Annotated in this window: 78 protein-coding genes and 1 pseudogene (1 of these 79 running past the window's edge); 37 read left to right on the top strand and 42 right to left on the bottom strand. The window is 65.5% G+C overall.

The genetic code is table 11. The annotated features are described in order from the left end of the window. Positions 1-120 precede the first annotated feature (120 nt). Positions 121-1,095 (bottom strand): NADPH:quinone oxidoreductase family protein, encoded by a 975-nt coding sequence (locus D6B98_RS33920; RefSeq protein ID WP_126261362.1) that lies wholly within the window; start codon positions 1,093-1,095, stop codon positions 121-123. Positions 1,096-1,241: 146 nt separating this feature from the next. Here D6B98_RS33920 and D6B98_RS33915 point away from each other — a divergent pair, with 146 nt between their 5' ends. From D6B98_RS33915 to D6B98_RS33885, 7 genes are all read left to right on the top strand, one after another. Further along, positions 1,242-2,081: an SDR family oxidoreductase gene (locus tag D6B98_RS33915; RefSeq protein ID WP_126261361.1), complete on the top strand. Its 840-nt coding sequence runs from the start codon at positions 1,242-1,244 to the stop codon at positions 2,079-2,081. Positions 2,082-2,188: 107 nt separating this feature from the next. Beyond that, positions 2,189-2,854, top strand: a complete 666-nt coding sequence (locus D6B98_RS33910; protein ID WP_126261360.1) for an invasion associated locus B family protein — start codon at positions 2,189-2,191, stop codon at positions 2,852-2,854. A gap of 195 nt (positions 2,855-3,049) precedes the next feature. Next, positions 3,050-4,252, top strand: a complete 1,203-nt coding sequence (gene rlmN / locus D6B98_RS33905; RefSeq protein ID WP_126261359.1) for a dual-specificity RNA methyltransferase RlmN — start codon at positions 3,050-3,052, stop codon at positions 4,250-4,252. A 134-nt stretch (positions 4,253-4,386) separates the two neighbouring features. Continuing rightward, positions 4,387-4,881 (top strand): hypothetical protein, encoded by a 495-nt coding sequence (locus D6B98_RS33900; RefSeq protein ID WP_126261358.1) that lies wholly within the window; start codon positions 4,387-4,389, stop codon positions 4,879-4,881. A 156-nt stretch (positions 4,882-5,037) separates the two neighbouring features. Further along, positions 5,038-5,814 carry a phosphatase PAP2 family protein gene (locus tag D6B98_RS33895; protein WP_126261357.1) on the top strand — a complete coding sequence of 259 codons (777 nt, stop codon included), beginning with the start codon at positions 5,038-5,040 and terminating at the stop codon, positions 5,812-5,814. Positions 5,815-5,908: 94 nt separating this feature from the next. After that, on the top strand, positions 5,909-7,246 hold the full coding sequence (gene argG, locus D6B98_RS33890; RefSeq protein ID WP_126261356.1) for an argininosuccinate synthase: 1,338 nt from the start codon (positions 5,909-5,911) through the stop codon (positions 7,244-7,246). Positions 7,247-7,461: 215 nt separating this feature from the next. Beyond that, complete coding sequence (locus D6B98_RS33885) at positions 7,462-9,219, top strand: alkaline phosphatase (RefSeq protein ID WP_126261355.1); 1,758 nt, start codon at positions 7,462-7,464, stop codon at positions 9,217-9,219. 9 nt (positions 9,220-9,228) lie between these two features. Here the strand turns inward: D6B98_RS33885 and D6B98_RS33880 are convergent, their stop codons facing one another. Then, complete coding sequence (locus D6B98_RS33880; RefSeq protein ID WP_126261354.1) at positions 9,229-9,849, bottom strand: TetR/AcrR family transcriptional regulator; 621 nt, start codon at positions 9,847-9,849, stop codon at positions 9,229-9,231. A gap of 231 nt (positions 9,850-10,080) precedes the next feature. On the opposite strand from D6B98_RS33880, the gene D6B98_RS33875 reads away from it, so the two are divergent. Further along, positions 10,081-11,037: a homocysteine S-methyltransferase family protein gene (locus D6B98_RS33875; RefSeq protein ID WP_126261353.1), complete on the top strand. Its 957-nt coding sequence runs from the start codon at positions 10,081-10,083 to the stop codon at positions 11,035-11,037. A 53-nt stretch (positions 11,038-11,090) separates the two neighbouring features. Here the strand turns inward: D6B98_RS33875 and D6B98_RS33870 are convergent, their stop codons facing one another. From D6B98_RS33870 to sdhC, 10 genes are all read right to left on the bottom strand, one after another. Continuing rightward, positions 11,091-13,343, bottom strand: coding sequence for an OmpA family protein (locus tag D6B98_RS33870; protein ID WP_126261352.1), 2,253 nt, complete (start codon positions 13,341-13,343; stop codon positions 11,091-11,093). A 184-nt stretch (positions 13,344-13,527) separates the two neighbouring features. Next, a complete protein-coding gene (locus tag D6B98_RS33865; protein ID WP_164719049.1) occupies positions 13,528-13,770 on the bottom strand; it encodes a hypothetical protein in 243 nt (80 codons plus the stop codon). 83 nt (positions 13,771-13,853) lie between these two features. Further along, positions 13,854-14,240 (bottom strand): VOC family protein, encoded by a 387-nt coding sequence (locus D6B98_RS33860; RefSeq protein ID WP_126261350.1) that lies wholly within the window; start codon positions 14,238-14,240, stop codon positions 13,854-13,856. 24 nt (positions 14,241-14,264) lie between these two features. Next, positions 14,265-15,089: an FkbM family methyltransferase gene (locus D6B98_RS33855; RefSeq protein WP_164719048.1), complete on the bottom strand. Its 825-nt coding sequence runs from the start codon at positions 15,087-15,089 to the stop codon at positions 14,265-14,267. A gap of 228 nt (positions 15,090-15,317) precedes the next feature. After that, positions 15,318-17,273 carry an ABC transporter ATP-binding protein/permease gene (locus D6B98_RS33850; RefSeq protein WP_126261348.1) on the bottom strand — a complete coding sequence of 652 codons (1,956 nt, stop codon included), beginning with the start codon at positions 17,271-17,273 and terminating at the stop codon, positions 15,318-15,320. Positions 17,274-17,325: 52 nt separating this feature from the next. Further along, on the bottom strand, positions 17,326-19,491 hold the full coding sequence (locus D6B98_RS33845) for a hybrid sensor histidine kinase/response regulator family protein (protein WP_126261347.1): 2,166 nt from the start codon (positions 19,489-19,491) through the stop codon (positions 17,326-17,328). Between the two features lie 189 nt (positions 19,492-19,680). Next, positions 19,681-20,463: a succinate dehydrogenase iron-sulfur subunit gene (locus D6B98_RS33840; protein WP_126261346.1), complete on the bottom strand. Its 783-nt coding sequence runs from the start codon at positions 20,461-20,463 to the stop codon at positions 19,681-19,683. Positions 20,464-20,570: 107 nt separating this feature from the next. After that, entirely contained in the window at positions 20,571-22,406 is a 1,836-nt protein-coding gene (sdhA, locus tag D6B98_RS33835; RefSeq protein ID WP_126261345.1) for a succinate dehydrogenase flavoprotein subunit, read from the bottom strand. A 3-nt stretch (positions 22,407-22,409) separates the two neighbouring features. Further along, positions 22,410-22,826, bottom strand: coding sequence for a succinate dehydrogenase, hydrophobic membrane anchor protein (sdhD, locus tag D6B98_RS33830; RefSeq protein WP_126261344.1), 417 nt, complete (start codon positions 22,824-22,826; stop codon positions 22,410-22,412). Next, complete coding sequence (gene sdhC / locus D6B98_RS33825) at positions 22,823-23,221, bottom strand: succinate dehydrogenase, cytochrome b556 subunit (RefSeq protein WP_028133330.1); 399 nt, start codon at positions 23,219-23,221, stop codon at positions 22,823-22,825. Before sdhC ends, sdhD begins: the two co-directional genes overlap by 4 nt. A 379-nt stretch (positions 23,222-23,600) precedes the next feature. Between sdhC and D6B98_RS33820 the strand changes: the two are divergent. Next, a pseudogene (locus D6B98_RS33820) lies at positions 23,601-23,729 on the top strand (sulfite exporter TauE/SafE family protein); the annotation flags it as partial. A 167-nt stretch (positions 23,730-23,896) separates the two neighbouring features. Here the strand turns inward: D6B98_RS33820 and D6B98_RS33815 are convergent. After that, positions 23,897-25,426 (bottom strand): malonate--CoA ligase, encoded by a 1,530-nt coding sequence (locus D6B98_RS33815; RefSeq protein WP_126261343.1) that lies wholly within the window; start codon positions 25,424-25,426, stop codon positions 23,897-23,899. A gap of 115 nt (positions 25,427-25,541) precedes the next feature. On the opposite strand from D6B98_RS33815, the gene D6B98_RS33810 reads away from it, so the two are divergent. The 4 genes from D6B98_RS33810 (at position 25,542) to D6B98_RS33795 (ending at position 28,931) form a co-directional block, all read left to right on the top strand. Beyond that, positions 25,542-26,303, top strand: a complete 762-nt coding sequence (locus D6B98_RS33810; RefSeq protein WP_126261342.1) for an SDR family oxidoreductase — start codon at positions 25,542-25,544, stop codon at positions 26,301-26,303. 455 nt (positions 26,304-26,758) lie between these two features. Further along, positions 26,759-27,313, top strand: a complete 555-nt coding sequence (locus D6B98_RS33805) for a fasciclin domain-containing protein (protein WP_126261341.1) — start codon at positions 26,759-26,761, stop codon at positions 27,311-27,313. A gap of 195 nt (positions 27,314-27,508) precedes the next feature. Further along, positions 27,509-28,138 carry a cytochrome b/b6 domain-containing protein gene (locus D6B98_RS33800; protein ID WP_126261340.1) on the top strand — a complete coding sequence of 210 codons (630 nt, stop codon included), beginning with the start codon at positions 27,509-27,511 and terminating at the stop codon, positions 28,136-28,138. A 10-nt stretch (positions 28,139-28,148) separates the two neighbouring features. Beyond that, entirely contained in the window at positions 28,149-28,931 is a 783-nt protein-coding gene (locus D6B98_RS33795; RefSeq protein WP_126261339.1) for a molybdopterin-binding protein, read from the top strand. Positions 28,932-29,043: 112 nt separating this feature from the next. On the opposite strand, the gene D6B98_RS33785 is transcribed toward D6B98_RS33795, so the two are convergent. Continuing rightward, positions 29,044-30,231, bottom strand: a complete 1,188-nt coding sequence (locus tag D6B98_RS33785; protein ID WP_126261337.1) for a YbfB/YjiJ family MFS transporter — start codon at positions 30,229-30,231, stop codon at positions 29,044-29,046. Between the two features lie 230 nt (positions 30,232-30,461). On the opposite strand from D6B98_RS33785, the gene leuB reads away from it, so the two are divergent. After that, on the top strand, positions 30,462-31,574 hold the full coding sequence (gene leuB / locus D6B98_RS33780) for a 3-isopropylmalate dehydrogenase (protein ID WP_126261336.1): 1,113 nt from the start codon (positions 30,462-30,464) through the stop codon (positions 31,572-31,574). A gap of 298 nt (positions 31,575-31,872) precedes the next feature. On the opposite strand, the gene D6B98_RS33775 is transcribed toward leuB, so the two are convergent. Then, a complete protein-coding gene (locus tag D6B98_RS33775) occupies positions 31,873-32,262 on the bottom strand; it encodes a hypothetical protein (RefSeq protein ID WP_126261335.1) in 390 nt (129 codons plus the stop codon). 156 nt (positions 32,263-32,418) lie between these two features. Next, positions 32,419-33,213, bottom strand: coding sequence for a hypothetical protein (locus D6B98_RS33770; protein WP_126261334.1), 795 nt, complete (start codon positions 33,211-33,213; stop codon positions 32,419-32,421). 116 nt (positions 33,214-33,329) lie between these two features. Between D6B98_RS33770 and D6B98_RS33765 the strand changes: the two genes are divergently transcribed. Further along, positions 33,330-34,364, top strand: a complete 1,035-nt coding sequence (locus D6B98_RS33765; RefSeq protein ID WP_126261333.1) for an aspartate-semialdehyde dehydrogenase — start codon at positions 33,330-33,332, stop codon at positions 34,362-34,364. A gap of 40 nt (positions 34,365-34,404) precedes the next feature. Here the strand turns inward: D6B98_RS33765 and D6B98_RS33760 are convergent, their stop codons facing one another. Next, a complete protein-coding gene (locus tag D6B98_RS33760; RefSeq protein ID WP_126261332.1) occupies positions 34,405-35,046 on the bottom strand; it encodes a carbonic anhydrase in 642 nt (213 codons plus the stop codon). A gap of 111 nt (positions 35,047-35,157) precedes the next feature. Here D6B98_RS33760 and D6B98_RS33755 point away from each other — a divergent pair, with 111 nt between their 5' ends. Together D6B98_RS33755 and D6B98_RS33750 are read left to right on the top strand one after the other, a co-directional pair. After that, positions 35,158-36,039, top strand: coding sequence for an HpcH/HpaI aldolase/citrate lyase family protein (locus D6B98_RS33755; protein WP_126261331.1), 882 nt, complete (start codon positions 35,158-35,160; stop codon positions 36,037-36,039). 209 nt (positions 36,040-36,248) lie between these two features. Further along, positions 36,249-37,730 (top strand): caspase family protein, encoded by a 1,482-nt coding sequence (locus D6B98_RS33750; protein ID WP_126261330.1) that lies wholly within the window; start codon positions 36,249-36,251, stop codon positions 37,728-37,730. A gap of 18 nt (positions 37,731-37,748) precedes the next feature. Here D6B98_RS33750 and D6B98_RS33745 read toward each other — a convergent pair whose 3' ends face one another. The 4 genes from D6B98_RS33745 to D6B98_RS33730 form a co-directional block, all read right to left on the bottom strand. Then, positions 37,749-38,168: a hypothetical protein gene (locus tag D6B98_RS33745; RefSeq protein ID WP_126261368.1), complete on the bottom strand. Its 420-nt coding sequence runs from the start codon at positions 38,166-38,168 to the stop codon at positions 37,749-37,751. A 270-nt stretch (positions 38,169-38,438) separates the two neighbouring features. Next, positions 38,439-39,224 carry a glycosyltransferase family 32 protein gene (locus D6B98_RS33740; protein WP_126261329.1) on the bottom strand — a complete coding sequence of 262 codons (786 nt, stop codon included), beginning with the start codon at positions 39,222-39,224 and terminating at the stop codon, positions 38,439-38,441. 81 nt (positions 39,225-39,305) lie between these two features. After that, the gene (leuD, locus tag D6B98_RS33735; RefSeq protein ID WP_027573022.1) at positions 39,306-39,911 is read right to left on the bottom strand and encodes a 3-isopropylmalate dehydratase small subunit; all 606 of its coding nucleotides are present in this window, start codon (positions 39,909-39,911) and stop codon (positions 39,306-39,308) included. 251 nt (positions 39,912-40,162) lie between these two features. Then, a complete protein-coding gene (locus tag D6B98_RS33730) occupies positions 40,163-40,561 on the bottom strand; it encodes a metallopeptidase family protein (protein WP_126261328.1) in 399 nt (132 codons plus the stop codon). A gap of 251 nt (positions 40,562-40,812) precedes the next feature. On the opposite strand from D6B98_RS33730, the gene D6B98_RS33725 reads away from it, so the two are divergent. Both D6B98_RS33725 and D6B98_RS33720 read left to right on the top strand, forming a co-directional pair. Continuing rightward, entirely contained in the window at positions 40,813-41,094 is a 282-nt protein-coding gene (locus D6B98_RS33725; RefSeq protein ID WP_164719047.1) for a hypothetical protein, read from the top strand. Positions 41,095-41,122: 28 nt separating this feature from the next. Further along, positions 41,123-41,380: a hypothetical protein gene (locus D6B98_RS33720; RefSeq protein ID WP_126261326.1), complete on the top strand. Its 258-nt coding sequence runs from the start codon at positions 41,123-41,125 to the stop codon at positions 41,378-41,380. A gap of 4 nt (positions 41,381-41,384) precedes the next feature. On the opposite strand, the gene D6B98_RS33715 is transcribed toward D6B98_RS33720, so the two are convergent. Continuing rightward, positions 41,385-41,678, bottom strand: a complete 294-nt coding sequence (locus D6B98_RS33715; protein ID WP_126261325.1) for a DUF1330 domain-containing protein — start codon at positions 41,676-41,678, stop codon at positions 41,385-41,387. Between the two features lie 178 nt (positions 41,679-41,856). On the opposite strand from D6B98_RS33715, the gene D6B98_RS33710 reads away from it, so the two are divergent. Further along, positions 41,857-42,405, top strand: a complete 549-nt coding sequence (locus D6B98_RS33710) for a hypothetical protein (RefSeq protein ID WP_126261324.1) — start codon at positions 41,857-41,859, stop codon at positions 42,403-42,405. Between the two features lie 122 nt (positions 42,406-42,527). On the opposite strand, the gene D6B98_RS33705 is transcribed toward D6B98_RS33710, so the two are convergent. The 7 genes from D6B98_RS33705 to ffh form a co-directional block, all read right to left on the bottom strand. Then, positions 42,528-42,737, bottom strand: a complete 210-nt coding sequence (locus D6B98_RS33705) for a hypothetical protein (protein WP_126261323.1) — start codon at positions 42,735-42,737, stop codon at positions 42,528-42,530. 94 nt (positions 42,738-42,831) lie between these two features. Next, complete coding sequence (gene leuC, locus D6B98_RS33700) at positions 42,832-44,238, bottom strand: 3-isopropylmalate dehydratase large subunit (protein WP_126261322.1); 1,407 nt, start codon at positions 44,236-44,238, stop codon at positions 42,832-42,834. A 456-nt stretch (positions 44,239-44,694) separates the two neighbouring features. Next, complete coding sequence (gene rplS / locus D6B98_RS33695; protein WP_011083318.1) at positions 44,695-45,075, bottom strand: 50S ribosomal protein L19; 381 nt, start codon at positions 45,073-45,075, stop codon at positions 44,695-44,697. Positions 45,076-45,185: 110 nt separating this feature from the next. Then, a complete protein-coding gene (gene trmD, locus D6B98_RS33690) occupies positions 45,186-45,941 on the bottom strand; it encodes a tRNA (guanosine(37)-N1)-methyltransferase TrmD (RefSeq protein ID WP_126261321.1) in 756 nt (251 codons plus the stop codon). A 126-nt stretch (positions 45,942-46,067) separates the two neighbouring features. Next, a complete protein-coding gene (gene rimM / locus D6B98_RS33685) occupies positions 46,068-46,625 on the bottom strand; it encodes a ribosome maturation factor RimM (RefSeq protein ID WP_126261320.1) in 558 nt (185 codons plus the stop codon). 9 nt (positions 46,626-46,634) lie between these two features. Next, entirely contained in the window at positions 46,635-46,967 is a 333-nt protein-coding gene (rpsP, locus tag D6B98_RS33680; RefSeq protein WP_126261319.1) for a 30S ribosomal protein S16, read from the bottom strand. Positions 46,968-47,052: 85 nt separating this feature from the next. After that, positions 47,053-48,600 carry a signal recognition particle protein gene (gene ffh, locus D6B98_RS33675; RefSeq protein ID WP_126261318.1) on the bottom strand — a complete coding sequence of 516 codons (1,548 nt, stop codon included), beginning with the start codon at positions 48,598-48,600 and terminating at the stop codon, positions 47,053-47,055. 446 nt (positions 48,601-49,046) lie between these two features. On the opposite strand from ffh, the gene D6B98_RS33670 reads away from it, so the two are divergent. After that, positions 49,047-50,111, top strand: coding sequence for an MBL fold metallo-hydrolase (locus tag D6B98_RS33670; RefSeq protein WP_164719046.1), 1,065 nt, complete (start codon positions 49,047-49,049; stop codon positions 50,109-50,111). Between the two features lie 150 nt (positions 50,112-50,261). Here D6B98_RS33670 and D6B98_RS33665 read toward each other — a convergent pair whose 3' ends face one another. Further along, positions 50,262-50,978 carry an SIMPL domain-containing protein gene (locus tag D6B98_RS33665; RefSeq protein WP_164719045.1) on the bottom strand — a complete coding sequence of 239 codons (717 nt, stop codon included), beginning with the start codon at positions 50,976-50,978 and terminating at the stop codon, positions 50,262-50,264. Positions 50,979-50,983: 5 nt separating this feature from the next. After that, entirely contained in the window at positions 50,984-51,751 is a 768-nt protein-coding gene (locus D6B98_RS33660; protein ID WP_126261316.1) for a GyrI-like domain-containing protein, read from the bottom strand. A 249-nt stretch (positions 51,752-52,000) separates the two neighbouring features. Here D6B98_RS33660 and dapF point away from each other — a divergent pair, with 249 nt between their 5' ends. Both dapF and mtaB read left to right on the top strand, forming a co-directional pair. Continuing rightward, positions 52,001-52,876: a diaminopimelate epimerase gene (gene dapF / locus D6B98_RS33655; protein WP_126261315.1), complete on the top strand. Its 876-nt coding sequence runs from the start codon at positions 52,001-52,003 to the stop codon at positions 52,874-52,876. Further along, positions 52,876-54,129 carry a tRNA (N(6)-L-threonylcarbamoyladenosine(37)-C(2))-methylthiotransferase MtaB gene (gene mtaB, locus D6B98_RS33650; protein WP_126261314.1) on the top strand — a complete coding sequence of 418 codons (1,254 nt, stop codon included), beginning with the start codon at positions 52,876-52,878 and terminating at the stop codon, positions 54,127-54,129. The genes dapF and mtaB overlap by 1 nt, the downstream gene beginning before the upstream one ends. 133 nt (positions 54,130-54,262) lie before the next feature. Here mtaB and D6B98_RS33640 read toward each other — a convergent pair whose 3' ends face one another. Both D6B98_RS33640 and D6B98_RS33635 read right to left on the bottom strand, forming a co-directional pair. Next, complete coding sequence (locus D6B98_RS33640; protein ID WP_126261312.1) at positions 54,263-55,372, bottom strand: DUF2336 domain-containing protein; 1,110 nt, start codon at positions 55,370-55,372, stop codon at positions 54,263-54,265. Between the two features lie 244 nt (positions 55,373-55,616). Further along, entirely contained in the window at positions 55,617-56,318 is a 702-nt protein-coding gene (locus D6B98_RS33635; RefSeq protein WP_164719044.1) for an RluA family pseudouridine synthase, read from the bottom strand. Positions 56,319-56,378: 60 nt separating this feature from the next. On the opposite strand from D6B98_RS33635, the gene ftsY reads away from it, so the two are divergent. Next, positions 56,379-57,326, top strand: coding sequence for a signal recognition particle-docking protein FtsY (gene ftsY, locus D6B98_RS33630; protein ID WP_126261311.1), 948 nt, complete (start codon positions 56,379-56,381; stop codon positions 57,324-57,326). Between the two features lie 127 nt (positions 57,327-57,453). Further along, the gene (locus tag D6B98_RS33625) at positions 57,454-58,056 is read left to right on the top strand and encodes a septation protein A (RefSeq protein ID WP_126261310.1); all 603 of its coding nucleotides are present in this window, start codon (positions 57,454-57,456) and stop codon (positions 58,054-58,056) included. A 155-nt stretch (positions 58,057-58,211) separates the two neighbouring features. Here the strand turns inward: D6B98_RS33625 and D6B98_RS33620 are convergent, their stop codons facing one another. From D6B98_RS33620 to ccmA, 5 genes are all read right to left on the bottom strand, one after another. Then, positions 58,212-58,805 carry a DsbE family thiol:disulfide interchange protein gene (locus tag D6B98_RS33620; RefSeq protein ID WP_126261309.1) on the bottom strand — a complete coding sequence of 198 codons (594 nt, stop codon included), beginning with the start codon at positions 58,803-58,805 and terminating at the stop codon, positions 58,212-58,214. Next, positions 58,802-58,987, bottom strand: coding sequence for a heme exporter protein CcmD (gene ccmD, locus D6B98_RS33615; protein WP_126261308.1), 186 nt, complete (start codon positions 58,985-58,987; stop codon positions 58,802-58,804). Before ccmD ends, D6B98_RS33620 begins: the two co-directional genes overlap by 4 nt. Next, on the bottom strand, positions 58,984-59,775 hold the full coding sequence (locus D6B98_RS33610) for a heme ABC transporter permease (protein ID WP_126261307.1): 792 nt from the start codon (positions 59,773-59,775) through the stop codon (positions 58,984-58,986). Before D6B98_RS33610 ends, ccmD begins: the two co-directional genes overlap by 4 nt. A 91-nt stretch (positions 59,776-59,866) precedes the next feature. Next, entirely contained in the window at positions 59,867-60,535 is a 669-nt protein-coding gene (ccmB, locus tag D6B98_RS33605; protein ID WP_028150494.1) for a heme exporter protein CcmB, read from the bottom strand. A gap of 259 nt (positions 60,536-60,794) precedes the next feature. Further along, positions 60,795-61,397, bottom strand: coding sequence for a heme ABC exporter ATP-binding protein CcmA (gene ccmA / locus D6B98_RS33600; protein WP_126261365.1), 603 nt, complete (start codon positions 61,395-61,397; stop codon positions 60,795-60,797). Between the two features lie 239 nt (positions 61,398-61,636). Here ccmA and acnA point away from each other — a divergent pair, with 239 nt between their 5' ends. The 3 genes from acnA to D6B98_RS33580 all read left to right on the top strand — a co-directional run bounded on the left by acnA (position 61,637) and on the right by D6B98_RS33580 (position 66,295). Next, on the top strand, positions 61,637-64,357 hold the full coding sequence (gene acnA, locus D6B98_RS33595; RefSeq protein WP_126261306.1) for an aconitate hydratase AcnA: 2,721 nt from the start codon (positions 61,637-61,639) through the stop codon (positions 64,355-64,357). 236 nt (positions 64,358-64,593) lie between these two features. Beyond that, positions 64,594-65,370 carry a DUF1223 domain-containing protein gene (locus D6B98_RS33590; RefSeq protein ID WP_126261305.1) on the top strand — a complete coding sequence of 259 codons (777 nt, stop codon included), beginning with the start codon at positions 64,594-64,596 and terminating at the stop codon, positions 65,368-65,370. Between the two features lie 556 nt (positions 65,371-65,926). Further along, positions 65,927-66,295 carry a DUF2794 domain-containing protein gene (locus tag D6B98_RS33580; RefSeq protein ID WP_126261303.1) on the top strand — a complete coding sequence of 123 codons (369 nt, stop codon included), beginning with the start codon at positions 65,927-65,929 and terminating at the stop codon, positions 66,293-66,295. Between the two features lie 148 nt (positions 66,296-66,443). On the opposite strand, the gene D6B98_RS33575 is transcribed toward D6B98_RS33580, so the two are convergent. The 4 genes from D6B98_RS33575 to D6B98_RS33560 form a co-directional block, all read right to left on the bottom strand. Beyond that, entirely contained in the window at positions 66,444-66,974 is a 531-nt protein-coding gene (locus tag D6B98_RS33575; protein ID WP_126261302.1) for a GNAT family N-acetyltransferase, read from the bottom strand. Positions 66,975-67,191: 217 nt separating this feature from the next. Next, complete coding sequence (locus D6B98_RS33570) at positions 67,192-67,983, bottom strand: Bax inhibitor-1/YccA family protein (RefSeq protein WP_126261301.1); 792 nt, start codon at positions 67,981-67,983, stop codon at positions 67,192-67,194. Positions 67,984-68,264: 281 nt separating this feature from the next. After that, positions 68,265-70,835 carry an ABC transporter permease gene (locus D6B98_RS33565; RefSeq protein WP_126261300.1) on the bottom strand — a complete coding sequence of 857 codons (2,571 nt, stop codon included), beginning with the start codon at positions 70,833-70,835 and terminating at the stop codon, positions 68,265-68,267. Continuing rightward, positions 70,832-71,554: an ABC transporter ATP-binding protein gene (locus D6B98_RS33560; protein WP_126261299.1), complete on the bottom strand. Its 723-nt coding sequence runs from the start codon at positions 71,552-71,554 to the stop codon at positions 70,832-70,834. The genes D6B98_RS33565 and D6B98_RS33560 overlap by 4 nt, the downstream gene beginning before the upstream one ends. A 55-nt stretch (positions 71,555-71,609) precedes the next feature. Between D6B98_RS33560 and D6B98_RS33555 the strand changes: the two genes are divergently transcribed. From D6B98_RS33555 to odhB, 9 genes are all read left to right on the top strand, one after another. After that, positions 71,610-72,245, top strand: a complete 636-nt coding sequence (locus tag D6B98_RS33555) for an arylesterase (RefSeq protein ID WP_164719043.1) — start codon at positions 71,610-71,612, stop codon at positions 72,243-72,245. Positions 72,246-72,416: 171 nt separating this feature from the next. Continuing rightward, a complete protein-coding gene (gene thpR, locus D6B98_RS33550; protein WP_126261297.1) occupies positions 72,417-72,953 on the top strand; it encodes an RNA 2',3'-cyclic phosphodiesterase in 537 nt (178 codons plus the stop codon). Between the two features lie 208 nt (positions 72,954-73,161). Next, positions 73,162-74,349, top strand: a complete 1,188-nt coding sequence (gene zapE, locus D6B98_RS33545) for a cell division protein ZapE (RefSeq protein ID WP_126261296.1) — start codon at positions 73,162-73,164, stop codon at positions 74,347-74,349. 251 nt (positions 74,350-74,600) lie between these two features. Beyond that, a complete protein-coding gene (gene mdh, locus D6B98_RS33540; RefSeq protein WP_028133274.1) occupies positions 74,601-75,569 on the top strand; it encodes a malate dehydrogenase in 969 nt (322 codons plus the stop codon). A gap of 204 nt (positions 75,570-75,773) precedes the next feature. After that, complete coding sequence (gene sucC, locus D6B98_RS33535) at positions 75,774-76,970, top strand: ADP-forming succinate--CoA ligase subunit beta (protein ID WP_126261295.1); 1,197 nt, start codon at positions 75,774-75,776, stop codon at positions 76,968-76,970. Positions 76,971-76,974: 4 nt separating this feature from the next. Next, positions 76,975-77,454: a DUF1579 family protein gene (locus D6B98_RS33530; protein WP_126261294.1), complete on the top strand. Its 480-nt coding sequence runs from the start codon at positions 76,975-76,977 to the stop codon at positions 77,452-77,454. A gap of 33 nt (positions 77,455-77,487) precedes the next feature. Next, positions 77,488-78,372: a succinate--CoA ligase subunit alpha gene (sucD, locus tag D6B98_RS33525; RefSeq protein ID WP_126261293.1), complete on the top strand. Its 885-nt coding sequence runs from the start codon at positions 77,488-77,490 to the stop codon at positions 78,370-78,372. A 137-nt stretch (positions 78,373-78,509) separates the two neighbouring features. After that, complete coding sequence (locus tag D6B98_RS33520) at positions 78,510-81,479, top strand: 2-oxoglutarate dehydrogenase E1 component (RefSeq protein ID WP_126261292.1); 2,970 nt, start codon at positions 78,510-78,512, stop codon at positions 81,477-81,479. Positions 81,480-81,639: 160 nt separating this feature from the next. Further along, positions 81,640-82,601: the 5' portion of a 2-oxoglutarate dehydrogenase complex dihydrolipoyllysine-residue succinyltransferase gene (odhB, locus tag D6B98_RS33515; RefSeq protein ID WP_126261291.1), read on the top strand. 274 nt of this gene lie beyond the right edge of the window; only the first 962 of its 1,236 coding nucleotides appear in the window; it begins with the start codon at positions 81,640-81,642; its stop codon lies off the right edge, out of view.

Raw genomic sequence — 82,601 nt, 5'->3', positions numbered from 1 at the left:
TTTGATGTGTCAGCTATGTCTCCGAACACCCGTCAGTGATCTGTCCGGGCTAAACACTTCGCGGGCGATGACAGTTGGGTTTGTGGCGATGGCGTCGCGACACCATTCGCCACGACATCCTCACGGATGCAGGATCACCTTGCCCATGGCCTGGCGTCCCGCCAGCACTTTCAACGCGTCCGCGGTCTGTGCCAGCGGGAAGGTGCGATCGACATGCGATGAAATCTTTCCTTCCGCCGTCCACTTCACGAGCTTCTCGAGGTTGGCGCGGTTCTTGGCCGGGTTGAGCCGGGTCCAGGCGCCCCAGAACACGCCGCGGATGTCGCAGCCCTTCAGCAGCGCGAGATTCAGCGGCATCTTCGGAATGTCGCCGGCGGCAAAGCCGATGACGAGGAAGCGGCCTTCCCACGCGATCGAGCGCAGCGCCTGCTCGGCGTAAGCACCGCCGACCGGATCGAAGATGATGTCGACGCCCTTGCCGCCCGTGAGCTTGCGCAGGCCTTCCTTCAGATCTTCCTTGGCGTAATTCAGCGTCAGCTCGGCGCCATGCGCCTTGGCGAATTCGAGCTTCTCGTCCGACGAGGCGCAGGCGATCACCTTCAATCCCATCAGCTTGCCGAGCTCGCAGGCGGCAAGGCCGGTGCCGCCGGCCGCACCCAGCACCGCGAGCGTCTCGCCCGGCTTCGGGCTGGCGCGATCCTCCAGCGCATGCAGCGCGGTGCCGTAGATGATGATGATGCCGGCCGCGCGGTCGTAATCGAGATTGTCGGGAATCTTCACGATGGATGCCGCCGGCAGCGCGATCTTCTCGCGTGCGCCGTTGTGGCCGCAGGAGGCGACGACGCGATCGCCGACTTTCAGATCGGTGACGCCAGCGCCGACGCTCTCGATCACGCCCGCGACTTCCGCGGCCGGCGAGAACGGGAACGGCGGCTTGATCTGGTATTTGCCCTGAATCATCAGGATGTCGAAGAAGTTCAGCGCCGCGGCCTTGATCGCGATCACCGCTTCGCCGGGGCCCGCCACCGGATCCGGCACCTCAGCGAGCACGAGATCGTCGGGCTGACAATATTGCGAGCAGAGGATGGCTTTCATGGCGGCACCTGAGGGCGTTTCGAGTGGAATTATAGTTGGCACGTTTCTGCCGGATTTAGCGCGGCCGGACAATCCGGATTCTTTGTCTCAGACAGCTCGAAGTCCTATCCTCGCAGGACTGCGTGAAAACAGCGAGGATTCAAACGATGTTTGAAACAGGCCTGCTCAGGGACAAGCGCGTCCTCGTCACCGGCGGCGGCTCGGGCCTTGGCGCCGCGATGGGACGACGTTTCCTCACGCTTGGCGCCGAGCTCGTCATTTGCGGCCGCAAGCTCGACCGGCTGGACGCAACAGCGCACCGGATGCGGGAAGACATTGGCGGCACGGTCACGACGATCGCCTGCGACATCCGCGACGGTGGCGCGGTCGATGACATGATGGATCGGATCTGGCGCGAGGCGCCGCTCGATATCCTCGTCAACAACGCTGCCGCGACGTTCATCGCGCAGAGCGAGCATCTGTCGTTCCGCGCGGCCGATGCGATCCTGGCGCCGACGCTGCATGGCGCGATGTATTGCACGCTCGCGGCCGGCAGGCGCTGGATCGAGGCCAGGCATCGCGGGGTCGTGCTCTCGATTCTCTCGACCTCGACCATCACCGGCCGGGCCTTCACCGTGCCGTCGGCGATGGCGAAGTCGGCGCTGCTGGCGATGACCAAAAGTCTTGCCGTGGAATGGGGGCCGAAAGGCATCCGCACCGTCGCCATCGCGCCGGGTCCGTTCCCGACCGCGGGCGCGTCGGGGCAGCTCCGCCCCGAAGGCCGAGACGAGGGCTGGACTGCACGCAATCCGCTGGGCCGCACCGGAGAGCACGGCGAGCTTGCCGATCTCGCCAGCTTCCTGGTCTCGGACCGTGCTGCCTACATCAACGGCGAGATGGTCGTCATCGACGGTGGCGCGCATTTGCGCAGTTCCGGCGCCGAGGATTTGCTCGGCTGGACCGAGGCGCAATGGGCCGCCCAGCGCGCCGCGCGATCCAAAGGCTGATACCGCTAACTGCCTTCCCAAATTGGACTTTCCCGGCTATCCCTGCCCCGGGGACAAAGCGCGGCCGGGCCATCTTCCAGTCACAATATTGAGGGAACCACTCCAGCATGTGGCGGGTGCTGATTTTAGCTTTGATGACTGGCGTGGCGGCCGGGGGAATCGCTGTTTCTGCGCGGGCGCAGACGGCGCAACCGGCGCCCAAGTCTGCGCCAAATCCAAAAGAGGCACCGAAATCGGCGGCGCCAACGGCCCCTACGAATGGGAAGTCGGCTGCAAAGCCCGAGAGCAAACCGGCGGCCCCGACCGCTGCAGTTGCAGGTGGCGCGGAGCCGACCCTGATCGGTCAGTTCGGCACCTGGGGAGCCTATTCGGCGACGCCCAACGGCAAGAAGGTCTGCTTCGCGCTGGCCAAGCCGTCGTCGTCGAGGACCAATCCGCCGAATCGGCCGCGCGATCCCGCCTATGCCTTCGTCTCGACCCGGCCGGCCGAGAAAGTGAACAACGAGGTCTCGGTGATGATCGGCTATGCACTGAAGCCGGGCTCGGAATCGACGGCGGAGGTTGGCGGCGCTGCTTACGCGATGTACACGCAGGGCGACGGCCTCTGGATCAAGAACGCGGCCGAGGAGGAGCGGATGGTCGAGGCCATGCGCAAATCCGCCGAGCTCGTGGTCAAGGGTGTCTCGGCCAAGGGCACCGAGACGACCGACACGTTCTCGCTGAAGGGCCTCGCCCAGGCACTCGATAAGATCGCGCAGGATTGCAAGCGGTAAGGGCGCAGGCGTTAAGGCTGCCGGCGATGAGGTCGCAATCGGCCGGTCCGGTTGCTATATAGGGACGGTTCCAGATTTTCGGTCGTCATGGCATGACCCGGCCATCCACGCGCAACCGCGATTGACGAAAGACGTGGATGCCCGGGTCAAGCCCGGGCATGACGAACTCAAACAGCAGTAATCCCAGGTCCATCAATGCAACCGACGACCGAGCCGCACAACGCAATCCTGGTGGAGAAGACGCCACTCGAAACCTATGTGCCGCCGGCAAAGCCGTCGCTGATCGGCCTGTCGCGCACCGAGCTTGCCGATCGCCTCGGCGAGATCGGCGTCGCGCCGGCGCAGCGCAAGATGCGGGTGCAGCAGCTGTGGCACTGGCTCTATTTTCGCGGCGCCCAAAGCTTCGATGACATGACCTCGATCTCGAAGGGCATCCGTGCCGAGCTCGCGCAGCATTTCACGGTCGACCGGCCCGAGGTCGTGGCCGAGCAGATCTCCAACGACGGCACCCGCAAATGGCTGCTCCGTCTGCCGAGCGGCGACAATGTCCAGAAGGCGCATGAAGTCGAGTGCGTCTACATCCCCGAGACCGATCGCGGCACGCTGTGCGTCTCCTCGCAGGTCGGCTGCACCTTGAATTGCTCGTTCTGCCACACCGGCACGCAGCGCCTGGTGCGCAATCTCACCGCCGGCGAGATCGTCGGGCAGGTGATGGTCGCGCGCGACCGCCTGAACGACTGGGCTGATCGCGAGGACGGCACGCGCCGCGTCACCAACATCGTGATGATGGGCATGGGCGAGCCGCTCTACAATTTCGACGCGGTACGCGACGCGCTTCTCATCGTCGGCGACAACGAAGGCATCGGCATATCCCGCCGCCGCATCACGCTGTCGACCTCTGGCGTTGTGCCGAACATCGTGCGCGCCGGCGAGGAGATCGGCGTCATGCTCGCGATCTCGCTGCATGCGGTACGCGACGAGCTGCGCAACGAGCTGGTGCCGCTCAACCGCAAATATCCGATCAAGGAGCTGCTGCAGGCCTGCCGCGACTATCCCGGCGCCTCCAACGCGCGCCGCATCACCTTCGAATATGTGATGCTCAAGGGAGTCAACGATTCGCTGGATGATGCGAAGCTGCTGGTGAAGATGCTCAAGGGCATTCACGCCAAGATCAATCTGATTCCGTTCAATCCCTGGCCCGGCACCGCCTATGAATGTTCGGACTGGGACCAGATCGAAAAATTCTCCGAATACATCTTCAACGCCGGCTATTCCTCGCCGGTGCGCACCCCGCGCGGCCGCGACATCCTTGCCGCCTGCGGCCAGCTCAAGTCGGAGACCGAGAAGCTCAGCGCCCGCGAGCGCCAGGCGCTGCGCGCCATGGCGATGACGGATTAGGTTGTTCATGCCGACGCTCTCGCATCCTCGTCATTGCGGGGAGCGTAGCGACGAAGCAATCCAGACTGTCTCCGCGGACGTATCTCTGATTGCTTCGCTTCGCTCGCAATGACGGCAACGATGGCTTTCTCCCCATGTCCCTGATCGGCCGCCTCGTCGTCATCTTCATCGGCTTTCTCGCCGCCTGCTTCGTCGGCGGCATGATCGTCGTCGTCGCGCTATTGTTTCCGGAATTCGCCGATCTCGGCGCCGGACCCGTCGATCAGGGCACGATCGACATCCTGCTTGGCTTCGGCTTCATCTTCGTCTCCGGCTTTGCGCTGGTGCCGGCGGCGGTGATCGTCGCGATTACCGAGGCGCTCTACATTCGCAGCGCGCTGGCCTACGCCGTCGGCGGCGGCCTCGTCGGGCTCGCCTGCTATCTCGGTCTCGTCCCGTTCCACTCCGACACGTTTCAGTTCGAGGGCATCGTGCGGCGTCACCTGGAGATCATGACCGGGGCGGGCATCGTCGCCGGAATCGTGTACTGGCTGATCGCCGGTCGCAATGCGGGCGCCTGGCGCATCCCGCCGCCTCCGCGCGAACCGCCACCGCCGTTGCCGTCGCATTCAAGGCCGGATGCGCGGTAGGTTGCTTCGTCATTCCGGGATGGTCCGAAGGGATCGCGAAGAGACCCTGAGGACCAGACCCGGAATCTCGAGATTCCGGGTTCGGTGCTGCGCACCGCCCCGGAATGACCACGGCAAGGGTTTTCATCGCCGTCCCACTCCGCTAAACCGCGCGCCATGAACCGGACCGGACTCTTCATCGCCCTGGCGCTGTGGCTCGTGATCGGCGTCGTTTTCGGTCTCTATCCAGAGCTCGATCTCAAGCTTGCGTCGCTGTTCTTCGATCCCCAGACGAAAACCTTTCCGCTCAAGCTGAACGGCTGGGCCAGCTTCGCGCGTGACGCTGCGATGTGGGTTGCCTGGGCCTTCGTGCTGCCGTCGCTGGTAGCGCTCGTGGTCAAGATGATCAGGCCGGACCGGCCGCTGATGGTGTCGGGGCGCGCGATCGTGTTCCTGCTGGCCACCATCATCCTGTCGGCCGGCATTCTCACCAACCTCACCTTCAAGACCTATTGGGGCCGGCCGCGCCCGGTGGTGGTGACCGAGTTCGCCGGCGACCAGCAATTCGTGCCGTGGTGGGATCCGCGCGGCGGCTGCGCCCGCAACTGCTCGTTCTTCTCGGGCGAAGGCGCGACCGCGTTCTGGACGCTGGCGCCGGCCGCGCTGGCGCCGCCGCCGTGGCGGCCGCTCGCCTATGCCGCCGCCGTGGTGTTCGGCGCCTTGACCAGCGCCCTGCGCATGGCCTTCGGCGGCCACTTCTTCACCGACGTCTCGATCGCCGGCCTCGTGACCTTCGTCGTGATCTGGTTCGCCTACGCGTTGATTTACCGCTGGCCGCGGACGCGGTTTTCCGACGAAGCGGTCGATGCCGCCCTGACCCGGTTGAACATGCCGGCCTACCGGCTCCGCCAGCGCCTGTTCGGCCGCAAGACCGGTCCCGAGCCGTCGGTTTGAGCCATTAAATGCGTGCCGATCCCTGCGAAATTTGTTATTCGCGCGGTCAAGTTCAAACCCTCCATCAGCCCCTTGAGACCCGATTGGAAGCCCCATGACCACGATCCTGAAAAGCCTGCCCAAGGGTGAGAAAGTCGGCATCGCTTTTTCGGGCGGCCTCGACACCTCTGCGGCGCTGCTCTGGATGAAGCAGAAGGGCGCGCGCTGCTACGCCTACACCGCCAATCTCGGGCAGCCCGACGAGGCCGATTACAACGAGATCCCGCGCAAGGCGATGGAGTTCGGCGCCGAGAAGGCGCGCCTGGTCGATTGCCGCACGCAGCTCGTCCACGAGGGCATCGCCGCGATCCAGTCCGGCGCCTTCCATATCTCGACCGGCGGCATCACCTATTTCAACACCACGCCTCTGGGGCGCGCCGTCACCGGCACGATGCTGGTCGCGGCGATGAAGGAAGACGGCGTCAACATCTGGGGCGACGGCTCGACCTTCAAGGGCAACGACATCGAGCGATTCTACCGCTACGGCCTGCTCACCAATCCCGGCCTGAAGATCTACAAGCCCTGGCTCGACCAGCAGTTCATCGACGAGCTCGGCGGCCGCGCCGAGATGTCGGCGTTCATGACCGCCCAGGGCTTTGCCTACAAGATGAGCGCCGAGAAGGCCTATTCGACCGACAGCAATCTGCTCGGCGCCACGCACGAGGCCAAGGATCTGGAAAGCCTCGACAGCGGCATCAAGATCGTCAACCCGATCATGGGCGTGCCGTTCTGGCGCGACGATTGCGCGGTGAAGGCCGAGACGGTCGTGGTGCGTTTCGAGGAAGGCCAGCCCACGGCGCTGAACGGCCAGACCTTCTCCGATCCCGTCGCGCTGTTCCTCGAAGCCAACGCCATCGGTGGCCGGCACGGCCTCGGTATGAGCGACCAGATCGAGAACCGTATCATCGAGGCCAAGAGCCGCGGCATCTACGAGGCGCCGGGCATGGCGCTGCTGCACATCGCCTATGAGCGTCTCGTCACCGGCATCCACAACGAGGACACCATCGAGCAATACCGCATCAGCGGCATGCGCCTGGGACGCCTGCTCTATCAGGGCCGCTGGTTCGACTCGCAGGCTCTGATGCTGCGCGAGACCGCGCAACGCTGGGTCGCGCGCGCCGTCACCGGCGAGGTGACGCTGGAGCTGCGCCGCGGCAACGATTATTCGATCCTCAACACCGAAAGCCCGAACCTCACCTATGCGCCCGAAAGGCTGAGCATGGAGAAGGTCGAGGACGCCGCGTTCACCCCGGCCGACCGCATCGGCCAGCTCACCATGCGCAACCTCGACATCGCCGACACCCGCACCAAGCTCGGCCTCTATTCGAAGACCGGCCTGCTTTCGGGCAGCGAAGGCTCGCAGATCTTCCGGCTGGAGAGCGACAAGGGTTGAGGCTCTCACTGTCGTAGGGTAGGCAAAGTCGCAGGGTGGGCAAAGGCGCGTTAGCGCCGTGCCCACCATTCCTCCGTGACGGGGAAAGATCGTGGGCACGCTCCGCTTTGCCCACTAGCCCGAATGGAGCCAACGGCGACGAGCTTAATGAGGGTGTCATTCTCGATCGCTACGCTTCCCGTTCCTGTGGGAAACCAGATTACGGAGCATCGAGCATGGTCAGGGGATCGGCACTCGCCTCTCTCATCGTCCTCTGTTGGGCATCGTCATTGTCTGCGCAGACGATCTATCCGATCGATCGTGCCGAGATCCTGGCCGGAGCCAAATTCGACTTCAAGGTCGAGCTCCCCGGGCCGGTCGATCCCGCCAAATTGAAGGTGACGGTGAACGGCGCGGACTACGTGACCGCGTTCGGCCGTGCCGGAACCTTCATCGACCGCGAGGACGGCAAGGATCAGTCGGCCCTGATCCTGCGCGACGTCACGCTGGCCAGGCCGGGCAATGTCGTCGTCGACGTGAGCGACGGCATGGGCCAGCGCAGCGTCACATGGACGGTCTACGACACGGGTCCGCGCAAGGCGAAGAACGTCATCCTGTTCATCGGCGACGGCATGTCGCCGGCGCACCGGGTCGCCGCGCGGATCCTGTCCAAGGGTATTTCGGAAGGCAAGAGCCGCGGCAAGCTCGCCATCGACGACATGCCTCACATGGCGCTGGTGGCAACCGCCGGCTCGGACTCGATCATCACGGATTCCGCGAACTCGGCCAGCGCCTATGCGACCGGGCATAAGAGCGCCGTCAATGCCCTCGGCGTCTATGCCGACCGCAGCGCAAGCCCGCTCGACGATCCCAAGGTCGAAACCATCACCAGCCTCGCCAAAAGGCGGCTCGGCATGGCGATCGGTATCGTCACCAATACCGAGATCGAAGACGCGACGCCGGCGGCGATGGTCGCGCACACCCGCCGGCGCGCCGCCTATGACGACATCGTCGAGCAGTTCTTCGCGGCAAAGCCGGATGTGATGATGGGTGGCGGCAGCGCGAATTTCCTGCCGAAGTCGGCTGCCGGCTCCAAGCGCAAGGACGAAACCGACTATATCGCGAAGTTTCGCGATGCCGGCTATCAGGTGGCGACCACCGCGGGCGAGCTCAGCGCGTCTGCAGCAAGACAGGAGACCAGCAAGCTGCTCGGCCTGTTCGCCACCGGTAACATGGACGGTGTGCTCGACCGCAAATTCCTGAAGGGTGGCGGCGTCAAGAAATTCCCTGAGCAGCCTGATCTGACCGAGCAGGTGCAGGCGGCGTTGAAAATCCTCTCGAAGAACGAAGCCGGCTTCTTCCTGATGGTCGAATCCGGAATGATCGACAAATACGCGCATTTGCTCGACATGGAACGCGCCGTCTACGACACGATCATGCTCGACAACGCGGTGCGTCAGACGCGCGAATGGGCGCGCGCACGTGGCGACGACACCCTCATCCTGGTGTTGGCCGATCATAATCATCCCAACAGCCTCGTCGGCACGGTGAATGACGACATGGGCACAACGCCCAACGTGCCCTTGCGCGAGCGCGTCGGCGTCTATGAGCAGGCCGGATTTCCCAACTATCCGGCGCCGGATGCGGAAGGTTATCCTGCGCGCATCGACGTGAGCCGGCGGCTTGCCATTTTCTCCGCCAGTCTGCCGGATCACTACGAGACGTTCCGTCCGAAGCTAGACAATCCCAACGAGCCGACCGTCAAGGCCGGCGCCGACGGGACCTTCAAGGCCAACGACAAATACAAGGACGTCCCGGGCGCGGTCCTGCGTCCCGGCAATCTCTCGGCGATGATCGGCGCCAGCGTGCATTCGGGCGAGGACGTCATCCTGACCGCGACCGGACCGGGCAGCGAGCGCGTGCATGGCTCGATGGACAATACCGACGTGTTCCGCGTCATGGCCGACGCGTTGGGATTGGCTGCGGGGCAATGATGCTTCGGTTCACGAGGAGGGAGGCGGCGTGAAGACCAGCTTCACACAGCTGCGGAACAGCAGGATTTGCCGCTCCAGCCGCTTGGGGTCGTTGAGCGTCTTCGACATGATGATCGCACCGTCGACCACGCACGAGATCATCTCGGCGAGATCGTCGAGATCGATCGGCTCGCGGGGCGGATAGACCGCGGCGATGCCGTCGAGAATCTCGCGGAAGTGCGCATTCCAGGCCCGGACCGATTGCGCGGTCAGGTCGCGGACCTCGCGGTCGAACAAGCGCTCCTGATAGCAGATGCTGGCGATCAGGCAGCCGGGATGGCCGTTCGGCAGGTCGGCCATGACTTCGGCGAGCAGTTTCAGCGAGATCAGGAACGCCTGCAGCGGGTCGTCCGAGAGCTCACGCCCCCGCCTGAAGATCTCGTCGAACAGGCGGTCGTTGGTCTCCACGTAGCGGCGCAGCATCTCCCGTGCGAGGGCGTTCTTGTCCCTGAAGTGATAGAAGAAACCGCTCTTGGTCAGGCCGGCCTCGGCAATGACCTCCTCGATCGAGGTCGCGCCGAAGCCCTTTGCGAGCACCGCCGCTTCCGCGATCTCGAGAATGCGCTCGCGCGTCGCTTCGCCCTTTCCCATCGATCTCTCCAAAACCGTACCGGCAGTGCGGAATTTACCGCCTACGGCCGACGACCACTCCGAATGGATCATGCAAGCCTTTGATTTGTCTCTGCTTGCGGGTGGAAGTTCAGCCGCACCACGGGGCTTCTAGAGCGGCGCGACATTATGCGGCACCAAATGCCCAGACCGAACACGGGCATCGCGCGACCGAATGAACAGAGCGGGCCCGTCCAAATGATGGAGCGATCAATGGCCAGATACAGACATGATCTGCCGCAGCACCGCGGCGGCATTTTCCTGACCGACGGCGGCATGGAAACCACCCTGATCTTCCATGAGGGGCTGGAGCTGCCCCACTTCGCGGCATTCGTGCTGCTCGACAGCACGGCTGGGCGCGCGCATTTGAAACGCTACTACGAAGCTTATCTCCGCATCGCGCGGCAGCATGGGCTCGGCTTCGTGCTCGACACTCCGACCTGGCGCGCCAACCCGGATTGGGGTGCCAAGCTCGGCTATGATGCGGCCGGTCTCGATGCAATCAACATGCGCGCCGTCCGCTTCCTCGGCGAATTGCGCGACACATGGGAGTCACCGGGCATGCCGTGCGTCATCAATGGCGCGATCGGCCCGCGAGGCGACGGCTACAAGGCCGGCAACATGGACGCGGCGGAGGCGCAAGCCTACCACTCGGGCCAGATCGCGGCCTTCGCCGAGGCAGGCGCCGACATGGTGACTGCCTTCACGCTGAACAGCATCAACGAAGCCATCGGCGTAGTGCGTGCAGCCAAGAGGCAGGACATTCCGGCCGCGATTTCCTTCACGGTCGAGACCGATGGCCGCCTTGTCAGGGGAGAGTCGCTGCGCGAGGCGATCGAAGCAGTCGACGACGCAACCGAATGTGCCTGCGAATACTTCCTGATCAATTGCGCGCACCCGAGCCATTTCGAGACTGCACTCGCGACCGGCGAGGCGTGGGTCCAGCGCATCCACGGCATCAGGGCCAATGCGTCGGCCAAGAGCCATGCCGAGCTTGACGAGTCGGAGGCCCTCGACAGCGGCGATCCCGTCGATCTCGGCCGCCGCTACCTCTCGCTCAGGCGCGCATTCCCCGGCATGCGCATTCTCGGCGGCTGTTGCGGCACTGATCACCGGCACGTTGCCGCGGTCTGCGAGGCCTGCCTGCCCTCAGAAGCGATGACGGCGTGATATGAAAGAAATGGCCGGGATCGCTCCCGGCCATTTTGCATTTGTGGCTGCCGTTACCGCGGCGGCGCGGTGCCGGGCGGGGGCGGCGGCAGCGAGGCCTGGCCGCCGTTGAGCAGCGGCGTGATGTTGCGGATGGTGACGCGACGGTTGATCGCGCTCGGCCCCTGTGTCTGCTCCTTCAGGTACTGCTCGCCGTAACCCTGCGACGTCAAGTTCTCGGCGGGCACACCGAACTGCTGCGTCAGCAGTTCGGCCGCGGACTGCGCACGACGATCCGACAATGACAGATTGTCGACCTCGTTGCCGACCGCGTCGGTGTGGCCCTCGATCAGGAAGACCTCGCGCGGATTGCGCTGGATCGCCTGGTTGAGCCCGTCGGCGATCACCTGCAGCCGGGCCGCCTGGTCCGGCGGGATGGTCCACGATCCCGTCTCGAAGATGATCGTGTTGACGTCAATGCTCGGCATCTGCATGCGAACATTCGGGCTGTAGCGGATCTCGTCGAGCGAATAGCGCCGATCGATCCGCTGCACCGGCGGTGCCACCATGGTCTGGTAGATGACGTCCGGTGACGCCTCCTGGGCGTCGACGATGTAGCGATCGTAGGGGATGTTCACGACAGGGGGCGGCACGTCGACATAGAACCCGCCGACTGCCCGCGGATCGCGGTAGGTGTTGTCGATGATGATGAGCTCGTGCCCGCGGGGATCCCTGCGGATGCGCCGCATCAGCCGACCATCGGCGCCGACGATGGTGATGATCTCGCTGCCGTCAGGACGAACCACGACCGTGCGGGTTTCGCCGCCGACCGTGTCGGTGCGGATGTCGCGGGCGCCGTAGCGGAAGCGATAGAGATCGTTGCCGCGGACATAGGCCTGCCCGCCCGGATCGCGGATGATGATGCGGTCCGGCTCGGTGTAGACGGTGCGGCCGCCTTCGATGGTCTCGCGTCGCTGGTTGTGGAGGTCGGCGATGGTGGCGCCGATCACGGCGCCGGCCACCACGCCTGCACCGATCGCGAGCGGCGTCAGGTCACGCTGCGGCGGACGCGGCGCCGGCGGCAACGGCGCTGAGACCGTTGGCGCGGCCCGGAAGGCCGGTGCAACCGTCGGCGGTCTGTATTGTGCCCTGTCCGGCGGCGGCGCTGCGGCCGCCGAACCGGGGACGACCGATGGCGCTGCGACGCCGGCGGGAGGCGCCGGCGGCCGCGGCGGAGCACCAGCCTGCGGTGCTGCGGGCGGAGTGCCGGCAGCCGGCGCACCAGCAGGAGGTGTTGCGCCTTGTTGGCCGGGGGCCGGTGCCGCAGTCGGGGCCGGGGTCGCGCCGGGCGCAGGTGTTGGTGCTGCACCTGGACGTCCGGGCGGGGGCGTCGGCGTAGCACCAGGAGCCGGGGTCGCTGTCGGACTGGGCGTGGCACCGGGAGCCGGTGCTCCTGCCGGAGGAGGCGCGCCTGGACGACCGGGCGGCGGGGTGCCGGGGCGGCCAGCCGGCGGTGCGCCTGGCGTGCTGCCCGGAGCCGGCGTTGCGGTCGGCGCAGGAGGCGTCGTAGGCGCCGGTGTCGCAGTCGGTGCGGGTGTCGTCGTGGGTGCGGGTGTGGCGGTCGGCGCCGGCGCTCCCGGTCGTGCGGGCGGCGCCGCCGGTGCGGGAGAAGGTGTCGCCGTAGGTGCCGGCGCAGGGCGGCCCTGAGGAGCTGCTGCGGGAGGCGGAGCCGGGGGAGTCGGAGCGGGGCGTGCGCCGGACGGTGCCGGAGGCGGCGGCGTGGGCGCATGCTGCTGCGGAGCCGCAGCCGGCGGCGGTGAAGGCTGTTTCGGTGCGGCAGCAGGCGGCGGTGGCGGCGGGGGAGCCGGCCGTGCCGCAGGCGGCGGTGTCGGGGCTCGCTGCTGTGGGGCCGCGGCCGGGGGCGGTGACGGCTGCTTCGGTGCGGCAGCAGGCGGCGGGGGTGGTGGTGGCGGTGCCGGACGGGCCGCAGGCGGCGGGGGTGGCGGCGGCGGGGCCGGACGGGCCGCAGGTGGCGGGGGAGGCGGTGGTGGCGCGGCCGGGCGCTGCGGTGCGGCCGCGGGCGGCGGCGCAGCGGGCGGAGGTGCGGCCGCGGGCGGCGGTGCGGCGGGCCGCGCGGGCGCGGCAGGCGGCGCCGCTGCTGGCGGTCCCTTCGGCGGCTGCTTCGGTTTTCCGTCAGGGCCCGTGTCTTGCGGCTGGGCCTGCGCGACCACGAGCGGCGGCGCACTTTGCGCTTGCGATGCAGAGCCTGCGAATTGCATCGCGGTCAGAGCCGTCGTGGCAAGCAGCACGAAACGAAGATTGGTCATGGTGGTGAACTTCCCCGGAAGGTTCTTTGACGAAGTGTGTTGATGAACGGCTACGCGTTAGGCCGGATTGTGGCGGGCGAAGCGGTCGCGGCCCGATTTATTTCTGCACGGAAATCGACTCACTATGATGACGTTCATTGCGCATTCAGACGCAGCTTGCAATCGCCACGCATGCGATCTCGCCTCACGCGCGATCCTGCGCTGAGCTTGCATCCGTCGCAGGATTGGGCGTGAGCGGGCCGTTCGGTCCGCGCGATGGAATCTCTTCGGGCATGCGGCCGGGCAATTCGTCGGGCCGCGGGGATTCGCCGGGCTCGCGCACCGGCGGCGTGATTTCGGGTTGCGGATTGCCGGGCGGAATTCCCGGCGGCGGCTCGGTCGGCGTGCCGGGTGTCGACGGTGGAATCTCGGGCGGTTCGATCGGCATCGGCATCATCGAGATAGTTGTCCGGAGAAAGACAACGATAATGCCGCGCCGATGTTCCCTATCGCATCGCGCAGGGGTCTGCCTTATCCCGGCGCGTGGCAGACGGCCTCGATGTTGTGACCATCAGGGTCGAGCACGAAGGCGCCATAATAGTTCGGGTGGTAGTGCGGTCGGATGCCGGGCGGGCCATTGTCGCGTCCGCCGGCTGCGATCGCCGCCTTGTAGAAGGCATCGACCGTGGCGCGGTCTTCAGCACGAATGGCGATATGCACGGGCTTGTTCATGGCGCCTTCCGCGCCGAACCAGAAGTCCGGCTTGCCGTCGGCGCCGAAGCCTGCGGCCGCAGCGTGTCCGGTCTGCTCGGCGGTCACTTCCATGATCAGGCCGTAGCCGAGCGGCGCCAGCGCCTTGGTGTAGAAGGTTTTCGCGCGCTCGTAGTCGGAGACCGAGAATCCCAGGTGATCAATCATCGTCATTCTCCCAGTTCGTCGTCTTCAGCGTGACAGGAACGTATTGCTTCGTGTCTTACGCACGATCGTAAAGCCGCGTGCGACCATGTCGGCGATACAATCCTGCTGCCACTCGTTCTGTGACAGGTGCTCGATCACCACCGCGCGCGGCCACAGCGACGGCGGCGCGTCGCGGAAGAAGCCGATCAGCACGCGATCTTCAAAACCCTCGACGTCGATCTTGAGCGAATCGATCTGGGTGACGCCGGCCTCGTCGAGGATGCGCGTCAGCCGCAGCGACGGCACCTTGATCGCGTCGGTGCCGGCGGTGCCGGTGACGACGTGGGTGGCGCCGAGATTGCCGCCGCCGCTCTCGATCATCAGCTCGCCGTCGCTGTCGCCGGCCGCGGCCTGCACCAGGCGCACCTGCGCAGCTTTCGACGCGGCTTGATTGAAGGAGAGCCGTCCAAACGTCAGCGGATGCGGCTCGATCGCGATCACCTTGCCGGCGCTGCCGACCTGTTGCGCCATCACCAGCGCGAACGTGCCGACATTGGCGCCGACATCGACGAACACGCCGCCCGGACGGGTGTGCTGGCGCAGGAAGTCGAGCTCGTCGAGATTGTAATCGGGATTGAACAATGCGCCGCGCTCGGTCGCGCTGCCCTGGTGATAGAGCCGGAACGAGGCGCCCTGATATTGCACGTCGACGGGGCCGCTCCGCAGCAGGTTCACCAGCCGCGACATCCACGGGCGGAATGCGCCGCGCTTCAGCCCCGATTGCGTCGCGAGGCGAATGATCGCGGCCTGCGCCGCGTTCGGCGCAAACGCGCCGAACGGCGCGGACGAAGGGGCATTGTCAGTCGTCAAGCAGCAGATCCTCATTGCAGGCGGCGCATGCATAGCCGGTTTTGAGGAGGACTCCAACGCTCCATCACAGGTGTCGTCCCGGGGCGCGAAGCGGACCCATAACCACAGGAAGGCGTGGGACGCGAGACGCCCACTCCGAGTCTTCGTCAAACTTGCCCCTGTGGGTATGGATCCCGGATCTGCGCTCCGCTTCGCTGCGCTTGTCCGGGACGACGGAGAGAACGTCTGCTACGCCGCCTTCTTCTTCGGCGCCTTCCGCTGCCGCAGGAATCGCCCGAGCAGCCGGCGCTTGCCCTTGCGCGGGATCAGGTCGATGTCGCTGACCAGCTTGGCGCCGCCCTTGCGGCGCTCCAGCACGATCTTGCGGCTGTGGAAGGCCTCGAGCTCCGCGCGATGCGCGACGCTGACGATGGTCGCCTTCGGCAGCTCGTCGGTGACCAGCTTCATCATCGTTTCCTGGCTCTTTTCGTCGAGCGCCGAGGTCGCCTCGTCGAGCACGATGATGTCGGGGCTGTGCAGCAGGAGCCGCGCGAAGGCGAGGCGCTGCTTCTCGCCGCCCGACAGCGTCTGGTCCCAGGGACCTTCCTCCTCGATCTTCTCCTTGAGATGATCGAGCCCGACCTTGTGCAGGGCTTCGCCGATCTCGTCCACGGTCCAGTGATCGGCGGCGCCGGGATAGGCGACGGCGCGGCGCAGCGACCCCGAGGGCACGTAAGGCCGCTGCGGCAGCATGAACAGCCGCCGGTCGGGGTGAAAGTTCACGCTGCCGCCGCCCCAGGGCCAGAGGCCGGCGATGGCACGCACCAGCGTGCTCTTGCCGGTGCCGGATTCGCCGGCGACCAAGAGCCGCTCGCCGGGCTCGATCACCACTTCGGTCTCGCCGACCACCGCGGTGCCGTCATCGAGCGTGACCGAGAGATCCTTCATCTCCAGCATGGCGTCGTTGCGAGTCTCGCCGCGCTTGATGCGGCCAAGACCATCGCCCTGCTCGGCGCGCTCCAGGCCGTCGAGCGACATCATCAGCGAGGCGATGCGGCGCGCGCAGGCATTCCAGTCGGCGAGCCGCGGATAATTGTCGACCAGCCAGCCGAACGCGCTCTGCACGATGGTGAAGGCGGAGGCCGCCTGCATCACCTGTCCCAGCGTCATGCTGCCGTCGAGGAATTTCGGCGCGCAGAGCAGGAGAGGGACCACGGGCGCAACGAGGCTCGAGCCCTGCGACACCAGCGTGGTGCGCATGTGCTGGCCTGCGAGCCGGGCCCATTGCCGGATCACGCTGCTGAAGTTGCGGTCGATGCCGTCGCGCTCCTCCTCCTCGCCGCCGAGCAGCGCGATGCTCTCGCCGTTCTCGCGCACGCGCGTCAGCGTGTAGCGGAAATCGGCTTCGGCCTGGTTCTTGTCCTCGGACACCTGCACGAAGCTGCGGCCGATCACCAGGATGGAGCTCGAGGCGATTGCGGCATAGAGCATCGCGGCGATCACGAGGAAGCCCGGAATGGTGATGCTCGTGCCGCCGAGCGTGACGGTGAGCGCGCCGCCGATGGTCCAGAGCACGACGATGAAGGTCGCCGCCGACAGCAGCGCCGAGGTGACGCCGGCCAGGAAATCGACCGGCGAATCGGTCGCGACGCGCAAATCCTCCGCGATCCGGTATTCGGGGTTTTTGTGATCGCCGCCGACGAGATTGAGCTGGTAGTAACGTCCGCTGGCGAGCCACCGCGTCAGCACGCTCGCCGTCAGCCAGGCCCGCCAGCGCCGCTGAATGCCCATCCGCGCGAACACCTGCGCCACGCCGAGCACGATGCTGCCGATCGCGAGCGGAATGAACATCGCGGTGAGATGGAAGACGCTGGCCGCATCGCGCTTTTCGATCGCATCGAAGATCGCGCGGTTCCAGACATTGATGCCGTACTGGAAGCAGACGGTGAGAATGATCAAGAGGCCGAGGCCGATCGAGAACGGCCAGGCGAGGCGGTCGCCGCTGCGTCCCCAGAAGCCGCGCGCGCTGATCCAGAACCGCGTCAGCAGATAATCCTTGCGGGCCTGCTCGGCCTCCTCGGGCGAAAGCTCCGGATCGGGCTCGAGCAGCTCCGGCGGTGGCGGTTCGATCTCGGCGCCGTTCTCGCCCTTGATCCCGACGATCGGCGGCTGGTGCTGTTCGCGCTTGGCGGCCGGCTTGTCCATGCGCGGACAACGCGAGAGAAATCAACCGGTTCCCTCGGGTTCCCGGAGCGGTCTATTCGGCGGCACCGTCCCTGACGCGCCGGATCCGGGCTGCGCGATGCAGAATGCGCGACAATTCCTCGATCGAATAGGGTTTTTGCACCAGATCGAAGCCGGTCACGCCCTCTTGTGACAGGGCCTGGCTGTAGCCCGTGGTCAGCACGACCGGCACGTCGATGCCGCGGTCGCAGATGGCCTGCGCCAGATCGAGCCCCGTCATCCCCGGCATCACCACGTCGGAGAACACGACGTCGAAGCGGTCGGCGTCCAGGACGAGCTCCGCGAGGGCGTCGGTCGCATTGTCGACCAGCGTGATGCTGTAGCCGAGCTCGGTGAGGCCATCTGCGGCGAAATTGGCAAGCTCGATATTGTCCTCGACCACCAGCACCGACATGCCGCTGCCGGCCACGGCCGGCGCGGTATTGGGCGCCTGCCGCTGCGGCAGCAGCTCCGGCGGCACGCGCGGCAGATAGAGCGAGAAGGTGCTGCCGCGCCCCACCTCGCTCGTGACCGTCACCTCGCCGCCGGATTGCCGGGCGAAGCCGAACACCTGGGACAGGCCGAGGCCGGTGCCGTGGCCGACCTGCTTGGTGGTGAAGAACGGCTCGAAGATGCGTCCCAATCGGGCGGCGGGAATACCGATGCCGGTGTCGCTGACGGTGACGCTGACGAAGCCATGGTTGGCCGAGCTCTGGCTGCCCAAATTCTGGCCGCCCGCGCCCGCCAGCGTATCCGGAACTGTGGTCGCGGGCTCGACCTTGAAGGTGATCCTGCCCTTGCCCTGCATGGCGTCGCGCGCATTGGTTGCCATGTTGATCAGCGCCGTCTCGAACTGGCCGGCATCGGCACGGACGAGGCAGGGCTCGGCGGGCAGGCGCATGGCGATCTCGATGGCCGGTCCGAGCAGGGGCGCAAGCATGTCGCGCAGCGACTGCATCCGTTCGCCGACGTCGAACACCTCCGGCTTCAGGGTCTGACGCCGCGCAAAGGCGAGCAGCTGCGAGGTCAGCTTGGCCGCGCGGCCCACGGCGTCCGCAATGGCCGTGATGTAGCGCTGGCGCCGCTCCTCCGTCAGTTGCGGCCGGTTCAACAGGTCGACGGAAGCGCGGATCACCGTCAGCAGATTGTTGAAATCGTGCGCGACGCCGCCGGTGAGCTGTCCGAGCGCCTCCAGGCGCTGGCTATGCTTGAGCGCCTCCTCGGCCTCGCGCCGCTTGGCGGCTTCGGCCTGAATCTGCTGGGTACGCCGCAACGCCAGCGCCAGCAGCAGAAACAGCAGCGCGGTGGCGGGAAGGCCGAACACCAGATGCTGGCCTATCGTGGCCAGCCAGCGCGCGCGGATCGCCGAGGTCTCGAGCCCGGCGCTGACATAGATCGGATATTCCGCGACGCGTCGGTAGCCGATCCGGCGCTCGATCCCGTCCGACGGCCAGGCGATGGTGATGAGGCCGTGCTCGGGGCGCGCCGCGATCTGGCGGCCGACCGGTCCGGTCGGATCGAGCCTGATGTCGCGGTCGAGCCGCGGAAAATGCGTGAGCATCGCGCCATCGGTGCGGCCCATCGCGAAGAAGCTGCCGGGATCCGATCCGATGCGGGCGTAGAAGCTCTCGAAATATTCGGGGAGGACCGAGGCCTGGATCACCCCGATGAAGCGGCCGTCGTCGGAATCGCGGCGGCGGCTCATTCCGAAGAAGCGCGCGCCCTGGTAGGGCGGACGCGGCGTCAAGGCGGTGCCAATGAATGTGCCGATGGCTTGGTCGACATGGGCGTAGAAATAGTCGCGGTCCGCAAAGCTCAGCTCCGGCGGCGGCGAGACGAGGCTGTTGACCAGCGCCTTTCCGTCCGCGTCGAAGATCCAGGCCGATTTCAGCTGTGGCAGCGAATCGGTCAGCCGCTTCAGGCGGCGGTGCAGCGCCGGCTCGCGCGCGCGGATGGTATCGTCGGACAGGCCGCGGACCACCTCGTTGAGCTCGGCCAGGCTGCGATCGATGGTCTCGAACACCTTGAGCGCGTGCTCATGCGCGACGTCGAGCGTGCGCTCGATCTCCCGGTCGGCGATGTCCCTGGTCGAGGTGTAGGAGATCGTGGCCGCGATCGCGAACAGCGCAACCGGCAGCGCCAGGGATGCCGCCATCATCCACTGCAACAGCCTCAGCGAGTTGCGTTGCGCCCTCTGCACAGTCGCTCCGTCCCTGACGGCAGCTTAACTGAATCTCGCGCGAGGAAGGAAGCAGCTTGTGCGGGAACCGCAGGTTGTGATCAGAAAAATTTGCACGCCCCGCGGGCCGGAGAAAATTCTACTCGAATTGACCGCGATCTCGGAACGTCCCGGCCGGTCCGGCCGGCACGCGAAGCATGAACGTCGTCTTCAGACCTGGCGCTCGACCATCTTGAGCTTGAGCTCGGCGATGGCTTCGGCGGGGTTGAGTCCCTTCGGGCAGGCCTTGGCGCAGTTCATGATGGTGTGGCAGCGATAGAGCCGGAACGGATCCTCGAGATTGTCGAGCCGCTCGCCGGTCGCTTCATCGCGCGAATCGGACACCCAGCGGTTGGCCTGGAGCAGCGCGGCGGGGCCGAGATAGCGTTCGCTGTTCCACCAATAGCTCGGGCACGAGGTCGAGCAGCAGGCGCAGAGGATGCATTCGTAGAGGCCGTCGAGCTTCTCGCGGTCCTCGTGGCTCTGGCGCCATTCCTTCTGCGGCGTCGGCGAGGTCGTCTTCAGCCACGGCTCGACCGAGGCGTATTGCGCGTAGAAATTGGTGAGGTCGGGGACGAGGTCCTTCACCACCGGCTGATGCGGCAGCGGATTGATCTTCACCGCGCCGTCCTTCACGTCGTGCATCGAGCGGGTGCAGGCCAGCGTGTTCTGGCCGTCGATGTTCATGGCGCAGGAGCCGCAGACGCCTTCGCGGCAGGAGCGGCGGAAGGTCAGCGACGGGTCGATGTGGTTCTTGATCCAGATCAGGCCGTCCAGCACCATCGGGCCGCAATCGTTGGTGTCGACGTAATAGGTGTCGACGCTCGGATTCTTGCCGTCGTCCGGATTCCAGCGATAGACCCGGAATTCGCGCAGCTCGGTCGCGCCCGGGGGCTTCGGCCAGGTCTTGCCGCCGGAAATCTTGGAGTTCTTCGGAAGTGCGAATTCAACCATTGCTCTAACCTTTCGTCATTCCGGGGCGGTGCGCAGCATCGAGCCCGGAATCTCGAGATTCCGGGTCTGGTCCTTCGGACCATCCCGGAATGACGGCTAATGTTCGCTCAGTACACGCGCGCCTTCGGCGGGATGTACTGCACGTCGTTGGTCATGGTGTAGTCGTGGACCGGGCGGTAGTCGATCTTGACCTTGCCGGCATCGTCGAGCCAGGCCAGGGTGTGCTTCATCCAGTTCTTGTCGTCGCGTTCGGAGAAGTCCTCGCGGGCATGCGCGCCGCGGCTCTCGGTGCGGTTGGCGGCCGAGTTCATCGTCACCACCGCCTGCACGATCAGGTTGTCGAACTCCAGCGTCTCGACGAGGTCGGAATTCCACACCAGCGAGCGGTCGGACACGGCGATGTCGGTGATGCCGCTGTGGACCTTCGCGATCAGGTTCTGGCCTTCGCTCAGCACCTCGCCGGTGCGGAACACCGCGCAATTGTTCTGCATCACGTGCTGCATGCCTTCACGCAGCTTTGCGGTCGGGGTGCCGCCGGAGGCGTAGCGGTAATGATCGAGGCGGCTGAGCGCCTTTTCCGCCGAGTTCGCCGGCAGTTCCGGTTGCTCGGCGTTGGGCGTCAGCTTCTCGGCGCAGCGTAGCGCCGCGGCGCGGCCGAACACGACGAGGTCGATCAGCGAGTTGGAGCCGAGCCGGTTGGCGCCATGCACGGAGACGCAGGCAGCTTCGCCCAACGCCATCAGGCCGGGAACCACGGCATTGTCGTCGCCGTCCCTCTTGGTCAGCACTTCGCCGTGGTAGTTGGTGGGAATGCCGCCCATGTTGTAGTGCGTGGTCGGCACGATCGGGATCGGCTCGCGCGTCACGTCGACATTGGCGAAGATTTTTGCGGACTCGGAGATGCCGGGCAGCCGCTCGGCCAGCACCGCGGGATCGAGATGGTCGAGATGCAGGAAGATGTGGTCCTTCTTCTTGCCGACGCCGCGCCCCTCGCGGATCTCGATGGTCATCGCGCGCGAGACGACGTCGCGCGAGGCGAGGTCCTTGGCCGACGGCGCATAGCGCTCCATGAAGCGCTCGCCCTCGGAATTGACGAGGTAGCCGCCTTCGCCGCGCGCGCCCTCGGTGACGAGGCAGCCCGCGCCGTAGATGCCGGTCGGGTGGAACTGGACGAACTCCATGTCCTGGAGCGGCAGGCCGGCACGCAGCACCATGCCGCCACCGTCGCCGGTGCAGGTATGGGCCGAGGTGCAGGAGGCGTAGACGCGGCCATAGCCGCCGGTCGCCAGGATCGTGGTCTGGGCGCGGAAGCGATGCAGCGTGCCGTCGTCGAGCTTGAGCGCGATCACGCCGCGGCAGGCGCCCTGGTCGTCCATGATCAGGTCGATGGCGAAGAACTCGATGAAGAACTCGGCCGCGTGGCGCAGCGACTGGCCGTACATCGTGTGCAGCATGGCGTGGCCGGTACGGTCGGCGGCGGCGCAGGTGCGCTGCGCCTGACCCTTGCCGAAGTCCATGGTCATGCCGCCGAACGGGCGCTGATAGATCTTGCCGTCTTCGGTGCGCGAGAACGGCACGCCCCAATGCTCGAGCTCGTAGACCGCCGCGGGCGCGTTGCGCACCATGTATTCGATCGCGTCCTGGTCCCCCAGCCAGTCCGACCCCTTCACGGTGTCGTACATGTGCCAGCGCCAGTCGTCCTTGTGCATGTTGCCGAGCGAGGCGGAGATGCCGCCCTGCGCCGCGACGGTGTGCGAGCGGGTCGGGAACACCTTGGTGATGCAGGCCGTGCGCAGGCCAGCCTCGCTGCAGCCGACGACGGCGCGCAGGCCCGCGCCGCCGGCGCCGACCACGACGACGTCGTAGGTGTGGTCTTCGATCGGATAGGCTTTGCCGTTGGTGGCGGGAGCGCCGTTGCCCGAGCCATTCGTTGTGGTGGCCATGGGTTACACTCCGGAGGACAGCTTCAGGATCGCATAAGTCGAGGCGAGCGCCACGGCGACCGAGAAGAAGTTGTTGAACATGATCGAGACGAGCTTCAGCTTCTCGTTATGGACGTAGTCCTCGATCACCACCTGCATGCCGATCTTCATGTGCCAGGCGCTGGCGAAGATGAACAGCAGCAGGATCACCGCGACGGGAATCGAGCTGAGGATCTGCGCCGCGCCGACCTGGTTGCGGCCGAGCAGCATCATGATGATCACCAGCACCGGGATCATCAGCAGCGTCATGGCGACGCCGGTGATGCGCTGGCGCCAGAAATCAGACGTGCCCGAATGCGCTGCGCCGAGATTGCGGACGCGCCCGAGCGGGGTCCGCATCGAGGAACGCTTCGGAGAGCCGTGGGATTCGTCGAAACTCATCGTCCGCCTCCGATCGCATAGGCGATGATCCAGACCAACACGGTCAGCGCGATGCCGCCGATCAGCGCGCCCCAGGTCAGCGCCTCCCGCTCGTTGGCCTTGAAACCGTAGCCGAGGTCCCAGACGAAATGCCGGATGCCGCTGAGCATGTGGTGCATCAGCGCCCAGGTGTAGCCGAACACGATCAGCCGGCCGATGATGCTGCCGGCGAAGGCCTGGACGTGGGCATAGGCGGCCGGGCCGGAGGCCGCCGCAACCAGCCACCAGACCAGCAGCAGCGTGCCGACGTAAAGGGCGATGCCGGTGGCGCGATGGACGATGGACAGCGCCATCGTCAGCGTCCAGCGGTAGACTTGCATGTGTGGTGAGAGCGGTCGTTCGATCCGTGCGGTCATGGGCTTTGATGTTGTATTGCGGCCCAACAGGGGGCGCGCGGGGATCGGAAAGGTCGGCTCTATTTACGGAGTCGATTTGGCCCGCGCAATCACCAAATCGCCATAAATCGAACGGTCGTTCAGCTCTAGAGCGTTGATGATGCAAGGCCAATCAGGGCCTTGGTATACCAGCACGTTCGTCCGCCAACAAAGTAATGAATATATCTTCACTTATTGTGCGCGGAGCGAGGTCCGTTGAAATTACTGTTGGAACGCATCTAAACGGGCCCTGCCGCGAAAACTGGCTGGTCGCCCAGCCGTGGCGCCAACCCACGCCGGCGCACGCCATTCCGGTGTCCCCGCGCGACCGGGGTTTGGATATGCGCACGCCGCATTCCACCCGCTCGGTTACGTCTCGCTGATCGGCGCCGTGCTGGTGATGCCGATGGGCCTCGTCACCGCGCCGCTGGGCGTGAGGGCGGCGCGCCCGATGTCGAAGCGCCGGCTGGAAGTGGCGTTCGGCTGCTAACTGTTCATCGTCGGCAGCCGGTTTGTGCTGAGCTTGTTGGGCGGACAGTAGCCGCCACAACCCCCGTCATTGCGAGCGCAGCGAAGCAATCCAGGCTGTCTCCGCGAAAGATTGGATTGCTTCGTCGCAAGAGCTCCTCGCAATGACGCCGAGAGAGCGAGTCCCCCTCACTTCTTCGCGTAAATATCCTTGTACGTCTCGCGCAAAATATTCTTCTGCACCTTGCCCATGGTGTTGCGCGGCAACTCGTCGACGACGAAGACGCGCTTGGGCATCTTGAACTTGGCGAGGCGACCATCCAGGCCCTTCAGGACCGCGGCTTCGTCGATGCTCGCGCCGGGCTGGCGCACCAGGACCGCGGTGACGCCTTCGCCGAAATCGGCATGCGGCACGCCGATCACGGCGGACTCGACCACGCCCGGCATGGCGTCGATCTCGCTCTCGATTTCCTTCGGGTAGACGTTGAAGCCGCCGGAGATGACGAGATCCTTGCCGCGGCCGAGAATGTGGACGTAGCCCTTGGCGTCGATCTTGCCGAGATCGCCGGTGATGAAGAAGCCGTCGGGGCGAAATTCGGCCCTGGTCTTCTCCGGCATGCGCCAATAGCCCTTGAAGACGTTCGGGCCCTTCACCTCGATCATGCCGATCTCGTCGCGCGGCAATTCTTTCCCCGTTTCGGGCTCGGTCACGCGCACGGAGATGCCCGGCAACGGAAAGCCGACCGCGCCGGGCACCCGCTCGCCGTCATAGGGGTTCGACGTGTTCATGTTGGTCTCGGTCATGCCGTAGCGCTCGAGCACCGCGTGCCCGGTGCGCGCCGACCATTCGCGATGGGTCTCGGCCAGCAGCGGCGCCGAGCCCGAGATGAACAGCCGCATATGCTTGGTCGTCTCGTGCGACAGCGCCGGATTTTGCAGCAGCCGCGTGTAGAAGGTCGGCACGCCCATCAGCACGGTGGCGCGCGCCATCAGCTTGATGATGAGATCAGGATCGAGCTTCGGCAGGAAGATCATCGACGCCCGCGCGAACAGCGTCACGTTGGTCGCCACGAACAGCCCATGGGTGTGATAGATCGGCAGCGCGTGGATCAAGACGTCCTTGTCGGTGAAGCGCCAGTAGCCGACCAGCGAGAGCGAGTTCGAGGCGAGATTGTCGTGGCTGAGCATCGCGCCCTTGGAGCGGCCGGTGGTGCCCGAGGTGTAGAGGATCGCGGCGAGATCGTCGTTTGCCCGCGGCACCGTGGTGAACTTGCTGCTGGCCTTGTCGGCGGCCTCGGTCAGCGAGCCCTTGCCGTCGGGGCCGAGCGTCTCGACCCTGGCGTTCACCTTGGCCGCGATCGGGGCGAGGCCTTCGGCCTTGGCGGGATCGCACACCACAAGCGACGGCTCGGCGTCGCCGATGAAGTAATCCAGCTCGTTCAGCGTATAGGCGGTGTTGAGCGGCAGATAGACCGCGCCGGCCCGCACCGTGCCGAGATACAGCACGATGTTGGCGACGGATTTTTCGACCTGAACCGCGACGCGGTCACCGGGCTTCACGCCGCGCGCGACCAGCACATTGGCCATCTGCCCGGCCCGCGCGATCAGATCGCCATAGCTGATGCGCCCGCAGTCATGCGTCTCGATCGCGAGGCGCTTGGGGTCGTCGAGGCCGTCGAACAGGCGGGAAAACAGGTTGGCGTTAGCTGCTGGGTTCATGCAAGATTTCCTCGACCGCAGGGACTTGTACGACAAGGCTTGTTGGACAAGGCCGGTCAAAACCGAGGGCTGGATTAGCAAAAACCGCCCCGATGAAGCAACGGAGACAGTTTGCATGACCAAGAACGGGAAACGCGTAGCCTGGGTCACGGGCGGTGGCAGCGGAATCGGAGAGGCCGGCGCCGAGGCGCTGGCTGCCGACGGCTGGGTGGTGGTGGTTTCGGGTCGCCGCCAGTCCGCCCTGGATAATGTGGTGGCGAAGATCATCAAGGCGAGCGGAGCCGCCGAGGCCATTGCACTCGACGTCTCCAACGCCGCCGAAGCCCAGAAGGCCGCCGACCAGATCGTCGCCAGGCACGGCCGGATCGACCTGCTCGTCAACAATGCCGGCATCAACATTCCCAAGCGCAGCTGGAAGGACATGGAGCTGGAGGGCTGGGACAAGCTGGTCCAGGTCAACCTCAACGGCGTGCTCTATTGCATGCGCGCGGTGCTGCCGACGATGCGCAAGCAGCAGGACGGCGCGATCATCAACGTCTCGTCCTGGGCCGGCCGCCACGTCTCGAAGATGCCGGGCCCGGCCTACACCACCACCAAGCATGCGGTGCTGGCGCTGACCCATTCCTTCAACATGGACGAATGCGTCAACGGCCTGCGCGCCTGCTGCCTGATGCCGGGCGAGGTCGCGACGCCGATCCTGGAGCTGCGCCCGGTGGTGCCGAGCAAGGAGGAGCAGGCGAAGATGCTGCAACCGGAAGACCTCGGCCGCACCATCGCATTCATCGCCAGCATGCCGGCGCGCGTTTGCATCAACGAAGTGCTGATCAGTCCGACGCATAATCGCGGCTTCATCCAGACGCCGAACAACAGGGATTGAGACGCGGCGCTGCCGTAGGGTGGGCAAAGGCGCGAAGTGCCGTGCCCACCATCTCTCTCCATTTGCGCTTGGTGGGCACGCTTCCGCCGTCGCTCTTCGAGCTATGGCGGACAAGTCGCTTTGCCCACCCTACGGCCGAGCAGGGACTAGCCACGGCCGTAGCCGCGAGTTCGTCATTGCGAGCGTAGCGAAGCAATCCAGGAATGTGTCCGCGGAGACAATCTGGATTGCTTCGTCGCTTCGCTCCTCGCAATGACGGTGGAGCGGCTACACGAACATCCACCCCTATAGTTTCACGCATCACGATAAGTTATTTCCCGAAACCCCATCGCAGACCCTCCCGTAGTTCTGACCATCAACGGCGCGTTCCTGCTTCACGTCAAACTGTCGCAGCGCCGTTGCTGCCAAACTCGAACGCCGGCCATCGCTGGCACCAATTCAATCGGGAGATCTCCATGTCGAAGCGCTTTGCCTATCTCGCTGCCGCCGCCTTCAGCGCCCTGGCCATCACCGCGACCGTCGTCGCGCCCGTGAGCGCCGAGGAGAAGACCGTCATGGTCGGCGGCGCCGCGATGTTCCCCTCGAAGAACATCGTCCAGAACGCGGTCAATTCGAAGGATCACACCACGCTGGTGGCGGCGGTGAAGGCCGCCGGCCTGGTGCCGACGCTGGAAAGCAAGGGCCCGTTCACGGTGTTCGCGCCGACCAACGCCGCCTTCGGCAAGCTGCCGGCCGGCACCGTCGACAATCTGGTCAAGCCCGAGAACAAGGCGACGCTGACCAAGATCCTCACCTATCATGTCGTGCCCGGCAAGCTCGGGGCCTCCGACCTCACCGACGGCAAGAAGCTGAAGACCGCCGAGGGCGAGGAGCTGACGGTCAAGAAGATGGACGGCAAGGTCTGGATCGTCGATGCCAAGGGCGGCACCTCGATGGTGACGATCTCCAACGTCAACCAGTCGAACGGCGTCATCCATGTGGTCGACACCGTGCTGATGCCGGCGACGTAACACCACGCGATCCTGTTTCATCCCCAAACAGGATGCTTCGAGACGGCGAGCCGGGGATGCCCGGCTCGCTTTTTTGTGACCACAATAGCCTCGCGGCATCGATTCGATGGCCAGCAGGGCGTAACGAAAACCGGCGACCGGGCGTATAATCCCCGACACACGGTCCCAGGACGGAACGACCAGGACGGAACCATCATGGCGAGCCTCACAGTCACCGACGCGCAGGTCAGGGCTAATCCGGCCAAAGTGATCCAGCCGGCCTGGGTGCGGGTCATGCATTGGATCAACGCGCTTGCCATGATCCTGATGATCCTGTCGGGCTGGCAGATCTACAACGCCTCGCCGCTGTTCGGCTTCACCTTCCCGCGCGAGTATACGCTCGGCGGCTGGCTCGGCGGCGGCCTGCTCTGGCACTTTGCGGCGATGTGGCTGCTGATGATCAACGGTCTCGCCTATCTCGTCACCGGTATCGTCACTGGCCGCTTCCGCAGGAAGCTGCTGCCGATCACGGCGTCCGGCGTGCTTCACGACGTCAGGGCGGCGCTGACCTTCAAGCTCGGCCATGACGATCTCACCGTCTACAATTACGTGCAGCGCCTGCTCTATGCCGGCATCATCGTGGTCGGCGTGCTGATCGTGTTGTCCGGGCTTGCGATATGGAAACCGGTGCAGCTCTATTACCTCGTGATGCTGTTCGGCGATTATCCGGCCGCGCGCTATGTCCACTTCTTCTGCATGGCCGCGATCTGCGCATTCCTCGTCATCCATGTCCTGCTCGCGCTGCTCGTGCCGAAGAGCCTGCGCGCCATGATCATCGGCCGCTGAGGAGGAGACTATGGCAAAGCGCTCATTTCTGATCCCCGGCGTCGACAAGCGGCTCCTGATCAAGGACTCCCTCAAGACGATGCCTGATGTCACCCGCCGCCGCTTCATCGCAGGCGGTGCCAGTCTCGGGGCGCTGACGCTGCTCACCGGCTGCGACGTCATCGACTCGTCCTCGGCCGAAACCATGCTCGCCAAGGTCTCGAAGTTCAACGACGCGGTGCAGGCCTTCATCTTCAATCCCGACGCACTTGCGCCGACCTTCCCCGAGAGCGCGATCACGAAGCCGTTTCCGTTTAACGCCTATTACGATCTCGACGACGCGCCCGATATCTCGGCCGCAGACTGGAAGCTCGAGGTGCGCGGCCTCGTCGACAACAAGAAGTCGTGGACGCTGGACGAGCTCCACAAGCTGCCGCAGGTCACGCAGATCACGCGTCACATCTGCGTCGAGGGCTGGAGCGCGATCGGCAGCTGGACCGGTGCGCCCTTGCGCGATTTCCTCAAGCTGATCGGCGCCGACACGCGCGCGAAATATGTCTGGTTCCAGTGCGCTGACAAGGACGGCTACAATTCGCCCCTGGACATGCGCAGCGCGCTGCATCCGCAGACCCAGATGACGTTCAAATATGCGAACGAGATATTGCCGCGCGCCTACGGCTTCCCCATGAAGATCCGCGTGCCGACCAAGCTCGGCTTCAAGAACCCGAAATACGTGGTCTCGATGGAGGTCACCAACGACTACAAGGGCGGCTATTGGGAAGACCAGGGGTACAATTCGTTCAGCGGAAGCTGATCGAGGCAGTCATTCCGGGGCTCGCGAAGCGAGAGCCCGGAATCCATCGGGCCGCAGTACCGGTGGATGAATGGATTCCGGGTTCGCGCTACGCGCGCCCCGGAATGACAACCTAGCCCGGCCCCACCTTCCGCTGGCACAGCGCCGCCACCGCGCCCAGCGCCAGCAACCCCGCCGAGACATTGAGCGCGTAGCTCAAGCTTCCCAGCGCATCCGTGATCGCGCCGACCACGATCGGTCCCAGCGTCTGGCCGACGCCGAACGAGATCGTCATCGCCGCGATCGCGGTCGGCCACACCTCCGGCGGATAGTTGAAGCGCACGAAGGCAGTGGTCGAGCCGACCACGGCGAAGAAGGCGACGCCGAACACGATCGCCGAGACCGCGAGCCATGCCGGCGAATGCCCGAGCATCGGCAAGGCGGCACCGAGTGCGTTGGTGCCGAGGATGATGGCGGTGGCGAGCCCGCCGCGATCGAGCGCCAGCACGCCGCGCCAGGCCCAGGGCGTGACGAAGGCGCTGAGACCAATGAGGCCCCAAAATCCCGCCTGCGCCGCGGCCCCGCCGCCGCCGTCGCGCACATAGGCGATCATGAAGGTCATGTAGGCGATGTAGCCGGCGCCGAACAGGAAGTAGCTCGCGAGGTAAATCAGCACGGGCAGGATCGCGAACGTCGCGTGACCGCCTTCCGAGAAGCGGACATTGCTCTCGATCCGGATCAGGAACAGCGGGATCGTCATCGCGACTGAGAGCAGCGTCAGCGCCCACCACACGATCCACCACGAGCCCGGCCCGAAATATTGCAGCGTGAACGGGGCGATCAGCCCGGAGGACAGAATGCCGATGCCGGGTCCGGCATAGAACAGGCTGAGCAGGAAATTGGCCCGCGCGGGCTGCGACTGGGCAATGGTGGCGGCGAGCGCGCCGCCGGCGACGAAGCCGGCCGCGGCACCGAGGCCCAGCACCAGGCGTGCCAGGCTCAGCGCGACGAAATTCCCCGTCAGCGCGCAAGTCGCGAGCGCGGCGACGCAGGCCAGGGTTCCGCCGCGGATCGCGGCCGCCCAGCCGACCCGCTGGATCAGGCGGGACGCTGCAAGCGCGCCCACGAGATAGCCGACGGCGTTGATGGTGTTCATGAATCCGGCCGCCGAGTAGGACCACCCGAGGTCCTCCCGCATGTCGGGCAGCACCAGCGCATAGGCAAAGCGGCCGATGCCGAGCCCGACGGTGGCGGCCAGCGACAGCGTCAGGATCAGCCGCGCGGGATGCGCGTAGGGCGGGGCGCGATCAGGGGCGTGCAAGGGGGGTACTCCGGCGTATCGCAGTGTGGCAGGCCCCGCCCGCCTTGCACAGCCGCACCCCGGCAATGGTGTCTTGCCAAGCGCGCAACGCCGCTCTAGCACTCCGGCCGAAATTCACGAGATGCCGTCATGCCCGGCCTTGTGCCGGGCATCCACGTTCTTCTGCACTCGAGGCAAGACGTGGATGGCCGGGACAAGCCCGGCCATGACGAAACGGAGGAAGAACGACCATGGCGACCCACAAACTGCTGCTGCTTCCCGGCGACGGTATCGGCCCCGAAGTGATGGGCGAGGTGAAGCGGCTGATCGACTGGCTCAATTCGGCCGGAATCGCCAGCTTCGAGACCGACACCGGCCTCGTCGGCGGCTCCGCCTATGACGCGCACAAGGTGTCGATCTCCGAGGGCGACATGGCCAAGGCGAAAGACGCCGACGCCGTGATCTTCGGCGCGGTCGGCGGCCCGAAATGGGATGCGGTTCCCTACGAGGTGCGCCCGGAAGCCGGTCTCTTGCGCCTGCGCAAGGATCTCGCTCTGTTCGCGAACCTGCGTCCCGCCGTGTGCTATCCGGCGCTGGCCGAGGCCTCGAGCCTGAAGCGCGAGGCGGTCGAGGGCCTCGACATCATGATCGTGCGCGAGCTCACCGGCGGCGTCTATTTCGGCGAGCCCAAGACCATCACCGATCTCGGCAACGGCCAGAAGCGCGCCATCGATACCCAAGTCTACGACACCTATGAGATCGAGCGCATCGGCCGCGTCGCCTTCGAGCTTGCCAGGAAGCGCAAGAACAAGGTGACGTCGATGGAGAAGCGCAACGTCATGAAGTCGGGCGTGCTCTGGAACGAGGTCATGACGGCCGTCCACAAGCGCGAATATCCTGATGTCACGCTCGAGCATCAGCTCGCCGATTCCGGCGGCATGATGCTGGTGAAATGGCCGAAGCAGTTCGACGTCATCGTCACCGACAATCTGTTCGGCGACATGCTGTCCGACATCGCGGCGATGCTGACGGGCTCGCTCGGCATGCTGCCGTCGGCTTCGCTCGGCGAGGTGGATGTGAAGACCAAGAAGCGCAAGGCGTTGTACGAGCCCGTGCACGGTTCGGCCCCCGACATCGCCGGCAAGGGCCTCGCCAATCCGATCGCGATGATCTCGTCCTTCGGCATGGCGCTGCGCTATTCCTTCGACATGGGCGATCTCGCCGACAAGGTCGACGCCGCGATCGCCGCGGTGCTCGCCAGCGGCCTGCGCACCGCCGACATCAAGTCGGAAGGCACCACGGCCGCGTCCACCACGCAGATGGGCGAAGCGATCCTGAAGGAATTGCAGAAGCTGCACGCGTAAGGCGGTAAGCACCGCTCTCGTAGGGTGGGCAAAGCGACTTGTCCGCCATAGCTCGAAGAGCGACGGCGGAAGCGTGCCCACGTATCTTTTGCGACCGAGAGAGATCGTGGGCACGGCGCTTCGCGCCTTTGCCCACCCTACGCACTCGCGGTCATTCCGGGGCGGCTCGAAGAGCCGAACCCGGAATCTCTAGATTCCGGGTCTGGTCCTTCGGACCATCCCGGAATGACGGTGCGAGAAAAACGAAAACGGCCGGGCGTGAGCCCGGCCATTTTGATTCGGGTAGTCTTGCGTCCGCTCAGTACAGCGGGAAGTTCTGCGGATAGCCGCCGACGTCCTGCGGCGGCGAGAGCGGCTGGCGGTCGATCGGGCGGTTGAGATTCTCGCGCGCGAAGGACGGATAGCCCACGGCCGGCGGGAAGGCGTAGTCGGTGAACTTGCGGTCGCCCGGGTTGACCTCGGTGCCGCCGTCGAGCCAGGAGCGCTTGCTGACATAGATGCGGGTGCGGCCCTGCTGGTAGACGGCGTTGGGGCCGCTCGGACCGTAATAGGGCCGGCCGCGCTCGTCATAGCGCTTGGTCTTGTTGTCGGCCGAGGCCGGCGTCGCCAGGAACACGGCAGAGGACATGGCAATCACGGCGCCCGCAGCAAACAAGGTCGCCAATTTGGCAGAGAATTTCGAGCTCATCACGTCCCCTTCAAGCGGCGCACCGCCAGTCGATTTCACCCCATACTAGCCCGGCCGGGGTCGGCGCAACTAGGTCTATTGGGTCACACCGGCGCGGAATAATCGTGTGCGCCGGCAAAAGTTGCATCAATACCAGCCACTTGAGCTTGATGTCGCTCAAAGCGCCCCGCGCAATTGCGCATTCGCGGCGCCCAGCAGCCAGTCCTGAGAGCCGGCAAGGTCGCAAGCACGGCGTTTCAGCTCGGCCTTGGCGAACAGGCCCGCCAGCTTCGGCTCGTTGCCGGAGGTCAAGAGCGTCAGCCGGTTCAGCGTGCAGGCGATGGCCGCGCGCTGGGCGGGCAGGGTGTCGCCCTGGCAGGAGAAGCCGGAGATCTGCAAGGCGGGCTCCTCGCTGCGCTTGAGGTAGCCGAGGCAGGCCCGCGCGCCCTCCGCTGCGGCGACCGGCCGGAACAGCGCCACGGGGCCGAATTTGGTCTCGATCAGGCCGGCCTGCTCGAGCGGGGTCGCCGCGTTCAGGCCCATCTGGACGGCAAGGTCCATCGCTACAGGACGGGTCACGTCGAATTCGCCGCCCTGCCGGTAAATCTCGAGCTCGGCCAGCACCTTGTCCGCTTCGCCGGTCCAGCGCATGACGTCGCGTCGGCCGCCTTCGGGATGCCGGAGGATGATGTAAGAGGCTGTTTTCTCTGACGAATCAAGCCGGCTGAGGGCGAAGGCCGGATGCGAGCGATCGGCCACGCTCCAGGTGGGTTTCGGCGGCAGCTCATCGTCGCGCAGATCAGGTAATTGGCCCAGCGCCGCAAGGCCCAGGATGGCAAACAAAGCGAGCGTCCCCACATAGGCGAACAGCCTCGCCAGCGTGCCGACGACTTCGTCGGCGAAGGCCGCCAATGCCAGATGGAGACTGGTCCGGGTCGAGATTGCGGCCGTGCTGGCCTCGGGCGACTGCATCCACGGCGTTCCGGCATGGTCCCACGTTGTCTTGAGGCCGGTTCTCGCATAGAAGCGCTGCTCTTCCTGTTTAAGCGTCAGCTTCAGGAACGGGCTTTTTCACCGGAGAGTGAACGATGGGTTACAAAGTCGCAGTCGTCGGCGCGACCGGCAATGTCGGACGGGAAATGCTCAACATCCTGGATGAGCGCAAATTTCCCGCGGACGAGGTTGTGGCCCTGGCGTCACGCCGCAGCATGGGCGTCGAGGTCTCCTATGGCGACCGCACCCTGAAGGTCAAAGCGCTCGAGCATTACGACTTCTCCGACGTCGACATCTGCCTGATGTCGGCGGGCGGCGCGGTGTCGAAGGAATGGTCGCCGAAGATCGGCGCCGCCGGCGCTGTCGTGATCGACAATTCCTCGGCCTGGCGCATGGATCCGGACGTGCCGCTGATCGTGCCCGAGGTGAATGCGGCCGCGACCGAGGGCTTCAAGAAGAAGAACATCATCGCCAACCCGAACTGCTCGACCGCGCAGCTCGTTGTGGCGCTCAAGCCGCTGCACGACAAGGCCGGTATCAAGCGCGTCGTGGTCTCGACCTATCAATCGGTCTCGGGCGCCGGCAAGGACGCGATGGACGAGTTGTTCTCGCAGACCAAGGCCGTCTACACCAACAGCGAGATCGTCAATAAGAAGTTTCCCGCGCGCATCGCCTTCAACGTCATTCCCCAGATCGACGTCTTCATGGAGGACGGCTACACCAAGGAAGAGTGGAAGATGATGGCGGAGACCAAGAAGATTCTTGATCCCAAGATCAAGCTCACCGCCACCTGCGTGCGCGTGCCGGTGTTCGTCGGCCATTCCGAGGCCGTCAACATCGAGTTCGAGAACCCGATCAGCGCGGACGAAGCCCGCAATATCCTGCGCACCTCGCCGGGCTGCCTCGTCATCGACAAGCAGGAGCCCGGCGGCTACGCCACGCCGTATGAGGCGGCCGGTGAGGACGCGACCTACATCAGCCGCATCCGCGAGGACGCCACGGTGGAGAACGGTCTCGTGCTGTGGTGCGTGTCAGACAATTTGCGCAAGGGCGCAGCCCTCAACGCGATCCAGATCGCGGAAGTCCTGATCAACCGCAAGCTGATCACCGCGAAGAAGCAGGCGGCGTAAGCGGCGAATGGTGAGTGGCGAATAGCGAGTGGACCATTCGCTACTCGCCATTCGCCTTCTTGAATTCCTTCGCGACCTTGTCCAGCACGAACAGCGATCCCTCCGCGACGCCGAAATAGGCGCCGTGGGTCTGCATCTGGCCTGACTCCACGGCCTTGCGCACGAACGGGAAGGTCATCAGGTTTTCCAGGCTGCGGAACACTGCGGCCTTCTCGATGCGCTCGACGAATTGCGCCATGGTTTCGTGGTCGCGCTGCTCAACCACCTCGCCGGGCTTGATGAACATCTGCATCCATTTGCCGATGAAGTCGCCCGGCGTCAGCGGCTCGATCTTGTCGACGAAGGCGCGGATGCCGCCGCATTGCGCGTGGCCGAGCACCACGATGTGCTTCACCTTCAGCACCGTCACCGCATATTCCAGCGCCGCCGAGACGCCATGGGCGGTGCCGTCGGGCTGATACACCGGCACCAGGTTGGCGATGTTGCGGACCACGAACAATTCGCCCGGTCCGACGTCGAAGATCACTTCGGGCGAGACGCGGCTGTCGCAGCAGCCGATCACCATCACTTCCGGGAACTGCCCCTTCACCGACAGCTCGCGATAGCGGCTCTGCTCTGTCGGCAGCCGCTGGGTGGCGAAGGCCTTGTAGCCTTCCAGCAAATGCTTCGGGAATGCCATCATGGCCCATGCCTAATCATATACCGCCGGGGCGAACAAGCCTTTCGAATGGGCAGGCCAAGTGCTATCGGCTCCGGCCAGAATAGGTTCGAGGAAACCGGAAGGAACGCTCGCATGACCCGCCCGCGCCGCAGCCATCTGTTCATGCCCGGCTCCAATCCCCGTGCGCTGGAAAAGGCGCGCAATCTCCCCGCCGACGGCCTGATCCTGGATCTGGAAGATTCCGTCGCGCCGGACGCCAAGGCGCTGGCGCGCGACGGCATCGCCGCCGCGATCGCAGCCAAGGGCTTTGGCAAGCGCGAGATCCTGATCCGCACCAACGGCCTCGACACGCCCTGGTGGGCCGACGACGTCGCGATGGCTGCCAAGGCCTCGCCCGACGGCATCCTGGTTCCAAAAGTTTCAAGCATCGAGGATCTCGACACGATCGGCCTCCGCCTCACCGAGCTCGGCGCCGCGCCCACGGTGAAGGTCTGGGCCATGATCGAGACCGCGCGCGCCGTGCTGCATGCGGAGGAGCTGGCCGAGGCCGGGCGCGATCCATCGCGGCGCCTCGCCGGCTTCGTGTTCGGCCCCAACGACATCTCGCGCGAGACGCGGATCAGGATGCTGCCCGGCCGCGCCGCGATGATTCCGATGATCACCCATTGCATCCTGGCGACGCGCGCCCATGGCCTCGAGATTCTCGACGGCCCCTACAGCGACATCGCCAATTCCGACGGCTTCGCCACCGAATGCGCGCAAGGCCGCGATCTCGGCTTCGACGGCAAGACGCTGATCCATCCCTCGCAGATCGACGCCTGCAACGCGATCTTCACTCCGCCCGAGGAGGAGGTCGCGCGCGCGCGAAAAATCATCGCGGCGTTCGAGCTGCCGGAGAACGCCTCGCGCGGCGCGATCCGCCTCGATGGCGCGATGGTGGAGCGCCTGCACGCCGACATGGCCAGGCGCACGATTGCCATCGCGGACGCGATCGCCGCGATGGGGAAGGGCTGAGGCGTCCCCGTCGCGCCCCGCTCTGTGTCCGTGGCCGAACGCCTGCTGCTCGCGGCTTTGCTGCGAATTCAGCGGCAGCGTCGTCACGTCAGCGAATACGTGCGGCTGTATTCTTGTGATTTAGATCACACAGTCCGGCAGGTTGCATCGATAAATTTGCGTCGTTTAAATAACGCTCTCAGTCCCCGATATCGCGCGTGGGCTTTCATATGCTTCGCAAACTATTCTATTGCCTTGCACTTCTTGTTCTCGCCGGGCCTGCAGCCGCCAATGACCGCGTCAAAAGCGTGGCGAGCGCTGCGATTGCCGCCGCCTCCGAGGCGATACGGCGAGATCCCAAGGACGCGAATGCGTACTACGATCGCGGAAATGCTTATGCCGCGAACGGCGATGCCGACCGCGCCATAGCCGACTACACCGCGACGATCCGGCTCGATCTTGCGCATGCAAACGCTTATTACAACCGCGGCAATTCTTACAGCAGTAAGGGCGATACGGAGCGTGCGATCGCGGACTATTCGGCGACCATCCGGCTCGATCCGGTCTACGCGAACGCCTATTACAATCGGGGCAATGCCTACAGCAACAAGGGCAACACCGATCGCGCCATCGCCGATTATACCGAAGCGGTACGCCTGCAGCCGACCAACGCGAACGCGTATTTCAACCGCGGCAACGCCTATGGCCGCAAGGGCGAGACGGATCGCGCCATCGCGGACTACACTGAAGCGATACGCGCGGATTCCACCCATGCGAACGCCTATCTCAACCGCGGACTGGCTTACGAGAAGCGCGGCGATTTCGCCAAGGCGAGGGCCGACTTCAACGCCACGCTTGGACTTACCCATGCCGCCACAAGATGGGCTTTGGACAAGGCACGGGAGCGGCTTGCCGTCCTGCCTTCGCCGCGACCAGCAACGATCTTGGTGGAGAAGACCGGCGTCGCTCCGCTTGTCACGGCGCCCGGGGCTGCGAACACTGATCGCCGCATCGCTCTCGTCATCGGCAACTCGGCCTATGAAAACGTCGCCGCCCTGCCAAACCCCGTGCGCGATGCAAGCCTCGTCGCCGACGTGCTGAAGCTCACCGGGTTCGAAGCCGTCACTCTGCTGACCGATCTGCGCAAGGATGCCTTGGTGAATGCCTTGCGCGAGTTCGCGGCACGTGCGGAGACGGCGGACTGGGCCGTCGTGTATTATGCCGGACACGGCATGGAGGTCGGCGGCATCAATTATCTCATCCCGACGGATGCGAAGATCGCCGCGGATCGCGAGATCGCGTTTGAAGCCGTGCCGGTCGATCAGGTTCTCAATGCTGCGGAGCGCGCCAGGAAGCTGCGCCTCGTCATCCTCGATGCTTGCCGGGATAACCCGTTCGCAGCCCAGATGAAGCGCACGATGACGGTGGCGTCGCGTTCGGTGTCGCGAGGTCTGGCCGCTGTCGAGCCGGAGGCGGGTACGCTGGTGGTCTATGCCGCCAAGGATGGCGAGACCGCGCTCGACGGTGATGGGAGCAACAGTCCGTTCGCAACCGCCTTCGTCAAGAATGTTCCGACGCCGGGCCTTGAAGTCCGCAGGCTGTTCGACTTCGTTCGCGACGACGTCATGGAGGCAACCGGCCGCAGGCAAAAGCCGTTCAGCTACGGCTCGATCTCCGGCCGGCAGGACTTCTATTTCGTGGCCGGCAAATAATTTCCTACGAGTCGCGCCTCAGCGCGGCGCGACGTCGGTGCGGTCGAGCGACTCCAGGGTCGAGGCATTGGCGCAATAGCCGTGGTAATTCTCCGCGGCGGTGCCGTCGGCGAGATCGCGGTCGCATTGTCCCTTGTGGTTGCACAGCGAGCAAACCCGCTCGAGGTCGCGGAGCAGCAGCGGCTGCGCGCGGCCGAGGCCTTCGGCGCTGATGCCGAGCTGCTCCAGCATTTTGGGCAGCTCGTCGGCTGAATGCTGGCCGTGGCGGACCAGCTCCTCCAGATCGTCTGGCGCGATCCTCAGGTCGTTCGCGATCCGGTCGAAATCGGCGCGATCGAGCTGACGCATCTCGTTGATCTCGCGGCGGTGCTTCAGCCAGTCGGCAAAGGACTCGATGAGGTCCTGGACGACGGGATAAGGCCTGCTTGCGGTGCTCATGGAAAGCTCCCTTCGGACGGCGGAATTGGAGCGAATTAAGCACAATGTTGCAGCGGCGCGTTGCGCTGGATCAAATTGGGAATGCTGAAAAGCGGCCTCCGCTGCACCTCTCCCGCTTGCGGGAGAGGTCGACGCGTCGCGGGCGATGCGAAGCATCGTCCGGCGCGTCGGGTGAGGGTTTTCTCCTCTTGGGGATTGTCCCATTGCGGAAACACCCCTCCCCAACCCTCTCCCGCAAGCGGGAGAGGGAGCGCACCTCCAGCGCGGCAGCTACACAAACCGCTCCGTCGCCCAGGCATAGAGGCTGCCCGGAATCGGCTTTTCGCCGCCACGGCCCTTGGGCGAGATGTGCAGGCCGATGATCTCCGGGTTGGTGACGAGGCCGAGATAGCTCGAGGGGTCGAAGAACAGTTTCGGCTCGGCATGCACGGCGTAGAACGATTGCTTCGGCAGCGCGCATCCGAGCTCGCCGGTGCGGCGCGCCAGCGCGGTCAGCGCGGCGGGTCCGTAGATCGCGACGCGGATGTCCGCAAGACGGTTCGAGCCGCCGCGCAGGCGGCGCATCATGAAGGTGACGCGGTGGCGCAGCGACAGCCAGTTGGGTGTCAGCTCCTCCTGCTCCATCAGCTCCTCGAAGGCGGCGACGATGCCGTGCCCGGGCGGCAGATAGATCACGGAATTGCCGAGCTGGCGCGGCCGCTCCCAGGCGAAGTAGGGCTTTGCCGGATCGATCTCGACCGGTTTGAGCAGCAGCACGTCGGCATCGAGCCAGAGGCCGAGATTCTTCGCCATCAGCTTCATGCGGAAGAAGTCGCTGAACTGCAGTGTCGTCCAGTCGCGCCAGCTGCCGTCCGGCTGCGGCGGCCGCAAGCGTTCGGAGAATGCGTGCGGCAGGATCGCCTCGGCGTCCGCGTTGGCGATTCCGGCGGGAAGGCCGGGAATGGTGTCGAAGCTATAGACCGTGACCCTGTGGCCGGCAGCTAACTGCGAACGCAGACAGGTCTGGCGCAGCGCATCCATCGGGCCGTGCCAGAAGGTGACGATCTCGGGGAGCATGCGCAAAAGCTATACGGGATGACGAGGGCAAAGAAATAGCCCCGGCGCGGACGGCACCGGGGCTCGAACCAAAATCGGCAATCAGGCCCAGGCGCGTTCGCGCTTGAGCTTGTCCTCGTAGCTGTCGATCGAGGCCTTCTTCTCCATGGTGAGGCCGATGTCGTCGAGGCCGTTGATCAGGCAGTGCTTGCGGAACGGGTCGATCTCGAACTTGACCTTGCCGCCGTCGGGGCCGCGGATTTCCTGGTTCGGCAGGTCGATCGTCAGCGTCGCGTTGGCGCCGCGCTCGGCATCGTCGAACAGCTTGTCGAGGTCTTCCTGGCTGACGCGGATCGGCAGGATGCCGTTCTTGAAGCAGTTGTTGTAGAAGATGTCGCCGAACGAGGTCGAGATCACGCAGCGGATGCCGAAGTCGAGCAGCGCCCAGGGCGCGTGCTCGCGGCTCGAGCCGCAGCCGAAATTGTCGCCGGCGACCAGCACCTTCGCGTTGCGATAGGCGGGCTGGTTGAGCACGAAATCCGGGTTCTCGCTGCCGTCGTCCTTGTAGCGCTGCTCGGAGAAGAGCCCCTTGCCAAGGCCGGTGCGCTTGATGGTCTTGAGGTACTGCTTCGGAATGATCATGTCGGTGTCGACATTGATGATCTTCAGCGGCGCCGCGACGCCTTCCAGCGTGGTGAACTTGTCCATGGTTGCGCTTTCCCGCAGGTGTTCAGGGAAGGCGTATTTATCGCGGTTGGCGCGGAAATCCTAGGCCGAATTGGGCAGGGCTAGCCTGCCTGGCGGGATCAAGCCGCGGAGGAGTTGCGCTCCCTCTCCCGCTTGCGGGAGAGGGCTGGGGTGAGGGCTCTCTCCTCTAGGGGACGGTCCCGTTGCGGCGACACCCTCTCCCCAACCCTCTCCCGCAAGCGGGGGAGGGAGCGCACCTCCCTCGACGCTTCCTACTCCGCCCGCGCCTCGATCGCTGCCATATCGTCGTCCGAGAGGCCAAAATGGTGGCCGATCTCGTGGATCAGGACGTGGCGGACGATGTGGCCGAGGCTTTCGTCGTGCTCGGCCCAATAGTCCAGGATCGGCCGGCGGTAGAGCCAGACCATGTTGGGCAGCCGCGCCACGTCGCCGAGGCTCTGCTGCGGCAGGCCGACGCCCTGGAACAGGCCGAGCAGGTCGAACTCGCTCTCGCAGTCCATCTCGTCCAGGACCTCCTCGGTCGGGAAGTCGTCGACGCGGATGATCACGCCTTCGCACAGGGCGCGAAACTCCGCCGGCAGGCCCTCGAAGATCTCGTGCGCCGTCGCTTCCATCTCGGCCAGCGAGGGCGCTTTCAATTCCGTCCACATGGGGTTGTTCTAAAGCGTTTTCGAGCGAAGTGGATACCGGTTCGCGTGAAGAAAACGCGTCAAACCAAGAATCTGGAGCCCGTTTCAATTCCATTGAAACGGGCTCCAGCGCGGGTTCCTTGGCGATGCATCCCGCTTTATAAGCGTGGCGAGGTTGACGGGCGCCGCCAAAACGGGGAGCGTGGGGCTCGACCAAGACGGTTCAGGTGGGCGAAAAAATGCGAGCAAAAACAGCGCTGACGCTACTGTGCATGGGGTTGTTTTCGCAGTTTTGCGTTGGCGCGGAAGCGCAGACGGCGGCCCCCGGTGTCAGGCTGGCGCAGGTGGTCGCGCCGGACGACATCCCGCCGCCGCGCAAGCGCCCGCCCGCGCGCCTGCGCGTCACGCCCTATTACGCGCCCGACGGCGTCTATCCGCGCTACAATCCCGGTCCCGATGCGGTCCGCGTCTGCAACGCGACCTATGTGCAGGAATTTCGGCCGAGCGGCACGGTGATCGTGCCGCGTGTGAGCTGCTACTGGCGCCGCGGCTGAGCCGGCGCGGGAGCCCGGTGGGATAGCAATGGCGAGACGGGTTTTATTGGTGATTGTCGCCGCGCTTGCCGCCAGCGTGCCGCGCGCGTCCGCGACGCCAGGGGTGGCGATCCCGGAGGCCTCGGCCGGGATCGCGGTGTTCGATGTGCGGCGACCCGCGCGAACCTACGTCGTGCGGCCTGCCCTTCGCCGTGATCCCCGCTATTACGCGCGGCCCGTCCATTACCGTCCCTATCCCTACGGCGTGCCCGCCCCCTTCGTGTTCGGCTACGGGCCGTTCTGGTGAGCCGCTAGCCGGCAAATCCCTTCACCAGCAGCACGGTCGCCTGCGCGCCGGCCTTGCGGTCGCGCGAGATCTCCTCGTACTCGGGTGAGCTCGAGAAGGCGAGGAAGGCGGCCTCGTCGGGAAACGACATCATGACAAGCTTGTCGTGCGGCCAGGCCCCTTCGAGCACGCGCGGGCGCTCATCGGCGGCGAGCAGCCGTCCATCGAACTTCCTGAACACATCGAAGAACCGCGCCTGGTAGCGGTCATAGGCCGCGCGCTCCGTCATCTTCAACTGCGCGATCGCGTAGACAGTCATCTCCAAGCTTCCTTTCGGAGTGGCGCGGCGCCGCAGCGCGGAGCCCGGCTTCGTTCATTCATGGCGCGTTCAGATCGCTGTCCGCAATTTAACCCCGGGAGCGACTGCAATTGAACAGGGACGACGCGGGCCGGGAACGAGCATCGCAACTCCGCTGTCCGGATTCAGGGAGGATTCCATGCTGAGGAGAAGAGGTCTCAGGGCAGGCCCGATGCGCCTGCTCGGGATTGCGGCCGCCGCGACGCTGATGCTGTCGGCGGGGACCGCGCGTCGGGCTGAAGCGCTGACCTTGATCAATCCGTCGACGTCACCCGTGACCAAGGCGGCGACCGATGACCTCGTCACGCAGGTTCGCCACGGCGGCGGACACGGCGGAGGCGGACATTTTCACGGCGGCGGTGGCTTCCGCGGTGGCGGCGCACATATCGGCGGTTTCCGCGGCGGTGGCGGACATTTTCATGGCGCTCGCATCGGCGGCTTCCGCGCCGCGCCGGCCTTCCACGGCGGCGGCTATCGCTATGGCGGCGTTCACCGCTATGGCGGATTTCATCGCTACGGGATCTATCGGCCGCACTACGGCCATCGCCACTTCCACCGGCGCTATTATGTCGGCGGCTATTATCCCTATTACCATCATCCGCGCCGCTGCCGGATCATCTGGACCTATGACGGCCCGCGCCGCATCTGCCGCTGGCATCGCTGGCACTATCCGTACCGGTATTGGTGATGTGAGTGAATTGCCGGCTCCGCATTCGTCATGGCCGGGCTTGTCCCGGCCATCCACGTTCGTGGCGCGCGCATGAAGATCGTGGATGCCCGGGACGAGCCCGGGCATGACGGGGAGGCTGCCTACAGCCAGTCCTTCAGCTTCCACGACGAAGCTTTCCACCGCATCAGATTGTCCAGCTTCCACTGCTTGAACATCGCCGGCGGCCAGCGGCTGAGCTTCGAGGTCTCCTCGACCTCCGGCTTGGCGACGATGCGCAAGGGCGCGGCGCGCCGGCGGCGCTGGCGCGTGGCCTCGCTGATCAGGTCGACATATTCAGGCTTGTTGGCCATGGCGCGCGTCCTCGCGAAATCATCGCGAGGACGAGAGTGTCAGGCGATCGATTAACGGCGGTTTGCCGCGATCGCTACAATTGCAGGCAGTGGCTTAGCGCCAGTCCCTGACATCGACGAAGTGACCGGCGATCGCCGCCGCCGCCGCCATCGCCGGCGAGACGAGGTGGGTGCGGCCCTTGAAACCCTGGCGTCCCTCGAAGTTGCGGTTCGAGGTCGAGGCGCAGCGCTCTTCCGGAGCCAGCTTGTCCGGGTTCATCGCAAGGCACATCGAGCAGCCCGGCTCGCGCCATTCGAAACCGGCCTTGATGAAGATCTTGTCGAGACCCTCGGCTTCGGCCTGCTCCTTCACGATCCCGGAGCCCGGCACGACCATGGCGTTGACGTTTGCTGAAACGGTCTTGCCTTCCGCGATCTTCGCCGCCGCGCGCAAATCTTCGATGCGGCCGTTGGTGCAGGAGCCGATGAAGACGCGATCGAGCTTGATGTCGGTGATCTTGGTGCCTGCGGCCAGGCCCATGTACTTCAGCGCGCGATGCTTGGAGATGCGTTTGGCTTCGTCGGCGATCTTGTCGGGATCGGGCACGATGCCGGTCACCGAGATGACGTCCTCGGGGCTGGTGCCCCAGGTCACGATCGGCGGCAGTTTTGCAGCATCGAGGCGCAGCTCGTGGTCGAAATGCGCGCCGTCGTCGGAGCGCAGTTTCTCCCAATAGCGCATGGCCGCATCCCAGTCCGCACCCTTCGGTGCCTTTGGGCGGCCGCGCAGGAAGTCGAACGCCTTCTGGTCGGGCGCAACGAGACCGGCGCGGGCGCCGCCTTCGATCGACATGTTGCAGACCGTCATGCGGCCTTCCATGCTGAGCGCACGGATCGCTTCGCCGGCATATTCCAGCACGTAGCCGGTGCCGCCGGCGGTGCCGATCTCGCCGATGATGGCCAGGATGATGTCCTTGCCCGTCACGCCGTCCGGCAATTTGCCGTCGACGGTGACGCGCATGTTCTTCGCCTTCTTCTGGATCAGCGTCTGCGTCGCCAGCACGTGCTCGACTTCGCTCGTGCCGATGCCGTGCGCGAGCGCGCCAAAGGCGCCATGCGTCGAGGTGTGGCTGTCACCGCAGACGATGGTGGTGCCGGGCAGGGTGAAGCCCTGCTCGGGGCCGATGACGTGGACGATGCCCTGGCGCTTGTCGAACTCGTTGTAATATTCGATGCCGAATTCCTTGGCGTTCTCGGCCAGCGCCTTGATCTGCTCGATGCTCTCCGGATCGGGATTGGGCTTGGTGCGATCGGTGGTCGGCACGTTGTGGTCGACGACGGCGAGCGTCTTCTCCGGCGCGTGAACCTTGCGCCCCGTCGCGCGCAGGCCCTCGAACGCCTGCGGCGAGGTCACCTCGTGCACCAGGTGGCGGTCGATATAGAGCAGGCAGGTGCCGTCCTCGGCTTCGTGCACCAGATGGTCGTTCCAGATCTTGTCGTACAATGTGGTCGGCTTGGACATGAGCGTCAGCTCCGAAGAATGTTGGTAGCGGATGTGCGCGTGCGCGCGGGCAACAAGATCGTCAGCGCAGCCTCTCAGGCTGCGCGAATAAGCTCAGACGTTGCCGAGGTCGCGAAGCGGCCGAAGAACCGGCCAGGCAGCCGCGAGCGATCGTCGATGACGATGCGCTGGACGGACGAGGGGCTGGTCGGATCTGGAAACATTCCAAGAATATATAGCAGGCCGAATTGAAATCGCGAGTGGTTTCAATGCGCGATCAGGGCATGACCCTCATCCTGAGGAGCGCGCTCTTGCGCGCGTCTCGAAGGATGAAGGCCCGGTCTGCGGCCTCGCCCTTCGAGACGCGCGTTCCGCGCTCCTCAGGGTGAGGGGCGGCACCGCATGCGCGGCATGAGGCCAAACAAAAAAGCGCGGAGCCGTGCCCCGCGCTTTTCGAAACTTGCCTGGTCGCTGAGCTTACTCGCCGACGGCCGCCTGGCGGTCCTGCTTCTCGACGATGCGGGCCGACTTGCCGCGCAGGTTGCGGAGGTAATAGAGCTTGGCGCGACGCACCTTGCCGCGGCGCACCACCTTGATCGAGTCGATCATCGGCGACATCACCGGGAACACGCGCTCCACGCCCTCGCCATAGGAGATCTTGCGCACGGTGAAGCTCTCGTTGAGGCCACCGCCGGAACGGCCGATGCAGACGCCTTCATAGGCCTGCACGCGGGTGCGGTCGCCTTCGACGACCTTCACGTTGACGATCACGGTGTCGCCGGGACCGAATTCCGGAATGTCCTTGCCGGCGGACAGCTTGTCGAATTGCTCTTGCTCGAGCTGCTTGATCAGGTTCATGGGTAAATCTCCATCGGCGCGCCCAGCCCTGGAAACGGGGGGCTGCGCAAAATTCGTCTATCCAGCCATTGCGGATTTGGCCGCTCCTATAAGGCAAGCCGGAGCGTTTGTCACCCGTCTGTCTTGTTTTTTGGCGTTTTTTGGCGTCCGGCTCGATTCGTCGGCTTTGGCGGGATCTGGGCCCATAAATCCGGCCGCCGGGCCTCGGTGAGGGCCTCGGATTGCGCCCGCCGCCAGGCTGCCACCTTGGCATGGTCGCCGGAGGTCAGGATCTCAGGGATCGGAACCCCCTCGAATAGCTGCGGGCGGGTGTATTGGGGGTATTCCAGAAGGCCCTCGGAAAAGCTTTCCTCGGTTCCCGAGGCTTCCTTGCCCATCACTCCCGGCAACAGCCGCACGCAGGCGTCGATCAGGGCCAAAGCTGCGATTTCGCCCCCGGACAGCACGTAATCGCCGATCGAGACCTCCTCGAGGCCCCGTCCGTCGATCACTCGCTGGTCCACCCCCTCGAAGCGCCCGCAGACGATCAGCGGGCCGGGCCCCCGGGCGAGCTCCCGGACGCGGGCCTGGGTCAATGGCCGACCCCTCGGGCTCATGAGCAGGCGTGGCCGCTCCGGTCCTGTCTCCGCCGCATCGATGGCCGCCGCCAGCACGTCCGCGCGCAGCACCATGCCGGGGCCGCCGCCGGCCGGGGTGTCATCGACGCTGCGGTGGCGGTCGGTGGCGGACGCCCTGATGTCGCGCGCCTCAAGCTGCCAGATCCCGGTGGCCAGCGCCCGCCCGGCGAGGCTCACGCCGAGCGGTCCCGGAAACATCTCCGGAAACAGCGTCAGCACCGTCGCGCGCCAGGGTGAGGGATCGATCATCGGATCTCAGTTCTCGTCGTCCCGGACAAGCGAGCCTTAGCGAGCGCTGATCCGGGATCCATAACCACCGCGGCCGGTTTTGCGACGGCTGGAGCGATCAGCTTAGCGAAAAAACTCGGCCTGTGGTTATGGGTCCCCGCGTTCGCGGGGACGACTCGCGGAGGGATCGTTGTCCTTGTCTTCGTCTTCGATCTCCGCAGGCAGCGAAATCACCACGCGGCCGCCTTTGAGGTCGACCTCCGGCACCACCGCGTTGGAGAACGGCAGCAGCAGCGTCGGGCCTTTGAGAGGCGCGATCTCGATAATGTCGCCGGCGCCGAAATTGTGGATTGCGAGCACGCGGCCGAGCGCATCGCCGTCTGTGGTGACGGCGGCGAGCCCGATCAGGTCGGTGTGGTAATATTCGTCCTCGTCCGTCGCGGGCAGCTTGTCGCGCGCGACGTAGAGCTCGATGCCGTTGAGGCGCTCGGCCTCATCGCGGGTCGTGACGCCCTTGAACGTCGCGACCAGATGGTCCTTCGCCTCGCGCGCCTGTGCGACTTCGAACTGGCGCTTGCCGTCCTTGGACAGCAGCGGACCGTAGCGCTTCACGGCGAAAGGATCTTCGGTGAAGGTCCACAATTTGACCGCACCGCGCACACCATGCGCGGCGCCGATCCGCGCGACGCAGACCAGCGCCGACATGATCCGGCCTTAGCCCTTGGCGGCGGCTTCGGCCTGCGCCTTGCGCTCCTTGCGCGGCACGGCCTTCTGCGGGTTGTTGCGTGCCTCGCGCTTGGCAACGCCGGCGGCGTCGAGGAAGCGCATCACGCGGTCGGACGGCTGCGCGCCCTTGGCGACCCAGGCCTTCACCTTGTCCAGGTCGAGCTTGAGGCGCGCCTCGTTGTCCTTCGGCAGCAGCGGGTTGAAATAGCCGAGACGCTCGATGAAGCGGCCATCGCGCGGAAAGCGGGAGTCGGCGACGACGACGTGATAGACGGGACGCTTCTTGGTGCCTGCGCGGGCGAGGCGGATAACGACGGACATTCAGTTCTCCTTCAAAGTACGGTTTGTTCGGTTGATCGGTATTTTCGCGTCACGCGGGACACTTGCGACCCGTGCGACGAATTCGTCATTTCTTCTTGCCGGGAAAACCGCCGAGCCCCGGAAGGGTCGGCTTGCCGCTGAGGCCGGTAAGCCCCGGCACATTCGGTAGGCCTGAGCGAAGACCGGGCGGCAGATCCTTCGGCAGGCTGGGCAGGCCTTGGCCGCCGCCGCTCTGCATCTTCTCCTGCAGCGCCTTCATCTCTTCCGGAGACGGCATCTTCATGCCGCCGCCAAAGCCCATCGCCTGCGCGATGCCGGCTAGCGGGCCGCGCTTGCCCGAGCCCATGGCCTTCATCACGTCGGCCATGTTCCGGTGCATCTTGAGCAGCTTGTTCACTTGCTCGACGCTCTGGCCGCTGCCGGCGGCGATGCGCTTCTTGCGGCTGGCCTTGAGCAGGTCGGGATGACGGCGCTCGTCGCGCGTCATGGAATCGATGATGGCGACCTGGCGCTTCAAAATCTTGTCGTCGATGCCGGCGGCCGCGATCTGGTTCTTCATCTTGGAGATGCCGGGCATCATGCCCATCAGGCCGCTGATGCCGCCCATGTTGGCCATCTGCAGCAGCTGCTCGCGCATGTCGTTGAGGTCGAACTGACCCTTGCGCATGCGCTCGGCGGTGCGCGCGGCCTTCTCGGCGTCGATGTTGGCGGCGGCGCGCTCGACCAGCGAGACCACGTCGCCCATGCCGAGGATGCGGCCGGCGATACGATCGGGGTGGAAATCTTCCAGCGCATCGGTCTTTTCGCCGGTGCCGAGCAGCTTGATCGGCTTGCCGGTGACCGCGCGCATCGACAGCGCGGCGCCGCCGCGGCCGTCGCCGTCCACACGGGTCAGCACGATGCCGGTAAGGCCGACGCGCTGGTCGAACGCGCGCGCCAGATTCACGGCGTCCTGGCCGGTGAGAGAATCGGCGACCAGCAGCACTTCGTGCGGGTTCGCCGCGGCTTTGATCGCGGCCGCTTCCGCCATCATCTCTTCGTCGAGCGTGGTGCGGCCGGCGGTGTCGAGCAGCACGACGTCATAGCCGCCGAGCTTGCCGGCTTCCAGCGCACGCTTCGCGATCTGCGGCGGCTGTTGCCCCGCCACGATCGGCAGGGTCGGAATGTCGAGATCGCGGCCGAGCACGGCAAGCTGCTCCATCGCCGCCGGACGGTAGACGTCGAGCGAAGCCATCAGCACCTTGCGCTTGTCGCGCTGGACTAGGCGGCGGGCGAGCTTTGCGGTGGTCGTCGTCTTACCCGAGCCTTGCAGGCCGACCATCATGATCGGCACCGGCGGCACGGAATTGACGTCGATGGTCTGGCCTTCGCTGCCCAGCGTATTGACCAGCTCGTCATGGACGATCTTGACCACCATCTGGCCGGGGGTCACCGACTTGACGACGGTGGCGCCGATCGCCTGCTCGCGGACGCGCTCGGTGAAGCTGCGCACCACCTCCAGCGCGACGTCGGCCTCCAGCAGCGCGCGGCGCACCTCGCGCATCGCGGCGTCGACGTCCTTTTCGGTCAGCGCACCGCGCCCCGTCAGACGATCGAGAATTCCGCCAAGCCGTTCCGACAGATTGTCGAACAATGCCGTTGTCCCTTGTCCTGCTCGCGCAGGGGTTGCCGCGTTCACCGCTGTCATGCCCCGCGAAGGCGGGGCATCCAGTACGCCGTGGCTGTCCGGTTCTACCCGAGCCGCCTCTGGAATACTGGATCCCCCGCCTTCGCGGGGGATGACCGCTTCCTTGGCCAAACGATCTTCCAAACACCTTTGCGCCCGAGGGCGCACAGCGCTGTCGGGCGTTGACCTCCGGCCTCAAGGGCCGGTCGGCGGGTCGAAAAGAAAGCCTTTCCGAGAAAGTGGCGGGGTTAAACGCCGCTGCCGCTCAAAAGTCAAGGAAAGTTAGGGTGCCGGGTCGGCTTTGCCAGGGCAAGATCCTGAAAAGAGGGCCTTTTTGGCTGCCGGTTCCTTTTCGCCGGGGTCCGCCCATATACAATTGATGACCTGCCCCCGTTACCACCGCTGAAAACCCCGTGTCGATCACCCGCCGCCGTCTGTTCGGAGTGCTTGCCGGGGCCGGCGTCCTGGTCGGTGTTCCCTCCCTCTGGATGTCCCGTATGAAAACCTATGACGGCCCGGTCTCCGATCATTTCGACGGCCTCACCTTTTTCGATCCGGACGGAGCGCCGCCGAAATCGCTGCGTGAGGTGCTGCGCTGGCAGTTGGGCGGCAAGCGGCGGCGCGCGACATGGCCGGATTGGGCCCCCAGCCCTCATGCCGACACCCCGCCGGAGCGGGTCGACGGCGACAAGGTGCGGCTCTCCTTCGTCGGCCATGCCAGCTGGCTGATCCAGGCCGGCGGCCTCAACATCCTGGTCGATCCGGTCTGGTCGATGCGGGTTTCGCCGGTCGCCTGGGCCGGGCCGAAGCGGCACAACGATCCCGGCATCGCCTTCGAGAAGCTGCCGAAGATCGACGTCGTGCTGGTCTCGCATGGCCATTACGATCATCTCGACATCGCCACGCTGTCGCGGCTCACCAAGAATTTTGCCCCGCGCGTGGTCACTCCGCTCGGCAACGACGTCACGATGCGCAGCTGGGATCCGAGCATCAAGGTCGAAGCGTTCGACTGGCATGATCGCGTCGAGCTCGGTGGCGGCATCGCCGCGCATCTGGTGCCGACCCGGCACTGGACGGCGCGCGGCATGTTCGATCGCAACAAGGCGCTATGGGCGAGTTTCGTCCTGGAGACGCCGGCCGGGAAAATCTACGTCGTCTGCGATTCCGGCTACGGCGACGGCCGGCATTTTCGCCGCGTCGCCGAGAAGCACGGCAAGCTGCGCCTCGCCATCCTTCCCATCGGCGCCTACGAGCCGCGCTGGTTCATGCGCGACCAGCACATGAATCCGGAGGACGCCGTGAAGGCGCTGGCCGATTGCGGCGCCGAGGCCGCGCTCGGGCATCACCACGGCACGTTCCAGCTGACGGACGAAGCGATCGATGCGCCGGCCAAGGCGCTGGTGGACGCGCTGGATGCAGCGAAGATCCCGCAAGAGCGGTTCGTGGCGATGCAGCCGGGACAGGTGGTGGAGATTTAGCTCTCTCCGCACGTGCCCCGGACGCAGCGCAGCACGTCAGTGATGCGCTGCTGAGCCGGGGCCCATGTCGCCGCGATGTGCCGTGCGGCCTACCGGGTCCCGGCTCTGCGCAGCGTCACTGCGTGCCGCAGCGCGTCCGGGACACGAGACCTACTGTCCCGGCTTGATCGCCCAGCTCACATTCACCGTCACCGATAGCGTCTCCTCGCCGGGTGCCACCGCCGCCTGCGGTGCTGCAGCCATTGGCGCTGCCATGCGGCCCTTGAACAGCGGCACCGGGCCGCCGCCCTCGGTGACGCTGAGCGGCGCGCCCAGCGTCACGCCGGTGGCCCTGGCATAGACCTCCGCCTTGCGGCGGGCGTCCGCGACTGCCTGCTCGCGCGCATCGTCGAGCAGCTTCGAGGCCTGCGTCACCTCGAAGGAGATGTTGCCGATGTCGTTGGCGCCGGCGCCGACCAGCGTGTCGATGATGGTGGCGACCTTGGTGACGTCGCGAATCTTGACGGTGACGCGATTGCTGGCACGGAAGCCGACCACCGGGGATGCGCCGGTGGATTTGTTCTGGCCGTATTGCGGCTGCAGCGACAGGCGCGAGGTCTGGTAATCCTTCTCGGCGATGCCAGCGCTCTTCAGCGCCAGCAGCACCTTGCCCATCGCGGCATTGTTGGCGTCGGAGGCATCCTTCGCCGTCTTGGCGTCGTTGGCGACGCCGGCGTCGATCTGCGCGAGATCCGGCGCCACGGAGACATTGGCTTCGCCGCTCACCGAAATGGCGGACGGAAAATCATCGGCGAGCGCGGGCGCTGTCAGCAGCGCGGCGGCAACAACGGCGGCACGGGACACGGCAAGGACGGCAGGGTTCTTCATGACTCTCATTTCAGCGGCACGAAAACGTTGATCACGAGCTTGTCTTCAGCGGTCTTCAGGGGATCGGTGAGGTATTCCTCGATGAAGGTGTCCTTGGCTTCCAGCCTCTTGTCGTCGAGGTGATTGGTGATCGCCTCGTAGGTGTTGTCCATGTTGTCGTAGGAGCCGCGATGGACGAATTTCAGCACCTTGCCCTCCGGCGATTTGCCGATGCTCATGTCCTTCGCGAGGTTCTTGGGGTCCTGCTCGACCGGGATCTCGGCCAGGAAGGTGAAACCGGTGTCGTCGGTCGAGGTGTAGACGATCATCGCATTGCCGGCCGGCTTGATGCCCTGCTTGTCCAGGAGCGTGTTCAGCGCCTTGAATGCGTCGATCAGCGTGTCGAAGGCCGAGTCCCAGTTCGCGGTGCCCTTGACCATGACGACCTTCCTGGCCTCGAGCGTGGTCTCCAGGCCGAACGGATCGGCGGTCTGCACCGGGGCGGGGGTTGTGGCGGCGGCAGGCGGCGGTGTTGCCGGGCTGGGTGAGGCACTGGCTGCGGGCGACGGCGTTGCCGCAGGCGCGGGCGAGGCGCTGGCTGCTGGCGATGGTGCGGCCGCAGGTGCCGGCGACGCGCTCGCGGCCGGGGAGGGGGCCGCCGGCGGGGCCGGCGAGGGACTTGCCGAGGCGGCCGGTGCCGGGCTCGGGGCTTGTGCCAGAACCTCAGGCAGGCCAAGCGACAAGGCCGCTGCCGGGATCAGCGCGGCCAGAGCAAGACGACGAAACCTGATCATTTTATTCTCCCCGAGGCCTTAACCTACCAAGGCCTTGACCACCAAGGCCCTCAATCACCAAGACCTTGCCCACCAAGGCCCAAATCCGGCTTTAGCCCGGCCCCGCATCCCGGTTCGCGGCGAGCGGCGCCGTTCTAACACGCGAGTGCCGAATCCGTCCCATGACAGATGCGTCATGCGCCCGACCGCAAATCACTGGTCAAGCCGGCAAGGATCGCCATATAAGACGGGCGAAATTCGGGATTTTTCATGAGCGCGCTGGCCAACCACGCATTTGCCAAGATGAACGGCATCGGCAACGAGATCGTCGTTGTCGACATGCGCGATTCCGCAGGCCGGGTGACGCCGGACGACGCCCGCGCGGTGGCGTCCGCGAACGGCGGCGTGGCCTACGACCAGCTCATGGTGCTGCAGAAGCCGCGGCTCGACGGCACCGAGGCCTTCATCCGCATCTACAACAATGACGGCTCGGAGGCCGGCGCCTGCGGCAACGGCATGCGCTGTGTGGTGCGGCGCATCTTCGAGAAGAACGGGCAGACCGCGGCGACGTTCGAGACGGCTGCGGGCCTGCTCAACGCCTGGCAGGGGCCGTCGCCGGATCTCTACACGGTGGACATGGGTGCGCCGAAGTTCGGCTGGCAGGATATCCCACTGGCGGAAGAGTTCCGCGACACCCGCTACATCGAATTGCAGATCGGGCCGATCGACAATCCGATCCTGCATTCGCCCTCCGTGGTGAGCATGGGCAATCCGCACGCGATCTTCTGGGTCGACGATGTCGACGGCTACGATCTCGAGCGTTTCGGCCCGCTGCTGGAAAACCATCCGATCTTCCCGGAGCGCGCCAACATCACGCTGGCCCATATCGTCGATGACAAGCACATCACGATCCGCACCTGGGAGCGCGGTGCCGGCCTGACCAGGGCCTGCGGCTCGGCGGCCTGCGCCACGGCGGTCGCCGCGGCCCGGCTGAAGCGTGCCGAGCGCAATGTCGAGATCACGCTGCCCGGCGGCAAGCTCGGCATCGAATGGCGCGAGCGCGACGACCACGTGCTGATGACGGGCACCGCGACCTTCGAATATGAGGGCAGATTCGATCCGGCGCTGTTCGCGCCGGTCGCTTGATGGCCGTCGACATCGTCACCTTCGGCTGCCGCCTCAACGCCTTCGAGGCCGAGGTGATGCGCCGCGAGGCCGAAGCGGCAGGGCTCGAAGACACCATCGTCATCAACAGTTGCGCCGTCACCAACGAGGCGGTGGCGCAGGCGCGGCAATCGATCCGCAAGTTGAAGCGCGAACGGCCCGGTGCGCGCATCGTCGTCACCGGCTGCGCGGCACAGACGCAAGCGGCGATGTTCGCCGGCATGGCCGAGGTCGATCGCGTCCTCGGCAATGACGACAAGATGCGCGCTTCCGCGTGGCAGGAGACGCGCAGCGCTTTAGACCTCGGCGCCCACGAGAAGATTGCCGTCAGCGACATCATGGCGATCAGGGAGATGGCGCCGCATCTCGTCGACGGTTATGCGAGCGGCCTGCCGCGCGTGTTCGTGCAGGTGCAGAACGGCTGCGACCATCGCTGCACCTTCTGCATCATCCCCTATGGCCGCGGCAATTCGCGCTCGGTGCCGATGGGCGCGGTGGTCGAGCAGGTGCGGACGCTGGCCATGCGCGGCCATGCCGAGATCGTGCTGACCGGTGTCGACCTCACCAGCTACGGCGCCGACCTGCCGGGCGCGCCGAAGCTTGGCCTGCTGACCAAGCAGATTTTGCGGCACGTGCCGGAGCTGAAGCGCCTGCGCATTTCCTCGATCGATTCGATCGAGGCGGATTCCGATCTGCTCGATGCCATCGCTGACGATCCGCGCCTGATGCCGCATCTGCACCTGTCGCTGCAATCCGGCGACGACATGATCCTGAAGCGCATGAAGCGGCGGCATTCGCGGCAGGACGCGATCGCGTTCTGCGACCAGGTCCGCCGCCTGCGCCCCGACGTCGTGTTCGGCGCCGACATCATCGCAGGCTTCCCGACCGAGACGGATGAGATGTTCTCGCGTTCGCTCGATCTCGTCGAAGAATGCGGCCTGACATTCCTGCACGTCTTCCCCTATTCGCCCCGCCCCGGCACGCCGGCCGCAAGGATGCCGCAAGTTGCGGGGCCGGCGATCAAGGAACGTGCGAAGCGGCTGCGCGCGGCGGGCGAAGCGGCGCTGCGCAAGCGGCTGCAGGCGGAGATCGGCGCGACGCGCGAGGTGCTGATCGAGAGTGAGGAGCAGGGCCGCACGGAGCACTATTTTCCCGTGGCGATTGCGGGCGAGTGTGTTGGAAGCGTGGTATCGCGCAAGATTACCGGCAGCGATGGCGAGCGGCTCACCTCATAGTCGGTGTCGTCGCCCGGCTTGACCGGGCGATCCAGTACGCCGCGGCTTTTCCGCATCTCACCGACGTCTCTGGAATACTGGATCCCCCGCTTTCGCGGGGGATGACACCGTTCGTTTGGCGAATAGCGCGCCCCTACGACGCCCTGACCTGCCAGAACCGCAGCGTCCGCTTTGCATTCTCCGGCGTCATGCGCGCGTAGTGCGCTTGCGCTCGCGCGAGGTCCGCCGGCTTCATCGCGCCGGTGGCAAAACGGCTTTCGAGCACGGCGATGGCGGTTTCCCAGCTGAGTTGCGCGGCCTTGCACGGCACCAACAGGCCGTCGTCGCGCAGGCTCTGCATCAGCGGACGGATCACCTCGATGGTCGATCCGGACAGGGCGGCCAGGGCGGCGGCGGTCTCCTCGTAACGGCGCTGCCTAGCGAAGCCGAGCAACGTCGCCTCGTTGAGCTGGCCGGTGGCCTTGAGGCCTGCGATGGCGCGCTTGGCGCCTTCGAAATCGCGCACGCCCGACATCTCGCGCTCGACGCCGACGGCGATGGCCGCGATCGCGCTCTGGATCTCCTCGAACAGATGCGGCGGTGCGCACGACAACAGGCGGGCGCGCACGGCATCGGTGGCCGAGCGCAGCAATCGGCGGCGCAGCTCCGACGGCAGGTCGACGCGGACGCCGACGCTGACGGCAAGCTCCGGATCCGCCTCGGCCTGCCCGACCATGAGCGCAAATCCGGTCCCGGAGACGCGCGCGCCGGGATTGGCGGCGAGCCTGCGGCTGACGCTGGGATAGCGGCGCGCCAGCAGCGCGTCGGTGACGATCTCCTTCAGCCACCAGCGGCCGGCCACCGCGAGCAGATGCGGCTCGCCCTTGCTGGAGGCGATCTTCACCAGTTCGCCGTCGTCGAGGCGGGCGGATTCCTGCAGCACGGGACCGGCGATGCGGATCTCGTCATTGCCGGCGAGGCGTCGGATCACGGAGGGCGGCGCCTGCGCGACCGGCGCCAGCTGCGCGCTGATCTCGGCGAGCGCGATGCGTGCGCCCATGTCGGCGATCGCGCGCAGCTCGATGGTGCCGATCAGGCGATCGAGCACCTCGTCGAACAGCGCGATCTGCTCGTCGTCGAAACTGCCGGCGGAGGTGAGGAACAGATCGGTGACCCGGCGGGCCGTTGCCAGGCCTTTTTCCGGTGAGCCGGCGCGAATCGCGGATTCGACCTCGTCGATGATCGATAGCCCGGCCGTGGACATGACGCGTTGCTCGTCCTGAGCGAAGTGACGGAAGCTTGTTCTAAGCAACCGCGATCATGAGGGACGAGGACTGAAGGTTTCGTAAACCATGGGGCGGTAGCTGAGCGCGACGCTCCTTCCGACCACCGCTCCTCATCCTGAGGAGCCCGCTGAAAGCGGGCGTCTCGAAGGATGGCGGCAACGATTGGGGCCTTCATGGTTCGAGACGGCCGCTACGCGGCCTCCTCACCATGAGGATAGACACCTACTCCCCGTTCCACCCGCAAGCCCTCAGCTTCTCATGCATATGCGGCGGGGCCGGCGCCACGACGCGGATCGGCTCCTTGTTCCGGGAGATCGGCACCACGATCTCGCGGGAATGCAGGTGCAGCTTCGGCTCGCCGAAGCGCGGGCCGTTGCCGTAAATGTTATCGCCGAAGATCGGCCAGCCGGTGGCTGACGAATGCACCCGCAATTGATGGGTCCGTCCCGTCACCGGTTCCATTGCAAGCCAGGTGAAGCCGTCGCCGCGGCCCATCACCTTCCAATTCGTGACGGCCTTCTGGCCTTCCGGATCCGGCTTCTGCCACCAGCCGCGCTCGGCGTTGAGCCGTCCCAGGGCTAAGTCGATGGTGCCTTCGTCTTCAGTGGGGCCACCCTCGACCACGGTCCAGTAGGTCTTGCCGATCTTGCCGTGCTTGAACAGCAGGCCGAGCGAGGCGGTTGCCTTGCGATGGCGGCCGAGCACGAGGCAGCCGGAGGTGTCCTTGTCCAGCCGGTGGGCCAGCACCGGCGGCCGCGGCAGGCCGAAGCGCAGCGCGTCGAAGGAATCCTCCAGATTGGGACCGCCCTTGGGGCCGCGATGCACGGGCAGGCCGACCGGCTTGTCGATGACCAGCATCAGGCCGTCGCGATGGAGCACGCGGGCCAGGATCTCGTCAGCCGTCAGTTGGGGAACATCGAGCAATCGCAGGACTTTCGGTCAAGACTTTCGTTTATGGGCCGGAACGGCTAACACACCCCCGCCATGAACGATACCACGTCAGATCCCCCCAAGCTGAGCTGGTGGCGCCGCCTGTCCAACGGGCTGAAGCGCACCTCGTCCTCGCTCGGGACCGCGGTCGCCGACCTCGTCACCAAGCGCAAGCTCGACCGCGCCATGCTCGACGACATCGAGGACGTGCTGCTGCGCGCCGATCTCGGCACCTCCGTCGCGGTCCGAATTGCGGACGCGGTCGGCACCGGCCGCTATGACAAGGCGATCTCGGCCGACGAGGTCAAGGACGTCGTCGCCACCGAGGTCGAGAAGGTGCTGGCGCCGGTGGCGAAGCCGCTCGAGATCGATGCGGCCAAAAAGCCGTTCGTCATCCTCGTGGTCGGCGTCAACGGCTCCGGCAAGACCACCACGATCGGCAAGCTCTCGCAAAAATTCGCATCCGAAGGCCGCAAGGTGATGTTGGCCGCCGGCGACACCTTTCGCGCAGCGGCGATCGAGCAGCTCAAGGTGTGGGGCGAGCGGACCAGGACGCCCGTCATCGCGGGCGCGCAAGGCTCGGACTCCGCAAGCCTTGCCTTCAATGCGCTCACCGCGGCCAAGGAGCAGAACGTCGACGTGCTGCTGATCGACACCGCCGGGCGTCTGCAAAACAAGGCCGAGCTGATGAACGAGCTCGAAAAGGTCGTGCGCGTGATCCGCAAGGTGGATGCGACCGCGCCGCATGCGGTGCTGCTGGTGCTGGACGCCACCGTCGGCCAGAACGCGCTGTCGCAGGTCGAGGCCTTCCACCGCACCGCCGGGGTCACCGGCCTGGTGATGACCAAGCTCGACGGCACCGCGCGCGGCGGCATTCTGGTGGCGCTCGCCGAGAAGTTCAAGCTGCCGGTGCATTTCATCGGCGTCGGCGAAGGCGTCGACGATCTCGCGCCGTTCACCGCGCGCGACTTCGCCCGCGCCATCGCCGGAATCGAATCGTAGGTTTCCTCGTCATGCCCCGCGAAGGCGGGGCATCCAGTACGCCGCAGCTTCTCGGTTCAGCCGCGCTGGCTCTGGAATACTGGATCCCCCGCCTTTCGCGGGGGATGACAGCAAAGAAGGTCAGGTAATGGACAAGACCCAGCCGCATCCGCTGTTCAAGCTGGCGACCGAGCTCGGTCCGCTGCTCGTGTTCTTCTTCGTCAACGCGAAGTTCAATCTGTTCGCCGCGACCGGGGCCTTCATGGTGGCGATCGCAGTTGCGATGGTCGCTTCCTATGTGGTGACTCGCCACATTCCGATCATGGCGATCGTGACGGGCGTGATCGTGCTGGTGTTCGGCACGCTGACCCTGGTCCTGCACGACGAGACCTTCATCAAGCTCAAGCCGACCATCATCTATGGCCTGTTCGCGGCGATCCTCGGCGGCGGCCTGTTGTTCGGCCGTTCCTTCATCGCCGTGATGTTCGACCAGGTGTTCAACCTGACGCCGCAGGGCTGGCGCATCCTCACGCTGCGCTGGGCGCTGTTCTTCGCCGGCATGGCGGTGCTGAACGAGATCATCTGGCGCACGCAAAGCACGGACTTCTGGGTGAACTTCAAGGTGTTCGGCGTCACCCCGCTGACCATGATCTTCGCCATCGCCCAGATGCCGCTGACCAAGCGCTACCACCTCGCGCCGGTGTCGCTGGAGAGGAGCGAGGCCGAGGCGGGGGACATCAGCAAGGGGTAGGACGAAACGTCGCTCCCCATTTCGCCGTCATGCCCCGGCTTGACCGGGGCATCCAGTACGCCGCAGCTTCTCCGTATACGACTGACGTCTCTGGAATACTGGATCGCCCGATCAAGTCGGGCGATGACAGTTGAGCCTGTGGCACGAGGGCGGCGCTAGCTTCCGGCAGCCTTCAACGCCTTCTCCATCTGCGGCAGCAACACCGTCCGCAGATTGTCCGGCGTGATCGGGCCGACCAGCTTGTAGAGAATCGTGCCCTCGCGGCCGACGACGAAGGTTTCCGGCACGCCATAGACGCCCCATTCGATCGAGGCGCGGCCGTTGGCGTCGACGCCGACGCGGCTGAACGGGTTGCCGTAGCGCCCCAGGAAGCGCCGCGCATTGTCGGATGCGTCCTTGTAATTGATGCCGACCAGCTGGAAGCGCTTGTCTTTTGCCAGCTCGGTCAGCAGCGGCGCCTCGTCGTGGCACGGCACGCACCAGGACGCCCAGACATTGACGAGACTGACCTTGCCCTTGAACGCGGCGGGATCGAGGCCGGGCACCTGCGCGCCGTTGTCCTGCAATCCCTGGAGCGGCGGCAGCGCGGTCTGCGGCGCGGGACGGCCGATCAGCGCCGAGGGAATCCGCGAGGGATCGCCGCTGCCGAGCCGGAACCAGAACAGCAGCGCCAGTCCAATGAAGGCGATCAGCGGCAGCACCATCAGGAAGGTGCGGCGCTGCGGCGCTGCGGCGGGTTGATCGCTCATCGCAGCTCCGTGGCGCTGCGGCCGGACCGGCGCGTGATGCCGCGCTCCTCCAGCTCGCGCAGCCGCTGCGTCTGGTTGCGATAGTCGAGCGCGATCCAGCCGATCAGGATCGCGACCACGAGGGCCGCCGCCGCATAGGACGTCACGATGAAGGATGCATAGGGACCAAGCGACATGATCATGCGGCTCCAACTTCGTTCGACGCGTTTTGTCCGTGCGAGCCGGCGCCCATCTCGCTCGAAAATGCGACGCGGCTCGCTTGCATCATCTGCAGGGAGCGGACGCGGCGGCGCAGGATTTCGTTGCGCATCGCCGCCAGATGCAGCGTGACGAACAGCAGCGTGAAGGCGATCGCCATCACCAGGAGTGGAATCAGGAACGATTTGTCGAGCGCCGATCCGCCCATGCGCATCACCGAGGCCGGCTGGTGCAGCGTGTTCCACCAGTCCACCGAGAATTTGATGATCGGCAAATTCAGCGCGCCGACCAGGGTCAGCACCGCGGCCGCGCGTGCCGCGCGCGAGGGATCGTCGACCGCGCGCCACAGCGCCATCAGGCCGAGATACATCAGGAACAGGATCAGCACCGAGGTCAGCCGCGCATCCCATTCCCAATAGGTGCCCCACATCGGCCGGCCCCACAGCGAGCCGGTGAGCAGCGCCAGGAAGGTGAAGGCGGCGCCGATCGGCGCGGCCGCCTTGGCGGCGACGTCGGCGAGCGGATGCCGCCACACCAGCGTGCCGAGCGAAGCGATGCTCATCACGCCCCAGACGAACATCGACAGCCAGGCATTGGGCACGTGGATGAACATGATCTTCACCGTCGCGCCCTGCTGGTAGTCGTCGGGCGCGAGCGCGGCTTGATAGAGACCGATCGCGAGCAGGACGACGGTCGCGGCCGCGAGCCACGGCAGGACCCGCGCTGTCAGCGCGAGGAACCGCGTGGGGTTGGCGAGGTCGATCAGTGTCATGGTACCCTGATAATCATCGATGGCCGCTCAGGCAATCAGCACGAAAGCGAGGGGCGAAAGTTGATCGGGGTCAAGGCCGGTCGCGCGCATCTCAATCGAGCCCGTGCCGCAGGCTCGCTGCGGCTGCGAAGGGGCCGATCACGAGGCTGACCAGCGACAGCGCGCACAGGATCGAGAACGGCGCGCCGAACGTCATCGGACCGACGATCACGGCCTGCGAGGCCGCCACGCCGAAAATCAGCACCGGGATCGACAGCGGCAGCACCAGCACCGCCATCAGCAGGCCGCCGCGGTGCAGCGTCACCGCCAGCGCCGCGCCGATCATGCCGGTGAACGTCAGCGCCGGGGTGCCCGCGAGCAGCGTCAGCGCCACCGCCCCGGTCGCGACCATGTCGAGGTTGAGCAGGAGGCCGAGCACGGGGGTTGCGACAATCAGCGGCAGGCCCGCCGCCAGCCAATGCGCCAGCGCCTTGGCGGCACAGGCGAGTTCCAACGGCGTCCGGCTCATCGTGATCAGGTCGAGCGAGCCGTCCTCGTGGTCGGCCATGAACAGCCGGTCCAGGGTCAGCAGGCTCGCCAGCAGCGCGCCGAGCCAGAGGATCGCCGGCCCCAGCCGCGACAGCAGCGCCAGATCCGGCCCGACCGCGAACGGCATCAGCACCACCACGGTCAGGAAGAACAGCACCCCGATCAGCGCCCCGCCGCCGACGCGGAGCGCGATCCGGATGTCCCGGCGAATGAGGGCGGACAGGGCGGTCATCGGGTGCGCCTTCCGGCCGTTGGGTAGCCTTGTGAGCCCGGCTCTCCCCGCCGGCAAGCTGCGCTCCCTCCCCCCTTGCGGGAGAGGGCGGGGGAGACGGGTGGCCCCGGGCGAGACGTCCGTTTGGGGCGGTCTTCCGAAGGGCTTGAAGCGACAGAGCACGCCGTGTGGCACCCCTCTCCCTGGCCCTCCCCCACAAGGGGGGAGGGAACGGAGAGGCCGGTGCCCAGCCGCTCGGAAAGCTGAGGGTGCCCTGAAATCACGCCACACCCCCGATCCGCAGCTCCCGCGATTCGATTCCGAGCGGGGCATGGGTCGCTGCGACGATGAGGCCGCCGCGCGACAGGTGCTCGCGCATCAGGCCGCCGAACATGTCCTGGCCGGCAACGTCCAGCGCATTGGTCGGCTCGTCCAGCAGCCAGACCGGGCGGCGGACGGTCAGCAGGCGCGCCAGCGACAGCCGGCGGCGCTGGCCCGCGGAGAGGAAGCCCGCAGGCAGATGGGTGGCATGGTCGAGCCCGACGGTGGCGAGGGTCGCGGCGGCGTCACCGCGCTCGCCGCCCAGGAAATCAGCCCAAAAGGTCAGATTTTCAGCGACGCTGAGGGCCGGCTTCAGGGCGTCGCGGTGGCCGAGATAATGGCACTGCTCGGGCAGCGTCAGCTCGGCATCGCCGCCCGCGAGCGCGATCTGGCCGCCGGCCGGCACCAGCAGGCCCGCGATCAGCCGCAGCAGCGAGGTCTTGCCCGAGCCGTTGCGGCCGACGACCGCCACGGCCTCGCCGGAGACCGCGGCGAAATCGAGCCCGGCAAACACCTGGCGGCCGCCCCGCACGCAGGCGACTCCGTGTCCGGAGAGCCGCATCTCGCCTCGTTTCAGTTCAGTCAAAGCCGGGCCTCAGGAAAACTTGGGGTAGCGCATGGGAATTTTTGGCTCGCGATTGCTGCGGCACGATTGTGGCTGTGGCGGCGCGGTTAGAAAGCTTCTATAAGCCCGGAACTACTTGATGCAGCAACTCAACCTGCCCCTGCAAGCGGCCCAGCCTGATACGCTGACGGTGTTAAGATACCCTGCCGGGTATAGCTAACAATTGGGATTCCTACATGACCTCGCTCGACAGCTTCAAATGCAAAAAGACCCTCAAGGTCGGCGCCAAGACCTACGTCTATTACAGCCTGCCCACGGCCGAGAAGAATGGTCTGAAGGGGATTTCCAAACTTCCCTATTCGATGAAGGTCCTGCTCGAGAACCTGCTGCGCAACGAGGACGGCCGTTCGGTCAAGAAAGAGGACATCGTCGCCGTCTCCAAATGGCTGCGCAAGAAATCGCTGGAGCACGAGATCGCGTTCCGCCCGGCGCGCGTGCTGATGCAGGATTTCACCGGCGTGCCCGCGGTGGTCGACCTCGCCGCGATGCGCAACGCGATGCAGAAGCTCGGCGGTGATGCCGAAAAGATCAATCCCTTGGTGCCGGTCGACCTCGTCATCGACCACTCCGTGATCGTGAACTTCTTCGGTGACAACAAGGCCTTCGGCAAGAACGTCACCGAGGAATACAAGCAGAACCAGGAGCGCTACGAGTTCCTGAAGTGGGGCCAGAAGGCGTTCTCGAACTTCTCCGTCGTGCCGCCCGGCACCGGCATCTGCCACCAGGTCAATCTCGAATATCTGGCCCAGACGGTCTGGACCAAGAAGGAGAAGATGACGGTCGGCAAGAAGACCGGCACTTTCGAGGTGGCCTATCCTGATTCGCTCGTCGGCACCGATTCCCACACCACCATGGTCAACGGTCTGGCCGTGCTCGGCTGGGGCGTCGGCGGCATCGAGGCGGAAGCCTGCATGCTCGGCCAGCCGCTGTCGATGCTGCTGCCCAATGTCGTCGGCTTCAAGCTGAAGGGCGCGCTGAAGGAAGGCGTCACCGCCACCGACCTCGTGCTGACCGTGACGCAGATGCTGCGCAAGCTCGGCGTGGTCGGCAAGTTCGTCGAGTTCTTCGGCCCCGGCCTCGACCATCTCTCCGTCGCCGACAAGGCGACCATCGCCAACATGGCGCCCGAATACGGCGCGACCTGCGGCTTCTTCCCGGTGGACGCCGCCGCGCTCGACTACCTCAAGACCTCCGGCCGCGCCTCGGCGCGCGTCGCGCTGGTGCAGGCCTATGCCAAAGCGCAGGGCCTGTTCCGCACCGCCAAGTCGCCCGATCCGGTGTTCACGGAAACGCTGACCCTCGACCTCGGCGACGTCGTGCCGTCGATGGCGGGCCCGAAGCGTCCCGAAGGCCGCATCGCGCTGCCAACCGTCGCGGAGGGTTTCTCGCTTGCGCTCGGCAGCGAGTACAAGAAGGCCGAGGAGCCCACCAAGCGCTTCCCGGTCGAAGGCAAGAACTTCGATATCGGCCATGGCGACGTCGTGATCGCCGCGATCACCTCCTGCACCAACACCTCGAATCCGAGCGTCTTGATCGGCGCCGGCCTCTTGGCGCGCAACGCCGCGGCGAAGGGCCTCAAGGCCAAGCCGTGGGTGAAGACCTCGCTCGCCCCGGGCAGCCAGGTGGTGGCGGAATATCTCGCCAATTCCGGCCTGCAGCCCCATCTCGACAAGGTCGGCTTCAACCTGGTCGGCTTCGGCTGCACCACCTGCATCGGCAATTCCGGTCCGCTGCCTGAGGAGATCTCGAAGTCGATCAACGACAACGGCGTTGTCGCGGCCGCCGTGCTCTCCGGCAATCGCAACTTCGAAGGCCGCGTCTCGCCGGACGTGCAGGCCAACTATCTGGCCTCGCCGCCGCTGGTCGTTGCCTACGCGCTCGCCGGTAGCGTCACCAAGAATCTCGCCAGCGAGCCGCTCGGCGAGGGCAAGGACGGCAAGCCGGTGTATCTGAAGGACATCTGGCCGACGACGAAGGAGATCAACGCCTTCATGAAGAAGTTCGTGACCGCGTCGATCTTCAAGAAGAAATATGCCGACGTGTTCAAGGGCGACACCAATTGGCGCAAGATCAAGACGGTCGAGAGCGAGACCTATCGCTGGAACATGTCTTCGACCTACGTGCAGAACCCGCCCTATTTCGACGGCATGAAGAAGGAGCCGGAGCCGGTCACCGATATCGTCGAGGCGCGCATCCTCGCCATGTTCGGCGACAAGATCACCACTGACCACATCTCGCCGGCCGGTTCGATCAAGCTCACCTCGCCCGCGGGCAAATATCTCAGCGAGCACCAGGTGCGTCCCGCCGACTTCAACCAGTACGGCACGCGCCGCGGCAACCACGAAGTGATGATGCGCGGCACCTTCGCCAACATCCGCATCAAGAACTTCATGCTCAAGGGCGCCGACGGCAACATTCCGGAAGGCGGCCTCACCAAGCACTGGCCCGACGGCGAGCAGATGTCGATCTACGACGCCGCGATGAAGTATCAGGAAGAGAAGGTGCCGCTGGTGGTGTTCGCCGGTGCCGAATACGGCAACGGCTCCTCGCGCGACTGGGCGGCCAAGGGCACGCGTCTGCTCGGCGTGCGCGCCGTGATCTGCCAGAGCTTCGAGCGCATCCATCGCTCCAACCTGGTCGGTATGGGCGTGCTGCCGCTGACCTTCGAGGACGGCACCTCCTGGTCCTCGCTCGGCCTGAAGGGCGACGAGAAGGTCACGCTGCGCGGCCTCGTCGGCGACCTCAAGCCGCGCCAGAAGCTGACCGCGGAGATCGTCTCCGGCGACGGCTCGCTGCAGCGCGTTTCGCTGCTCTGCCGCATCGATACGCTGGACGAGCTCGACTACTACCGCAACGGCGGTATCCTGCACTACGTGCTGCGCAAGCTCGCGGCGTAAGCGCGGATTTGTGAACGATGGCTCACTGCGAAGTGAGTAGAAGACTGAACGAAGGCGGCCTATCACAAGGCCGCCTTCGCGCGTTTGCGGCATGCTCCAGATGGGCCCGCCGGGCGGAAAACCTCCCCTTTGGACGGTTCGCCCGGACGGTCGGGTGTGCTGCGCCCCGTAAGACTACGGTGACCATCCGGCGATAAGATCTCCCTTCCCACGAGCAATGGTGTGCGGCGTTCGACATGACAACAATGACGGCTTCTCATCTGGTTTCACGTTGGTCCGGTGCTCTCTGGTCGGGCGCTCTCGGCATCTGTGCGATCGTCGCCGTCATTCGTCCTGCCGAAGCCGAGCCCCGCGCCGTTGTCGAATTGTTTACCTCGCAGGGCTGCTCGTCCTGTCCGCCCGCCGACCAGATCATCGGCGATCTCTCGAAAGATCCGTCGATCATCGCGCTGAGCATGCCGATCGATTATTGGGACTATCTCGGCTGGAAGGACACGCTGGCGGATTCGCGTTTCTCTGCGCGGCAGCGCGCCTATTCGAAGATGCGCGGCGACCGCGAGGTCTATACCCCGCAGGTCGTGGTCAACGGCTCCACCCATGTCGTCGGCAGCGATCGTGCCGGCATCGAGAATGCGATCGGCAAGACCGACAAGGGGACGGGCGTGATGAGCGTGCCGGTGACGATGTCGCTCGCGGGCAAGCAGATCAACGTGTCGGTCGCCGCGAGCAACGAGCCGGCCGTCTCGCATGGCGAGGTCTGGATCTGCTCGATCGCCAAGTCGGTGCCGATCGCGATCACCCGCGGCGAGAATCGCGGGCAGCAGGTCACCTATCACAACGTGGTGCGCAACCTGCTCAAGGTCGGTGACTGGACCGGCCGTCCGGAAAGCTGGACGGTGCCGATCGAGAACCTCACGCGCGATGGCGTCGACGGCGCGGTGGTCTACGTCCAGGACGGCAGCCGCGAACGACCGGGCCCGATGCTCGGCGCAGCGTACACCTCGCTGCATTGAAGGCGCAGAGGTCTCAAGACAATCAGCCTCTCGTCATTCCGGGGCGCGCCACTTGGCGCGAGCCCGGAATCCATCGATCCACTTGCTGAGACGAGAAATGGATTCCGGGCTCGCACTTCGTGCGCCCCGGAATGATTGAGACAACGGAAACCTCCCGCCACAAACAAAAAAGGACCAACTTGCGTTGGCCCTCCTTGTCGTGCGTACAGACCCGATCCTGTTCGACCCCGGGGGGCTGGGGGCTGAGGAATCCGGAACCGAAAGGACCGGGTCAACGCACGCGAATCTTTTCGCAGTGCAGGGCGGCAGTCGCTAGGCGGAAAAGCGGCGATACTATGATTCCTGCTAACGATCCCGTGACGGTTTGCCGCGACAGAGTTCCACCTTTGCGTGTGCCGGAAATCGCACCCGATTCGACCGGTTGAAAGCAGGCACCGGGTTCCATCAAGGGCCCTTGCGGGGAGGAACGGTTGGCGCAATCATGTCCTTGTCATGATCCGGTTCCGGGGACGGTTCGCGGGACCTGGGGTAAAGTCGTGCGATGAGGAGGCTCTCCATGAGTCTGATGTCGGAGGATGCCGATCCGAGCGAGCAGCGCGCGGCGGCGCGCCCCGCCGCGAATGCGCAACCGAGCAGGGTGACGTTCAACCGGCTCGAGCTGCACCGTATTCTCAATCTCTATGGGCGCATGGTCGCCGACGGCGAATGGCGCGACTACGCCATCGACTTCCTGAAGGACCGCGCCGTTTTCTCGGTCTATCGCCGCGCCTCGGAAGTGCCGATCTATCGCATCGAGAAGGACCCGCGCCTGGTGCGCAAGCAGGGCATGTACAGCGTGATCTCGGCAACGGGCCTGATCCTGCGCCGCGGCCACGAGCTGGAGCGGGTGCTGCTGGTGATCGATCGGAAGCTGGCGGTGGTTTAGACGGACAAAGTGCCGTAGTGGCGTAGGGTGGGCAAAGGCGCAAAGCGCCGTGCCCACGTCCTTTTTCGATCGCCGCAAATCGTGGGCACGCTTCCGCCTTCGCTCTTCGAGCTACGGCGGACAAGTCGCTTTGCCCACCCTGCGAGACCTACTTCCCCGGCACCGTTGTCGCGCCCTCGCCGAGGTCGCGCTGCATCATCACCGTATCCAGCCAGCGGCCGAATTTCAGCCCGACATTGGGATGCGTGCCGATCATCCTGAAGCCGCCCCTGGTGTGCACGCCGATCGATCCGGCATTGGCGGAATCGCCGATCACCGCGATCATCTGGCGGAAGCCGCGCGCCTCGCATTCGGCAACCAGCCGCTCCAGCAGCAACGAGCCGATACCGCGGCGGTGGAAGGAAGGATCGAGATAGATCGAGTTCTCGACCGTGAAGCGATAGGCCGGCCGCGGCCGATAGGCGCCGGCATAGGCGTAGCCGGCCACGCGTCCCTCGATAATGGCGACGAAATAGGGATAGCCGCCGTCGATCAGCGTGCGGTAGCGGCGCGTCATCTCGGCGAGATCGGGAGGCTCCAACTCGAACGTCGCGGTGCCCTCGCGGACGGCCTGCTGATAGATGGCGGTGATGGCGGGAAGGTCGGCCTCGGTGGTGGGCCTGATTTCGGGTGCGGACATGGGGGGAGATTAGAGGGTTCCGGGAGGCGCTGGAAGGGCCCCGGCGGCCTCAGCACCGTCATTGCGAGCGAAGCGAAGCAATCCAGAAATGCATCCGCGGAGGGACTCTGGATTGCTTCGTCGCAAGGGCTCCTCGCAATGACGGGGATAGACCACAGCCCAAACAAAAACCCCGGCCTCGCGGCCGGGGTTGGTGTCGTTCGCTCTGGTCCGTCGCCTACTCGCGCTGGCCGAGCAGCTGCAGCAGCAGCGTGAACAGGTTGATGAAGTTCAGGTACAGCGACAGCGCGCCGGTAATGGCCGAACGCTCTGCGATGTCACCGCCGGCCGACGCATAGCCGTAGATGTAGTCGTTCTTCAGCCGCTGGGTATCCCAGGCGGTGAGGCCCGAGAACACCAGCACGCCGACCACCGACACGATGAACTGCAGCATCGAGCTGGCCAGGAACAGGTTCACCAGGCTGGCGAGAACGATGCCGATCAGGCCCATGAACAGGAACGAGCCCATGCCGGTCAGGTCACGCTTGGTGGTGTAGCCGTAGAGGCTCAGCGCGCCGAAGGTCGCCGCGGTGATGAAGAACACCCGCACGATCGAGGTGTGCGTGAACACCAGGAAGATCGACGACAGCGAGATGCCCATCAGCGCCGCGAACACCCAGAACAGGACCTGGGCGGTCGAGGGGGCGAGACGGTTGATGCCCGCCGAGATCACGAACACCATGGCGAGCGGCGCGAGCATGAACAGCCACTTCAGGGGGCTGACGAACATGGCGTAGCCGAACGGCGTCAGGAACAGCTTGCCGACGCGGACCGCGTCCGCCGTCGGAACGTCGGTCACGGCGGCCATGTAGACGCCGAGCGCGGCAAGGCCGGTGATGGCCAGGCCAATGCTCATGTAATTGTAGATGCGCAGCATATAGGCGCGCAGGCCGGCATCGACCGTCGCGGCGTCAACACGCCCGGCGGCCCTGCCGAAAGGAGAAGCGTAGTTACGGTCTAGGTCCGACATGGTCGAATTCCCGTTGGTTGGTCCGGTCCGGCACGAGGGTCGCCATGCCGCCGGTTCGTCAAATTCTATCTCGGATACCGACACCAGCCGACTAAATTTTGGCTAACGATCGGGGCTCCGAACCCACTCGATATGTGGGAAACTAACACATTCGCTGCAACCTTCCACGCGCGGCTGAATGTCGCCCTTGGCGGCAATCCTGACGCGAACCTGACGAGCAGTCGTGGTTAATCGCGGGAATCGTGCGATTCCGCATCCGTGCTGCCCCCCGCTACATTTTGTCACAAATTCCGCAACACCGTGGCGGGCTTCTTGTTCAACGCCAGCAGCGTGCCCGCGAGCCCGAGCCCGACGGTGACGACGAGCGCGGCCGCCACGACCCCGGCCGCGCTGCCGGCCTGCCAGACGAAGCTCAGCGTCATCAGCCGCGTCACGATCATCCAGGCCGCGACGCTGCCGGCGATCACGCCGAACAACGCGGTGGCGAGCCCGATCAGGAGGTATTCGAGCGCATAGGCGCCCAGCAGCCGCAGCCGCGTCGCGCCCAGCGTCTTCAGGATCACGGCATCGTAGACCCGGTGGCGATGACCGGCGGCGAGCGCCCCGCCCAGCACCAGGATCGCCGAGATCAGGGTCACCGCGCTGGCGCCACGAATCGCCAGCGCCAGATTGGTCACCACCGAGCCGACCGTCTCCATCACCTCGCGCACCCGCACGCTCGTCACCATCGGATAGGCATCGGCGACCTGCTTGATGATCTTGCCGTCGGCTGTCGCATTCCCGCCAGGTTCCGTCAGTGTCGCGATATGGGTGTGCGGCGCGCCCTTGAAGGCGTTCGGCGAGAACACCAGAACGAAGTTGATGCCGAGTCCCTGCCAGTCGATGGTGCGCAGATTGCCGATTTTGGCCGGGATGTCGCGGCCGAGCACGTTGACCACGATCTCGTCGCCGAGCTTGAGGCCCAGTCCGTCGGCGATCTTCTTCTCCATCGAGACCAGCGTCGGGCCGGAATAATCGGCGCTCCACCATTCGCCCTCGACCACCTTGGAGCCTTTGGGCAGCTCGGCGGTATAGGTCAGGCCGCGGTCGCTCTGCAGCACCCATTCGGAATCGGTCGACGGCTTGAGCTCCTCGGCGCGCAGCCCGCGCGCGGCGACGATGCGTCCGCGCAGCATCGGCACGTCCTCGACCTTCGCGCCGGGCGCGATCTTGCGAAGATAGTCGTCGAACGGTGCGGCTTGGGCGCTCGGAATGTCGATGAAGAAGAACGACGGCGCCTGATCGGGGAGGGCCGCCAGGAACTGCCGCCGCAGATTGCCGTCGATCTGGGTGATGGTGACGAGCACGGCGAGCCCGAGCCCCAGCGACAGCACCACCGAGGGCGTCAGCGCGCCCGGCCGGTGAATGTTGGCGATCGCGAGCCGCAGCATCGGCAGCCGCGTCCGCGGCAGCCGCCGCGCGATCGCCATCAGCAGGGCGGCAATGCCGCGCAGCAGCGCGAACACGACGACGGAGGAGGCCACGAACACCGCGGCGATCCGCTTGTCGAAGGAGAGCCCGATCACCACGGTGATCAGCAGCGCGATCACCACGCCCATGAACACGACATAGCCCGCGCGCGGCCGGTGCCATTCCGAGCTGATGGTGTCGCGGAACAGCGCCGCCACTGGCACGTCGTGGACGCGTCCGAGCGGCCACAGGCCGAAGGCCAGCGCGGTCAGGAGGCCGTAGACGAACGACAGCGCGAGCTCGTCGGCATGCACGGCCGGCACCACCGGCAGCGGCAGCAGCTTGCCGAACAGGCCGACGATGGCGAACGGCATGGCGGCGCCGAGCGCAAGGCCGATCGCCGAGCCCACGCCCGCGAGCACGAGAACCTGCGCCAGATAGATGCCGAACACGTCGCGACCGGTGGCGCCGACGGCCTTGAGGGTCGCGATCACCTCGAGCCGGCGGTCGATATGGCTCTTCACGGCATTGGCGACGCCGACACCGCCGACCAGCAGCGCCGCGAGGCCGACCAGGGTCAGGAACTGGGTGAAGCGGCTGATGTTGCGTTCGAGCTGCGGCGAAGCGTTGGAGCGGCTGCGGATCTCCCAGCCGGCCTGCGGCGCCGCGCTGCGCGCATCCGCGATGAAGGCTTCGGTGGCGCGCTCGTTGTTGGCGGTGTCAGGCAGCTTCACCCGGTAGACCCAGCGCACCAGGCTGCCGGGCTGGATCAGGCCGGTGGCGCGCAGCGCGGCCTCGCTGATCAGGAAGCGCGGGCCGAAACCGATGCCGCCGGCGAGCTTGTCGGGCTCGGCTTCAACCGTCGAGCGGATCTGGAAGGTCGCCGAGCCGATCGTGACACGGTCGCCGGTCTTCAGCGACAGCCGCGCCAGCAGCGTCGGGTCGGCTGCCGCGCCGAACGCGCCGTCGCGCTCCGCGAGCAGGTCGGACATGGGCAATTGTGGCGCCAGCGTCAGCCGGCCCAGCATCGGGTAGGTGTCGTCGACCGCCTTCATCTCGACCAGTGCGAGCTGACCGTCGGCCGCGCGCGCCATGCCGCGCAAGGTGGTGGCGGTCGACACCGTGCCGCGCGAGCGCAGGAAGGCGACCTCCTCGGGTTTCGCTTCGCGCTGGAACAGCACGAAGGAGACGTCGCCGCCGAGCAGCGTCCGGCCCTCGCGGGCAAGGCCGTCGGAGAGACTCGCCGATACCGAGCCAACGCCGGCGATGGCCATGACGCCGAGCGCGATACAGGCGATGAAGACGTAGAAGCCGCGCAGGCCGCCGCGCAATTCCCGCAGCGCGTAACGCAGCGACAGCGCGACGCCGCCCGGCTTGGCGAACGGTTCGGCCGCCGTGCTCATGCCGGTGCAGACTGCGTGTCGATGCGGCCCGAGCGCAGGCGGATCACGCGATCGCAGCGATGCGCCAGCGAGGAATCGTGCGTCACCAGCACCAAGGTCATGCCGCGCTCGGCGTGCTTGCTGAACAGGAGGTCGACGATCTGTTGTCCGGTGGCCTCGTCGAGATTGCCGGTCGGCTCGTCGGCGACGAGGATGGCGGGATCGGGCGCCAGCGCGCGGGCCAGCGCGACGCGCTGCTGCTCGCCGCCCGAGAGCTGCGTCGGATAATGATGCAGGCGGTCGCCGAGCCCGACGGATTGCAGCTCCTCTGCCGCGCGCTTGGCGGCATCGGGATTGCCGGCAAGCTCGAGCGGCACCGCGACATTCTCCAGCGCGGTCATGGTCGGGATCAAATGAAAGGACTGGAAGACGATGCCGACCTGGCGGCCGCGGAAGCGCGCCAGCGCGTCCTCGTCGAGGGCATTGAAAGGCGTCCCTGAGACCACCACCTCTCCGCTATCAGGACGCTCCAGCCCCGCCATCACCATCAGCAGCGTTGATTTGCCCGAGCCTGACGGGCCGATCAGGCCGACCGTCTCGCTCCGGCCGACTCGCAAGCTGATATCCTTGAGGATGTGAACGCGTGCCGCGCCCGTGCCCAATGAGAGATTGACGTTGGAGATGGCGATGGTGTCCGCCGAAGCGACGGCGAGCGAAGAGGTATCGATGCGAGTGTCCATGGTCCGGTCATATGGCAACTCCGATAGCGCGGTCGAGAGGCGTTACGGATTGTTCATGCACATAGCCGTGTTGATGCTCGCCTTCATGACAATGGCGAACCCGGCTTGGGCGGAGGCGACAAGACCGATCAAGCTCGTCGTTCTCGGCGATTCCCTGAGCGCCGGTCTCGGCCTGCCGGCTCAGGACGCGTTCCCACAGAAGCTAAAAAAAGCTTTGCAGGCCAAGGGCATAGCGGTCGACATGACCAATGCCGGGGTGTCCGGCGACACCACCTCGGGCGGCCGCGACCGGCTCGACTGGTCGGTCCCCGAGGGAACCGACGGGGTCATCGTCGAGCTCGGCGCCAACGACGCCTTGCGCGGCCTCGATCCCGATCTGGCGCGTGCCGCGCTCACCGACATCGTCCAGCGGCTCAAGGCGCGCAAGATCGCGGTGATGCTGTGCGGCATGCTGGCGCCGCCGAATTACGGCGCCGATTATGCCGCGCGATTCAATTCGATTTATCCGGATCTGGCAAAAAAATTCGACGTGCCGCTCTATCCTTTCTTTCTCGAGGGCGTTGCGGCCGACGCCAAGCTCAACCAGGCCGACGGCATTCATCCGACCGCGGCCGGCGTCGATATCATCGTCAGCAACATCATGCCCGCCGTGCAGGCATTCCTTGGCACGATCGCTGAGCAACGGCGTTGAAAGCAGGCAGCGCTCGCCGTAATTCCCAGGGTTTTACCGGGGTGAGGCGCGGCATGCTTCGCAGAGTCACACAACTGCGATAGGAATCAAGGTACCGGTGATTCGTCGCCGGCTCTGATTTGGATATGATCCTGCTCAGGGATCGTACCCAAGCATCGGGAGTGCGAAACGATGCCGCGTTTGTTCACGGGTCTGGAAATTCCGGCCGAGATCGGCCAGGCGCTTTCCAACTTGAGAGGAGGCCTTCCCGGCGCCCGCTGGATCGATCCCGAAAATTATCACGTCACCTTGCGCTTCATCGGCGATATCGACGGCGTCTCCGCCAACGAGATCGCCTCGATGCTGTTTCGCGTCGACCGCAAGCCCTTCGAGGTCAAGGTGCAGGGCCTGACCAGTTTCGGCGGCCGCAAACCGCGCGCCGTCGTTGCGACCATCGCGCCCAGCAAGCCGCTGATGGAATTGCAGGCCGAGCTCGAACGCATGATGCAGCGGATCGGCCTCAATCCCGAAGGTCGCAAATACATCCCTCATGTGACGCTGGCCCGGCTGTACGATGCCACCGACCGCGACGTCGCCGACTATCTCTCGCTGCGCGGCTATTTCCCGAGCAAGGCGTTCATGGCCGAGCGCTTCGTGCTGTTCTCCTCGCGCGCCTCGACCGGCGGCGGCCCGTATGTCGTGGAGGACGCCTACGAGTTGTGTGCGTAGCTACCGCTCTCGTGCCCCGGACGCAGTGCGCCACGCCGTGGTGCACTGCTGAGCCGGGGCCCATCGCTCCACGACCGATGTACGAAACAGTGGGTCCCGGCTCTGCGCAGCGTCACTTCGTCCGCAGCGCGTCCGGGACACGGAACGCATAGCGCCCCGCACCAATTGACGGCTTGCAATTTGCCGCGGTCTCTGGCGGTAAAGGGCCATGCTCTCGACCCCCAGTTCCCCCTTCAGCGATGCCTATCAGGCCCAGATCGCCTCAGGTGCGATCGAGCCCGATGCTGCGCAGGCGGAGGTCGCCGAGGCCTATGCCGCGCTGGACCTGCGGCTTGCGACCTACAGCCCCAAACGCAAGCAGGGCCTGCTTAGTCGCCTGTTCGGCGGCGGTGACAAGGACGATGTGCCGCGCGGGCTCTACATCCATGGCGAGGTCGGTCGCGGCAAGACCATGCTGATGGATCTGTTCTTCCAGCACTCCGATGTCGAGCACAAGCGCCGCGCGCATTTCCACGAATTCATGGCCGACGTGCATGAGCGCATTTACGACTATCGCCAGAGCATCGCGCGCGGCGAGATCGCCGACGGCGACGTCATCGCGCTGACGGCGAATGCGATCTTTGAGGAGAGCTGGCTGCTCTGCTTCGACGAATTCCACGTCACCGACATCGCGGATGCGATGATCCTGGGACGCCTGTTCGCCAAATTGTTCGAGCTCGGCACCGTCGTGGTCGCGACCTCCAACGTGGCGCCCGACGATCTCTACAAAGGCGGCCTGAACCGGTCGCTGTTCCTGCCCTTCATCAAGCAGATCACCGACCACATGGACGTCGCGCGGCTCGATGCGCGCACCGATTTCCGGCTGGAGAAGCTGCAGGGCGTGCCGATGTGGCTGACGCCGGCGGATGGCGATGCGGACGCAGCGCTCGATCGCGCCTGGTTGCGGATGTCCGGTGGCGCCAAATGCCGGTCGCGCGACATCTCGATCAAGGGCCGCATCCTGCACGTGCCGTGCTCTGCTCACGGCGTCGCGCGGTTTTCGTTCGCCGACCTCTGCGAGAAGCCGCTCGGCGCATCGGATTACCTCAGGCTGGCGCACGACTATCACACCATCCTGGTCGACCATATTCCAGTGATGGACCTCTCCCAGCGCAACGCCGCCAAGCGCTTCATCACGTTGATCGACACGCTCTATGACAATGCGGTGAAGCTGATGGCCTCGGCCGACGCCAACCCGATCTCGCTGTACCTCGCCCATGAGGGCGTTGAGGCCATGGAGTTCAAGCGGACCGCCTCGCGCCTGATCGAGATGAGCTCGGAATCCTATCTGGCACTGGCTCACGGCCGCAAGGATTCCACCGCCAGCGGCTCCACCAAGGGCCTGGTGGAGACTTAAGTCCTATTTGTGCCAGCGCTGTCATTCCGGGGCGTCGCGAAGCGGCGAGCCCGGAATCCATCCATCGGCGCGCTCTGTCGCCCGATGGATTCCGGGTTCGTGCTTCGCACGCCCCGGAATGACGAGGATGTGGCTGGCTGCTATCGCGGCAAGCCCGACAATTGGGCATTGGGCGACTTGAACGGGGGAGGCGAAAGGGATAACCACCCGTCTCAGTTTCCCCTCCTTACGTGTCTAAAGGACAGGCTCACATGGCGCGCGACAAGATTGCTTTGATTGGCTCCGGTCAGATCGGCGGAACGCTGGCTCACCTCATCGGCCTGAAAGAACTGGGCGACGTCGTGATGTTCGACATCGCCGAGGGCGTGCCGCAGGGCAAGGCGCTCGACATCGCGCAGTCCTCGCCGGTCGACGGTTTTGACGCGCATTACACCGGCGCCAATTCCTACGAGGCGCTCGACAATGCCAAGGTCTGCATCGTCACCGCCGGCGTGCCGCGCAAGCCCGGCATGAGCCGCGACGACCTGCTCTCCATCAACCTCAAGGTCATGGAGCAGGTCGGTGCCGGCATCAAGAAATACGCTCCCGACGCCTTCGTCATCTGCATCACCAATCCGCTCGACGCCATGGTCTGGGCGCTGCAGAAGGCTTCGGGCCTGCCGCACAAGAAGGTCGTCGGCATGGCCGGCGTGCTGGATTCGGCGCGCTTCCGCTACTTCCTGGCCGACGAGTTCAACGTCTCGGTCGAGGACGTCACCGCCTTCGTGCTCGGCGGCCATGGCGACACCATGGTGCCGCTGGTGAAGTATTCCACCGTCGCCGGCATTCCGCTGCCCGACCTCGTCAAGATGGGCTGGACCTCGCAGGCGCGGCTCGATGAGATCGTCGACCGCACCCGCAACGGCGGCGCCGAGATCGTCAACCTGCTCAAGACCGGCTCGGCCTTCTACGCGCCGGCTGCCTCGGCCATCGCGATGGCCGAGAGCTATCTGCGTGACAAGAAGCGCGTGCTGCCCTGCGCCGCCTACCTGAACGGCGAATACAGCGTGAAGGACATGTATGTCGGCGTGCCCGTCGTGATCGGCGCCAAGGGCGTCGAGCGCGTCGTCGAGATCGAGCTTGCCGGCAAGGACCGCGAGGCCTTCGACAAGTCGGTCGGTGCCGTCCAGGGCCTGGTCGATGCCTGCAAGAAGATCGCCCCCGATCTTCTCGGCCGCTAAGGCGCAAGACACTTCCCGCCGAAGACCGAAAACCCGGTCTTCGGCGGTTTCATTTCCAGAGCCCGTGTCCGGGCGGGCTCCGGTTCGGCAGTCCAGATCGATGTCAGAGAATCCGGGTTGCAGTTCCTGTGGTATATGGTATGCCAGCCACAAGACTGAGGTGGGCCCTAGAGGTCACCGCCCGCGGGTTCAGGGAGCGACCATATGAATATCCATGAATATCAGGCCAAAGCGCTGCTGGGTGAGTTCGGCGTGCCGATCTCCAAGGGCGTCCCGGTCCTCAAGGCCGCAGATGCGGAAGCCGCCGCCAAGGCCCTGCCGGGCCCGGTCTATGTGGTGAAGAGCCAGATCCATGCCGGCGGCCGCGGCAAGGGCAAGTTCAAGGAAGCCAGCGCCGGCGACAAGGGCGGCGTCCGCATCGCCAAGTCGGCCGCAGAGGTCTCCGAGTTCGCCAAGCAGATGCTGGGCGCGACGCTGGTGACGATCCAGACCGGCCCCGCCGGCAAGCAGGTCAACCGCCTCTACATCGAGGACGGCTCCGACATCGACAAGGAATTCTATCTTTCGCTCCTGGTCGACCGCGAGACCTCGCGCGTCTCGTTCGTGGTGTCGACCGAAGGCGGCGTCAACATCGAGGACGTCGCGCACAATACACCTGAGAAGATCGTGACCTTCTCGGTCGATCCCGCCACCGGCATCATGGGCCACCACGGCCGCACGGTCGCGAAGGCGCTGAAGCTCTCCGGCGATCTCGCCAAGCAGGCCGAAAAGCTCACCGCGCAGCTCTATGCGGCCTTCGTCGCCAAGGACATGGCGATGCTGGAGATCAACCCGCTGGTGGTGACCAGGCAGGGCCAGCTCCGCGTGCTCGACGCCAAGGTGTCGTTCGACGACAACGCGCTGTTCCGTCACCCCGAGGTGCTCGCGCTGCGCGACGAGACCGAGGAAGACGCCAAGGAAATCGAGGCGTCGAAGCACGACCTCAACTACGTCACCCTCGACGGCAATATCGGCTGCATGGTCAACGGCGCCGGTCTCGCCATGGCAACGATGGACATCATCAAGCTCTACGGCATGTCGCCCGCCAACTTCCTCGATGTCGGCGGCAGCGCCAGCAAGGAGAAGGTCGCAGCCGCCTTCAAGATCATCACCGCCGATCCCAACGTGAAGGGCATCCTGGTCAACATCTTCGGCGGCATCATGAAGTGCGACGTGATCGCCGAGGGCGTCACGGCGGCGGTTCGCGAAGTCGGCCTCAACGTGCCGCTGGTGGTTCGCCTCGAAGGCACCAATGTCGAGCTCGGCAAGAAGATCATCGATGAATCCGGACTGAACGTCGTTGCGGGCGACAATCTCGACGATTCCGCGCAGAAGATCGTGAAGGCCGTCAAGGGAGGCTAAGGCCATGGCCCAGGACCATCTCGCCGCATCATCTCCGCTACCCGAGCATGCGCGCCTCGCCGCGTTCGCCGGCGAATGGGATGGCGAAGAGATGGTCTACCCGTCGCGCTGGACCGCGGGCGGGCCGGCCACATCGCGCACCGTCGCGCGCATGGACCTCAACGGATTCTACCTGATCCAGGACAGTGTCCAGATGCGTGACGGCAAGCAGATCTTCGCCACCCACGGCATCTTCAGCTACGACCGCGACGACCGGACCTACAAATTGTTCTGGTACGACTCGCTCGGTTACACGCCGCCCTCGCCCGCCTCCGGCGGCTGGGTCGGCAAGACCCTGACACTGGTGCGCGGCTCGCTCCGCGGCAATGCGCGCCATGTCTACGAGATCATCGACGACAATTCCTATTCGTTGAAGATCCAGTTCTCGCCGGACGCGGAAGGCTGGGCCGACGTCCTCACCGGCGTCTACCGCCGCATCCACTGACCTCTCACTCGTTAGTTCGCGAAAGCAGACCTCATGTCCATCCTGATCGACAAGAACACCAAGGTCATCTGCCAGGGCTTTACCGGCAAGAACGGCACCTTCCATTCCGAGGCCGCGATCGCCTACGGCACCAAGATGGTCGGCGGCACCTCGCCCGGCAAAGGCGGCGCCACGCATCTCGGCCTGCCGGTGTTCGACACCGTGCGCGAGGCGCGTGAGAAGACCGGCGCCGACGCCTCGGTGATCTACGTGCCGCCGCCGGGCGCGGCGGATGCGATCTGCGAAGCCATCGACGCCGAAATCCCGCTGATCGTCTGCATCACCGAGGGCATTCCTGTCCTCGACATGGTGCGGGTGAAGCGCTCGCTGCTCGGCTCCAAGTCGCGCCTGATCGGGCCGAACTGCCCGGGTGTCATGACCGCAGGCGAGTGCAAGATCGGCATCATGCCCGCCAACATCTTCAAGACCGGCTCGGTCGGCATCGTCTCCCGGTCCGGCACGCTGACCTATGAAGCCGTGTTCCAGACCTCCCAGGAGGGCCTCGGCCAGACCACCGCGGTCGGCATCGGCGGCGACCCGGTCAAGGGTACCGAGTTCATCGACGTGCTGGAGATGCTGCTGGCCGACCCCAAGACCGAATCGATCATCATGATCGGCGAGATCGGCGGCTCCGCCGAGGAGGACGCCGCCCAGTTCCTCAAGGACGAGGCCAAGCGCGGCCGCAAGAAGCCGATGGTCGGCTTCATCGCCGGCGTCACCGCCCCTCCGGGCCGCCGCATGGGCCATGCCGGCGCGATCATTTCGGGCGGCAAGGGCGACGCCGGTTCCAAGACCGAGGCGATGAAATCGGCAGGGATTACAGTGTCTCCGTCGCCCGCCCGCCTCGGCCACACGCTTGCCGAAAAGTTGAAGGGATAATTCACTTCTTCGTGCTTTTCCGGGCGAAGTTTCGCAGCAAATAGGGTAAAGGGTGCCTGTCGCGCCGAGCCTCTGCCGGGGAGCTCGGTGCCAGCGCCGTTTGTTATGCGCGAACCAAAATCGCCAGGAACTCCAGTATGTCTCGCCAGGACGCGAACGCAGCCTTTGCCTTGTCTTCCTTTTTGCAGGGCACCAACGCCACCTACATCGACGAAATCTACGCCCGCTACGAGAAGGACCCGTCCTCGGTCGACGCCGAGTGGCAGGAGTTCTTCAAGAGCCTCAACGACCAGCCGGCTGACGTCCGGAAGAACGCGGAAGGCCCGTCCTGGGAGCGCGACAACTGGCCGCTGACGCCGCAGGACGATCTCACCTCCGCGCTCGACGGCAACTGGGCGGAAGTCGAGAAGGCGGTCGGTGCCAAGATCGCCGCCAAGGCGCAGGCCAAGGGCGGTGACAAGGGCGCCGCCCTCTCCTCCGCCGACCTGCTCCAGGCGACGCGCGATTCCGTCCGCGCCCTGATGCTGATCCGCTCCTACCGCATGCGCGGTCATTTCCACGCCAAGCTCGATCCGCTCGGCATCGAAGCCCAGCGCAACCGCGAAGAGCTCGATCCGCGCACCTACGGCTTCAGCGAAGCCGATTTCGACCGCAAGATCTTCCTCGATCACGTGCTCGGCCTCGAATACGGCACGCTGCGCGAGATCACCGCGATCTGCGAGCGCACCTATTGCCAGACGCTCGGCGTCGAGTTCATGCACATCAGCAACGCCGCGCAGAAGGCCTGGATTCAGGAGCGCATCGAGGGACCCGACAAGGAGATCTCGTTCACCCGCGAAGGCCGCAGGGCCATCCTGATGAAGCTGGTCGAAGCCGAAGGCTTCGAGAAGTTCTGCGACACCAAGTTCACCGGCACCAAGCGCTTCGGCCTCGACGGCGGCGAGGCGCTGATCCCGGCGCTCGAGCAGATCATCAAGCGCGGCGGCAATCTCGGCGTGAAGGAGATCGTGCTGGGCATGCCGCATCGCGGCCGTCTCAATGTGCTGACGCAGGTGATGGCCAAGGCGCACCGCGCCCTGTTCCACGAGTTCAAGGGCGGCTCGGCCAACCCCGACGCGGTCGAAGGCTCCGGCGACGTCAAGTATCACCTCGGCGCCTCCTCGGACCGCGAGTTCGACGGCAACCGCATCCATCTGTCGCTGACCGCAAACCCCTCGCATCTCGAGATCGTCGATCCCGTGGTGCTCGGCAAGGTGCGCGCGAAGCAGGACCAGCACGGCGATCCGCCGGACATGCGCATCTCCGTGATGCCGCTGCTGATGCACGGCGACGCCGCGTTCGCCGGCCAGGGCGTGGTCGCCGAGTGCTTCGGCCTGTCCGACCTGAAGGGCTACCGCACCGGCGGCTCCGTGCACTTCATCGTCAACAACCAGATCGGCTTCACCACCTATCCGCGCTACTCGCGCTCTTCGCCCTATCCGTCGGACGTGGCGAAGATGATCGACGCGCCGATCTTCCACGTCAACGGCGACGATCCGGAAGCGGTGGTGTTCGCGGCCAAGGTCGCGACCGAGTTCCGGCAGAAATTCCACAAGCCCGTCGTCATCGACATGTGGTGCTATCGCCGCTACGGCCACAATGAGGGCGACGAGCCGGCCTTCACCCAGCCGGTGATGTACAAGCGGATCGCGGCCCATCCCTCGACCCTCACGCTCTACTCCAAGCGCCTGATCGCCGAAGGCGTGGTCACCGAGGGCGAGGTCGACAAGCTGAAGGCCGACTGGCGCGCCCGGCTCGATGCCGAGTTCGAGGCCGGCACCTCCTACAAGCCGAACAAGGCCGACTGGCTCGACGGCAAGTGGTCCGGCTTCAAGATCGCCGACCAGGAAGAGGACGCCCGTCGCGGCGTCACCGGCGTCGACCTTCCGATCCTGAAGGACATCGGCCGCAAGATCACCAAGGTGCCGGACGGTTTTCGCGTTCACCGCACCATCCAGCGCTTCCTCGACAACCGCGCCAAGGCGATCGACACCGGTGCCGGCATCGACTGGGCGACCGGCGAAGCGCTGGCGTTCTGCACGCTGCTCCAGGAAAACCACCATGTCCGTCTGTCCGGACAGGATTCCGAGCGCGGCACCTTCTCGCAGCGCCACTCGGTCCTGATCGACCAGGAGGACGAGAGCCGCTACACGCCGTTCAATCATCTCGGCAGCGAGCAGGGCCATTACGAGGTCATCAACTCGCTGCTGTCGGAAGAGGCCGTGCTCGGCTTCGAATACGGCTATTCGCTCGCCGAGCCGAACACGCTGACGCTGTGGGAAGCCCAGTTCGGCGACTTCGCCAACGGTGCGCAGGTCGTGTTCGACCAGTTCATCTCCTCGGGCGAGCGCAAATGGCTGCGCATGTCCGGCCTCGTCTGCCTCCTGCCGCACGGCTATGAGGGCCAGGGACCGGAGCATTCCTCGGCGCGCCTCGAGCGTTTCCTGCAGATGTGCGCCGAAGACAACATGCAGGTGGTCTACCCGACCACGCCGGCGAACTACTTCCACGCGCTGCGCCGCCAGCTGCACCGCGAGATCCGCAAGCCGCTGATCATGATGACGCCCAAGTCGCTGCTGCGTCACAAGCGGGCGGTGTCGCGTCTCGAGGAGCTGGCCAAGGGGACGACCTTCCACCGCATCCTCTATGATGACGCCCAGATGCTGCCGAGCGAGGCGATCAAGCTCGTTCCGGACGAGAAGATCCGCCGCATCGTGCTCTGCTCCGGCAAGGTCTATTACGACCTCTACGAGGAGCGCGAGAAGCGCGGCATCGACGACATCTATCTGATGCGCGTCGAGCAGCTCTATCCGGTGCCGCTGAAGGCGCTGGTGGCCGAGCTGTCGCGCTTCAAGAAGGCCGAGGTGGTGTGGTGCCAGGAAGAGCCCCGCAACATGGGTGCCTGGCACTTCATCGAGCCCTATCTGGAATGGGTGCTGAACCAGGTGAACGGCGCGAGCCGGCGTCCGCGTTATGTCGGCCGCGCCGCTTCCGCCGCGACCGCCACGGGTCTGATGTCCAAGCATCAGGCGCAGCTGAAGGCGTTCCTGGACGAAGCACTGAGCTGAAAAGTTTTAGAATGCTGTCATTGCCCGCGAAGGCGGGCAATCCAGTACGCCGTGACTTTCGTGATCATGACGAACGCCGCGGAGTACTGGATGCCCCGCCTTCGCGGGGCATGACGTATGAATTGATGACCGCATTGGCGATCTCCTTAAGGAAAAGACCATGACTGAAATTCGTGTGCCGACGCTCGGCGAATCCGTCACCGAGGCCACCATCGGCCGCTGGTTCAAGAAGGCCGGCGATCCCGTCGCCGTCGACGAGCCCTTGGTGGAGCTCGAGACCGACAAGGTCACCATCGAAGTGCCCGCGCCCTCCGCCGGCACGCTGAGCGAGATCATCGCCGCTGATGGCGCGACGGTTGCCGTCGGCGCGCTGCTTGGCCAGATCACCGATGGTGCCGGTGCTGCCAAGCCCACTGCCGCGCCCGCCAAGCCTGCCGCTGCTGCGGCGCCCGCCGCTGCTGCACCGGCTCCGGCCGCGAAGGCGGCCCCGGCCGATGCCCCGCTCGCACCGTCCGTGCGCAAGCTCTCCGCCGAGACCGGCATCGACGCCTCCACCGTTCCGGGCTCCGGCAAGGACGGCCGCGTCACCAAGGGCGACATGTTGGCGGCGATCGAGCGCGCGGCCTCGGCGCCGACCCCGGTCAACCAGCCCGCCGCCGCCGTGCAGGTTCGTGCGCCGTCGCCGGCCGATGACGCCGCCCGCGAAGAGCGCGTCAAGATGACCCGGCTGCGCCAGACCATCGCGCGCCGCCTCAAGGACGTGCAGAACACCGCGGCCATGCTGACGACCTTCAACGAGGTCGACATGACCAACGTCATGGCGCTGCGCGCGCACTACAAGGACGCGTTCGAGAAGAAGCACGGCGCCAAGCTCGGCTTCATGGGCTTCTTCACCAAGGCCGTCGTGCAGGCGCTGAAGGACATTCCGGCGGTCAACGCCGAGATCGACGGCACCGACCTGATCTACAAGAACTATTATCACATCGGCGTCGCCGTCGGCACCGACAAGGGCCTCGTCGTCCCCGTGGTGCGCGACTGCGACCACAAGTCGATCTCCGACATCGAGAAGAGCATCGCCGATTTCGGCCGCCGCGCCCGCGACGGCCAGCTCAAGATCGACGA

Source organism: Bradyrhizobium sp. LVM 105, assembly GCF_003957705.1.
In the GTDB taxonomy this organism is placed as follows: Bacteria; Pseudomonadota; Alphaproteobacteria; order Rhizobiales; family Xanthobacteraceae; genus Bradyrhizobium; species Bradyrhizobium frederickii.
This window is presented reverse-complemented; position numbering and strand designations above follow the sequence as displayed.

Coding starts and splice junctions, on each gene's coding strand:
- D6B98_RS33920 (WP_126261362.1), bottom strand. CDS start 1,095: ATGAAAGCCATCCTCTGCTCGCAATATTGTCAGCCCGACGATCTCGTG.
- D6B98_RS33915 (WP_126261361.1), top strand. CDS start 1,242: ATGTTTGAAACAGGCCTGCTCAGGGACAAGCGCGTCCTCGTCACCGGC.
- D6B98_RS33910 (WP_126261360.1), top strand. CDS start 2,189: ATGTGGCGGGTGCTGATTTTAGCTTTGATGACTGGCGTGGCGGCCGGG.
- rlmN (WP_126261359.1), top strand. CDS start 3,050: ATGCAACCGACGACCGAGCCGCACAACGCAATCCTGGTGGAGAAGACG.
- D6B98_RS33900 (WP_126261358.1), top strand. CDS start 4,387: ATGTCCCTGATCGGCCGCCTCGTCGTCATCTTCATCGGCTTTCTCGCC.
- D6B98_RS33895 (WP_126261357.1), top strand. CDS start 5,038: ATGAACCGGACCGGACTCTTCATCGCCCTGGCGCTGTGGCTCGTGATC.
- argG (WP_126261356.1), top strand. CDS start 5,909: ATGACCACGATCCTGAAAAGCCTGCCCAAGGGTGAGAAAGTCGGCATC.
- D6B98_RS33885 (WP_126261355.1), top strand. CDS start 7,462: ATGGTCAGGGGATCGGCACTCGCCTCTCTCATCGTCCTCTGTTGGGCA.
- D6B98_RS33880 (WP_126261354.1), bottom strand. CDS start 9,849: ATGGGAAAGGGCGAAGCGACGCGCGAGCGCATTCTCGAGATCGCGGAA.
- D6B98_RS33875 (WP_126261353.1), top strand. CDS start 10,081: ATGGCCAGATACAGACATGATCTGCCGCAGCACCGCGGCGGCATTTTC.
- D6B98_RS33870 (WP_126261352.1), bottom strand. CDS start 13,343: ATGACCAATCTTCGTTTCGTGCTGCTTGCCACGACGGCTCTGACCGCG.
- D6B98_RS33865 (WP_164719049.1), bottom strand. CDS start 13,770: ATGCCGATCGAACCGCCCGAGATTCCACCGTCGACACCCGGCACGCCG.
- D6B98_RS33860 (WP_126261350.1), bottom strand. CDS start 14,240: ATGATTGATCACCTGGGATTCTCGGTCTCCGACTACGAGCGCGCGAAA.
- D6B98_RS33850 (WP_126261348.1), bottom strand. CDS start 17,273: ATGGACAAGCCGGCCGCCAAGCGCGAACAGCACCAGCCGCCGATCGTC.
- D6B98_RS33840 (WP_126261346.1), bottom strand. CDS start 20,463: ATGGTTGAATTCGCACTTCCGAAGAACTCCAAGATTTCCGGCGGCAAG.
- sdhA (WP_126261345.1), bottom strand. CDS start 22,406: ATGGCCACCACAACGAATGGCTCGGGCAACGGCGCTCCCGCCACCAAC.
- sdhD (WP_126261344.1), bottom strand. CDS start 22,826: ATGAGTTTCGACGAATCCCACGGCTCTCCGAAGCGTTCCTCGATGCGG.
- sdhC (WP_028133330.1), bottom strand. CDS start 23,221: ATGACCGCACGGATCGAACGACCGCTCTCACCACACATGCAAGTCTAC.
- D6B98_RS33815 (WP_126261343.1), bottom strand. CDS start 25,426: ATGAACCCAGCAGCTAACGCCAACCTGTTTTCCCGCCTGTTCGACGGC.
- D6B98_RS33810 (WP_126261342.1), top strand. CDS start 25,542: ATGACCAAGAACGGGAAACGCGTAGCCTGGGTCACGGGCGGTGGCAGC.
- D6B98_RS33805 (WP_126261341.1), top strand. CDS start 26,759: ATGTCGAAGCGCTTTGCCTATCTCGCTGCCGCCGCCTTCAGCGCCCTG.
- D6B98_RS33800 (WP_126261340.1), top strand. CDS start 27,509: ATGGCGAGCCTCACAGTCACCGACGCGCAGGTCAGGGCTAATCCGGCC.
- D6B98_RS33795 (WP_126261339.1), top strand. CDS start 28,149: ATGGCAAAGCGCTCATTTCTGATCCCCGGCGTCGACAAGCGGCTCCTG.
- leuB (WP_126261336.1), top strand. CDS start 30,462: ATGGCGACCCACAAACTGCTGCTGCTTCCCGGCGACGGTATCGGCCCC.
- D6B98_RS33775 (WP_126261335.1), bottom strand. CDS start 32,262: ATGAGCTCGAAATTCTCTGCCAAATTGGCGACCTTGTTTGCTGCGGGC.
- D6B98_RS33770 (WP_126261334.1), bottom strand. CDS start 33,213: ATGCAGTCGCCCGAGGCCAGCACGGCCGCAATCTCGACCCGGACCAGT.
- D6B98_RS33765 (WP_126261333.1), top strand. CDS start 33,330: ATGGGTTACAAAGTCGCAGTCGTCGGCGCGACCGGCAATGTCGGACGG.
- D6B98_RS33760 (WP_126261332.1), bottom strand. CDS start 35,046: ATGATGGCATTCCCGAAGCATTTGCTGGAAGGCTACAAGGCCTTCGCC.
- D6B98_RS33755 (WP_126261331.1), top strand. CDS start 35,158: ATGACCCGCCCGCGCCGCAGCCATCTGTTCATGCCCGGCTCCAATCCC.
- D6B98_RS33750 (WP_126261330.1), top strand. CDS start 36,249: ATGCTTCGCAAACTATTCTATTGCCTTGCACTTCTTGTTCTCGCCGGG.
- D6B98_RS33745 (WP_126261368.1), bottom strand. CDS start 38,168: ATGAGCACCGCAAGCAGGCCTTATCCCGTCGTCCAGGACCTCATCGAG.
- D6B98_RS33740 (WP_126261329.1), bottom strand. CDS start 39,224: ATGCTCCCCGAGATCGTCACCTTCTGGCACGGCCCGATGGATGCGCTG.
- leuD (WP_027573022.1), bottom strand. CDS start 39,911: ATGGACAAGTTCACCACGCTGGAAGGCGTCGCGGCGCCGCTGAAGATC.
- D6B98_RS33730 (WP_126261328.1), bottom strand. CDS start 40,561: ATGTGGACGGAATTGAAAGCGCCCTCGCTGGCCGAGATGGAAGCGACG.
- D6B98_RS33725 (WP_164719047.1), top strand. CDS start 40,813: ATGGGGTTGTTTTCGCAGTTTTGCGTTGGCGCGGAAGCGCAGACGGCG.
- D6B98_RS33720 (WP_126261326.1), top strand. CDS start 41,123: ATGGCGAGACGGGTTTTATTGGTGATTGTCGCCGCGCTTGCCGCCAGC.
- D6B98_RS33715 (WP_126261325.1), bottom strand. CDS start 41,678: ATGACTGTCTACGCGATCGCGCAGTTGAAGATGACGGAGCGCGCGGCC.
- D6B98_RS33710 (WP_126261324.1), top strand. CDS start 41,857: ATGCTGAGGAGAAGAGGTCTCAGGGCAGGCCCGATGCGCCTGCTCGGG.
- D6B98_RS33705 (WP_126261323.1), bottom strand. CDS start 42,737: ATGGCCAACAAGCCTGAATATGTCGACCTGATCAGCGAGGCCACGCGC.
- leuC (WP_126261322.1), bottom strand. CDS start 44,238: ATGTCCAAGCCGACCACATTGTACGACAAGATCTGGAACGACCATCTG.
- rplS (WP_011083318.1), bottom strand. CDS start 45,075: ATGAACCTGATCAAGCAGCTCGAGCAAGAGCAATTCGACAAGCTGTCC.
- trmD (WP_126261321.1), bottom strand. CDS start 45,941: ATGATCGATCCCTCACCCTGGCGCGCGACGGTGCTGACGCTGTTTCCG.
- rimM (WP_126261320.1), bottom strand. CDS start 46,625: ATGTCGGCGCTGGTCTGCGTCGCGCGGATCGGCGCCGCGCATGGTGTG.
- rpsP (WP_126261319.1), bottom strand. CDS start 46,967: ATGTCCGTCGTTATCCGCCTCGCCCGCGCAGGCACCAAGAAGCGTCCC.
- D6B98_RS33665 (WP_164719045.1), bottom strand. CDS start 50,978: ATGAAGAACCCTGCCGTCCTTGCCGTGTCCCGTGCCGCCGTTGTTGCC.
- D6B98_RS33660 (WP_126261316.1), bottom strand. CDS start 51,751: ATGATCAGGTTTCGTCGTCTTGCTCTGGCCGCGCTGATCCCGGCAGCG.
- dapF (WP_126261315.1), top strand. CDS start 52,001: ATGAGCGCGCTGGCCAACCACGCATTTGCCAAGATGAACGGCATCGGC.
- mtaB (WP_126261314.1), top strand. CDS start 52,876: ATGGCCGTCGACATCGTCACCTTCGGCTGCCGCCTCAACGCCTTCGAG.
- D6B98_RS33640 (WP_126261312.1), bottom strand. CDS start 55,372: ATGTCCACGGCCGGGCTATCGATCATCGACGAGGTCGAATCCGCGATT.
- ftsY (WP_126261311.1), top strand. CDS start 56,379: ATGAACGATACCACGTCAGATCCCCCCAAGCTGAGCTGGTGGCGCCGC.
- D6B98_RS33625 (WP_126261310.1), top strand. CDS start 57,454: ATGGACAAGACCCAGCCGCATCCGCTGTTCAAGCTGGCGACCGAGCTC.
- D6B98_RS33620 (WP_126261309.1), bottom strand. CDS start 58,805: ATGAGCGATCAACCCGCCGCAGCGCCGCAGCGCCGCACCTTCCTGATG.
- ccmD (WP_126261308.1), bottom strand. CDS start 58,987: ATGATCATGTCGCTTGGTCCCTATGCATCCTTCATCGTGACGTCCTAT.
- D6B98_RS33610 (WP_126261307.1), bottom strand. CDS start 59,775: ATGACACTGATCGACCTCGCCAACCCCACGCGGTTCCTCGCGCTGACA.
- ccmB (WP_028150494.1), bottom strand. CDS start 60,535: ATGACCGCCCTGTCCGCCCTCATTCGCCGGGACATCCGGATCGCGCTC.
- ccmA (WP_126261365.1), bottom strand. CDS start 61,397: ATGCGGCTCTCCGGACACGGAGTCGCCTGCGTGCGGGGCGGCCGCCAG.
- acnA (WP_126261306.1), top strand. CDS start 61,637: ATGACCTCGCTCGACAGCTTCAAATGCAAAAAGACCCTCAAGGTCGGC.
- D6B98_RS33590 (WP_126261305.1), top strand. CDS start 64,594: ATGACAACAATGACGGCTTCTCATCTGGTTTCACGTTGGTCCGGTGCT.
- D6B98_RS33580 (WP_126261303.1), top strand. CDS start 65,927: ATGAGTCTGATGTCGGAGGATGCCGATCCGAGCGAGCAGCGCGCGGCG.
- D6B98_RS33575 (WP_126261302.1), bottom strand. CDS start 66,974: ATGTCCGCACCCGAAATCAGGCCCACCACCGAGGCCGACCTTCCCGCC.
- D6B98_RS33570 (WP_126261301.1), bottom strand. CDS start 67,983: ATGTCGGACCTAGACCGTAACTACGCTTCTCCTTTCGGCAGGGCCGCC.
- D6B98_RS33565 (WP_126261300.1), bottom strand. CDS start 70,835: ATGAGCACGGCGGCCGAACCGTTCGCCAAGCCGGGCGGCGTCGCGCTG.
- D6B98_RS33560 (WP_126261299.1), bottom strand. CDS start 71,554: ATGGACACTCGCATCGATACCTCTTCGCTCGCCGTCGCTTCGGCGGAC.
- D6B98_RS33555 (WP_164719043.1), top strand. CDS start 71,610: ATGCACATAGCCGTGTTGATGCTCGCCTTCATGACAATGGCGAACCCG.
- thpR (WP_126261297.1), top strand. CDS start 72,417: ATGCCGCGTTTGTTCACGGGTCTGGAAATTCCGGCCGAGATCGGCCAG.
- zapE (WP_126261296.1), top strand. CDS start 73,162: ATGCTCTCGACCCCCAGTTCCCCCTTCAGCGATGCCTATCAGGCCCAG.
- mdh (WP_028133274.1), top strand. CDS start 74,601: ATGGCGCGCGACAAGATTGCTTTGATTGGCTCCGGTCAGATCGGCGGA.
- sucC (WP_126261295.1), top strand. CDS start 75,774: ATGAATATCCATGAATATCAGGCCAAAGCGCTGCTGGGTGAGTTCGGC.
- D6B98_RS33530 (WP_126261294.1), top strand. CDS start 76,975: ATGGCCCAGGACCATCTCGCCGCATCATCTCCGCTACCCGAGCATGCG.
- sucD (WP_126261293.1), top strand. CDS start 77,488: ATGTCCATCCTGATCGACAAGAACACCAAGGTCATCTGCCAGGGCTTT.
- D6B98_RS33520 (WP_126261292.1), top strand. CDS start 78,510: ATGTCTCGCCAGGACGCGAACGCAGCCTTTGCCTTGTCTTCCTTTTTG.